The organism is Maridesulfovibrio pacificus (SeqCode), from assembly GCF_048612815.1.
Classification (GTDB): Bacteria; Desulfobacterota; Desulfovibrionia; order Desulfovibrionales; family Desulfovibrionaceae; genus Maridesulfovibrio; species Maridesulfovibrio pacificus.
Map to the genome: position 1 here is coordinate 1 of NZ_JBLZNE010000001.1, position 115343 is coordinate 115343.

The window sequence follows — 115343 nt, forward strand, 5'->3', positions numbered from 1 at the left end:
TCAAATAAGTTTAGTGGGGTGCATGCTTATAGCTGCATTTAATGCCAATCGAAGGGGGGGACGTTGTTTTATCTAAATGATTTGTTTCAGGATTTATTTGCCAAAAACAGTCTGTGCAGGAAATTTATTGCATCTTCTCCTGATGTTATTGTCATCACAAATGAGGAAGGAGTCGTATTGGCCGGCAATTCCCGTGCAGCTGAAATGTTCGGTTATGTAGACGAAAGTACAATTCCTTTAAGTGTTAATGATAATTATAAATATCCCGAAGACAGGGAACGGTTGATGAACCTGCTTTCCTCTGGCGAAGTAGTCAAGGATTTCGAAGCTGAAGTCTTGGATCGGGACGGCAATTCTATTTTTACCAGCATCAGTGTTTCCGCGATGGATGTGGGAGGGATGCGGGTCCTTGTTGCGATAGTCAGGGATATTTCGGAGCGTAAGAAAACCCAGTTGAATGAGATTCGGTTTGAAACTCTTGCCACGTTATCCGGTATGGCTGACGCGGATTATAACCAGATATATGATTTTGCTTTGGAAGCAGCAGTAAGAATTACCAGAAGTGAGATCGGATATATTTATTTTGTAAACGAAGATGAATCAGAACTCAGGCTCTATGCGTGGTCTCGAAAAGTTATGCCCCAATGTTCTGTAGAATTAATCCCTGATATCTATCATGTGAAAGATGTCGGGATCTGGGGAGAGGCTATCAGGCAAAGACGCCCCATGATTCTCAATGACTATGCTGCGTGTGGAGCAAAGAAAGGGCTTCCCAAAGGGCATGTGCCAATCAAGAGGCATATGAATGTTCCTCTTTTGGATGACGGGAAAATCGTGCTTCTTGTCGGTGTCGGAAATAAGGAAGATGAATATGATGACGAGGATGTGCGTCAGTTGAGCCTGATGATGGATGGTATGTGGAATATTGTCCGTCGTAAACAGGCTGATGAGGCTTTGCGGCAGGCGTACGCAGAAATGGAAGGCAAAGTTGAGGAACGTACCAAGGAGTTACGGCGTGCTCTCGGCGAGTTAAAACTGGTTAATTCGGAAATGGCAAATGAAGTGGAGCAACGCAGGTTGGCTGAGCGAAGGTTACGTCAATTCGAGAGGCTTGTTGAACTTAGCCCGGATATGGTTTCCCTGCTCGATTCAGATTATCGGTATGTGATGGTTAATGATTCATATGTGCGGTTATTTGATAAACCAAAAGAATTTTTTATTGGTCGCCTCGTATATGAAGTTACCGGAAGAGAAGTTTTTGATAATTGTTCCAAGAGTTTAATTGATAAGGCATTTGCGGGTCAGACAACAGGATTTGAGTCATGGATCGATCTGCCTCTGCTTGGCAAGCGTTTTTTCTCAGTAACCTATCATCCTGTTGACTCAGCGGTTGGTGACGATAGGCTGGTCAGTATCACTGCCCACGATATTACCGAGCAACGAGAAATGCTTGAAGAAGTTAAACGTTTGGCTAGCACTGATTATCTTACCGGTGCACACAACAGGCGTCATTTTATGAGCCGGGCGGAAACCGAGCTGGATCGGCTGACTCGTTATGGCGGAGAGTTGTATCTCATGATGCTGGATATCGACCACTTCAAGAATATTAACGATACCTACGGTCACAGTGTAGGGGACGTGGTTCTTAAGGAGATGGTCAAATGCTGTATAGACACCTTGAGAACTTCAGACGTCTTTGGAAGACTTGGTGGTGAAGAATTTGCAGCTTTATTGGTTCACGGCAGTATAGATTCGGCCATTCAGGTGGCAGAAAGATTGCGTGAGGCAATTGAAGATATGGAAGTCCGTATAGGTAGGCATGTTGTGAAGCTTACGGTGAGCATAGGGCTGACTATGGTCTGTGCAGACGAAGACATAGAGATCGCTCTTAAACATGCCGATAAATGTTTGTATCAAGCTAAGGAGCAGGGCAGGAACCGGGTCGTTTCTTACTGCAAGAAAGAAAATTAAAGGGCCGGTGCGTTTTTACGCACCGGCCTTATTTTTATGCTGATTTCATATTGTCGATAATGGATTTGAGTTGGTGTGCCTGAGCTGCGAGGTCGGAAACAGCTTCCGCCGACTGGCGCATGGCACTGTTTGTCTCGGTTGATATATTATTGATCTCATCTACAGCGCGGTTGATTTGCTCTGAAGTGGCGGACTGCTCTTCACATGCCGCGGCGATTCCCTGAATTTGTTCGGAAACCGCATCGGTAAGTGAAAGGATTTCAGTGAGTGAATTCCCGGCATCTTCTGCCATATCTGAAACTGTTCCGATTTCTTTAACTGTGGATGCACACTGGTTGATACTTTCTTTCGTGCCGCGCTGGATTTCTGAGATAGCCGCCTCAACTTCATTGGTAGCTGTCATGGTTTTTTCAGCAAGTTTGCGGACTTCGTCAGCAACAACTGCGAATCCTCGTCCTGCTTCACCCGCACGGGCAGCTTCAATTGCAGCGTTGAGGGCCAGCAGGTTGGTCTGGTCGGCAATATCCGAGATTACATCGATAATCTGACCGATTTTACCCGCACTGCCACCAAGTTCTTCCATTTCCTTTTCAAGAGCTTCGGAATAATTCTGAACAACACCGATTCCTTCAACCATTTCCTTGACGACGTTTGCACCGTTGGTAGCGGTTGTACTGGCATCACCGGCAGTTGTTGAAGCTTCTCCTGAGTTGCGGGCGACTTCAAGAACAGAAGCATTCATCTGTTCCATGGCTGTGGCTGTCTCCGCTGTTCTCTGGCTTTGCATGTCTGAACCGGTAGCGGATTGTTCAATCTGGGCTGAAAGTTCTTCGGAAGCTGTTGATATGATGGCAACGACGTCTTCAAGTTCCCGTGCAGCCTGATGCATACCGTCGCGTCGGGCATTTTCAGCCTCTTTACGCGCTTCTTCAGCCTCGAGCATGGCCTGTTGTGCTTTTTCCGTTTCTTCTGCTGCGTGTCGGGTCTGTTCCTGTGCTTCGCTGATCTTTTCTTTTAAAGTAACGACCATTGCATTCAGGTCATTAGCCAGTATACCGACTTCATCGCGGGTTTTGATTTCGAGAACGTGGTCAAGTTCACCTGCAGCAACACGGGTAGCATATTTAGTGGCTTCAATTATGGGACGGGCCATTGTTCTGGCGTAAAGCCACGCTGCAAGCATAATGATGGGCAGGATTACGGCGATGACCAGCAGGGAAGATATTTTTACATTATTCTGGGCTTTGATCATGGTTTGGATCGGCATTCCGATAAACCACATGCCGATATTTTTGCCGTTGACTGATTTGATTGGCCAGTAAGCTGTCTGGTAGTCAATGCCAAGGATATTGTTTCGGGCAAGGAAAGTTTGACCACGGTCAATTACGGTAGCTGTAACTTCTGGGTTGGTCATTTTGGTGCCTACCGCCCGACGACCATTTTTTATGATAGTTGTCATTTCCCGGGTGTCACCATTGAATACGGTGACCTCGAGGTCGGAGAATTTTTTGACATCATCAACAAAGTCTTTGTCAGAGAGAGAGGTCCCAAGGGAGATGGTTCCGATTATCTGACCATTCTCTTTTATGGGTGCTGCCGCCCGTAGTGAAAAAGTGATTTCCTTACCTTTGATTATACCTGATGTGACAGCTCCGCTCATTGCCTTGCTTACTGTCTCCTGTTTTTTAGCACTGTCACCCAGGCTGTTGGCGTGTGCACGCCCAAGCACCATCCCGTTTGCATCAGTCAGGGTCAGGAATTCGGACTCTGTTTCAACCATCAAAGAACGGAGTTTCTTTTGAAGTGCTTCTGAGTCTCCTTGTTTCATGGCGGTAATGAGGTCAATATCCCGGGCCAATAATTCTGCTTTCTCTCGAAATCCTTGGGATAAGCTGTCAATATGGCGGTCGACAACTTTCTTCATAGTGGAAATGTTGCGGATTGATTCATGGGAGAACCCTTCGGCAACGTAGTGGTTAACTGTCAGGAAAATTGATGTGGCGGTCACTAAAGCAATCACCACTGCCATCAACACGATTTTGTTTCGGATTGAAAAAGTCATGACACCCTTTGATTATAAATTGCATTTCTCCCTTCAGCTAAAAGCACTCCCTCCCCAGAGGTGTTTTTAAGCCTTTCTCCAAACTTTATTATGTCTTATAGTGACATAATTATATAAGCTATAAAGAATTGTAGTTGTTTTCTAAGGAGAATCAATTATAAAATCTAAGCATGCTTTGACACTTAATCAGTGGAAAAATGATAATACCAAATTAGGACGCGAGGTACTCAGTTGAGTCTTTAGGGGCTTGCTCTCGTGTATTGTCAGTATAATCCCGTGTGATTTTGCCAACCCTTATCCTATAAGATTTAAACAGTTTTTCTTTTCCTGACTGCTGAGCCTCGCGATGATCAAGGAGATTTCGCCATATTTCTATTGCTTCTTCATTCTCCCAGAACGAGAGACTCAGTACTTTCCCCTCATCTGCAAGGCTCTGAAATCTTTCAATAGAAATAAATCCTTCACGGTTTTCAAGAAAGGATTTTATTTGGGTTGCAATCTCGAGATATTCCTGCTTTCCGGCTTCCTTGGGGTAAACTTCAAATATTACTGCATACATATGTTCATTCCTTATCAAAGTTGACGTTGTTGCTTTGCAAAAGAGCTGATTTAGCACTGCTCCGTATTTTCAGACAAGTAATTTCCAAAATATTTTCCGGGTAGAGTTATGGTCTTGAAATTATGAAATAATGTCATGATAGATTATCTTTTCTATACCGGAAAGTCTTGAAAAAAAGACCCTTCTTTAGAGCTGGTTTACAATGTTAAACTTCTTTTTATCAGTGGTTTAAAGTAGACAGTCTTAATTTTAGGACTCTTATTTTTCAGACATTGTGCAAAAAAGCACAAATCGAATCTAAGATTCAGTTGCAAATAAATTATAATATTTTTTTCACAATATTAGAGTTCTCAGGATAACTTGCAATATTTCAGTATATTGAGTGCCTAAAATAATTATCCAGACATGGATTTATAAAATCGTGGTATAGTATTTGCTTACTTCGCTGAGCTGAATGAATAATCAATTGTCTCCGACACTTGCTGGTCAGGTGGCGGTGGTTTCAGGCAATTGTTTTTTGGCTCTGGTCTAAGGTTAAGGGGGTATTCCCTACTTGACCGAAACGGTATTTTTTGGAAAAGGGTTACTCCGAAATAGATACTGAATGATTGACCAATCACTAATCGTCCTCGCGGTTCTTCTTTCACTGCGTGCCTTTCCCAAAAGGTTACGGAAGGAAGAATCGCGGGGGCGGACGAATCTTTCTTAAAGGCTGTGGGGTGAGGGTTCCATACACTTTTTAAAGATTTACCGGAGGATGAAACTGCAAATTGGTGCATAGGTTTTTGCTTCTAATCGGTAGTTTCCGGCCTTAGTGCCTTAATCTTGAATCTTTCTAAATTAAGGATTGATCCGTTGAAGAACAGATATATCCCAATAACATTAATTGTTGCTGTCTTGTCCGTTGCGGCAATTGCCGGGTTTCTTTTTCCCCCGGCAGTGCAGGAAAACCCGGCCCGTGTTGTGATGGACAACAGTGGCGGCAGGGTGATTTTTACTCATTTTGTTCATGCTGATGAGTATGGCTATGAATGCTCGGACTGCCACCATGACGACATCGGTCAGGAAAGACCGATCGCTTGTGGAAGCTGTCATCCGGTTGCTTTCGATGCCAAGTTCAGGGCTGAACATCAGAAGAATTTTCCCAGCGAAGAAGCATGTTTGCGCTGTCACGATGATGTTCCCGCCGGTCCTCTTGCTGAAGAAGACAAGCCTGATACCGAGAACATTCCCCTGCGCGCAGAAGCTTTTCACGCTCAGTGTATGGACTGTCACGAGAGTGACGGAGGCCCCTACGGTGAAGATTCCTGTTACGATTGCCATGCGAGGTAGGTCTCATGCTTAAAATACATTATTCCCTTGAATCCGATGTCCAGAAGACCATTTCCGACATCACTGCGCCCGCGGAACTTAATATTTCCATGCGCAACAAGATTCTGAAGATCAAAAAAGGCCAGAAGCTCGCAGCTGGTGAACTGCTTGCCGAGCGTCCTTCGAAATACGGTGCTGCTTGCAGTGCGGCGCTTTCCGGGAAGGCTACCAAAGTCAACTACCACCACCTGACCATCAAATCTGACGGCGGTGAAGAAAGTGTTGAACCCATTGATGTAAAGTCCATGGGGCCGGGCAAAGATCTGCTGCGCACTCTTCAGGAACTCGGTCTGAACGTTGCCGTTCTTTCTTCTCATGCGGATAAGCTGGTCATCAACGGCCTTAACCCCGAGCCGGGTATCTCTGTTGCTGAACAGCTTCTCAAAGATGAGAAAGAGACCATTGAAGCGGGCCTGCGCCTTGCTGAGTCTCTGATCACTCCGGTGCATACTACTCTGGCTGTTGCTGCCGGTTCTTCATATGAGCTTGCCGGAACGGAGCGCGTCTTTGTAAAGCCCAAATATCCCAACTCCCTCGACGCTCTTGTGGTTAAGAAAGTCACCGGAAAGGAATTTCCTGATGACACCAAAGTGATCAGCGTCATGGATCTTTACAACCTCGGCAGGGTCTACGAAACCGGTATGCCTATCACCGATACCATCATGACCATCGGTGAAAATAACTACCGGGTGCTTTTCGGAACTCCCGTAGCCCATATCTGCAATGAACTGGATATTGAAGTTAAGTCCGGTGACAAGGTCGTTCTCGACGGTCCTTTCCGCGGTGAAGCTGTTTACAGCCTTGATGAAGGTGTAAAGAAGGGTGATTACGGCTTGTTCGTAATTCCTGCCGGCACTTTTCCTTCAATTGAAGACGCAACCTGCATCAACTGCGGTGAGTGTGTGCTCAGCTGCCCGGCAAGAATCCAGCCGAACATGCTCAGCCGTTACGCCGAGTATGAGATGTTTGAAATGGCTGAAAAGCATCATCTGCACAGCTGTTTTGAATGCGGCCTTTGCTCGTTCAACTGTACGGTTAGACGTCCCATCCTGCAGTATATCCGATTTGCCAAGGATCAGCTTCTGGCAAGCGGGCAGGGTGAGAAGGCTTAGTCGTTGTAGTTGTAGGTGTTGCGCTTCGCGCTAAAATGATTTGATTTCGCTTCCGGTAGCACAATTAATCCCGGGATCATCAGATTCTAAATATTGATTGAATAATCATACAGGGATCATCCGGATTGCGGTTAAACATACAAGTTTCAAGGGTTAAAATATGACTCCTCCAGTAATTAAAGCAATGTCCGACATTGCGGTCAGACTCACGGTTTCGCCTGCGCCTCACTGGCGCAGCAAGCGCACCGTGGAGAAGATGATGCAGTCTCATCTTCTGGCTCTGGTTCCCGCATTGCTCATGGCTTTCAATATGTTCGGTCTGCCCGCTCTCGCAACTGTGGGTATCGCCGGAACCGCTGCCGTTCTTGCCGAGGCTCTTCTTCTCAAGGTGCAGGAACGGGATGTAAATGTAGATAACTACACTGCTCTTTATGAAGGTCTTCTTTTTGCCTTCCTGCTGCCTGCGGGCGCTCCTTGGTGGATGGTAGCCTGCGGCGGCGTACTTACTATCGTTTTGGGCCGCACCGTTTTCGGCGGATTCGGTTCCAACCCCATCTGTGCGCCTCTGGTTGCTTGGGCATTCTGTCGCCTTTCCTGGCCTGCTGCCATGGATATTGACGCGAACCTTGCACATTTCATGATCAACGCGCCTCTGGACCAGCTCAAGTTCTTCGGTCTCGATACTCTTGAGCAGTTCAATTACACCGACCTTTTCCTCGGCAAGCAGCTCGGCGGACTGGGGGCTTCCCAGATTATCGCAGTGCTTGCGGGTGGTATTTTCCTCATCGCTACCGGCTGGGTGCGTGTATTCATTCCTGCGGCATTCCTCGTGGGTGTGACTGTTACCGCTTCCATTTTCTGGATGATTGATCCTGAGGTTTACGCCAACCCGCTTTTCCATCTGTTGACCGGATCAGTAATGTTCGGAGCATTCTTTCTCGCTCCCGATGTTGCTTCCAGCCCGGTGGGCATGATTCCGCAGATTCTTTTCGGACTCATTGCCGGGACCATGGTTGTCATTATCCGGGTTTACGGCATCTATCCTGACGGCGTGCCTTTTGCCATCATGGTGGCAAACCTGCTTACCCCCCTGCTGGACCGCGTACGTCCCAAACCTTTCGGAGGCAAGTAAGTCATGCGCGAAATACTTCACATGCTCGTGGTCCTCTCCATCATCTGCGCCACTTCCGGTGCGGTGCTGGTAAACCTTAAGCAGGCCACTAAAACTCAGATTGAACAGCAGGTTCTTACTTATGTACAGGGCCCTGCATTGCTCTCCGTACTTGAAAATCGTGACAACGATCCCATCAAGGAACGTGTGAAAATAAAAGATGTGACTGTCTTCCCGGCCATGAAGGACGGCAAGCTGGTCGGTATCGCTCTTGAAGCCTTTGCTCCCGGTTATTCCGGTGACATCGGAGTTATGGTCGGATTTGATGTCGACAATGACGAGCTGCTCGGCATCGGCATCACCACCCAGACTGAAACTCCCGGTCTCGGCGACAAGATCATGAAACCGTCCTTTACTGATAAGTTTAAAGGTCACGGACTCGATTCCATGCAGGTCTCAGCCAAGGGCGGCGATATTGATTCCATCGCCGGTGCTACTTACTCCTCTGTGGGTACTGTCGATGCAGTTCGCAAGGCCATTGAGGTTTATCAGTCCATCAAGCCTGAGATCACCAACATCTGGAAGAACTCTTAAGGAGACACCATGAGCCGTTTAGTAAAAGAATTTGCAAAAGGACTCTGGGACGAGCTTCCTCCGTTCAGGGTGCTGCTGGGACTCTGTCCCGTACTGGCTGTTACCTCCTCTGCTGAGAACGGTCTCGGCATGGGAATGGCGGTCATCTTTGTATTGACCATGTCCAACCTGATCATTTCCAGCATCAGGAAAATTATACCTGCGAAAGTACGTATTGCCTGCTTTATCGTTATCACCGCTTCACTTGTTGTTACGGTTGAGCTGCTTATGCAGGCGTATGCATATCCGCTTTATCAGAAGCTGGGTATCTTCGTTCCGCTTATTGTTGTTAACTGTCTGATCCTCGGTCGAGCCGAAGCATTTGCTTCCAAGAACGGTGTGATCCTCTCCATTGCCGACGCTCTTGGCATGGGGATCGGTTTTGCCGCCTCCCTGACTTTTCTCGGTGCCATCCGTGAAGTCATCGGTGCCGGAACAGTGTTCGGTGTCCCGGTTATGTGGGAAAGCTTCAAGCCTGCTGAATTCATGATCATGGCTCCCGGTGCTTTTGTCGGCCTCGGCGTCATCCTCGCGGGCATGAACGCCTTCAACAGGTATCAGAGCCGCAAGAAGGGCGAGACCGTGCCTGATGTAATGAACTCCGGCTGCGCGCACTGCGGTGCCTGCGGCGGCATTCAAGACCTTAAGGATAAATAGGGGAGAGCGTTAAAATGGAATACTTTCTGCTTTTTATCTCCGCCATTTTCATCAACAACATCGTACTGGTTCAGTACCTTGGCGCATGTCCCTTCATGGGAACCTCCAAGTCCTCCGATGTTGCTCTCGGAATGGGTGGAGCGGTAATATTTGTTACTCTGATGGCGACAGCCATTACCTGGCCCCTGCATCAGTATGTGCTCATTCCTCACGGACTTGAGTACCTGCAGACCATTGTCTTTATTCTGGTCATTGCATCACTGGTACAGTTTGTTGAGATGTTCCTCAAAAAGGTCATCCCGCCCCTGTACAAGTCTCTGGGCCTCTTCCTGCCTCTGATCACCACCAACTGTGCAGTACTCGGTGTGGCGATCATGGTTCAGCGTAACGGTTACTCTTTTATCAAGTCCATGGCCTACGGTCTGGCTTCCGGTATCGGTTTCCTCGTCGCGCTGGTCATTATTTCGTCCATTCGTGAACGTCTTGACGTTGCTCCGGTTCCCCATGTTTTCAGAGGCGTGCCTATCGCTCTGATTACCGCCGGAATCATGTCCATGATCTTTTTCGCCTTTAAGGGCATGGTTGCCTAACAGGTTAAGTAAGGAGAATATTTAGTTATGGTTACTTCTTCTATACTGGTCCTATTCCTGCTCGGACTTACTGCCGCAGCTATTCTGGCTGCCGCATCCAAGGTTCTGCATGTTGAGGAAGATCCTCGCATTGCCGAAGTCGAAGGGTGTTTCCCCGGCGCCAACTGCGGTGGTTGCGGTTACCCCGGTTGCGGTGCAGCAGCAGGCGCAATTGTAAAAGGTGAAGCCGCTCCCGAGATCTGCGTTGCAGGTGGTCCTGAGATTGCTGAAAACATTGCCGCTATCATGGGCCTTGAAGCCAGTTTCAAGGAACCCAAGGTTGCTAACAACATCTGCACCGGTGGTTCCCGTGCAAATTTGCTCTTCGATTACGAAGGCGTTGAAGACTGCCGCGCTGAAGCACTGCTTTACGGTGGTGAGAAATCCTGCGGTCTCGGTTGTCTCGGTCTCGGTTCCTGCGTAAAGGTCTGCGGCTTTGATGCCATCCGCCTTAACGAAGACGGCGTGCCTGTTGTTGATATGAACGCTTGTGTTTCCTGCGGTAAGTGCGCAGAAGTCTGCCCAACCGGAGCTATCCGCGTGAGTGGTATGACCATGGACCTGCTCCATCTCAACAAAATCGACGATTGTCTGGCTCCCTGCATGCAGAAATGCCCGGCTCAGATCGATGTTCGTACCTATATCAACCAGATGAAAAACGGCGACATGCGCGGCGCATTGCTGACCATGAAAGAACGCAACCCGCTGCCGCTGGCTGTGGGCCGTCTTTGTCCGGCACCCTGCGAAACCATCTGCCGTCGTAATATCGCTGATGATGGTGTGGCTATCCACACTCTGCACCGTTTCGTAGCTGACTGGGAAATGAACTCCGGTTCCCGTGTAAACCTGAACTGCAACCCGCCGTCCGGCCATAAAGTGGCTATCATCGGTGCAGGTCCTGCAGGTCTTTCCGCAGCTTACTTCCTGCGCCGCATCGGTCACGAGCCTGTGATCTTTGAAAAACGTGAGCAGACCGGTGGTATGATGAAGGGTGTTATCCCTGAATACCGTCTGCCTTCCAAGGTTGTTGACTGGGAAGTTCAGACCATTCTCGACCTCGGCGTTGAAGTTAAGAACGGCGTTGAGTTCGGTAAGGACATCACTTTCGAAACTCTTGAACTTGACGGCTTTGAAGCTGTATTCATCGCAACCGGTGCCTGGAAAGTTCCTGCTCTCAAGCTTGAGAACTCTGACGCTGTAGGCGTTATGGATGCGGTTACTTTCCTTGAGAAAGTCGGCAAGTCCATCACCGACCTCAAAGGCAAGAAGGTTGTTGTTATCGGCGACACCAACACCGCTATGGACGTTGTGCGCAGTGCAGCACGTCTGGACTGCAATGTGACTTCTCTGGTCGGTTGCATCCAGCGTAAGATGTCCGCAAACAAGAATGAAGTTAAACGCGCTACTGAGCTGGGAAGTGAACTTCTCTTCCTGACCAAGCCTACCCGTTTCATTGCTGAAAACGGCAAGGTCAGCGGCGTTGAATATATTGAAGTTCAGTACAAGGACCCCAAGAAGGCCCTTGGCGAACCTCTGCCTGTTGAAGGTACTGAGCAGACCATTGATGCCGATCTGGTTGTCATCGCCACAGACCGTGTGCCCGATATGACCCCGTTCACTGATGCTGAAGGAAATATTCCCTTCAAAATCAACAAGAAAACCGGCGGTATCGATTGTGACAAGACCTCCATGCAGACCAGCATGCCTAACGTTTTCGTAGGTGGTGAGCTGCATACCGGTCGCTCTATCATTATTCAGGCAGTTGCTGACGGACGTATGGCAGCCCGCGGAATCCATCACTTCGTTACCGAAGGTGAGATTCCCGAGCCCAAGAACCCGCAGCTTCGCGTTATTCCGGAATCCATTCTCAAAAATATGGACGTTACCTACACCATCCCGAGAATCAAGGTTCCCGAGATCACAGTTGAAGAGCGTAAGTCCACATTCAAGGAAGAAGTTAAAGGCTCCATCGTTTATGAAGCAGCCCGTAAGGAAGGCAGTCGCTGCCTGCGTTGCGGCCTGACCTGCTACGATGCTGAAGCCGGTGCGGAATACGCACAGGATTCCGACGTGCAGAAGTTCAGCGAACTGGGCAAGGAGTAGGGGACTTAGGTCATGGAAAATGCGGTCAGGCGTTCATTCGTCAAATCATTTGGTGACATCGGCTCCAAGGCAGCGCTCATTGCCCATCCTCTCGGTGCGGCAATGAAACTGGCGGACACCTTGCGGATCGGTGACCGGCGGCACAAGTATACTGCAACCCGATCCCTTATGGGGACGGAAGTAAGCATCGTCGCTTTGCATCTGTCCAAGGATGCGGCTCATCATGCCGCAGAACTGGCTTTTCTCGAAATAGAGCGTCTTTCCGCTATCTTTGACCGTCACCGTTCCGGAACTCCGGTTTCCCATCTTAATGCAACCGGAAAACTGAACGACGTTTCTCCCGAACTCTATGAAGTAATGGGGAAAGCTCAGGCGTACTATCACCTCTCCAGTGGGACATTTGATGCAACCGTACTTCCTGTTTTGGAAATGTTGCAAAAGAATAGAGATCCCAAGGGTCGGTTGATGCTTAGCCAGAGCGATTTTGATGATGCACTGGGACTTGTGGGGGCTAATTCCGTTAATGTTTGCAAAAACGGAATCAGTTTCAGCAAAAGATCCATGTCAGTGACCTTGGATGGTCTCGGCAGGGGCTACATTGTAGACAGGGCTTCGGATATACTGGCAGCGAATGGAGTGGAGAACCATCTGATCATCGCAGGTGGAGATATCCGCGCAGGTGGTGAACGTTCACCGGGACAGCCTTGGATTGTCGCCCTTGAGGACCTTTCCGGCAAGGGAGGGGCTACTGCGGTAATCAGGCTTAAGAATGCTGCGGTATCAACTTCCGGCGGCTGTGAATTCTACTTTGATGCCGAACGAGCCCATTACCACATACCAAACTTCAAAAATGCAATTTCATCGTGTCAGGGTGTCAGTCTTTCGGTTGTGGCCCCCACGGTGATGGAAGCTGATGCTCTTTCCACTGCGGCATTCGTTATGAATCCCAAGGAAGCGATTAGTTTCATCAGCGCGCAGAAACAAAGCGAATGCCTGATCTCCCGTTCATCCGGGGCAAAATTGCATTCCCGTAATTGGGAAGCGAAGGTCGGGATTTAATTCAATATAAAGTCTGTTCCGGATGTCGGGGACTGAAAACCTCCTAAATGAAGGTTCCCGGCACACTGTAGGGACGGTGCGGCGCATATATCAAACTCGTGTATATGAATTTGATATGAAAAAATTAATTTTTCCTCAAAATAAATAGAGCATATTTTGGGATGTGATCCGTTGCTGTTCAGGGCAACAACGCAGTAATCCGGAATACGACGTCCTCATACATGGGATACACCTTGTCCCCCATGAAAGCCAAACGGGCCGGAAGCTCACTCTTCCGGCTCGTTTATTTTTTATAGTCTGAAATAAGTTTCTGGGCTTCTTCTTTGGGCATCGGTCTTCCCAGGTAAAAACCTTGCACGGTGTCGCAGTTCAGTTCTTTTAGGATTTCCAGTTGCTGCTCAGTCTCAACTCCTTCTGCAACAGCTTCCATATTCAACCCGTGAGCCAGTTTGATGATTGATTCCAATAGTTTTGTGCAATCATTTCCGGGCTCGATTCCCATGATGAAAGTGCGGTCAATTTTGACGCTCCGGGCAGGGAAGTTGTTCAGGTATGCCAGTGATGAATATCCAGTTCCGAAGTCGTCGATGGCACAATGAACGCCCATTTTACTAAGAGATTTGAGTCGTGCTGCTGCCAGTTCGGGATCATTAACAAATGCAGATTCAGTCAGTTCCAGATAAAGTGACTGTAAAGGAATATTATATTTTTTGATGGTCTCTTCAATATAGCGTACCATGGATGATTCCGTGATGTGCTTGGCGCTGAGGTTTATGGAAATATGCAGGTTTTCGCAGGCGCCTGAAAGTTCGAGGCATTCAGACCACATAGTGCATGCTTTCTTCATTACTAAGCGATCAAGCTCGACTATCAGCCCAGTCTCTTCTGCTAAGGGGATAAATTCAGCCGGGCTGACCATTCCACGGTCAGGGTGGTGCCAGCGGACAAGTGCCTCAAAACCTGAAAGTTTTATTCCGTCCTGTATTCTGAACTGGGGTTGAAAAACCAGCTTGAACTGGTCTTCCTGCAATGCGGTTCTAAAGCTGTTCTCGAATTTTAAAATATCGTGTGTCTGGTTGAGCATTTTCTTGGTAAAAATGCTCACGACATTGTTACCACGCTGTTTTGAGCGGCGCATGGCAATATTTGCACGGTTTAATATATCATCCGCAGTGACTTTATCCTGACTGTTATATGCATAAATGCCGAAGCTTATATCAAGGCTGAAGTGCAGGCCGTCTATTTCAAAGGGATGCAGTATGTTTTCACGTAACTTGCGTAATTTAAGTATGCTTTTATTGGCTGAGACATTCTTTTCGAGAATGATGAAATCGTCGCCCCCAAGTCTGCAAACAAGGGCTTCCGGGTTAACAGCTTCGATGAGTCTTTCTGCAAATTGAATGAGAATTTGATCACCGATGTGATGGCCGAAGCTGTCGTTTACTTTTTTGAAATTTAGAAGATCGAGAAAAAAGACGCTGAATTGAAGGTCTGATTTTCTACTCTGCACAAGATATGCATTCAATTGGTTGGTAAGCATTCTCCGGTTTGGCAGCTTCGTCATGTAGTCGTGGTATGCCTGACTTTTTAAAGCATTTCGCGACTCCAAAAGTTTTTTGAACATGTTCAGTGTCAGGTAAGCTGTAGCCAGAACAAATAATGAACCGAGAAATAATATCGGGCCGAAAATTGAATTGAAATCAATTTCGTAATGGAAAGTAATGGCAACAATGACGGCAGAATATCCCGCAAGAAAAGAGCTTATAAGTCCAATGAGAACATGGAAGCTCTTCCGCGTTTGCCTGTACAGTGACGGTTCCTGTTTGCGCAGGGAGAGAAGCTGTCTGAAATAAAAAGAAATACCGAATAGAAGTATTGTCAGCCCTGAAAGAATACAGGCGTAAAAGAAAGATGATTCGGGGTCTTTTAATATATGCATGAGTTAATTTAAAATTAGTACATACTTGTGTCAATTAGAGGTTTTATGGCTTGTCTTTGAACTTTAGCAATACAAATTTATAAAGCTACCTTGCTTGTTGTTTATTTTCTACTTTCCGCCATGACTTCCATCAGAAGTCCACTATGTTCTTCGTGCATACTTGCGATTGAATATGGAGTCGGGATGCTTTAGGCGATGGGACTCGATTAAATTAATACCGGCTTTATTTCAAACTGGATTGGTAAGGCAGATGTCTTTGCGTGTATTGGTGGTATTAGATTGAGTTATGCCAGCCAATAAAAACTTTTTTAAAGGTTGGCGAAAATTAGCGCTGCAAAAGATCTTTCGTATTATGTGCAGATAATGAGCTATTGTAAATTTCTAGCCAGAATTGCTCTTCTTCCGTTCAAGTCCGGTTTGCTCCTGAAATGATTTATACACATTCCCAGACTCCAAGAGTCTGTTGGATCATGCTACTTTTTGAGTTGATCTTCCGGTAATTTTAGATGGGAGAGGGGTGCTTGCCGCATTATTTAAAGAGAAGATTTGTTCTGTTTCAGCGGTCAGATATGCAGAATTACGAATGTTTCCTTCAGCCGATATCGCCCTCGTAAGTCATGTTTACACAGCGGGTGAGTGGTCATTATTATTTAATTTAAAACGTAGACATAAATAGTAATCGTTCTTATTAAATGTGAGTCCTTAACTGAATTAAAGAAAAATCGTCACAGAAAATAATTTTCTTTTTTAATACGTCAGTGTTATTTCACACATACTTAATTGGATTCATATATAAATAAAAGGTTACAATTTATGAATATTTCTTCTCGATTGAAGCTGTCAGCTTTTGTTCTTGGTTTTATCCCGGCTATTATCGCCCTTATCCTTTTTGCCTTCAGCCCTGATTTTGTTTTTGGGTCGATGTCTTCAACTGTCCTGTTGTGCGGCATAGCTGTGAGTCTGGTGTTTACAATTTTCATTGTATACAGCATCAGTCGCAATGTGATTTCACCCATTGAAAATCTGCGCGATTTTGCAGTTGATGTGCAGAAAGGGAAGGCTAACGATGAGTGTTCCGGCTTTTATATGCATGAATTGGAAGAGCTTAAGGTGGCCGTGTGTGCAATGGTCGCCAGCCTTGAGGAAGCCAACAAGAGAGCCGAATCCCTGAGCGAGGAGGCGCGCCTGAAAAATATCGAAATTGAAGCAGCATTACAAAGCAGCCGCGATAAGGAAGAGCAGACTCAAAAGCTTATTGCTTCCATGCGAAAGGCCGCTGACAAGGCCGGTAATTCTTCCGAACGTATTTTCTCAGGCATCAATGATTTGAGTGAGCGTATTGAAAAGGTCGGTGAAGGTGTCGAGGTCCAGCGTGACCGCATGACTGAAACCGCTACCGCCATGGAGGAGATGAACTCCACTGTGGCTGAAGTCGCCCGTAATGCCTCGCTTGCCGCGGGGAACGCTGATCAGTCACGTGAAAATGCAGCAACCGGGGCTCGTGGTGTTAATGATGCCGTTGATGCTATCAAAAAGGTTGAGGACGAAGTCCTTTCACTTAAGCAGACCATGGGGCAGCTTGGGGAGCGCGCAGAAAATATTGATCGCGTCATTAACGTAATCAACGACATTGCAGACCAGACCAACCTTCTGGCCCTGAATGCTGCTATTGAAGCTGCGAGGGCAGGCGAGGCTGGACGCGGATTTGCTGTTGTTGCCGACGAGGTCCGCAAGCTGGCTGAAAAAACTATGGAAGCCACCAAAGAAGTCGGTGACGCCATTACCGATATTCAGGAACATGCCAAAACAAACGTGGCTTCTGTAGATCGCGCTGCAGCCGATATTGTCGCAGGTACTGAAACCGCGGTGGAATCCGGTAAGTACATGCAGGAAATCGTAACCATAATTGAGTCCACTTCCGAGCAGGTTGAATCCATTGCTACTGCTTCTGAAGAGCAGTCAGCCACCAGTGAAGAAATCAACAATGCTGTTTCCGACGTTACTCAGGTTGCACAGGAAACTGCAGAGGAAATGGGCGAGGCCCGTAGCATCCTCATTGAGGTTTCAAGTCTTGTTCAGGAGCTGGATACTTTGATTAATGGAATGGCTCAGGGAGACCTTGCCTCTGCATCCGGTAATGACCTTGTTACCTGGAGTGACACTGCTTATTCGGTCGGCATCAAGTCTATTGATGTACAGCACAAGAAGCTTGTCGGCATGATCAACGGATTGCACAAGGCAATGCGTGACCGCGCATCAGATACTGTCATGAAGAAATTGGTAGAAGAGCTTAAGAACTATACAGTGGACCATTTCAGCACTGAAGAAAAACTTTTTGACCGTTTTGGCTATCCTCAGACTCCGGCACATAAGGAGTTACATGAAAAATTCGTCAATCAGGTCCTTGAATTTGAATCAGCATTACTTAGCGGTAAGGCCAAGGTAACCATGGATGTCATGCATTTCCTTAAGGACTGGTTGATAGAGCATATCCAGGGTGAAGACCGGAAGTACACCTCATTCCTGAACAGTCGCGGAGTTCGTTAAGTTCACAAGGGGGATTATGCTGCTTTCCTCAATAAACCTGAACCTTATCAGTGCGCTCAAGGCTTTGCTGGATGAAGCTAATGTTACCCGTGCAGCAAAACGGCTTAATGTTACCCAGTCGGCCATGAGCCGCAATCTGGCGCAGTTGCGTGAAATTTTTGCTGACCCGCTTCTGGTGCGGGTTGGTAATTCTTTGGTCCTGACTGAACGGGCTTTGGAATTGCGCAGGCGGGTGGATGCGGTACTTGCTGAAATTCACAGTATGGTCGAGGGGGAAAGTTTCACCCCTGCCACCTGTACAAGTTTATTCCGTATTGCCACCACCGACTATGTGGCTGAGCAGGTCATTCCCGACGCCCTTACGAATATGCATGATGAGGCCCCGCATATTCGGGTGGAAGTCTCCACCATGGGTAGTGGGGATTTTGAGCGGCTTGCTGACCGTTCGCTTGATTTTGTGTCCTGCATCATGGAGGAGTCCATGTCCGGTCTTGAGCACGCGACCATTGGGCGTGACCGGTTTAAATGTTGTATGCGTGCCGGCCATCCGCTACGGGAAGGGTTTAATCTTGATGAGTATTGTGAGGCACTGCATGCGGCTGTCACCGGAACCGGGGATAAGATACGCCCGGTTGATAATTATTTGATGCAGCAGGGGAGGACCCGCAGGATCACTTTTTCAGCGCCGCTATACGGTTCTGTGCTGGAAGTCGTCAAACGTTCTGACCTGCTGCTCACGATTCCCGCACATATCGCTCATAATCTTAGCTTTCGCTATGGTTTAAGTGTCGTGGAACTTCCTTTTGAACTCCCTGAGTTCGAATATTCACTCTTCTGGCATTCCTGCCGTAACGCCGATTCCGCTCATATCTGGTTCAGGGAATGTTTGATGAAAGAGATCCGTTTGCTCCCGGCTTCCGGGGTACCGGATATGATTTGAAGTCATGTCTCGTATGATTAATTATGATTTCAAATTATGATTATCCGCGGGTAAGTACTATCGCCAAGGAGATAGTAATGCTTGAAACAGTCTTTACCCTGCTGACAATTTGCTTTTTAGCCCGCATGAGTCCCGGTCCGGATATGATGCTCCTCATCCACCACGCAGGATGCGGCACGGCTGATGATAAGCGTGGATTATTGCGTTGTTCCCATGCTGCTTACGGCTGTGTACTCGGGGTCTGCTTGGGGTTGACTTTCCACGTCAGTCTCTCTGTATTGGGACTGGCCATTGTGCTAAAAAGTAATCCCTTTATTTACAGTCTCTTGCGCTATGTCGGGGCCGTTTATCTGCTTTATATCGGTTATCGCTGTTTTACTGACCGTTCCGGTCTGGAACTGAATGGAACAGCCGAATGTCCTGCCGGGGCTAGTTTCATGCAGGGGTTAAAGGATGGTTTATTCTGTAATCTGCTTAACCCTAAGGTAACCCTGTTCATTCTCAGCATATTCATGCAGTTGGTGGGGGCGGGAGCCGGACTCGGCGAAAAGGCGGTTTACGGATCGGTTATTGTACTGGAAGCTTTTGTCGGATGGGGCTTGTTCGTGGTGTTCCTGAATACTGCCGTTGTGCAGCGTATCTACGGTAGGCATGTCGGTATCATCAATAAGGTGACCGGAGCTATCCTTTTTCTACTGGGCGGTCTTATTTTCGTCAGCTGATAGATTCTGATTTTTGTTTTCAGCTTTACCATCATTGTTATGTGCCCTTTAAAATGCTAAAAATCAGGCATGAAAAAGGGTACTTACTTTTTTTGGGCGGCACTGCTGGGATATCTTGCCACTATCCTGCTCATCTATCATTTTGAATCAACCTGTGAGAATTCCAATATCAGAACCATTTTTGATGCTTTCTGGTATTCGCTGGTGACCCTGACTACTATCGGTTACGGGGACCATTATCCCACGTCCGTTGTAGGAAAGATGGTTTCCATGGTTATGGTGCTGGGCAGTGTCGGCATACTCGGCTATTTCATCGGAAGGCTTACCGAACATATTCAGGCTTTGGCGGAGAGACGTAAAATGGGTTTTGACGGAACTGGTTTTAGCAACCATGTGATAATTGTCGGCTGGAATGAATTCTCGGAAGATGTGGTGACCCAGCTTGTTCATGCCGGTAAAAAGGTATGTATTGTCACGGATAACAAAGATCACATTGATTTTATTTACGAAAGCTTTTCTAGGAAGCAGGTTTTTGTGATTTTTTCGGATATGAATTGCCGCGAGTGTCTGAAGAAAGCCAATGCCGCCGAGGCCGTCTCACTTATGCCTAACCTTGACGATGACACCAAGAATCTTGTCTTCGTACTTAATGCCAAGAAGTACCATCCCCATCTATCTTTTGTTGCAACCATCGATAATTCCGAGTTGAAGGAAACTTTTACCAGTGCCGGAGTCAATTTCACCATCTGTCGCAACGATATTTCATCCAAGATTGTAGCGAGTTATATCTTTGAACCCAGCGTAGCTTTGTTCAATGAGGATCTTCTTTCTTCGGCTTCCGGTAATCAGGACTATGATGTTCAGCAGTATTTCATCAAGGAAGGCAGCAGATTTGACGGTCAGAATTATGGAGATATCTTTGAAGAACTGCGCGAATCCTTCAATGTCTTGGCCATCGGAGTCAGTCAGGATAGAGGGCAGGGGCATGAGTTGAACAAACTGCCACCGTTTTCCTTAAGGGTCAGTTCCGGGGATTATCTGATCGTATTAACTTCAGGGCGCAGTATTGAGCGCTTGAATGATGCTTTCGGTTGTTCCGAGGGTCTTTATTACGCAGAGTAGTTCTGTTTTTGGCAGGCTAAGCCGCGTTGCTTTCGTCTACAAAACATGCTGTTACTTCAGTTCCGGTTGCTTCGGCAGAGTGCATGGTAATTGTTGCCTTGTGTGTTTCGGCAATGAGCTTTGCGGAATATGTCCCCAGTCCGGTCCCGTCTTCTTTGCCAAGGGTGACGTATTTATCGAAAAATCTTTCCCTGATTTCTTCGGGAACAGCCAAGGTGTTTTTTACGGTCACAGATATGGGCGGTCCGCTGTTAATGGCTATGGTTACGGTATCACCTTCTTTGGAAGCTTCCACTGCATTTTTGATCAGGTTGCGGAACATTGTTCTTAGAAGCATACCTTCCCCGGTCAGGAAAATTTCTTCCACTCCTTCTATTTCTTTGCCGTCCAGCATGATGGAAAGATTTACCTTTGACTGGTTCAGAAGCAGGGCCATTTCCTCTTCCAGCGAAGTCATCAGGTCCACCAAATCCAAATTCATGGTTTTCAGACGGTATATTCCCTGTTCCATCTTAAACATATCCAGATGGAACTGAATCATATCCAGCATGCGGTAGCCAGCGGAGGCGATGCGTTTAATGTATTTGCGCTGATCTGCACTTAGTGGCTCTTCGCTGTTGAGCAGCAGTTCCGGGTAGCCGATAACAAGGTTGAGTGATGATTTAAGGTCGTGCCTGTTAATGCGTTCCACCTCATCGCGGATCATCTCTGCGGTTCGTCTTTCATGTATTTGCTGCACCAGCAGTTTGTTTTTCTTTTCCAGTTCAGCCTGTTTGGAACGTAACTGTTTGGTGCGTTGCGAAACAATGTTTTCCAGCATCTCCCTATGGCTATTCAACCACTGGTCCCGCTTATCGATTTTGGCCAGCATGGAGTTGAATTCCGTAACCAGATATCCGATTTCATCATCACTACGGTAGGATACACGGCGGGTGTAGTCCTTGCTTTCAGAAATATCACGCACAGTATCCGTTAACTGGCCTATAGGTTTAGTAAGTTTTTTTCGGAGATAGCCAGTAGTCAGGAAGCAGGTGGTCAGAACAGTAACCAGAATAAGACCGGAAGTGGCTAGATTCTGGAAGAACCAGTCCAGCTGTTCAGTGAAGCAACCCTCCAGAACAATGTAGCCCAAAAGCTCATCACCGGAACGGATCTTTTTCACGATGCGATAGCGGTTGAAGTCTTGGATTGTTGCTGGAGTTCCAGCGGGAAGTTCTTTGGCTGATGTTCCGAATTCGGCGAAAATTTTACCATCCGGAGTGAATATGGCTGCTCCCATGGAATTCCCCACAAGAGTTAGCGATTCTAGCACTTCGGTTGCAGACTCACGGTCATCAAAATCAAGGGCAGGCGCAACGGAAGTGCTCAGGACTTGCGTCAGTGAGGTCGCTTTTTTCAGGGTTGCCTGCCTGAAAGAGTGGAAAAATGAGGCTATATTCAGGGTCAGGGAGATCACAACCGCGGCAATGGTCGTACCCAGAATTGCGAGGCCTACTTTGCGCCCGATGCTGTTCCGGTAATTTTTCATTGTGGTGTGTCTCCGCAATAAATTTCAGATAATTTCAGCAGTTTGGAACTAATGGTCAGCCCCGCTTGACGCGCAGCACAGATATTGACCTGCAGTTTGAAGCGTGAACCTGATTCCACAAGGTTGATCATGCCGCCCATGCGCAGGAAATCAGGACTCTGTCCGATAGTCAGGATCGGCTTGCCTCTGACTTTGTTGAGCACTGCAGCAATAATGCGCGGATTGTCCACATCTATGAACAAAACTCTGAAATCTTCCTCCGGCCAGCGAACCAGTTTAAACTTGTCCGGATTCTTGAAGAAACGGGAAAGCTCTTTCGGGGCCACTGCAGCGACGGTTACCGGACGTTGCGCTACTATTCTGCGCTTATCGGGGCCTAGTACATATTTCGTAATTTTTTTTATGAATAAGGCCTGTAATTGCGGCTGGGTAACCTTGATATGGCGTTGTATTACCGTTTTCGGGCCGGCGTGCGCAGGCAACTCGGGGATGGAACATACCATAAAAAGAGTGGCGATTGTAATTACCAGTATTTTATGGATATTTAGAAATCCCATGTCAGCCTCACCGAACACGATGGTTCTGAAGGAGAATAGTTGCCTTGATAAACATTGGTCAGCAGATTGTTACCGATAAGTTCAAGCAGGAGGTCATGACGGGCCTGCCATGCCAACCTCACATCAAAGCCGAACCCAGTGGAAAGATCCTTGCTGTCCATGGAGTTAAGGTAGGATGTAAAAAGATCCAATTCCCAATCTTCGGCCAGATCTATCAAAGCCTGTAGCTTGATATTGTATAGCGCTGAGTTAAGCGGCGGTGAAAATCCGGGAATTCCTGCCGGGACATCTTGAAAGTCCTGATTGGAAATATCCACAGAAGGTCGCAAGGTCAGGAAGGAGTAAGGTTGCCAGTCCAGAGCTATCTCTGTCCCGTATGAAACTCCGCTCAATCCACTGAACGGTGTAGCTGTGTTTGTGCTGTCATCGAAATTGAAAGTGACCATCTGGTCATAGCTGTTCAGATACAGTGAAACATCCAGCTTCAGGGTTTCGCTGAAGAGTTTGCGGTATCCGGCTTCAAAGGAGTTCAGCTTTTCATTCTCAAGGTCATCGGTGAAATCCATTGTGTATTCTCTGTCCCGAACCCTGATCCTGTAATTACCGTCCCGCAGCCAGAATCCCGGCTTACGGTTGGCGTATGAGTATGCCAGCCAGTATTCCTCATCGTCTTCCATGTACAGAAGGCGTGCAGTGGGCTGGGGGGCAAGGTTGGAACCACCTGAATAATCGAGTTTCAGACCGAGGGTCAGGAAGAGCTTTTCATCAATTAAGGTAATGCGGTCTTTGGCAAAAGCGCTAAAGTCGAGGCGATAGATGCTGTCGTTGGTGACCTGTACATTCTCACCCTGATTAAATTGATCCCAGAAATATTTCCCGCCGATCCCGAAAGTTAGGAAATGAGCATCCAACTGCTCGTTTGAATAGATAAATTCCGAATCGATGGTGTTGGACATGTTCTCCATATCCGCAACCGTGATGGAGCTGCGGGTATAGGAAGAGCGAAACTGCATGCCGGAACGTGCACCTGTCTTGCGGTCCCAGAGAATCTGGACATAGCCGTTGTAATCATTTTTGTCCCTGTTGGCGGAAAAGGGGTTTCCCGGCGGGGAGTTTTCAGTGATTGCGGAACCGGCTATCTGTCCTTGCAGTGAAAATTGGTCGGTGTAGGCATTGAGCCAGTCAGCACGGAAGCCTCCGCTACCGGTGATCCAATCAGTAGAGCCTTTTTCGGTACGTCCCCGGATGTGATAGTTCTTGCCCGGCTCATATTCGCTCTTGGCATATACTGCCATAGTTGCGTTTTCAGATATATGCCCGCCCTTGCGGATAAACTGGCTCACACCTTCGGTTCCGGCAGTGGTTACACTTTGAGTCCCCTGCATTTCCGCAGCGGATTTGGTGATGATGTTGATGACGCCGTTGAATGATTCTGAACCCCAGAGGCTGGTCCACGGACCGCGGATAATTTCGATCCGCTTTACTGCTTGAATAGGTAGATTCTGACTGGACCAGATTACCCCGTGGAAATAGGGCGATGTTATGGGCCTGTTGTCTACCAGAATAAGTTGCTTGCTGTTGAAAGTGCCTGAGAATCCCCTGACTCCGATAGCCCATTTGTCAGTGTCAGTGCGTGTTACAACCACACCGGGAACAGTCCTTAGAGCTTCTGGAACTGTTCTGGCTCCACTGCGCCTGATGTCCTCTTCGGTGAGGATGGTGTATGAACCGGCTATGTTTTCGAGTGATTGTTTGCGTTCGGAAGGGGATATCATTTCGACCTGAAGCAGGTCTTCGAGATCAAGCTTTTCCAGTTCTGCAGAGACATCCTTGTCTTCTGCAAAACTTGGTGCGGTACCGGCCACCATGGCCAGAAGAATGAGAGAGAGGGCAACAACTGCCAACCGCAATCTGATCATGCTTTTAGGCCTGAGTCCTCGAGGTCATCATATATCCGCGGCCGCGGATGGTTTTGATTGAGACGGAATCTCCGATTTTGCGGCGCAGGTTACTCATATGCACGTTGAGTACATAGTCATCAAAGTCGGCACTCCTGCCGAGAGCGATTTCCATGAGTTCATCACGTTCAATAAGCTTTCCGCAACTGGCGGCAAGATGTTCAATGATGCTGAATTCAGCAGCGGTGAAGTGGGTTTCAATTCCTTTGACTATAATGGCGTGGGAATCAAGGTTGATATCAAGTTCCCCGACTTTGAGTTTGCCCCGAGAGCTGGGGGTAATGCTGTGGGATTGCGGGGTCATGGAGCAGCGGCGCAGGGAGGCGCGCATGCGGGCCAGCAGCTCGCGCAAGGGAAAAGGTTTGCATATGTAGTCGTCAGCACCCATCTCGAGGCCGACCACTCTGTCTACTTCGTCTCCCTTACCGGTAAGCATGATTACCGGAACTGTTGAGTCCAGCCGGATTTTCTCCAGCACATTCAGCCCGCTGATGTCTGGTAGGACAATGTCCAGCAGGATTAGGTCATATTCATCACAGCCGAATGCTTTAAGCCCTTCCTTGGCTGTGCATTTGTGATGCAGGCTGTACCCCTCGCCGTCCAGGTAGGTAGATAAAAGCTCCCCCATCTCCGGGTCGTCGTCGATAAGAAGTATCTTGTTCATAATTTTCTCCTGCATCGCATACTATGTGTTTAGAAGGGATAAGCAAATAAGTTTAGTGTAAATAAGTGTTAATAAGATTAAGAAATGTTAAGGAAGACTGAATCTGTCTATAGTGTCCGCAATTTGAACGGGGTATGAAAATATTTCCCCATAAACGTTCTTTACCTCCGCTACGTATAAGCAAGTAAAGGCAGGTGAATCGGTCTCCTGCTGATAGTGCAAGGATGTACGATAAAACACGGAGGTTTTTATGTCTTTAGTAATCAATAACAATACCGTTGCAAATGCTACCGCTCGCCATCTTAATGATGCTTACAGCGCACTTAGTTCTTCCACTGAAAAGATGTCTTCCGGTTTGCGCATCAATTCTGCAGCAGATGATGCAGCAGGTCTTGCTGTTCGCGAACTTATGCGTTCGGATATCTCAACTCTGCAACAGGGTGTGCGAAATGCCAATGACGGTATTTCAATGATCCAGACTGCAGACGGCGCGCTCGGTGTTGTGGATGAAAAGCTTATCCGTATGAAGGAACTGGCGGAACAGGCTGCAACCGGTACTTACACCTCGGACCAGCGGGCCCTGATTGATCAGGAATATCAGGCTATGGCGTCGGAAATCACTCGAATTGCCAGTGCTACTGATTTTAACGGTATCCACCTGCTCAATGGTAATGTTTCCGGCGACAATGCTGTAACCATCCACTTTGGGACCGGCAACGACAGCGCGGAAGATAAGTATGATATTGAGATCGGAACATGCACCGCCTCAGCTCTCGGTATTGGTAACCAGAGTGCTGAAAATGCCGGTTACACAGTATCTACTCAGGAAGCCGCTCAGGCATCACTTGAAGCCCTTGATAACGCAATTATCTCCAAGGATAAGATCAGGGCAAACCTCGGTGCTCTTGAAAACAGGCTTGAAGCAACCATTTCCAACCTTGAGATTCAGGGTGAAAACCTGCAGGCCGCAGAATCCCAGATTTCAGACGTGGATGTCGCAACCGAGATGACCAATTATTCCAAGCAGCAGATCATCACCCAGTCTGCGGTTTCAATGCTTGCACAGGCAAATTCCCTGCCTCAGATGGCTCTGTCACTCATCGGCTAGTCCGTCAACTTCTAAAAATTTAACCAAGGCCCGGTTTACCGGGCCTTTTTTTGTGATTGTGCATGAGGCTGTTGTCCTGACTTACCGGGATAACGGCCTTTTTCCGTTTTGTAGCGGTTAAATGTTCCGGCAAAAAGTTCCCCTCTGCCGATTTTGCCCCCTCGCAGCCGGAAATGAGCCTTTTCTGACTTAAGAATCCTTAAATTCAGTCTTTTTTCATTAGCTGAGCTAAATCTATTTAACAAATCCTGAATTCAATCTGTTTCATTCTGAATTCAATTCCATTGTAAATTAACATTTGTAGGAATGTAAGTTGCTCCATTCTAGGCAGTAGGAGGAGTTATGAATACTTACATTGAACAAAAATACGAATATATTTCTGAAAAAGAAATAAACTGTTTTTTTAAAGATAATATTAATTTTATAAAAAATGTAGTCAGTAAGTTTATATTTTCTAAGTATGTAGGTGCTAACAAAAATGATGTTGATGAAGTGTGTCAGGAAGTAGCAGTTAAAATATTGAAAAATGATTACATAGCTAAATATTCCTCTGAAAAAAGCTCCATAAATACTTGGTTGTATATCATAAGTCGCTCCGTTGCAGTTGATTATATGAGAAAAAATAATCGTATATATATCAATATATATGATCTCAAAGATATTTCACAACCTGAAAATGAAAAAATAGATTTTAAATTACCTGAAGAAATTTTGTCCAAGAGACAAAAAGAGGTCGTAAGGATGATTTTCTGGGGAGATTTAAAGGCTGTGGAAGTAGCGGAACAGTTGGGCATCACTTCCCGTACAGTCCGCTGCATCAAGCATCAGGCAATTCAGAAACTTCGCCGCCACTTTTCAGCGTCCGGCGAGAGGAGGGTCGTATCATGAGTGTCGACGGCGTCAGCTACTACAGCAGCCTAACCGGGTCGGATACGAGCAGCACTACAACTACAGCCAGCGACAATACCTCGCTTGATCAGGTTGATTTCCTGACCCTGCTGACAACCCAGTTGGAATATCAGGACCCCACCAACCCCGTGGATAACACTGAAATGGTTAACCAGATGACCAACTATTCCATGCTCGATGAAGACGTGCAGCAGAATGAAAATCTGGAAACAATCATCAATCAGCTTGATGCACTCTCGGCGCTAAGTACCTCCGGTTACATCGGGGAGGAAGTCATGGCTGACGGCGGTGTCATCTCCGTGGAAGACGGTGCAGCCACCTCCGTGACCATTGACCTGCAGGAAGATGCTTCAGTTCTCGGCCTGAACATCTACGATTCCGAAGGAACCCTTATGGACACCGTTTACTACACCGACATCGAAGCAGGGGAGTTTGAAATTTCCGGCGAGGACATTTTGAGCAATTCCAACATCGAATCAGACGGAACATACACCGCCCTTGTCTTTGCCAACGATGCCGACGAAGCCTCCGTTCCTGTCTACATCAAGTCCGCCGGGACCATCACAGCAGTGGATCAGGATGATTCAGGCAATACAACCCTGACCCTGGCTGACGGACGCGAAGTTTCAATCACCGACGTTTCGTTCATTTAAATAAATTTTATTAACGCAGGAGCAAAAAGATGAGTGTCACCAGTTCTCTGTATACCGGAATTTCAGGGCTTAACGTAAACTCTCAGGCAACATCCGTGGTTTCCAACAACCTCGCCAACTCCTCCACAGTTGGTTTTAAGGGGTCAGATGCGGTCTTTGAGGATGTTTTCTACTCAACCATTACCACCGGAAGTGGGCTTTCACAGGTAGGTAACGGTGCCGGAGTCTCCACCATCAACGTTGACTACACTCAGGGGTCTTATGAAGATTCCAGTGTCTCCACCAACGTGGCTCTCAATGGTGACGGTTATTTTATTGTACTGGACCCGGATACCGGCACCACTTACTACACCCGCGCCGGAAACTTTGATTTCGATAAAGACGGTTATCTGGTCGACCCGTACGGCAATCAGGTTCAGGGATGGGAAATCGAAGACGGTACCGCCTCCGGTTCACTGACCACCATTCAGCTGGACCAGTCCCAGTCTCCGCCAAGGGCGACTTCTGAAATCAGCCTGACCATGAACCTCGATTCCCAGAGTGTTGACGAGGCCATCACCTCCAATCCCTACACCTCTTTGTTCGAACTCTATGACGGTACTGACAATCCTCCGCTGGACGATTCACAGTATAGTTATTCCACCACCATGACCGTCTACGATGAGAACGGTTCCGCACATGACATGACTTTCTACATGGACCCGGTGGATGTGGATGCCGACGGTAATATCGTTTGGGAATATGTTGCGGCATACGATGTTGAGGATGATATGCGTACTACAGCCGATGGTGTGGACATGAACACCACCAGCGGTGCCGGACTGGCCATGACTGGAACCCTGACCTTCAATTCCGAAGGGCAGATGACTTCCATGACCGCTTTCACCCTTTCCAATGCTGCTACATCCACTGACACAAAAGATCCCGATCAGTGGGGACTCGCCGACCTCAGCCCTGAAGGCTACCCGGAAGTAAATCTCAACTTTACCGGAAGTACCAGCGGGCAGGATGTGTACATAAACTTCGGTATGTCCAGTGACAATGCCACTTGGGATACTTCAGGCGGTATTAACTCATTGGGCGATATTACCGCGGCAACCGACTATTCCGACCTTCCATCATTTACGGATTACACACTCGAATTGGGGGCTACCACCAGTTACAGCGACAGTTCTTCAGCTACTTATAGTGTTTCACAGGACGGTTATCCTACCGGGTCTCTAGTCTCCGTGGAAGTTGATGAAAACGGTATACTTGTGGGTAACTATTCCAACAGCCAGTCAATCGAACTCTATCAGCTCGGCCTTGCAGATTTCACAAACGAAGGGGGGCTAAGCGCAGAAGGAGGAACCCTGTTCCGCGCTACCACTGAATCAGGTGAAGCCATTATCGGCACCGCCGGAACCGCAGGGTTCGGTTCAGTGGTATCCAACTCTCTTGAGGCTTCAAACGTAGACCTAGCATCCCAGATGACCGAGCTGATCATCATCCAGTCTGCATATCAGGCCAACAGTAAGGTTGTAACAACCGCAGATACCCTGTTGCAGACTGCTATTTCATTGAAGAATTAAAGAATTGATTTGATATGCTTCGCGTTTTTTCGATCTGGTTCAGCCTCCAGCGGCCAAAGGAGCTAAGCCCCTTTGGAATTCCTGAGAGTTTGATTTGAACCGCGCACGGCTTTATGTGCGTCAGCGGCGAAGCCCTATTAAAAGTTTTTGGGATTCTTAAACCCTTTTTACAAAAAGGGTTTAAGCCCTCGGAGAGCCGCCGGAGGCACTATGAGTTTAACAAATGCAATGTCCATAGGCGAAAGGGCCGTAGCCAACGCGCAGGTCTCGATCAACACGACCAGCAACAACATCGCCAATGCCGAGACCGAAGGTTACCAGCGTGCCGATGCTGTTTACGACAACATGGGCAACATCTCTGTTTACGGCAACAGCCTTGGTACAGGGGCGGACATTGTTGCGATACAGGCCAATTGGGACAGCTTTATTGAGAAGCAATACCTTGCGGCCTCGGCTGATTTGGCCTCCAGCGAAGCACAATACAAATATCTTTCCCAGATGGATTCCATCTTTAATCAAAGCGATGGTGAAGGACTGGCGGCAGCGCAGGATGAATTCCTGAGTGCATGGAACGGCCTTTCCACCTATCCGGATTCTCTGGCCGAACGTGAAGACCTGCTTGGTGAAGCTGATTCGCTTATCTACGCGCTCAATTCAACATATTCGGAACTTAAGGATATGTCTGCCAGCGTGGAGTCTGAGATTGTCGATCAGGTCAATACCGCTAATGAATTGATAGATTCTATCGGATTACTCAACGAGCAGATTTCAGCCAACCCGGATAACTACGAACTTGTAGCCAGCCGGGATCAGGCCATTCGTGAACTGGATGAACTAATCGGGGTGGAAGTGCTCAGTTATGAAGACGGATCTACCAAGATTTATACTGAGACCGGACACCCGCTGGTAGAGGGGGAGGAAACCCATCACCTTGCAGTTGCATACGATGATGATACTTCCAAAACCGGATTGTTCTGGGAAAACGGTTCCGGCGGTCTGGTGGATATAACCCCCATGAACGATGATGACGGAAATCCGGTTTCCGGGCGTACTGACAGCGGCTCAATTGCCGGATTGTTTATTACCCGTGATGAATATGTCCAGCCAACTATGGACCGCCTAAACGATTACACCTCTACCCTGATCTGGGAGACAAACGTGGCCCATTCACAGGGGGCGGGGCTGGAGTCGCACACAGCAGTGGAAGGAACTTACGGTGTGGATGATCAGACAGCCCCTCTCTCTGATTGCGGGTTGGATTTCGATGACAAGATCACTTCCGGTGAATTCACTCTCTATACCTATGATGCAGACGGCAACATGACTGCAAGCTCGGCAATCAGTATCGATCCGGCAACTGATTCTCTGGACGAGGTTGTTGCGGATATTAATACAGCCTTTGGGGGGACCCTGACCGCTTCAGTCAACTCTGACGGTGAATTGGAACTTGAAGCCGTTGGCGATTCATCTTTTGAATTTGGGGAGGATAGCTCCGGTTTTCTGGCTGCTGCGGGAATCAATACTTTTTTCGAGGGCAGTTCTGCCGGAGATATTGCGGTTAACGATTATGTCGTCTCCGACCCTTCGCATCTTAATGCCGGAGAAGTGGGGGATGATGGAACTGTATCTTCAGGCAGCAACGATACTGCCAGGTCCATAAACGATTTGTTGAGTCAGACCGTATCAATAGGTGAGGGGGCGTCTGCAACGAATGCTTCTTTGAGCGAATATCTGTCATCCATTGTCTCCAATGTGGGGGCGGCAGCTTCTGCTGCTGAGACTCAGGTTACCTGTGATACGGCTGCGGCTCAGATTTATGCCGACCAACAGGAGTCGGTGAGCGGAGTGAATGTTGATGAGGAGCTGGTCAACCTGACCAAAGCCCAGCATCAGTACGAGGCGGCCTGTCAGATTATTTCTGTCACCCGCGATATGATCGATACCATTCTGGGCATTGTTTAGTTTGAAAAATAAAAATTTATTTGAGGGGATTATCTCAGGAGGCAGCCATGAGAGTCAGTACAGCACAGATTTATGACCAGAGTATGACCAATGTCAGCAGGTCCTTGGCTGATTACATGAATGTTTCCAGTCAGGTCGCCACTCAGAAGAAGATAAATGCCCCGTCTGATGATCCGGCAGGTATGGGCAATGTGGTCAACCTGCGCAGCTATGACCAGACCCTTGAAGATTACTATAACAACACCCAGTACGCTAAGAGCTTGCTGGGCAGTGCGGACGGCCTGCTCAGTGAAGCCAGCGAGATAATGATTTCCGTCAAGGAACAGGCCGAGCAGGGTGCCACCGGAACTTATACGGACGAGCAACAGCAGGCCATGGCGGTAAATATGATGGGTTATCAGGATTCCCTGCTTGCTATTGCCAACTCCGAAATTGGCGATGACTACCTTTTCTCCGGTGAATCTACGGATACGGCTCCATATGAATATGTCCCCGGCGTAACGATTACCGGGGATTCTCCGGCTAAAACTGATTTCGCAGCATTTACGGGTGAGCTTGATGATCCGGTAATAGTGGAGTTCACCTCAGACGGAACCGTCGGCACAGACTCTGTTGATTATCGCTATTCCCTTGATGGCGGGAGCACGTGGCTTACCGGAACTATGGACGGCACGGCTGTTCCCCCGGATACGACTATGGAACTGGGAGATGTTTCCGTAGAAATGAACGCAGGTACGGCGGTTGTAGCTTATGACTCTGATGATAAGACTGGCGGTCAGTTCGTAGTCCGTAATTCACTGCAATACAACGGAGCTGACGAGGCGATGTCTGTGGGGATTTCAGAAAGTACCGAGCTGGATGTGAATTCCGTGGGCAGCGATATGTTCGGCGGTGTGGACCCGGATACCGGAGAATCTTTTTCCGATCCCAACATGTTTGAAGCCATAAGCGACTCCATTGCCTACATGTGGATAGGGGATGAGGAAGCTACGGCAACTACAATTGAAACCATCGATAATGGCTACAACCGGATGTTGATCGAAACATCCAATGTGGGGGCTCGAGAGGAGAAAGCCGATTTCACCGGACAAAGTTTGAGCCTGACCCGTGAGCGTGTTGCATCTGCCCTCAGCGACGAGGAGGATGCTGACAGCACTGCATTGACCATTGAACTCAGCCGTTCGGAATACATCTATAATGCCGTGCTCAGTTCAACCTCTGAAGTTATCAGCATGTCGATCATGAATTATCTGTAGGAGGTTCATTATGGCAGTCGCATCAGTTTCAACAGGTACTTACCAGTCCGTCTCAACTTCTGGTGGCTTCACCATTAATGGACTTGGTGATGGAACAGATTGGACCGATCTCATTGAAGCGTCAGTCGAAGCGGAAAGCTATGAGCTGGAGCAGTATCAAGAAGATCTGGAAGAGGCGGAAGCGATCACAGAGCTTCTTGAAGCCTTGGATGAAGAAATCCTTACTCTATCCGGTACCTTGCAGGGGATAGATGAGATGGATGAGTTCATGTCCTATTCCGTTTCCACCACCGGAGATGGAGAAGTTCAAGCTACCATTGAAGACGGGGCCACCGAGGATTCGTATAATCTGGTCGTGAACCAGTTGGCGCAGAAGGATGTCTGGATTTCAGAGGACATGTCCATTACTTCCTCTGACCAATCTATCATTTCGTCCAATTCATCAATCACCCTGTCTTATGCCGGGGAAGATATCTCTATGGACGTAACCGCCGGAACAACAGCTCAGGAACTGGTGGACCAGATTAACAGTGACCCGGATTTTGATAACAAGATTACCGCTTCTTTGATCAGCGACGGCAGTAATTATTATATCAAGTTCAGCGGTGAGGATACCGGGGCGGATAATGCGGTTGTGCTGACCGACTTGAGCGCTATTGACGGCTACAACGCGAGTTCTTTTACCAACACTCAAACCGCTCAGAATGCACAGATGAAAGTGGATGGTTTTCCGTCAGGTTCCGGTAATTGGATTGAGCGTCCTTCCAATACCGTTGACGATGTTATCGACAATATGACTCTGACCCTTAACGCGGTTACTGATTCTTCAGGGATTAATGTAGGTGTTTCATATGATACAGATGCCATGGTTGAAACTATCGAGACATTTGTTTCAGAGGTAAACCAGCTTCTTTATGACTTGCTGGACGTCACCGGGGAGTTGGTAGATGAAGGCGATGATGACGACAGCACGGTTTATATCAAGGATGCAACCCTCGGTTTGGTCTATGATTCGGTGAAGGATGCTTTGACTTCGGCGGGATTGGGATTTCTTTATTATGACAGCGAAACTGGGAAAGGGGATATGTATGCCTCTCTTTCAGGTATAGGCATTACCACTGACAGTACTGAAGGTTCATCCACTTTCGGGCAGTTGGAAATAGATTACGATGAGCTTGAAGAAGCTTTGGCTGCGGACCCTGAAGCTGTAGCCATGTTGTTTGCGGCAAATGGAGAAGCAGAAACAGACAGCTCCGATATGCGGGTTCTTTCGACCATATCCGGTTTAACTTCAGCCGGGGATTACGATGTTGAATACACGGTTTCCGGCGGGGTAATCACTGCCGCTACAATTAACGGTGTGGATATGACCATCAGCGGCAACACCCTGCTGGCAACAAGGGATAGCGATGCTAACGGGCTGTATCTGGAGGTTTCGGATTTGACGGACGGCGCTTATTCCAGCACTGTTACTGTGAAGCAGGGCAAATGCGGACAGTTAGCCGATCTTTGCTCGTCGCTGACCGATGTTTCTACCGGGAGCATCCCTCTGCTGGCTGCAAGTTATGACGACCTGACCGCCAAGCTTGAAGGTGATATTTACGATGAAGAAGCAAGGCTCGATGCTTACCGGACAAGGTTAGAAGAAAAGTATTCCGCTCTGGATACCATGCTTGCCTATTATTCAGGGGTTGAGAGCCAGCTTGAAACAACTTTAGCTTCCCTTGATTCCAGTTAATACCCGCTTTAAATTTACGAAATGACAATGGATGATAAGCTGATTTATTCTTCGCCCGTTGAGGGGTTGGAAGTACTTTCGTGTAGCGGCGGCAGGGAATTTAAAAGCCATCTGCATGATGGTTATGTACTTTGGCTTAATTCCGAGTCCGGTGAAAAGTACCGTCTCAACGGATGCTCTGATATTCTGCAACCCGGTTCCATCAGCATTATCGAGCCGGAGACTGTCCATTCCAACAGCCCTTGCTGTTCCGAACGCAGGCACCTGCGCAGCTTTTATTTTTCTGAAAAGTTTGTCCGTTCGCTCAACTATAAATTACTGGGTAAAGAAAACGGGCAATCCCCATTCCGTAATATTCTTCTGGAAAACAAGCAGTTCTGGCAGAATTTATCCGCTCTGCATCACAAACTGCTCAGCCCTGTAGAAAAGCTGGATACCGATGAAGCCATCCTTTCCGTGCTTTCCGGTTTGTACCGCCATGTCGGAGACGGGACAATCAGGCCCGGAAGTGAAGATAGAAGGGTATCCATGATAATTGATTATCTGCACGCCCATATTGATCGCAACTTAAGTCTTGCCGAGCTTTCTGATCTAGCCGGATGTACTGAGTTTCACCTGATCCGTATTTTTCGCAGTCACAAGGGCATGACGCCGCACTCTTTCCTGATCCAATTGCGGCTGGAAAAGGCTCGCGCAATGATTGCCTCTAATTCTCCCATTGCCGATACAGCCGCATTTTGCGGTTTTTCCGATCAAAGTCACCTGACCCGTCTTTTTAAGATCAGGTACGGACTTACTCCCCGCCAGTATCAGAAGGCCTCTGGCCTCTCCTAAACTTTTCATTAAGCTTCGCTGTCTGAATTGATAGATTGGTATTTCATGTCAATTTTATTCAATATTCATGAAGATCGGTTAGCTATTTTCTTCTCTCGAAAAAAAGTTATGAGGAGAAGAAATGAATACAATTAGTTGGAGTGATTTTGAAAAGATAGAGATCAGGGTCGGAAAGATTGTTGAGGCCCGTGTCTTTGAAGAAGCGCGTGTTCCTGCGTACATTCTGCATATAGATTTCGGGCCGGAAGTCGGCATGCGTAAATCAAGTGCCCAGATCACCAAGCTTTATGGTGTGGAAGAATTACCCGGCAAACTTGTAGTGGGTGTTGTTAACTTCCCGAAGAAGCAGATCGGTCCGCTCATGTCTGAGTGTCTGGTGACCGGATTTCATGATGAAAATGGAAATGTGGCGCTGTGTGTGCCGGATAAGGAAGTGCCGCTTGGCGTAAAGCTTTGTTAGCAGAGTCAATGACGATTTATACGCGTAAGGGGTGAAGCCCTATTAAAAAGTTTTGGGATTCTTAAACCCTTTTCCCAAAAGGGTTTAAGGCCCCCGGCAGGGTTGCCGAAGGCCACTATTTTATTAAAAAGCGCGATAGCGCATCAAATTAATTTGCTACTGCCAATTCTTGTTGCTTGGCAGGTTCCCACCATGCAGTGTGGGTGCTTTGTCCGGGCATGCATAGCTCACCCATTAGCGGGGTCAGCAGATTAATTCCCTGTTCTGCTGCAAGGTTGGACACTCTGCGGATAGGCTCATCCCACTTGTGAAAAGCAAGGTCATATGCACCCCAGTGCACGGGCAGCATGTATTTCCCACCAAGCTCTATATGTGCCTGCACTGATTCTTCGGGCATCATATGTACGTTCTTCCAGCCTTTGTCATAAGCTCCCGCCTCAATCATGGTCAGGTCGAACGGACCGTATTGCTGACCAATTTTCTTGAATCGACCATCATACCCTCCGTCACCGGAATAGTATGCTCTGTGACGCTCTCCTTTGAAGACGTATGAAGTCCAGAGGGTCTTGTTCCTGTCAGTCAGACCTCGACCGGAGAAGTGTTGAGTAGGTGCGGAAATGATTTCAACGTCACGGATTGTGATGGACTCATGCCAGTTGAGTTCAACAATCTGTTCCGGCTTACAGCCCCATTTGCGCAGGTGGGAACCAACACCAAGTGGGACAACGAAAAGTTTAACTTTCGAAGCTAAATGCTTGATAGTGCTCATCTCAAGGTGATCGTAATGATCGTGGGAAATGACCACTGCATCCACTTCTGGAAGCTCTTTGCGTTCGATGGGGGAAGGTTGAAAGCGGTTGACGGTGAAAGGTACCGGGGATGCATTGTTGAAAACAGGATCAATAAGCAGTCGAACGCCGTCAATATCGAGGATCATGGAAGAATGCCCCAGCCATGCTACCTGTAATTCTTCAGGTGTGGCTGAGAAGGAATCCTTGGTCAGGGGAAAGTATGGAAGCTTTTTGTCCGGTGTGCGGCTAAGGTCAAAAAAGAAATTCATCGCTTTGGCAAAGGTGAATCCTTCCACCGTCATATTGACCGGATTTTCGTTGAGAAATGTTCCGTTTTGGAAGTTAGGGGCTTTTTCAAACATGGTGCTTTCCTCAATTGACGGGGCGTGCCCCATCTTGGAGCAGGCCGGGACCCCGATAGAGATCCCGGCTGCTGCCAGCAATGCGAATATATAAAGTAGTGTCTTTTTCATTCAATTTTTCAGCCTGTTGAATCCATGAATATATTCTTAACGGATAATCAACATCTGCTCTTCATACTTTTGTCTAATTTGCAGCTTGTTCTGCAAGTTTAGCGGATTTGCGTTGTGCGGCCCTTTCCTTCCAGCTTTCCTGCAAAGAGCAGAGGGTGGGAACTACTACGAGGGTTAGTACGGTGGCGATAGCCAGTCCGAAAATAACCGCTACAGCCATGGGCCCCCACCACTGGGAGGTTTCACTGCCCATGTCGAGGCGCATGTTAATGAAGTCGAAACTCACCCCTGTTGCCATGGGAATCAGGCCCAATACTGTGGTGATGGCGGTGAGCAGAACCGGACGGAAACGGGTCAAGCCGGCTTCTATAAGCGCTTCACGGGCATTGCGTCCCTGTTCCTTGAGTTGCTCATAGTAGTCGATGAGCACGATGGCGTTGTTGACTACTACTCCGGCAAGGGAGAGTACTCCGACCCCGGTCATGATAACCCCGAAGGCTGTTCCGGTTATCAACAGCCCGACCATAACACCTCCGAGGGAGAGGATGACTGCGGTCAGGATGATAAACGGAGTGGCAACGGAGTTGAACTGGGTTACCAGTACGATGAAGATCAGGAACAGTGCTCCGGCAAATGCTCTTTCAAGGAAAGCGGAGGCCTTGGCCTGTTCTTCCTGTTCACCTGTGAACTTGTATGAGTAGCCGCGCGGCAATTCTATACCGGACACAGCTTTGTTGATGTCGGTAATGACTTCTTCGGCAAGGCGACCGGAGACATCGGCGGAGATGGTGACAACCCTTTTCTGGTCAATGCGGTTGATACCACCCAATCCACCGCCCATTGTCACATCAGCAAGGCTGGTAATGGGGATAGGTTCGCCTTTCGGTCCGGAAACAATAATCCTGCGGATGTCCTCAAGGGAATCGCGTTCTTCTTTGGGCAGACGGGCGACAATATCGTATTCGTCCTTGCCTTCGCGGTAGACCCCGACTTTGACACCGTTAATGGCGGTCTTAACTGACTGAGCAATAGTGAAGGCGTCGAGGCCCATGATACCTGCTTTCTCTTTGTCCACGTCTACACGGATTTCGGGTTTGGCCGAGATGTAGTTGTCTTTAAGATCAACCAGTCCGGGAATATCTTTGATAACCCGTTTGAAGGAAGCGGTGATTTCTCCCAGATGGCGCAGGTCCTTGCCGTAAATTTCCATATTGATGGCACTGCCTGTAGGCGGCCCCATTTTTTCCGCTTCCGCACGTACTTCCGCACCTCGGATGGCACGCTGAAGGCGGCCGCGGATTTCATCGGTGATTTCAGATGAAGGGCGGCTGCGGTCCTGAATATCTACGTAATCAAGTTTAACAAGGCTGTAGTGGGTACCGATTTCATCGGACTGCCCGGATTCCCCGGTGTTGGCGATGACGTACTCAATATCCGGGTATTCGGCGGCGATTTTTTCGACCACTTTTACGAACTGGTCCGAAGCTTCAAGGTTGGTTCCTACCGGAGCCTTGATCTTGACGTCGGACCGCTTGGGTTCGGTCTTGGGCAGGAATTCCACACCGCGTCCGAACATGCCGAAGCTGACAGTGGAAACAATCAGGAAAGCAAACGCAAAAAGTACCACCCACAGCCTGTGATCCAGCGACCATTCAAGGATGGGGCGGTAGATATTCTTGAGCGTTTCCATCATGCGATCAATGAATCCGGGCTTGGCATTTTCATCCAGCTTAGGTACATCCTGAAACTTTGCCGAGAGCACCGGGTTGATGACTAACGCCACAAACAGTGATGCGGAAAGGGCAATGATTACTGTGATGGGCAGGTAACTCATGAATTCACCCATGATTCCGGGCCAGAAGACCATGGGGAAGAATGCGCCCACGGTAGTCAGGGTGGAAGCGATAACCGGCCATGCAACTTCGTCTGTAGCATCCATTGCCGCCTGCAAACGGGATTTACCCATGCCCATGTGGCGGTAGATGTTTTCGACCACAACGATTCCGTTATCCACCAGCATCCCGAGACTCAGGATCAGTGAGAAGAGGATAACCATATTCAGGGTGTAAGAGAATATTTCCAGCACGGTGAAGGTTATCAGCATGGACAGCGGAATTGCCAGTGAGACAAACAAGGCCGAACGACCGCCGATAAAGGCAAAGACAACGATAAGTACCAGCAGCAGTCCACTGATAATGTTGTTCTGCAAGTCAGCAACCATCTGACGGATTTCATCAGACTGGTCCGCTGTGAGGTTTATCTTCAGGGTCGGAGGCAGGATCTGCTGCTCTTCCTTAAGTATTTCCTTAACCGTATCAATGATGCGGATAATGTTCTCCCCGGCTCTTTTCTTGACTTCAATGGTCACACTCTGGATTCCGTTGAAGCGGCTTTTGGAGGTCGGGTCTTTATAGTGGTCACGGATGGTGGCGATATCGCGCAGGTAGATAGGGCGTCCGTCCTGTTCGTAGACTACGATTTTATCGATCTCATCCGGGTGCTTGAAGTCTTCAGGTACGCGCACGAGATACTTGGATTTCCCGATTTCAACAGAGCCGCCGGGAGTGTTGACGTTGGCGTTTTTCACTGAGCTGAGCAGGCTTGAAAGGGGGATGTTGTAGAAAGCCACACGGTCCATGTCGAATTCCACGTGAATTTCGCGTTCAAGGCCGCCAATTATCTTGGCATCCAGTACGCCCTGAACTGATTCAATGCGATCTTCGAGCTGTTCGGCGAAAACTTTCAGCCGTTTCAAAGAGAACGGGCCGGAAAGGACCACGTTCAAAATCGGCTGTTCTGAGAGGTTTACCTCGTTAATGATAGGTTCATCGGGCAGGTCCGAAGGCAGGTCCGGCTTGGCCTGATCCACCTTGTCGCGTACTTTCTGCAAGGCGTCGTCGATGTCTACATCTGGGTTGAATTCAACCTTGATGATGGAAACCCCGTCATCGGAAATGGAGGAAATCTCCTTGGTCCCGGATAACCCTTTGAGTTTGCGCTCAATGGGCATGGTGATCAGAGTCTCCATGTCTTCAGGGGCTACACCTTCGAAGTTTGTCTGTACAAAGATGTAGGGGATGGTGATGTCCGGGTCACTCTCGCGGGGCAGGGACGCATAGCTGGATATCCCGGCTATGATGATGAAAACAAGCAGGACCATTACGGTGGACTGCCTGTTTAGTGCTGCTTTGTTGATAATCACTGGGTCACCACCTTTGTGCCGTCTTCAACCATGGTATGGCCTGCGGTGATAAGCCTTTCACCTGCTTTGAGGCCCTTGGTGATCTGGGCGCGGTCGCCGTCAATTATGCCGAGTTCAATTGTACGAACCTGAGCCACGCCGTCTTTTTCCACATATATGATTCGTTCCCCGCCCTGATTGATAATGGCGGAAAGGGGAGTGGTGACTGCGTCAGTTACGGTCCGACGTAAAAGGGACACACGTCCCAGCATTCCGGCACGGATTTCTCCGCCTGAGTTGTCGGTGATAACTTTGGTTTCAAATGTCTTTGAGAATTTATCAGCTTTGAAGGATACGAAGTCGATTACGCCTTCCCATGTTTTACCGGGGAGAGCATCAACGGAAACAGTCACTTTCTGGCCTTTTTTGATATAGGAAATGTCCATTTCCGGGACGTTGATAATAGTCTTGATGCTGGAGGAATCCACGATATCAACAACATTGGAACCAACTTCCAGACGTTCCCCACGGTCAACGTAACGCTTGTTGACTATCCCGGCTATGGGAGCACGCACGATACCGTATTCCACATTAACCAGCATTTCTTTGAGTGATGCTTCGCTCTGCTCCAGTTCGGCCTTGATCTGGTCGTACTCTTCCTGCGCCAGAACTCCTTTTTTGAGCAGTTCCTTGCGGCGGCGCAACTGTTCGGCAGCGAGCTTTTTGGCCGCTTTGGCGCGGTCGAATTTTGCTCCGCTGGATGCTCCGTCAAGTCGGGCTATGAGCTGTCCTTTTTTGATGTGATCGCCTTCTTTCACACCGAGCCAGACAACTGTACCGGCTGATTCGGAGGATACGCAGACATCCTTATCCGGCTCAGTTTCTCCGGGAAGGGTCAGTATATCCTTGATGGTTACCGGGACAACTTCAACAGTTCCGACCCGGACTGATCTTTCCGGGGCAGCTGTGTTGGCTTCGGTCTGCTTGTCGGATTCACATCCGCAGAGTGCGAGAAGCAGGACGCTCAGCATGAGGGGAATCAGATATTTATTCTGCATGATATTTTTCCTTAATGGCTTTAAGGGAGCCGAGGATGAATGTGGTGTAGTAATCGGTCATGAATTTTAACTGTTCTTCCGAGTTAATTTCTCCTTCCGGATAATGGATGATCATCAGGAAGTGGTGGAGAATTACTCCTCCGGCGGCAATAAAGGCCTGTTCAAGAATACGTTTCTCTTCAATCGGATCTAGTAATTCTCTAATTATGGGGAAAAGTATTTTTTCTTCCAGGTCGTTATGACATTTGAAAAGCTCTGGGTCGCAGTCTTCAGATACATATTCTTCAAACAAGAGTCTGATTTGCCGCTTTTTGGTTTTTTTGGGATCATCGTATGTGCATAAGGGGAGAAGTTCGTTGCGTACGTATAACTTAAGCCTTTTTTCAGGAGGTAACTCCTGTATGGATTTTTCCAGCATGCTAGAATGCTTCATGGATTGATCCATCCACATCCTCAGAACCTGATAGTAAAGTTTACGCTTGTCTCCAAAATGATAATTGATGGCAGCCACATTGGCGTCAGCTTCTGCGCAGATGTCGCGTACGGTGGTAGCTTTGAAGCCTTTCTCACAGAAGACACGGCTGGCTGCTTCCAGTATCCGTTCTTTGGTGCTTTGATCACTCATGTATATCTCCAATAACAATTTAAACACTGTTTGAAGTCTTGTATGATTCTGGTCGCAATGAGTCAAGCAGTATTTCAAACAATGTTTAAATTTGATAGGTGAGTTCATCTTTAGATATGCGGGGTGAAATTTATGTGAATGGTAAGAACTGTTAAGATGTTTGCTGCTGCGAGATTAACAGTTGACCAGTTGAAACTAGAAGCCTAATATCCGCAAATCTTCTTTCCTGCTCTATCGCGTCATCTCATTTTTCCACACAATATTTCCGCTTTTTATCTGAGTTGATTTTTTTTTATTTACTTTAAAAACCGTATTGCTATGCCTAATTTTCTTTTTATTACTATGCTGGCGGCATTTCCCGCCTTGTCTACGGATATGTATCTGCCCGCACTGCCGACTATTCAGGAGCAGTGGGGTATTTCTCTTGCACAAGTGAACCTTTCTCTTGTGCTCTTTTTTATCCTGTTCAGCTTTTTTATGCTTATTTACGGTCCCTTATCAGATAAATTAGGCCGTAAGCCTGTGCTGATGGGTGGGGTGGGAATATACGTGCTCGGCAGTGTGCTTTGCGCTTTATCTACGAATATTTGGTTTCTGGTGACTGCCCGCATTGTTCAAGCCGCGGGTGCTGCTTCGGCCTCGGCGCTGTCCATGGCACTGGCAAAGGATCTTTATACCGGGGCAGAGCGTCAGAAGGTTCTGGCTTATATCGGGGTGATTATTCCTCTGTGTCCCATGCTAGCCCCCATGCTGGGTAGCATGATGCTTGAGTTTTTATCTTGGAAATGGATTTTCGGATGTCAGGCTGTGCTTGCATCCATGGCCTTTTATGGCACTCTGGTTTTCAAGGAACCTGAATTTGAAAAGACCGAGGGCGGAATTTTAAACATGTTTTCCCGCTATCTGGTGGTGCTTAAGAATTTAGAATTCACCACGTATTGCTTTGCTTTTTCAGTCATCGCTATTGGATTTTTTGGATTTCTGGCCGGGTCGGCGGATATCTATATCCGTGTATTCGGGATGAATGAGCAGCAGTACGCCATGTTCTTCGGTTTTAACGCTATCGGTTTCATGACCGGATCATTCACTTGTTCAAGACTTTGTGTGGGCTATTCATCCATCACTATTCTCAAGGTCTCACTGATCGGCGTAATACTGGCAGGTATTGGAGTGCATACTTTGGGTGGATCGGAATATGCCTTTGCTGCACCCATGTTTCTGATGACATTTTCTATCGGGGTCAGCAGGCCTATCAGCAACCATATGATTCTTGAGACCGTAGACCGGGACATCGGAGCTGCTTCTGCGCTTTTGACATTCACCTATTTCATATTTGGTGCCGTTGCCATGGAGTTGATTTCTTTTGACTGGCCGTCAAAGATAAGTGTTATCGGTCAGATGGGAATTATCGGCGGAACGATTCCGTTGCTGTCTCTTTTATGGATGTCGCGGCGGGCAGGATTGGCCGGATAACAACATAGAGCTTAAGATAAAAAGATAAAAGGATATGTGCCGAGTAAGCTGGCACATATCCTTTTTTAATCTTTCGGATACGAATCAAACTATTCAGGAATAGAATCAATCAATTCCAGCATTTCAAGTTCGCCGTCACCTGCGGTAAGTTTTCCGATTTTTTCGATAGCGGCTTTGAAGTGATCGGAATTGGCATGGAAGTCGAACGCTTCCTGATCTTTGAACTTTTCAATGAAGCGAAATGCACCGGGAGTATCGACGACACGGTGCAGCCTGTATTCAACTGCCCCTTCTTCGGTTGCTGTGGCTTTAATTAATTCACGCAGGACTTCTTCCAGTTCCTGCTCTTTGCCTTCGGCAGCTTGCATTTTTGCGGTAAGAGTTTTCATCTTTTCTCCATTTTGAATGTTATCGTTACGGTTGCTCTTTCTTAGATAATCATCTCAACTTTTAGATCGATATTTTGGATGAAATGAACTGTTTAATACTGTTTTCATTTTCAAAGATCTTCTTTAATGTCAGATACGAAAAGAGCTTGCTGATGCTTATAGCGGAAAACTTAGAAAAAAGCATTCTTATGCTTTTTTCAACTCTTATGGAGGTTAATTAATGAATACTTTTTATACAAGATTTATGACCCCGCTTTGCGAAATTATTCTGGCTGGAAGCGAGGATGGGCTGTCACATTTGCATATGCAGACCGGCGAGGGGCACCGCGTGTTTGAAGTCAATCCCGAATGGGTGCGCAATGATGATTTTTTTGCGGAGATAAGGGGCCAGATTGAAGAGTTTTTATCCGGCAGCCGTTCTGAATTTAATGTAAAGTTGAATCCGCAGGGAACTGATTTTCAAAAGCGTGTTTGGTCGGAGCTGTGTAAAATTCCTTGTGGAGAGACACGATCCTACAAAGAAATTGCGATTGCGTTGGGCAATGAAAATGCTAGCAGGGCTGTGGGAACGGCGAATGGGAAAAATCCAGTTCCGCTAATAATTCCCTGCCATCGAGTGATTGCTGCCGATGGCAGTCTGGCGGGATTTGCACACGGCACAAAAATTAAGCAAAAACTATTGGATATTGAGAAAAGTGATTGAGTTGAAGGCTACTCTTCCAGTTCGTCATCAATACTGACTTTAGGAGATTCTGTATCTGACGCGGGATTATCTTTGCGAATTTTTTCTAACAATTTGACGATCTGTTTATGCAGTGATCTTGCTGGTTCAAGGCTTGAATCAAGGCGCAGGCTGAGTTCCGTATAGTTCAGGGCGCTTTCATATTCTTTAGCATAGGTATAAGCACGTGCCATGTTGTAATAAAGGTTGGCATCGTTGGGAGTGAATGTACAGGCTTGATGGTAGGCTTTGATGGCTCCCTGATAGTCTCCGTCCTTACGCAGTTTAACGCCAAGGCGATTGAAGGGGTTTACTGCATCCGGTTCGTTTTGAAGAATTTCAACAAAGAGCTCTTTTACATTATCAAGTTTGTCTTGAACTGCGTATATATCAGCAGCTTTATTCAGGTAATCCTGATAATTACCCATATCTCCTTTGCCTTTGTAAGCATCGGCCATACCTTTGTAAGCTTCAGCATACATTTCATTAAGGGCGATTGCCTTGTTGAAGGCGATGATGGCCTTGCCGAATTTTTCCTGTGAAAGGAAATTCAAGCCCTTATCAAAATATTCTTCCGCGGGGCTTTTTCCGGCTTCGGTTACTTCATCGATGATTTCGGAAAAGCTGTCGATTGCTTCATCGAAGCTGCCGTTGGCTACAAGATCCCATGATGAATTGAGCAGTTCTTTTTCAATTTCATCGGGGCTGGCACTCATATATGCGGCAAATACGTGACGTTTGAGAGTTTCCATGCTGTATGGACGCAATACATAGCCACCGACTCCGGCTGCAATTGAGTCTAGTACGGATTCTTTGCGCTGGTCCGGGGTGACCATTATTACGGGGAGTGAACGCATGGCGTGACGGCGCATTCTTCGAACGCAATCAGCACCGGAAGTGTCGTGTAATGATTCATCGACAAGGGCTACATCAATTTCGCCGTTTTCCAGTGCAGTTATTGCATTATCCCAAGTGGAATAAACATATATATCAGATGCGCCAAGTCCGACCAGTGTCAGTCTGTCGTTTGATATGTGTTTTGAATTGTTGGAAAAGATACCGTAACGAAGCTCTTCAAGCATTCCCCGCTCCTGAAGTGGTTAATTTCTATGTATATTACCTTTTCGTCAGGTTTGATTCAACTGAATTTACATTATAATTGTGTGATTATTCTTTTAAGCGATTACAGGCCCGTGCCCACTTGTAGGACACGGGCCTGTTTTGCGCTTTAAAATGAATTGTACGTTTAGCTCAGGCTTATGGAAAGAGGAATTACATGAAGTTCTCTGCTTTTCTCCTGAGTAGCGCCGAGCTTCCAAGTCACGTTACCTGATTTGCCTACTGCTTCGCCAACTTTTTCAGCGACTCCCTGAATGTTGATGATCGGATGGCGGGAGAAAACCTGCGGCAGACCGTATGTAAGGTTGCAGGCCAGACAGCATCCCGGACGCTGGTGCAACTGCAGTTCGAAATTGACTGTATTGCCGTTATCTCCGGCGTAAGCGAGGGAAATATCGTAGCTGCCTTCCTCTGCATCGCCGAAAAGAGCCTCAAAAAAATCGTTGGTCCTGTCTTTGGGGAAAAGGCTTGTCATCATTTTCTGATCAAAAATATCTGCATATTGAGTCATGAATAACTCCGTTCATTTGTTACCGTTTTATTTGAGTAATCTGCCGAGTTCAATTCAATGCCTTTGAAAATGCCTCTATGTCAACTGTTTCGGGAGTTGGATCAGGGGGGATTTAATCTCTACGTGCTGTTCCGGCGATAATTTTTTCAAGATCTTTCATCTCAAACGGTTTGCAAAGATAGCCGTTCACTCCGGCTTCAAGGGCTGAGTACCTGCTTTCCTTATTTGCGTGTGCGGAAAGAGCTATGATTGGAATATCACGCACGTTGATAAAATTATTTGAGGTACGGATTGTCCGGGTAGCTTCCAACCCGTCCATGATGGGCATCTGGATATCCATAAGTATGGTATCAAACACACCTTCACTCAGAATTTCAAGGCAATGAGCTCCATTCTCCGCACAAGTTACTTTGTGCCCCATTCGTTCCAAAAGTTTGCGAGCCATCATTCTGTTTACGGGCTCGTCTTCAACCAGCAGGATGTGAAGTATGGGAGTTTTTATCATAGAATCGGACTGTTTGTTTTGGGTTGGTTCAGGGGGATCTGCAATTTTCAAAGAAATTGTGAAACTTATTGTAGTGCCGTGATGCAGTGAACTTTCAATTTCAATTGAGCCTTCCATTAGTTCGATAAGTCTTTTTACAATGGCAAGGCCCAAGCCGGCACCCTTGTATCGTCTTGAAAGTGAGCCATCTACCTGAGTAAATGAGTCGAAAATACGTTCTTGATAGTCTTCAGGAATACCGATTCCGGTGTCACTAACAGTGAAATAAAGATTATTCTTTTCCTGACAGGTTCCCGGACCAGTTCTGGCTTCAACTCTAATTGCACCGTGGTCAGTGAATTTAATGCTGTTGCCAATCAGGTTGAAAAGAATCTGCCTTATACGGCCTTCGTCACCAAGGTAGTAGGATTCTGTCTCAGGGAAAATGGAATATGACAATTCTACTTCTTTTTTTTCGGCTTGCGGTTTGAATAGGTTGATGCTTTCTTCCAATAGTTTGTTGAGGGAAAATCTATCTTCAAAAAGGTCAAGAGTACCCATTTCAACTTTCGACAGATCCAGAATGTCATCTAAAACGCGCAGCAGATTACGAGAAGATTGCAGGGCTACACTGATGCAGTTCCTATGTTCCTGATTTAGTCTTGCCGAGTTCATGACCTGCAGCATTCCCATAACGCCATTTAACGGAGTTCTTATTTCGTGGCTGATGTTGGCTAGAAATTCATCTTTCGTCTTGTTGGCTTGAATTGCGGATTCCTTGGCTGCGGAAAGTTCCTTCTCATTTTTCAGTCTTTTGGTAATGTCATGGATGATGGAAATGAGCAGGGTCTTCCCATTGTGATTGAATGGCCCTGAAAAAACTTCAACATCTTTTATCTCGCCGTTTTTGCATCGATGCTGGAATATAAAGTTTGTGCACTCAGCCTCATGCGCTTCACTCATATTTGAGATTACTTCGGCACGGGAAAGGGCGTTGATCTCAAAAATATTTTTTGCTTGCAGTTCCCTATGGGAATATCCGTAAAATTCTGATGCTGCTGAATTTGCATCCAGTATTTTGCCTGTCTCCGGGTTGATGATGAGCATGACTGAGTGGTTGTTTTCAAAAAGAGCCCGGTATTGTTCTTCGCTTTCACGGATTGCGGAGTTGTACTTCTTTCGTTCAATAGCCAAGGCAATCTGATGGGAACAAGCTGAAAAAAGTTGAATATCATCTTCCGAAAAGATGTCAGAATTTTCATAATCCTGAATGACCAGCACTCCAATCGGTGAGTTTCTTACCCGCATGGGAACCCCGATCCATATTTCGGGAATCCGGCCCATAATTTCCAAAGAGTCGTTTTCAACTGAATCAATTATCTTCTGCCGGGTTAATTGTATTATTTCGTTTTTCTGGATGGGCAGCAGACTGATTCGTTTGTTGTTCCGGCCGTATATGTTTTGAATTGGCGGATATTTGTTAATTCCTTCATCTACACAATATGTGAATACCAGCTCTTCCTGTTCGGGTTCAATAAGGGCTATGTAGAAGTTTTTTGCCTTAAGCTCCTTAAGCATTATCTCATGTATTGAGCGCATTAGGTCGTTCAGGTCTTTTGCTGAATTGAATTGGCAGATAATTTCGTAGAGTACAGACTGCAGATGTTTGCTATGTGCAAGCTCCCGTTCTTTGTTGATTACATCGGTGATATCTTCGGCATAAATAGCCACCCTTTCAACTATGCCGTTTTCAATTATCGGGTAGTGGGAATGGAGTATTATTCTGTCTTCCCTCATGTCCTGATACTTAATCGGCTTTCCGCTCTTAACCACGTTGTTAAATACTTGCCTCCTGGGTTCGGATAGCTCAGGGGACAGGCAGTCGAATATATCTTTGCCCGTGAGCGCCTCAGGAGAGGTTTGCAGAATATCGGCTACTATGCGGTTGACGTGAATCACTGTGCCGTCATTTTTAAGAAGGAGTATGGATTGCGCATTCGCATCAAGGAGTGCCTTGATGGTTTTTTCCGCTTCCATAGCCTGCTTGCGGGCTTCTCTTAATGCTGCCTGTGGTGATTTCATATTTGCTGGACCGTCCATGAAGCCTAAATCGTTTTATAAAGGGCCTGAGAGTTTTTATAATATGAAAAAAAGGTGTTTTTTTCCATTAAAGAAATAAAAAAATCATCTCCTGCATGTAATGATGTGGCTTTGGGGTGACTAAATATTGAGGTATGTTGTTACTTCTATGGTTTTCCTTTTGTATATGAGTTAGTTTATAAAAAAATATGCTTATTCATAGAGGAGGCTGGCATGACAAAAATAGAAACTGAAGAGGGAAAAGTCAGGATTGGGATAGCCAGGTGTTTGCTGGGTGAAAATGTTCGTTATGACGGTTCGCACAAACTGGATCGTTACTTAAGGGATGTATTGGGGCCGTTTGTTGAGTGGGTTCCTGTCTGTCCTGAGACAGAATGCGGTATGGGCATTCCCCGTGAGGCTGTCCGTCTGGTAGGAGAGTTGGAGAATCCACGATTAGTGGGGCGTAATTCCGGTGAAGATTGGACCGGGCGCATGCAGGAATGGGGGCGTAAAAAATTAGCTGCATTGGATAAAGAGAATCTAAGCGGTTACATATTCAAGCATGGCTCCCCTTCAAATGCCTTGGGCCGGATGAAGGTTTTTGGCGATGACGGGAAGATCTTTTATTCCGGTACCGGAATTTGGGCCCGCATGGTTATGGATCACTTCCCGTCACTTCCATGTGAAGATGATGGTAGGTTGCATGATTCCGGAATCAGAGAAAATTTTATCAACCGTATTTTTACCTTCAAGCGGTGGCGTGATGTTTTAGATGGCGGGCTTTCTCCTGCTAAGCTTGTTGATTTTCATACCCGTCATAAAATGTTGATAATGGTCCACAATGAAGTCATTTACCGCGAGATGGGCAGACTTGTTTCTACTGCAGGTAGTGCTGATCCTTTATCCTTAAGTAAAGAATATGCGGCTATGCTCTTCAAAGCTCTTACTTATAGGCCAACAGTCAAGAAGCATGTAAATGTACTGACCCACGTCTTGGGGCATTTTAAGAAAGATCTATCAGCAGACGAGAAGCAGGAAATGTTAAAGTTGATTGATCAATTTCATAAGCAGATGATACCTTTGATTGTTCCGGTAACCATGATTAATCATTACGTGCGCAAATATGAAAAGACATATTTGGAGCAACAGTTTTATCTCAACCCTTATCCTGCAGAATTAATGCTGAGGAATCATGTCTGATCGTCAAAACAAAATGATTTGTGTGCTGGGAGCCACCGGATATGTGGGAGGACGACTCGTACCGCAACTTCTGGATCAGGGATGGAGAGTTCGAGCCGTAGGGCGGTCTCAAGCCAAGTTGCGTAACCGCCCATACTGTTTTCATGAAAACTGTGAGCTGGCAGAAGCGGATCTTTTTGATCGCGAATCCCTGGAAAAAGCTTTGCAGGGTTGTTTCGCTGTTTACTATCTGGTGCATTCCATGCAACCGGGCAGTTCTGATTTTGCAGAAAAAGACCGTATTGCAGCGCAAAATACCGTTCATGCTGCTGAGCAGGCCGGATTGGAAAGGATAATCTATCTTGGCGGCATGGTCCCGGATGATCCGAATATCAGTCACCACCTGAAATCACGAGCTGAGGTTGCTGATATCCTTTCCTCAGGAAAGGTGCCGTGTACCACGCTTAAGGCTGCAGTCATTCTTGGTTCGGGTAGTGCTTCGTTTGAAATCCTGCGTTATCTGGTGGACCGTCTCCCTGTGATGATCACCCCGCGCTGGGTGCGTACCGAGAGCCAGCCGATCAGCATCCGTGATGTTTTGTTTTATCTTTCCGGTTGTCTTGATCATCCTGAGACTGCCGGTGAGAGTTATGATATCGGTGGCCCCTTTATTGAGACATATGAAAAGTTGTTTCGAATTTATCAGCAAGAGGCAGGATTGCGTAAGCGTTTGATCATTCCTGTTCCGTTTGTCTCCCCAAAATTATCTTCATACTGGCTGGGACTGGTTTCTCCTGTTCCGGTTTCTTTGGCTGTCCCGCTGGTAATGGGGCTACGCAACCGGGTGGTCTGCAAAGACTATCGTATCCGTGAAATTATGCCTTGTGAATTAACTGACTGCCGGATTGCCATCCGTCGTGCGTTAAACAAAGTAGAGCAGGAAGTTGTTGATACCTGCTGGTCTGATGCCGGAACCATTGAAACCCCGGAATGGGCCATTTGCGGAGATGCCGGTTATTCCGGTGGGACAGTCTATCATTCAGCTTACCGAGTGAAGCTGGAAGGATGCGCCGATGACCTTTGGAATAAAATTATATCCATTGGTGGTGATGAAGGCTGGTATTGCTGCAATGGACTTTGGTCCATTCGTGGATGGCTGGATAAGTTAGTTGGCGGTGTGGGGTTGCGCCGTGGTCGCAGGCATCCTTCCTCGGTCAGCGTCGGTGATGCTCTTGATTTTTGGAGGGTGCTGGATGTTCAGCCCGGTGAAAGGCTGCTTCTGCTGGCAGAGATGAAATTGCCCGGAGAGGCCCTGCTTGAATTCAGTCTTGAGAATACCATCGTCGGAGATACTGAATTGACCATGACAGCACGATTCCTTCCTCGCGGGTTGGGTGGAATCCTTTATTGGTGGTCGGTATACCCGTTTCATGCGCTTGTTTTTAAAGGGATGGCCCGGGCTTTGGCAGAGAAGAGCGGGTGCCTCATAATGGAAGGTCCTGAACTGGTTGAAGGTCCGGCTCCGCGATGCCGTATCCCCGGAGGAAAGGATAATGGCTAAAGTTGATTTTAGGAGAATCCAAAAACTCAACTCAGTTGAAATTTCAGGTGGACCGATTCTCTATTGGATGAGTCGTGAACAGCGTGTTCGCGACAATTGGGGGTTACTCCATGCACGGGAACTGACCGGTGACAAAGTCCCGTTGATTGTAGTTTTTTGTCTTGTTCCTTCATTCCTCGGTGCAACTCTGCGCCATTATGATTTCATGCTCAACGGCATGCAGCAGGTTGAACATGATTTGCGTGATTTGGGTTACGATTTTGTCCTGCTCAGTGGGCAACCTGATGAAACATTACCTGCTTTTGTCTCAAAGATTCGGGCAGGAGCTGTGGTTACTGATTTTGATCCCCTGCGTATAAAGCAGCAATGGCAGAAAAATATCGGGCAGAAGATCGATATTCCGCTGCTGGAGGTTGATGGTCATAATATTGTTCCGGCCCGTTTTGTTACTGACAAGCGTGAGTATGGGGCGCGTACCATCAGGCCCAAGATCCAGAGATTGCTCCCGGAATTTTTGGAGGAATTCCCGGAACTAGCGCCCGCTGAAGTAAAGGGTGAGGCTTTCCCGGTTGTCGATTGGAAACAGGTACGGAGTTCTCTTGAAGTTGATGAGACTGTCGGTCCTGTTGATCTGATTCCCGGAGAAGCGGCTGCCCACGCGGCTCTTGATGAATTTGTGGCGCACGGACTTGGAGCTTACGCGGAAAAGCGTAATGATCCCAATGCTGAAGCAACATCCCGTCTTTCAGCATATTATCATTTCGGGCAACTGTCTCCGCAGCGGGCAGCTTTGGCTGTTGCAGCCAGACCTGCTGGCGAAAGTGTGGATTCATATCTTGAAGAGCTTATTATTCGTCGTGAGCTTTCAGATAATTTTTGTTTGCACACACCCAATTATGATTCGCTGGATGCTGCACCGGATTGGGCACAGAAAACCTTGTCTGAGCATTCTGCAGATAGGCGGGCTTATCTGTATTCGTATGAAGATTTTGAACAGGCGCGTACCCATTCTGCCTTGTGGAATGCGGCTCAGAACCAGATGGTTTCTGTTGGATTCATGCATGGGTACATGCGTATGTATTGGGCCAAAAAAATTCTGGAATGGTCTGCCTCAGCAGAAGAGGCCTTGAGAATTACCATTGCGCTTAACGACCGTTTTGAATTGGATGGGCGTGATCCAAATGGCTATGTGGGTGCGCTTTGGTCTATCGGAGGGGTGCATGACCGGGGGTGGAAAAAGCGGTCTGTTTTCGGTTCAATTCGCTATATGAATGAACGGGGCTGCCGCCGCAAATTTGATGTGGATGCTTATGTCAGAAAATGGAGCAGGAGTATTTGAAAAAGAGATGCTGTTTGCATTTTGTAGTATGTGCCTACTCATTAAGTTGGAATAAAGTTCTAAATTATCATTAGTTATAGGAAGAGATTTTTTTTGAGAAAAATAATGTCAATGCCGATATAGCGTGTTAAAATTCAACAGTCCTTAAATTTATTATTTGGAGGTTTGTTATGGCTAATATGGATTATCCAGGACCTTGTCCCAGTTGCGTAGGTATTGACGGTTGTAGCACTGAAGAATCAAAACAGCAGGCTGTAAATCACTATTGCAAGGGCTTGGAAATGGAGCTCAATTCGTGGAAATCACGGCTGTATGACGTTCTGGTTGACGACAAGTCCGATAATCTCAAGGATCAGATCGTGCATCTCAAGTCGACCATGAAAGAACTGGAAGCTGTTGTAGAACAGATGAAAGATGTTTGCCCCACCAGTCTCGGTGAGCAGGAAAAAGTTATTTCCGGCAAGCTCGAAGATTTGCGTGTTCATTACACCAAGGCAATGGAAGTTCTGGCTCCCGGTTGGTTCGGTGGCTGATTTAAAGAAAATAGTCTTATATTTAAGGCCGGTTCCTGAGGGAGTCGGCCTTTATTATTTCTTCAGGAGTGATTCTTTCAACCAGCTTCTGTAGTACGATATTTGTTCTTCTGTGTGAAAAAAGTGTTCACCGCCTTCCATTACTTCCAAGTCGCAAGTGAACTTATCTTCAAAAGCTGAAATGGTTGCAAAGTCACACTGTTCGTCCTTTGAACCGTAAAGAATTGATGTGGGGGAATTCCATAAAATTATGGGGTTTTCTTTTACGTAACAGTAATAGTCCCAATAGAGAGTTTCTCCAATCGGGGTAGAGATTGTTTGTTCTTTTTCCAGCCTTTCTTCGGTTACGTCAAACCAGCTCATTAGCTTTGAGATGATCGACTCCATGTCTACAACAGGAGAAAGGAATAAGCTTTGTTTTATTACATCATCTTTATAAGCTAAGAGGCTGAAGTAAGCACCTATGCTGCATGCAAACAAACTGATTTTTTTTGAAATTGATTTTGAGAAATCCATTATGACTCTCAAATCCTGAACGCAGTTTTGAACTTTGCAAAGCCTAGTTTCTTCCTGACGGTCCCCGTGCTTAGGAAGATCAAAGCTTAAGACTTGATATCCTGACTTGGTGGCTTCTTCTGCAAGTACGGCAATTGAATTGTCCGTCTTACTTGCTTTGTTGCCATGTACAGCAATAATCAGATACTCGGATTCTTCACCCCAGAGGATTGCGGGTATGTTTTCTATGTTAATGTGTTTGATTTTCATCTTCAGATTTCCCGGAAAATTGTACAGGCTAATATAGTTCAAGAAGTGATGAAATTGTTTGTAAAATATTTCGTGTAAGAATTGCTTTGATTCTTCTTCGCGGGCTTGTCAACGCTCTGAGTTTTTTAGTGCGGAATGTTAATTAAAACATATGGGGCATGCGGATTTTTCTTCAATGGATATTTTGCGTAAGCAGCGCAATGAGCCGGCTTCATCTATGTTGTCGTTGGTTATGACTGTAACCGGGCTTTCCATTTGTTTCGAAACCTTTTTACCGTTTAGCAGCTCAATAGCTGAGCGTACCCCGAAGAAGCCCAGAGCATACGGCCTTTGAGTGATGAGGGCTTCGATTTGCTTGTTGCGAACCCCTTCAAGCAGTTTTTGATTGTAATCAAAGGCAATAAACGGAATGTGCGTTCCGTTGCGGTCCTGCATAACATGCAGGACTCCATCCGATGTGGCTTCGTTGGTTGTGAAGACCCCGGCAATACAGGGGGTGTTTTTCAAAATTTCTTCAGTGGATAGCCTTGTTTCCCGCTCGCTGCCGTCCAGCATATGGATGGTGATGATGGTGCGTCCCGGAGACAGGTCCTGCATTCTGTCGATGAATCCTTTCTCTCGCAAAGCGCATGAACCATTATCCGGAGAGTGCCCGACCACCAGAACCGGACCTGCGCTGTTTAGTCTGGAGGCCATCAGCTCCGCTCCCATTGCTCCTGCTTTGTAATTATCTGTAGAAATGAAGCAGTCTATGGAATCGGTTGTTACCGGAGAGTCTATGATTACGATTTTGATTCCTGCTTGTGCAGCTTTTTCAATATATGGATTCAGTATTTTGCGGTCCATGGGAGCCAGCACAATTGCATCAACTTTTTGGTCGATATAATATTCAAGAAGGTGCTGCTGTGCACTGGGTTTGTTTTCCACCCTTGATCCGCGCCAGATCAATTTTATGTCAGAATCTTCAACGGCTGCATGGGCGCCCATACAGACGATCCGCCAGAAATTAAAGATGGTTGCTTTAGGGATGGTAACAATTGTTTTTTGAGCATAACTTGCACAGGGAATACACAGTATGTATGCTGTCAATAGTGTGCAAGATATAAGTGTACACAAAAATTTATATTTTCTTGATATAGAGATGGATGTTGAATCTGCCATTATAACGTGAATTGTTTTTGGTGAAAGATCTTAATAATAAAAGCCTATATTTATTTTTGTTTTCCTGCAATTAGTTTGATAATGACAATATATTCTTGTGCCTTGGACATTGGAGGTCGGATGCGTAGTATTAAATGTTGCGTGCTGTTAATTATTTTGAGTGTTGTATTTTCATTTTCTGTTGCTTTCAGCGGGCAGGACGGATTGCCCGATGAGTTTTGCTATCTGGATAATATTCTTTCTGACGTAGTTTATGATGTCCGCTATTTCGGCAGTGATAATTTTGTAGGTGAATCCATTGATGGCTATGGGGCCGAGCGGATCATTCTGACTCGTGATGCAGCAACTGCGCTGGCGGGGGCGCAAAAGGATCTTGCTCCCTTCGGTTTAGGTTTGAAGATTTTTGATGGTTATCGCCCACAGGATGCTGTTCTTCATTTTGTGCGTTGGGCAGAGGATTTGAACGATATCCGCATGAAGCAGAAATATTATCCTGGTGTGCAGAAGGAAGATCTTTTTAGCGGTGGATATATTGCTGAAAAATCCAGCCATTCCCGTGGGTCAACTGTGGACTTGACCATAATTGATCTCAAGACCGGTCAGGAACTTGATATGGGTACAGGCTTCGATTATTTCGGACCTGAGTCTTGGCCGGAAAATAAGGATGAGAGTGTGCAGGTGCGCTCAAACCGTGCTTTATTGCGCGAAATAATGGTGCGTAACGGATTCAAGCCCTTGAAGGAAGAATGGTGGCATTTTACGCTTGAATTCGAGCCGTTTCCAGAAAACTATTTTAATTTTCCAATCAACTGAAAACATATGACAGTTTGATTAGAAGGCGCAGTCTGATTTGGCTGCGCCTTTTTGTTTTCTTTAATTGATTGACTATGGGCGATATGGTTATACTTTATTGGTAATAATTATTAATATGAGGGTAGGGTATGAAAACGCTGATGCCATATCTTTGTTTCATGGTCTTATTGTTTGCAGGGCAAGCATTTGCTGCTGAAAGCAAAGGGGAAATCAAGATGCAGAAAACTACAAATGCTTATGAGGTCGCAACTGTTGCCGGAGGATGTTTCTGGTGCGTTGAGTCTGATCTTGAGAAAGTTGACGGAGTCCTTGAAGTTGTGTCCGGCTATTCCGGCGGGCATGTTGATAATCCAACCTACGAACAGGTAAGTTCGGGTAATTCCGGGCATCTTGAAGTCGTACAGGTACGCTTTGATCCCGCCAAGGTCAGCTACGAAGAGATTTTGCGGGTTTTTATGAAGCATCATGATCCAACTGATCCGGGAGGCTCCTTCAATGATCGTGGAGAGCAGTACACTTCGGCCATCTTTTATCATAATGATGAGCAGAAAAAGATTGCTGCAGATGTTTTACTGGATATAGACGGTTCAGGTGTATTTGAACGTCCTCTTGCAACCAAGCTGATACCATTTGAAAAGTTTTATCGGGCCGAGGAATACCATCAGGATTACTACAAGAAGAACTCGGTTCGTTACAATTGGTATAGGTTCTTGTCCGGCAGAGATTCTTTCATCGAGGAGCATTGGAAGCAGGAAGAAGATAACACGCAACCGGTGCAGAAAATGGATGGTTACAAACGGCCTGACGATGCTAAATTGCGCGAAATCCTGACTCCGCTGCAATTCAAGGTGGTCCGCGAGGATGGAACAGAACCGGCTTTCAGTAACGAGTTCTGGGACAATCATCGGGAAGGAATATACGTAGATATTGTTTCCGGCGAGCCGCTTTTCAGTTCTCGTGATAAGTTTGATTCCGGCACAGGATGGCCCAGTTTTACCAAACCAATTGAAGGGCAGGGTGTTGTGGAGAAGAAAGACCGTTCTTTCTTTATGACCCGCATTGAGGTCCGTTCCCGCAAGGCGGATTCTCATCTTGGGCATGTCTTTGATGACGGACCACAGCCCACAGGTCTACGATATTGCATTAATTCCGCATCGTTGCGCTTCATTCCGCTTGAAGATCTCGAAAAGGAAGGCTACGGCGAGTACCGGAAGTTATTCAAGTAAGAAAGATCGGCCCGGAGCAGTTATGTTTCGGGCCGCTTGCTTTCTTGGAGCAGTGTGGTGTAGGTGTTTTAAAAAACTCCCGCACTGGACACAAATGCATGACTTTGCTTTCCATCATCATACCCAATTATAATTACGGATGTTTTGCCGATCGTTTTTTCGGTTCTCTGGCAGCGCAAACAATGTCGCTCCGTGATGTCGAGGTGATTTTTATTGATGACGGAAGCAGTGATAACTCCCTTGAACAGGCCCGAAAGTGGGCAGGTATTCTTGAGTGCAGCGATTTTAAAATTCTAACGCCGCCAAGGTCCGGCAGGCCTGGACCTGTTCGCAACCACGGTCTTGCACAGGCTGAGGGAAAGTATCTGCTCTGCTTTGACCCGGATGATGAAATGAGACCGGAATTTCTGGAAACATGCATCGGCCTGCTTGAATCCACCCCGAAGGTATCGGTAGTTTATTCAGATTACCATGAAGTTGGGCACAAAGAATCCTTCATTCGTATCCTGTCAGATTTTAACCCCAGCCATTTAAGGGATCAGAATACGGTGGCATCTGCTGCTGTTTATCGCCGGGAATTATGGGATGCCGGAGTCCGTTACCGCGACAACACCTCCTATGAAGACTGGGATTACTGGGTGCAATGCTTGATGGTTGGCGCAAAATTTAAGCATGTCGCGCAGTCTCTTTACATCCACCATGTTCATGAATCCAATTTTTCACTTCAGGCTGAAAAAGAGGATGGCGCGGCAAAGGCCCATATTGTTGTAAATAATCCCGGGTTTTTTCATAAGGCAGTGGTCGGCTGGGCCAATGACCATTTGCGTGGACGGGCTCATGCTCCTTCTTTTCAGCGCGGCTACATTCCAACTCCCGATGATCTGCAGAAACTTTCCAATATGATCAGGAAAGGCGAGATATCAAGTTAACTTACGGAGATTTTAATGCAGATTATCCTGACCGGTATTCTCGCTGCATTTTTTTTCAGCTCTACTTTTGTGCTTAACAGGGCCATGAGTCTGGATGGCGGACACTGGGTCTGGTCTGCAAGCCTGCGCTACTTCTGGATGCTGGCTTTGCTTTTCATCGGGCTTGGATTTTTTCGCCGTGAATTGCTGGTCCGTTCCTTTCAACTTTATCTGAAGCATTGGAAATTCTGGACTGTTGCCGGTGGAGTCGGCTTCGGAGTATTCTATGCCCTGATCACTTTCAGTGCCTCATACACTCCTGGATGGGTAGTCGCAGCCACATGGCAGACCACCATCCTCGCTACCCCGCTGGTCCTGCTTGGATTCGGCAAAAAGGTGCCTTTGCGTGCTTTACTGCTGACCTTGGTCATTTTTGCCGGGGTGTTGCTGGTCAATATCGAAAGTGTTGAGGATAGTTCATGGAATGCGGTTCTGCTAGGAGCTATCCCGGTTTTTGTTGCTGCTTTTGCCTATCCATTCGGAAATCAATTGGTCTGGGAGGCGCGTAACGGCGGCAGCGGCAGGATTCCGGCATTAGATGACCCGGCTATGGATGATCCTTTTTGCCGCGTACTGTTGCTGACTCTCGGCTCACTGCCGCTTTGGGCCGGATTAATTCTAGTGACACAGCCCCCACTTCCGCAAACAGGGCAGATTATAAATACCGCGCTTGTGGCGATCTTTTCCGGCATTGCCGCGACCAGCCTGTTTCTCTACGCCCGGCACAAAGCCCGGAACGCGGCAGAACTGGCCGCAGCAGATTGTACACAGTCAATGGAAGTGCTTTTTTCCTTGGCCGGAGAGGTCATATTGCTGCACGGAACATTGCCCGGGATGCTGGGGTGGGCCGGTATCGGCCTGACCATGCTCGGCTTGATGTTATATCTTCGGGTTCAAAATGTGCGTTAGCCTATCAATTCTTCTGCGCTGGCCATCTGCGCATAGAACATGCCCAGCGAAGCCATGAATCCGGCATGAACTTCCGTAGAGCCTACTTTTACACCATTGAATTCAAGGCTGGCCCCGCAGCATGCATCGTGTACAACCGTGCATATGTAGCCCATATCCGCAGCAGCGCGGGTGGTTGCGTCAACACACATGTTGCTCATCATTCCGACGATGACCAGTTCATTCACACCTAATCTTTTTAGTTCATCATCAAGGTTGGTTTCCCGGAAACTGTTCGGATAATTTTTATTGATGACAGTTTCGTTTCCCAGCGGTTTAACGCAGTCATGAATCTTTACACCTTCAGTTTCAGGCAAAAAGAAAAATGATCCTTCCCGCACTGAAATGTGTTGGATGTGGATTACAGGCTGTGCTGTTTTTCTGAAATGTTCGAGGACCTGCGCTGCCTTAGCTCCGGCTTGTTCGCTGTTGTCCAGCATGAACTTGCCGCCGGGAAAATAATCGTTCTGGATATCGATGATGATCAATGCTTTTTTACTCATTAGATTCTCCTTGTAGAAGTATTGCGTTCAAGTTGAGTACATGCTGACAGAATCGCATCAAAATCTAAGTGGCACTATTGACAATAAACATGCCGAAAACGACAATGGGTCATCATGAATATAGCAGTTCTTGCCTATGATAATTGTCTGGTCAGTGCGGTTGCCGGGGTGCTGGAAATTTTCAGTATCGCTAACAGTCTTGCAACTGACTCAGTTGGAGATAGATTTAGCGGCTTATCGATCTTGAGTCCTTATGGAGAATCCGTTTCAGGTTTTGTGGGGATTGCCTTGCAGGTCGCCGGGAGCGTTCAGGATACACGGCCGGATATTCTGGTCATTCCGCCGGTGTTCGGAGATGTTGAAATTTTGCTGGAAAATGAGCCGCTCATTAAGCGTATTGCTGAACTTGGAGAACAAGGGACAATTCTGGCTTCAGCCTGCGCCGGATCATTCCTCATGGCTCATGCCGGTTTGCTGGATGGAAAGCCAGCCACAACGCATTGGAAGTTGGCACCGGATTTTTCAGCCCGTTTTAAAGCCGTTGATTTGCAGCCCCGGCGTATGCTCATTGATGGGGGCGGTTATATTTGCGCCGGAGGGGCTATGGCGTGGCAGGATCTTGCCTTGCATATTGTGGCTCGTTTTATGGGGCGGGATATCTCATCCGCTTGCGCCAAGACATTGGTGATGGATTCTACCCGTGATGTCCAGACTCCGTATTTCATGTTCGAGAGCAAGTCTGTGGATGAAGGTTTCACGGATAAGGATATTCTGCGGGTGCAGGAATGGATGCAGGAAAATTATAGCTGTCCGGTAAATATAGCATTATTGGCTGAGCAGTCCGGTCTTGGTGAGCGTACTTTTTTGCGTCGTTTTAAAAGGGCCACGGGCATGACTCCAAATAACTATCTGCAACAATTGCGCATTGAGGCTGCACGCCACCTGCTTGAAGTCAGTAGTAAAGGCGTGGATGAGATTACAGTTCTGATCGGGTATGATAATCCTTCATCCTTTAGGCGTCTTTTTAAACGTATGACCGGCTTAAGTCCCCGCGAATACCGTAGTCGTTTCAGCCGTCTGGATTAAAATCAGGTACTATTGCCAAATAATGAGTATGAGTGTAATTTCTTGATATTGAAAACGGATTTCGTTATCTGTTTTGGTCCGTCCTAACTGTAACCATTATAAAGGATCACCAGATGATTAAGAAATTTTTTGCGCTTATTATGGTTTTTACGATATTTGTTCCCGCAGCAGCCTCAGCCCATTCTCTGTATATTCAGGCGGGACGTTATCATGTTTCCGAAGGTAAAAAGTCACCGCTGTTCTTCTGTTACGGACACCATGTCCCGGTAGATGACGCTGTGCGTATGAAAAAAATTAACCACATCACAGTGCAACAGCCTGACGGGAAATCATTCAATATTGAACTCCGGGACGAAAAATCGCTGCATGCCTACCTCGTCAATTACTCGATACCCGGAACATATGTACTGACCGCTGCCACAAATCCCGGCCATTTCACAACATGGCTGGATAAGAAGGGCCGGAAACGTCATTCCATTAAACCCATGAGCAGCGTGAAAGAGCGTGCTACTGAAATTGTTACCTCCCTGCGCAGTAGTCAGTGGACCAAAACTTATGTGGTCTGCGAGAATCCTTCAGCAGTATTTCCAGCCATTGTCGGAATGCCCATGGAACTGGTTCCGGCAAAGGATGTATCCATGCTTAGGAAGGGGGATATGCTTGAAATGCAGGTATATATGGACGGTAAGCCCTATCATGGGGAAGGCTACTGGGATGCCACATACAACGGATTCTCCACTCAAGCCGAGGATATGTATATTCAGCGTCAGCAGATTCATGACGGCAAAATCAAACTGCCGATTGATGTGAGCGGAAGATGGTTTGTGCGTTTCTTTACCAAGAAAGAACCGATGAAGGAAAGTTCTGATTTTATGCAGGAGAAAAAGACCACCACGCTGGTGTTTGAAGTTCCCAATGAGCGTAAAAGGCCTAAATTGGACAGCCATTAAAGTTTAAAAAAAGAGGGACCGTGACGGTCCCTCTTTCTATTTTGTCTCTGGTTCCCTGTTTCTTCGGAGAGTATCAAAATCTTTCTTCATATACGGCTTACCTGCGGATGAAGTTCCCAATTTTTCTCGTTCCATATCGAGTTCGCGCTTTTTCGTATAGAGGAAGCGGACCAGATCATACTCAAACGGAGAACCTGTCTGGTAGTAGCGAAATGGTACGTTGGCGCGCAAGTTGAGGCCACGAATTGTGGATTCTCCGATACCGATGGCGGTGCGGCCTTCTTTGACACCGGCAAGATCATAGACCCAGTTCATTTCGTACCAAAGCAGGGCAAAGTCACCCAGCGATCCACCTGTGTCCCGTATACTTGAAGGACCGACAATAGGCAGGACAACATACGGTCCCGGTGGGACTCCCCAGACACCTAACGTGTCAGCAAATCCTGTCTCTTTTGCTTTCAAATCCCACATGGTGGCCACGTCAAATATTCCAAGCAGCCCCACTGATGAATTGATTACAAATCGGGAAAAGGCCCGTGCGGTTTTGCCGCCGTTAAATTGCAGGATGCCGTTAGTGAAAGATTTTACTTCATTCAGGTTGTTGACCGCATTGGTTACCCCTTCGCGGACCGGAGAAGGGACTACAGTGGTGTAAACATCTACTGCCGGAATATAGATCGCACGGTCGAAACGGGCGTTGAAGGAGTATATCTGACGGTTCATGGAATCCCATGGATCGTATACTTCAAGAAAGTCGAGGTCTGCGTCCTTTGTTTGTGGCTGTCCTGCCCGAGGAGCATGAGAGACCGGGGCTATAAAGCCTTGAGGTTTAAGATTTAGCGAAGGATCATTTTTGCTGATTGTGGCGCAACCCTGCAACAGGAGGCAAAGCAGAATGAAGCTGAGTAATTTTTTTATCATTTGATCAGCTCCTGCGCTTTCAGGGCATAAGGCTTAAACATCATGTTTCCGCAATGTCCGCCACGAGGAAAGAGAATCGCACGGTCCCCGAATGTGTCTCGCAGGAAATCTACATCCGCACTGTCCAGAATGATGTCATCTTCATTGCCGAGAACGAAAATTTTATCTGATTTGCTCAGGTAATCTTTGATACTTGTAAGATCGCAGTTTCTTACCAGCTCTCCCTTGGTTGTGCCGGGGGTCAGGAATTGCAGGTAGGGAAGCAGATATTCATCAACGTAATCCTCAAAAGTGATTGCCGCCGAAACTCTGGTGTAGGGCATGAGATTATCGCCTACGCCGAGATGTTTGTTGACCGGGACGATATAGCCGGCATTGAGGCATACATCGGAACTGAATATCATGCTTGCTGAGGACATTCTGAAGGCTGCGGCGATGATGGCCCGCATATCCATGTCCGAAAAGTTTATGTGCTGCGAAAGGGCGTAAAGGAAGTTATCATCAAGGTCGACAATGTCGGATTGAACGTAGATTTCGGAGAAAGCTTCGATAAGTTCGTCAATGACCTGCCGGGGAGTTTTGTTGCCGAGGTTTTCCGGGCTTAGCCATGAATCAAAGCGCAGGGCTGAAGTGTACAGGCTGACCGGAGGGTTGAGCATCAATACCCGGCGGAAAAGGAAATCCCTGCGCTCTTCGTCCAGCTTGGCAAGGAAGGCCGAGTGCATGGCTCCGAGGCTGTATCCGGTGATGCTGTAGCTTCTTATTTTGTGGTCATCTTCAAGGTCGGCTTTGATCCATTTCATGGCCCGGTAAAGGTCATCTACATCATGGGGTACGTATCCGGGAGCACCGTATTTGGAAAAACTGACCACGAAATTCATATGTGTCGGTGATGAAAGGCCTACTACATGGAAGCCTGCTTCATAGAACAATTGGGTCAGGAAACGCATTTTGGTGGAGTCATGTTCCGATCCGGTTCCGGCGATGATGAAGAGCAGTGGAGCTTCTCCTTCCTGCATGGCCGTGGTGTAATAAAATTTTTCATTATACCAGAAAATGTCCGGAATCCTACGTCCTTCAATGAGTATTTCGCATTCGTAAGGTTTAGTAGGTTCCTTCAGTTTGTACATTAAGTCAGGAGGTGTGCCGAAGATAGTAGCTCTATATGGATCATCTATGGGGAATTGTAATGTTTCGGCGGCCACGGGATTTATCTTGCACAGCAAAGGAAGCATTAATGCAAAAATTAATAATAAAATATGTTTTCCCGGCCCCATAAATACTTTTTTCATGCTTTGTTTGTAGCAATAGTCAATGGTATTGTAAATTCATGGTTGACAAAAAACTGTTTAGTAGCTAAACACTTTTATTATGAAAGACGCTAAAGAAATAATACCGCACATGCGTGAGCTTGGCAGGGTTCTGGTTAAGTTCAATATGGTCGAGCGGCAGGCATTTGATTTCGGGGTTGGGATTAAACTTTACCCATCTGAAATACATACTCTTTCCGCTATTGATACTCTTGGTGGATGCGGAATTACTGATCTTGCCCGCGAATCAGGAGTGACCAAGGGCGCCACATCACAACTGGTCAGCAAGCTGGTTAAAAAGGGATTGATGCTTAAAGAAACTGATCCCCAAAATGGTTCCAAGGTTATATTGCGCCTAACAGATCTTGGGAAAAAGGCCAGTGACAACCACTATAAATATCACTTGGACCATGACAGCGAGTTCATAGATTACCTGCGATCCATGTCTGAAGAGGAGCTTGAGATGTTTGACGATATCTGTAGCAAGATGAACGATTGGATGGACAGCTACTTGAAGTAAAATTTTTTAGCTTAAGTGTTTAGCAACTAAACCCTTTTGGAGGATGTCATGAACTATCCCAGACCCGAACAGGATTTCTCTCCTGTGCACAGCCTTATCATCCGCAGTGTGTCATCACAGGTTGTGATGGAAGCGGTGAATTTCAAGCTTTTTGATACGCTCGAAATGAAGCCTGCCAGCCTGAAAGAATTGGCTGATTATTTTGAATTCGATGAAATGAAGCTCGGTTCCCTGCTGGATCTGCTTGAGTCCTATGATCTGGTCCGAAAGCATGACGGGCATTATTCCAATACATATTTAGCGACGGAATATCTGGTCAGTACTTCTCCTTTGTATCAGGGATTGGCTATGGGGCTGACTATGGATTTTTGTACTGGAGTCATCCGGGATATGGGGGAGTTGCTGAAAGGGAATAAAAGCCAGCGTGATGATAGTGATAAAAAATGGGCCGCCACGGATGCCATGGAAGGAACAGCACAGGAATCCCTTAGCGGAGGTCTGCATGCAACGGTCGATGCGATCAGCCAGTTACCCGGATTTGATGACTTCAGGCTTATGGGCGATCTCGGCGGGAATCACGGGAATTATACCATGTCTGTAATTGCCCGTAACCCTCACTTGAACGGAGTCATTCTCGACTTGCCTCATGTGGTTCCTCTGGCTGAGCAACGTTGCCGTGATAATGGTTTCGGAGATCGGGTGAAGGGAGTGGCCGTTGATATGCGCGAGGAAGAACTACCTTTGTTGGATTTTGACCTGATCTTCGCTTCCCATGTACTCTATGCCTGCCGTGGTAATTTGAAACCTGTACTGGAAAAGGTGGCCAGATCCTTGCGTTCCGGCGGCTGGTTCTGCGCCAATCATTACGCTAAAACAGGCAGTCCCATGTCCACCCAGACCATCGCCTCGCTTGAAGTGATAACAACTTTTGCGGGGTATTTTTCGCACTTTATTGAACCGGATATTCTGGAAAGGGAGTTGAAAGAGTGCGGATTTGGTAATTTTCGTAGAACTTGGAGTGATTCCGGCAAGGGCATCATTCTGGTTTCGGCTCAGAAAATATAAATAAATGAGGCCCGGTCTTCATTTGAGAGCGGGCCTCTTTTTTAGTCTTCCATTTCGACCAGCATGCGCGGTTCGGGCAGGTATTCAATAAGCCACTTGGTCCATTGTTCCGGCTTGATCAATTCCATTATCTTCTGGGCGATTTCATGTCCTTCGAACGGCTCTTTGAAATCGTCTAAAACAACAGCTCCTTTGAAAGTAGGGCAGAAGTCTCCTTTATTATATGTTTCAATAGTGAAATCGAACATATCAATGAGAAACCCATCCAAGTTCCCTTTAGCCACCCAGTCGAAAATTATTTCATAGCCCGGTTTGGCATGACGCGAAAATCCGTAGACCTCGGCAACTTTGTCTATGCCTCTGTCTTCATCTCCCATATGGAAATTTTCAGAAGTAACTTCCACATGCGGTTCAAGGGAGATCATTTCCAGTGCGAGATCCTGAAATTGTTTTAAGGTAAGGACTTTATTCATTTGTGGACCTTATAATGAATTCCGCTGCATCAAGCAGGTCATCGGCAATATAATCAGCTTTGCCCACGCATTTGGGCTCTTCTTTCAAACCTTTTCCGGTGCGTACCAGAATAGATTTGGCTTTGCGGGCCATACCCAGTTCCACGTCGCAAAGTTTGTCTCCGATCACGTAGCTTTCTTCAGGATTTATACCGAACTCCGATATGGCCTGATCAAACATTCCGGGAGCTGGTTTACGGCAGTCGCAGTCCTGATCCGGTGCATGAGGGCAGAAGTATATTGCCTTGAATTCAACGCCGTATTCGGCCAGCAATTCAGCCATACGTTCATTAACCGCATGCATATCCGTTTCAGAGTAGTAGCCGCGCCCGATGCCTGACTGGTTGGTGGTAACGAGCAGTTTATATCCGGCATCCTGCATGGCTTTCAAGCCTTCTACTGCTTTGGAGCATAATTCCACCCCTTCAGGATCGCAAAGATAATGCTTGTCTTCTATAATGGTCCCGTCACGGTCCAGCAAAATGTATTTCATAGCATGGCCTCACTAAAAAAGGAGAACTGAAACGACAGTCCTCCTTGATATTTTATAGTCAGCTTATTCGCGCTAAAAGCTAAGCTTACTTAAAGGTTTTGAGATTCTTAAACCCTTTTGCAGAAGGGTTAAGGCGCACGGCAGGGTCCCCGAAGGGCCGCCGGAGGCATCCCTAAACCATTTTTTTCTGGGCGAATTTGAGCATCTTTTCTGCTTCGGCAAAGTTGGGGTTGATGGAAAGTGCTTTTTGGGCAGCTTTGGCCATCCGGTCCCACTTCTTCCAGTCATAGTAGAGGCGACCGGTGTTGAAGTAGAGATACTCATCTTTTTTGTTGATTTTGAGTGCTCTGAGGTAATATTTTTCAGCGGCTTCAAAATCTTTCATCTTGCGCAAAACGATTCCGATACGGTTGTAAAGGAATATCGCATTAGGATCGTTTTTTAGTGCATCTTCCAGATATTCAAGAGCTTCGTTGTAAAGTCCTGACTTGATGAACTTATCGGCAATTTCAGCCCGGAGCTCTGTGTCATCCTTGAATTCCTTGATCAAAGCATTGAAGAGTTTTTGAGCTTCAGAAACGTTGTTCTCTTCAATTAGAGCCTGACCTTTATCCAGTTGTTCCCTTTTACGCTTTTCCATGGCAGCCAAGAGCTGCTGGGCGCCTGCGCTTACGTTCTTCTGCAGCTCCTGCAGGATTTCCCGTAAAGTCTCAAGCAACGCTTTTTCTCCACCGGGAGCGTAGTTGATGATCAGCGGATAATCTTCCCTGAGTTTTTTATCGCTGTTGAGGATGTGTACAGTGCTGTCGAGCAGCTCTTGAAACTCCTCACGCTCAGCTTTCATCAAGCCGCCTTTGAGCATGATCAGTACTGCATCATAAGCAGCCTGAACAGCAGGCATGGCTTTCTGCTGTTTGAGCAGGGAAGGTATGGTTGCCAGTTTTTTTCTGGCGTTGGTCAGTTCACCGGACATATTTGTCTCCGACGTAGGTATTTAGCGCAGTTTATTTACCGGTGGCTTCTTTTACCAGATTACGGAATCTGGCGAAGAAGTAGCAGCTGTCATGCGGACCGGGAGCTGCTTCCGGGTGAAACTGGATGGCGATGATCGGCTTGGTTTTATGAGCAAAGCCTTCCAGAGTTTCATCGTTAAGGTTCTTGTGTGTGATTTTAAGATCGGAACAGTCGGAAATGTCAACGCAAAACCCGTGGTTTTGGGAAGAAATTTCAATTTTTTTGCTTTCCATGTCCATAACAGGGTGGTTACAGCCATGGTGACCGAACTTCAATTTGAAGGCCTTGCCGCCGAGAGCCTGTCCAAGAATCTGGTGTCCGAGGCAAATTCCCGCTACAGGCAGGTCTTCGCAATAGGATTTGGCATTCTTGACCGCCTGATCGAGAACTGCCGGGTCACCGGGACCGTTGGAAAGGAAAATTGCATCAGGCTTGAGTGCTCTGACCTGTTCTTCACTGTAATGGGAAGGAACGGAAAGAACTTCGAAACCCTGTTCATCCAGCAGACGCAGGATGTTCCATTTCACACCGTAGTCAACGAGTACAAGGCGGGGGCCTTTGTCACTCCATTTGTAACCGTCAGAAACATCAACCGGAGCGGGCTTGCCGTCCTGCCATGCGTAGCAGGTTTCGGAAGTTACTGTGTCAGCAAGGTTCTGGCCTTCCATGGTGGGAAGCTGCTTTGCTTTTGCTACCAGTTTCTCCGGATCAAGTTCTTCAGTAGAAATAATGCCGCGCATGGCGCCGTTAATACGCAGATGGCGGGTAAGGGCGCGGGTGTCGATGCCTTCAATGCCCATAACACCTGCTTCTTTGAGGTATTCAGGCAGGGACATCACAGAGCGCCAGTTGGAAGGATGCTTGCAGCATTCTTTGACGATAAAGGCGGCAACATGGATTTTTGCGGATTCGATATCTTCTTTGGTAATGCCGTAGTTGCCGATAAGCGGATAGGTCATGCAGACCATCTGTCCGGTGTAGGAGGGGTCGGTGAGGACTTCCTGATATCCGGTCATGCCGGTATTGAAGATGGCTTCGCCGCCGGACTCGCCGGGGCCGGTAAAGGAAGTTCCTTCGAAATAGGTGCCGTCTTCAAGTGCCAGAATGGCTTTCATATTTTCTCCCTCTCAAGAATCTTAATGGCTGTATCCAAGTCTTCTGGACGGTCCACTCCGTGGCAGGAGTGTTCAGTAATGGTGACATGGATGGGTATTCCGTTTTCCAGCAGTCGGAGCTGTTCCAGCCGCTCTCTTTTTTCAAGAGGCGAAACATCCGTGCCGGCAAAGGTTTCAAGGGCTTCCATGCGGAAACCGTAAAGGCCGATATGTAGAAGGTAATCCCCGTCACCCTGATGGGAAAATGGAATGGGTGAGCGGGAAAAGTATAACGCCCGGCCATCTTTTGCAAGTGCTACTTTCACCCGGTCCGGACTTTGGGCTTCGTCCGCACTTATGGGCGAGGCCAGCGTTGTGACTCTTACGCCATCTTTTGCAAAAGGTGAAACCAGCTCAGAGATCATGGCCGGTTCAAGGCATGGTTCATCGCCCTGAATGTTGACCACAACCGAATCTGAAGGAAGGTCCAGTTTGCGGGCCGCTTCGAGTACGCGGTCGGTGCCGCTGGTGTGGTCGGATCTGGTCATGACAGCCGGGACACCGTGTTTTCCCGCAGCTTCCATGATGATTTCACTATCAGTGGCAAGGACCACTTTGTCCATCTCCGGGCACTTTGAGGCACGGTTCCAGACATGCCAGAACATAGGCTTTCCGCAGATATCCGCAAGGGGCTTACCGGGAAACCGGCTCGAATCGTAACGGGCCGGGATGATGCCATAGCATCCGTAAACTATACTCATTTATTTAAATATTCCTTTTGATAGCCTCGCAGGCAGCAACGGTTCCACCTCGCATATCTTCGAGGTATTTCTCAAAATCTTTTTTGACCTTTTCAGGCTTGAAAGCCCGTTTGCTGATGTCGAGAAGTCCTTGCAGAACTCCTTCCCAATCCTGCTCCTGACGGGCCAGTTTCTTTTCGAAAATTTCTTCACCGATCCATGTGAAGTTGGACCAGTAAGGGCCGATCACCGGGGTTACACCGTGGGTGAGCGGTTCAAGGAAATTCTGTCCGCCGACCGGAGCCAGTGAACCGCCGATGAAAGCTGCGCGTGCAAGGGAGAAAGCGGACTGCATCTCGCCGAATACATCCCAGAGAACAACATGTCCGAAAGGTACGGTATTATCTATTTCAGAGCGCAATACCCAAGGCAGACCCGCATCTTCAAGCATCTTTTTCCATGCATCAATGCGGTGCATGTGGCGTGGGAAAAGTCCGATCACAGTCTTGGGACGTTCTTTTTTCAAGCCTTCTGCAAGTTTAAGTACTTGAGATTCCTCTTCCTTGCGTACTGACCCGAGAATGATGAACGGGGTTTTGGGGCGAAAGATGGAAGAAAGCGGGTTGGCTGTGTACGGAACTGCTGCAGCCGTCCCGGTGCTGTCGAATTTGACGTTAGGCATGGTTGAGACTTTTTCGATCTCAAAAAGGGTCCTGAAACGGGTGGCATCGTCTTCGGAAATAGCGAGGATTTCTTCCGGAGCCACGGACCTGAAGAATTCGGGCAGTGCCATGTATCCGGCAAGGCTCTTGGTGGTCATGCGGCCGTTGATGATGATTACCTTTACACCAAGGTCTTTGCAGGCGGAAAGGAAACCGGGCCAGATCTCGGTTTCGATGAGCACCACAAGCTTCGGGCAGACAGCTTCAAGGGCCTTGCGGGCGATCTCGGGGCTGTCGAACGGGAAATAGGTTGCGGATGCGGAAACATTTCGCGGATTAGGATTCAGACGGTAAGCTGTGCGCTCAAGCTCAGAGAGCCCCTGCTCGGTATTTGTGGTCAGCAGGAATTTTGTAGGGCTGCTCATGGAAATATTTCCCATAATTCGGGAGGCTATCTTGGCTTCCCCGGCTGAAGCGGCTTGAATCCAGACATCCGCACGCGGCGGCAGGCTGTGTTTGAGGGTTCGGCGATCGAAGCCATCTTTCAGTCTGTCGTTCTTCTTGAGAAAGGGGATGGCGGCTTTCCAGCCGAGGCCGTAGAGAAATGATGCAGCTTTAAGTTTGAGCGATACTGACATGTGTTGATCCTGACGTTTCCGTTCCGTTTGAAAAAAAGTTACTTCCGCTTGCGCTGTCCCAGTTCAATGAGCTTTGCAATCAGTTCATTGAATGAATAACCCGCTTCTTTTGCGGCCTGCGGGACAAGACTTGTCGGAGTCATGCCGGGAAGTGTGTTTACTTCCAGCAGGTAGGGCACTCCTTCAGAAATTATAAAATCAGCCCTGCTGTAATCGGTCAGGCCCAGTAATTTGTGGGCTTTGGCCGTGATCTGCTGAATTTGTTCAGTCAGAACCGGATCGATGGGGGCGGGGCATATCTCTTCCGCCCCGTCAAGGGCGTATTTGCTATGATAGTCAAAGAATTCGGCATTCTCAGGAGGATTGATCAGGATCAGCGGCATAGGCTCGCCGTCAAGGATACCGCAGGTCACCTCAATACCTTTGGTGTACTCCTCAACAAGGGCACTGTCGCCCAGACTGAAAACTGTTTCGATTCCTTTTTCCAGTTCCGCTGCTGTGCGGGCAAAGGTCATGCCGAGGCTGGAACCGCCGGAGTTTGGTTTAATGAAAACCGGAGGTTCAAGGTCCTGCAAGCCTTTGCATCCGTCTGCGGCACAGACCAGCTCCCATTTGGGAGTCAGGATACCGTGATGATCGAAGACAGTTTTGGTTGCAGCTTTGTTCAGGGTCAGGAAAGAGCTTTCAGGTTCAGCGCCCTGATACGGGCAGTTAACCTGATTGAGCATGGCCTGAATCAGGCCGTCTTCTCCCGGCGAACCGTGGAGGTTGATAAAAGCGAAATCAGCATGTTCAGCCAAGAGCAGGATATTCTTGAAGTCTTTTGCAGGATCAACGAATTCTACATCGTGACCAAGTTCGAGAAGAGCCTGTTCAATGCCTTTTGCGCCGCTAAGGGATACTTCCCTTTCCTCAGACCAGCCGCCCGCAATCAAGAGAACATGCATTTAGATCAACTCCGATAAGTTTGCCGAGCCGCTCTTCAAGGATGAGAGCCTGCTCGTATGTTTTGTGAATTCTTTGTTTGATTTTTTCGGTCTTGCCGTAGCGGACCTTCAAATCACTGAATCTTTTTTCAAGCGTAGTAAATGAGTCATGCATTACGCGTTTATCAGCGTAACTTATGACTAACGGAAGGAAATATTTTTCAGCATCAGGCTCAAAGGGCCAGAAGACATGGTGTAGTACGCCCATGGATATTACCGGGTTCCCGGTCAATTGCATGACCCATGCTGCACCGAGCTGGCTGTGGTTGCCGCCGTGGTGGATGCAGTAACTTTTGGCAATGTCATGCAAGAGTGCGGAAGCCTGAATAGTCGGGATGTCGATCTCTACGCCGGATTCCCGGGCAAGAGTTGAGGTCTGAACCGCTACCTTGGCTACAAGCATACTGTGAGCTTTGATGTTCTCCAGCATACTGTAATCATCCCACCATGCCATGCATCGCTCTGCGGACGGAACAGATAATAACGGGTCTATTTTTACCGGCGGTGGGGGAGTAAGAGAAGACTCCATTGGCGGGTATCCGGGGGTCGGTTTGTCCGGTGATTTTATCAAGTTGATTTTATTCATAGAAAATAGTCGTAACCATTTATGGGCAGAAACTTCCCTTTGTTACCATTTTGCTCAGAAAAAGGCAAAGCCCCGAATATAGTAAATCCGGGGCTTTGCCTCAGACGCTTTAAATCGTCTGGCATAACAAAATATGAACCTATCTGTTCAATGAAAATCGTTTTGAAATTCCTGTCTTTTATTCAGGTACATCTTCCTGAAGCAACGGGTCGGAAAGAAGTTCCATTATTCTTGCCATGTTGAAATCATGGGCACCGTCAATGGCGCCTTCATGGGCGCTGGCTTCAACAGTCTGTTCCAAAAGCTGGTCAGGGTTTTCCTGTGCCGCATTAAGACCGGACCTGATGTTGCTGGAAACTGAGTCCAGTTTCTGCTCACGGGTCACAGTGGCAGGAGCAGCCTGACCGGGATGTTCATTTCTGTGAGTGGGATTTGCTGATTTGTTAACAAAACTGATTTCCATTTTAGTTCCTCCTGATTTTATGCAAATCATTTAAGCAGGAAGTGTTCCTGTAGTAAAAAAATATTTATTTTTAGTGTGTTATTTGTTTTTGAGGGGATAAAAATTCCGTTTCTTCCATTTTGGTGATGAAAAGAAATGTAAAGAATTTCCCCTTTTGGGCTAAGAAGGAATTAAGTTTGAAACAGGGATTTAGCCGGATTACATATCTGTGGAGGAGGAATTTGCACATTTTTGTGTGAAATATGCAAACTCGCACAATATTTTTCTTGAATTTTTCTTGCCAAGGTTTTAATTGGCACTGTGGGTGAGTGAGAAATTTTCCTCGAAATTGGATTTCGGGAAATTCACTATATCCTGTTGTTAAAGCGCAGGACGCTTTTACGATTAATTTTTAGGAGGTTTTACATGGCAATCGTTGAATTTCAGGGAAAAAGCTTTGACGTAGACGAAGATGGTTTCCTGCTCAAGTTCGAAGACTGGTGCCCCGAGTGGGTTGATTTCTGTAAAGAAAGCGAAGGCATCAAAGATCTGAACGAAGAGCACCAGAAAGTTATCGACTTCTTGCAGGACTACTACAAGAAGAACGGTATCGCACCCATGGTCCGCATCCTTTCCAAGGTTACCGGATTCAAACTTAAGCACATTTATGAGCTGTTCCCCTCCGGTCCCGGTAAGGGAGCTTGTAAAATGGCTGGTCTGCCCAAGCCTACCGGCTGCGTATAGTTTATAAGTTAATCAGTTTGTGAATTGTGAAGCAGTCGCGGTGATTGCTTCACAGCGAGTCCAAAGTCAGAAAAACCCCGGGGATCGGCTCCGGGGTTTTTTTTTGTACCACATATCAGGCACTGTTTAGACTGAATGACTGTGCTGTGAGATAATTAACATCAGCGCGAAATCTTTCCAATCAACCTATCCACATCCATGTAATCCGAAAATTTATACCAAGGATTATCAAGCTTAACGGCAGTTTCAATTTTACCGCTCACATCACCTTTCTGGAATTTTCTCATCATAAGAGCTTCATCGGCACGTTCGTCAAAGGCGGCAAAGAAATCTATTTGCGCTTGAGTCAACTGATCGTAATTTTGAGAATTGAAAACTTTGCTTGCCTGTTCAGCTTCAACTTCCGCGGCATAGCCTATGGATAGCTTCTGCTTTGAAGAAATAAGTTTGGTGCAGATGCGGATCGCTGTATACACAGGTAAGGTTGCGAAGCCGCTTTTGCCCGAATTCGGCTGGACAAGGAAAGTACGGCAGTAATAGCGGTCTCCGGCAATTTCCCGGGTATAGACACCGGTGTTCGGTAATTTTGCTCCCGGAACTTTTTTGGGCTGTAACTCCCAGTCCTGCCTTACGTTGATCAGTTCAACCCATGCTCCCCGTGCACCGTCCCGGTCAGAGTAGTAATAGCTGTGCACATTTACGGCGTTCTTGCTTGTCTTGTATTCTCCCCAATATTCCAACCCATTGAATTCAATGGTCAGGGATGGTGACTTGGTGGAATAAAATCCATACTTGCCGGGTATTTTACGGGCTGCGGTACATCCGGCAAGGATCAGCGTTGCCAGCAGTAAAAGTAATGCGAGAATTATTTTCATAGTTCTGCTCCGGCTCCGGTTTCAGGTTGCGTTCTATATACTATTCAAGTCTTCCAAGATGGTCTTAGCTGTGCGCGCGGCTACGCCCGGTTCGCCGATCATCTCGCGTAATTCTTTTAAATCAGCCCTTACTTTTTGAGCAGATTCAGGAGTGCTTACCCACTGGCGGATTTGCTTATAGAAGTTCTCCGCAGTGGCGTTCTCCAGCAGGTATTCCGGCAGGATAAGTTTGTCCGGGATGATGTTTGCAAGGCTGACATATTTAATATTGAGTATCTTTTTTGCCAGAAATCCGCTCAGTGCGGACATCTTATAGGCCACCAGAGTCGGGGTGCCGATGAGTGCGCATTCCAGAGTGGCTGTGCCGGAAGCAGCCATGATCGCATTGGCGTTGCGCATCAGGCGGTATCTGTTTTCCGGTTGGTTGATGGTTACCGGAATATGGTCGGGCCAGAAGTTACGCAGTTTTTCTTCTTTGACTCCCGGCGCGCGGGCAATGGAAAATTTCAGCTGCGGGAAATCCTTGGAGAGACGTTCCGCTGCAACAGCAAATTCCGGGAGCAGTGATGAAATTTCCTTGCTGCGACTGCCCGGAAGAATCCCGATCAGGTTCGGGTCGGGATCAATTGCATCCAGCTCATCAAGCGGCATGAGGTCCAGCAGGGGATGGCCGACGTACTGGGCATCAACCCCGCGGTCTTTGAAAAATTGTTGTTCAAAGGGCAGAATGCACAAAATCTTGCGTACATGCTTTTGCAGAAATTTGGCCCGTCCCTGTCGCCATGCCCATATTTGCGGGGTGATGTAGTAGTAAACGGGGATATCCAGTTTACGGGCAATCTTGACCAGTCTGAAGTTAAAGTCCGGGCAGTCAATAAGGATTATTGCTTTGGGGCGCTCAGCTTTGAGGATGTCTCCGATCTGTCCGAAAAGCCTGAGCAGACGGGGCAGTTTGGGCAGGACTTCGGTCAGTCCAACCAGTGAAATCAACTGCATGGGGTAGCGGATATCGCAGCCCGCTTTTTCCATTGCCGACCCGCCCATCCCCATTACTCTCAGGCCGGAGTCGCGCTCCATGAGTTCTTTTGCGAGTCTTGCTCCGTGCATATCACCGGAAGCTTCTCCCGCGTTAATCCAGATGCTGTTATTTTTAATGGTCATTATTTGTTCTCGTAAATGTGGTTTAAAGTCGGACAATACGTATGCAGTCATGAAAAAGCAACGGTGCATGGTCATTTCCGAGAGTTGTTATATTTTGGTGATAGTTGTAGTTTATAAGGGGAACCGCTTGCAATTATGGAGAAAATAGTGTTATGGGCCAGTATAGTGTGAGAAAGTTTTATGTATTTCATCTAAATTAAGGAGTTCTCGATGGCTCAAAAGAACGTAAAGAACATGATGGGTGTTCTGTCCGGGGTTTTTGTACATACCGGTCACCTCTCTAAAGAAGAAGCCATGCAGATGGCAGGCATGGACGAAGCAGAGTTCAAGACTGTTTACGACAAAGCTGCAAATGTGGTTAAAAAGTTGGAAAGCTACGACACCGCAGCTGAAAAATATGACAAATTTTCAGAGCACCTTTGGGAAGAGCTTCAGGAATACGTGAAGAAGTTCGGTCCTTTTGGCGTTTAGTACTTTTCTTGTCCAACGTAAAAAGGGGAGATCTGTTGATCTCCCCTTTTTTTATACTAAATACCAATTCCAGAACGGATCGGCGTAGAGGATGGTCAGCATGGACCCCAGCGCCAGAAACGGTCCGAACGGAATCATTGACCCGTATTCCTGATCCTTATCGACTACCATCATGACCACTCCGGATACTAGGCCGGTAAAGGCGGATACCGTAATAACCAGCGGCAGGTTCTGCGGTCCCGCTAAGGCGCCGATCATGAACATTATCTTAACATCCCCAAGGCCCAGTCCTTCAACTCCCTTTAAACCACGGTAAAGCAGCCTCAGGGACCAGAACAGGCCACCTCCTATACCCGCGCCAAGCAATGCTCCTTCCCAGCCTATGGGGGTAAGCATGGCTGCACAGGGAATGGCGGCAATGGATCCGGGGATAGTTATGATATCGGGCAGGATGAATGTTCGCAGGTCAATGAAAGAAGCCACGATCATCAACCCGCCGAAAAACATATATACCAGCCACTGCGCCGAAGGGCCGAAAGTAAGCATGAGCAACACCGCCCATGCAACGGATACAAGCTCAATTACAGCATACATCGGGCTGATTTGTTGTTTACAGGATGAACATTTACCACGCAGCAGCAGGTAGCTGATGAGCGGAATGTTTTCATACCAGCTGATGGTGTGCCCGCATTTCGGGCATGTAGAGCGGCGCGGATTGGTCAGGGTTTGACCGTTAATGTAGCGGAAAACAGCACAGCCATAAAAACTGCCTAAAACCGCACCGATAATAGCAGCTGCAGCTATAGGAAAAATATTTATTGAAATTAGATGCATGTTGACCTTGGATAACTTGAAGATTTAGGGTGTCCCTGCAAAACAATTGCGTCTGACTTATTTAGTAAAAAAAGTGGATACGACACTTAAGATAATTGAACAAGCTTTCTACGGAGACATAAAATGGGCGGCAAATATAGATTCATACCGGAATTGAGTGCACAGGAACTTGCTGATAAACAGCTGGAAGGATTGAAATGGACCGTAGCGCATACCGCTGCAAACAGCCCTTTTTATCAGGCTCAGTACAAAGATCAGGGAGTTGAAGTCAGCGATATCAAGTCTCTTGATGATTTGCAGAAACTTCCTTTCACCACTGCCGACCATCTTAAGGAAGGTTATCCGTTGCCGCTGCTTTCCGTCCCCGAAGAGGATGTTGTGCGTATCCACGGTTCAAGCGGAACCACCGGGAAGCGCAAGATTCTTTCTTACACCCGCAAGGACATTGAAACATGGAAAAACATGTTTGCCCGCTGTTACGAACTTGCCGGACTTACCACTCTTGATCGCGTGCAGGTCTGCGTAGGCTATGGCCTTTGGACTGCCGGGGCCGGATTCCAGCTCGGATCGGAACACTTCGGAGCCATGACCCTGCCTGTGGGACCGGGGATGCTTGAGATTCAGCTCCAGATTCTGGAAGACCTCGGTGCTACCTGCCTGTGTTCTACTGCTTCCATGGCCCTGCTGCTGGGTGAGGAAGCCCAGAAGGCCGGAATAGTTGAACGGCTTAAGCTCAAACGTTGCATCTTCGGCGGCGAAGCCTGCTCAGCTAAGATGCGCGAGCAGTTCGAAGAGGCTCTCGGTCTTGAATCAAGCCATGATATTTCCGGTATGACCGAACTTTACGGTCCGGGTGCAGGGATCGAATGTAATGCCCATGAGGGCCTTCATTACTGGGGAGATGAGTACATCGCTGAAATCATCGATCCGGTCACCCTAAAGCCCGTACCTGACGGTGAAGTTGGCGAACTGGTCGTCACCACTCTGAACAAGGAGGCTTCTCCTCTGGTCCGTTACCGCACCCGTGACCTGACCCGGATCATTCCCGGTGAATGCTCCTGCGGCTGTTCCATGCCTCGTCATGATACCATTTCCGGAAGAAGTGACGATATGTTCATTTTTCGCGGGGTCAATATTTATCCCGGTCAGATCGCTTCCGTACTGGAATCTTTTCCCGAAGCAAGTTCTGAATACCAGATTTATCTGGAACGCCGGGAAGGACTGGATCACATGTCCGTCCGTGTTGAGCGTAAGCCCGAAGCGTCCGAGGTCAATGATGCAAATCTCGCAAAGGCCATATGCGATGAGATCAGGAAATTCATTCTTGTGCGCGCCAATGTGGAAATACTCAAGCCCGGATTATTGCCCAGAAGTTTTGCCAAGACCAAGCGTGTTTTTGACGAACGCGGATAGAAAGCAAAAGGGGATGTCATTCGGCATCCCCTTTTTTTTATTTTAAACCTTCATAAATTTTATCGAGATTATCTGAGAAGAATACCAGCAGTCGTAGCTTCGGAGGCAGGTGCTGTCCGTCAGCAGTGAGCAGTGTGTCTAGAATAACTGGCTGTGCACCGTTGGTTACAATGACTTCAAATATTTTGCCTTGCGGTGCACGGTTGCAGATAACCGCTTTGATTCCATTATCGCGTATAGACTTTTCAAGAGCCGCAATATCCTCATCGTCCCAGTCAATCTGTTGTTTTAAAAAACGGTCCAGCACCTCAATTCCGAATTCAGAAAAAAGGTAGTCAAAATCTTGGGTCAGGCTGATCACTTCTGTTGATTCAAGATCAATTAATTTTGCTTCGTACTTAGTACGCAGCTTGAATAAATTTCGTTTGAATGCTTTGAGATTACTATCTATCTGAGTTGCCTGATCCGGATACAGGGCCATGAGGTCTTTTGCGATAAAGTCCGCCATCTTGGTCAGGTTTGCCGGGGAACGCCAGATAAATGGCGAAATCTTGCCGCTTTTATTCTCCTTGATCAATTTGACCCCGGCCTGCGTTTTATCAACCGGTGCTGAGCTGTCGATTTCCACAATACGGACATTTGCCCTTCTAGCGTAAGGGTACAGATCATCGTGCTTCCATATGGAACGGATGGTCACGCAGGCGACAGCATTCACAGACTGTTCAGTGAAGTTCTTAGCGTGTTTCTTAAAGTATCGGGCATGTGCATTCATGGAATAGGTCGCGGGAACTGTCAGGATCGTTTGTATCCCGGTATCGACAGTTAATGTTTGGGTAAGCAGGTTTGTTGCCTCAAGCGAGGTGAGTATTACCATGCCAGAAGTTTGATGATTGGCAGTTGGTTGTTTGGCACATCCCAAAAGGATGAGCAGCAAAATTAAGATAAGCACTTTTTTCATGTTGAAATCCTTTGTTTAAATAGCTGCTTCTCTAAAAGAAGGCAGAGTCGCACGCGCTAAGGAAGTCATGGCAAAGAATACCGCAGCAACAATAATGATCGCGCCGCCGGAAGGTACGGGAATTTCATATTGCATTGGTATTATTACACCCAGCAGGCAACTCAAGGTGGCAAAGAGCATGCTGTAGAAGAAAAATCCGCGCATGGATTTGCTGATGTTGCGTGCAGCCGCAGCCGGAATAATGAATAATGCCTCCACCAGAACAGCGCCAACTATCTTAAGCGCTGCCACGGTAATCACGGTAATGATGAGGATAAACATGTAATCCATCAGCTTGACGTTGATACCGCGCACATGGGCAAGGCTGGGATTGAAACTCGCCAGCAGAATTTTATTGTACATGGGTAGGCAAACTGCTGCGCAAAGTATGCAGATGACAGCCAGCACGTTGATATCGGTATTATTCACGGTCAGGATGGAGCCGAAAAGGATGTTGTCCAGCACATGCATGTTGACCTTTCCGGTTACGTAGAGCAGCACGCAGGCACCAACTGCAAGGGAAATGGAGAGAAACACCCCGATGACCGTATCCGAGGACATACGCGTCCGGTTGCGGGTGTAGTTCATGAGCAGGCCGAAGAGGATACAGAAGCCGAACAGTGAGACATAGGGCGCGGTGTATGGTTCGCCAAGGACTATACCGAGTGCGACCCCGGTCAGCGCAGCTTGTCCCACAGCCTGCGAGAAGAAGGCCAGCCGTTTAGCAACCACCATAGTTCCTATTCCCCCGAGAATCGGTCCTGCCAGCAGAGAGCAGATCAGGGCATTGATGACAAAGGCATACTGGAAGTAATCCGGCAGGGAGCCGTTTCTGCCCATTTCCATTAATGGGGTTCTGATCAGGTCATAGATGAAATCCATTATGCTGCCTGCCTTGCTGAACTGAATATGCTCATGATGCGTTCTGCGCTGAGTTCTTCTGCGGGACAACCGGAGAAAAGAATTTCCCGGTTGATGCAGGTTACGCAGTCACCGATTTCTTTTACTTCCATAAGGTCATGGTGAATGATCAGGATTGTTACTCCCTTGGCTTTCAATTCCTGAAGCAGACCGCGCATTATGGCTGCCCCTGCCTTATCCAGCCCAGTTGTGGGTTCATCAAGAATAAGCAGAGAAGGCTCGGGAAGCAGGGCTTGGGCCAACAGCACGCGCTGTCTTTCCCCGCCTGAGAGCTGTCCGAAAATGCGTTTTGATTTACCCGCCATGTTAACCCGTTCCAGAGCAGTTCTGATCGCCTTCCAATCCTTGGCTGCTGGGTTCATGAAAGCTGGCCTGTTCTGGCAGGTCATAGACATGAAGTTTTCTACTGTAACCGGAAGGGTGGTGTCGTAGTTCAGGGTCTGGGGTACGTAGCCTATGATTCGGTTTTCATGCCAGTCTATGCTGATGTTTCCTGAATGGGGCATTTGACCCAGCAGGGAGCGGAGCAGGGAGGTTTTGCCTCCACCATTGGGGCCTATAATGCAATGCAGGGCACCGGAATGGATTTCAAAGTTTAAGTCTTTGAGAATGAGGGTGTTGCCGAGAGTCAGGCTGACGTTTTCGAAGTTGATCGAAGGGCCGTACTTTGTTTTGAGCATAGTGTTCATCTATTTCCCGTCCTTGATTTTGTGGGCCTCGATTAAGGCATCAGTCAGGGCTTTTATGTTGGCTTCAATTCCTTGTTCGAAATCGTCCGGGGTGTATGATCCTCCGGTAAGATGGGAGAGGTGGCGGATGCGGATACCTGTTTCTTCATGGATGGTATCCACGTATTTGTCGGGGAAATGCATTTCGGTGAAGATGACGTCAACGTTGAGCTCTTTGATCTTCTTGATCGTCTTGGCCAGCTGGTTTGCTGTCGGTTTAAGGCCGTGGTTGGGTTCTATTACGGCTGTAACCTGAAGGCCGAAGTCTTGCAGCAGATAGTCGTAGCCGCCATGAATGGTGGCGCAGCGGAATTCAACATCGGGCAGGTCGGCAATGCGTTGCATGTATTTGGCTTTGAGCTTGCGTAATTTGCGTACATACTTTCGGCCATTTTTTTTATAGAAATCGGCATTCTCGGGATCAATCTCAGCCAATGCTGCAGTAATGGTGTAAATCTGCTGGATAGAGGTGGTCACTGAGATGAAAGTGTGCGGGTTGACGATTCGCAGATTGTCCATGTTTCCAGCTACCGGAATTAGCGATACATCCTTGTTGGCAAAAATGAGCGGAATTTTACCTTTCATCTGGGCAGCTTCCAGAATTTCCATCGCGAATTCATCATGACCGATGCCGTTAACCACCAGCACATCCAGATCCATTACCCGTTTGATGTCTTCCGGTTGCGGACGGTAATTGTGGGGATTGAAACCGTCACCGATCAATGACTGAACTACAGCATGATCCTGAACTATGTTGGAGACAAAGCTGTAATAGGGATGAAGAGTTGTACCGATTACCAGTTTTTTGGCTTGCGCGTGAGTTGTTATTGAAATTACCAGCAGTGCAGTCAGCAGTAGAATTTTAATACGTGACATGATTTATCCTTTTATCTTTTTGATTTCATCTTCGCCGCTATAGGCGATTACTTCTTTCCATCCTGATGAAATAAAACCCTGATCAGTTGTGATCTCAGGAGCCATTTTGTCTGCTGAAGGGTGGAACCATATTTCATATGGTGCATGGCTTGGTTCTGTGCGGTCGTTGCTAAGCTGCTGGTTATGATCATGCAGAAAGAGAAGTATGAAGGAACCGGTATTTTTCCCTTCTTCCGGATGACCGGTATACAAGGCAATATCTATGGAGCCAGAAGGACGAAGAGACCGAGTCCAGCTGAAGCGACCATTCTTCTTCCACGATGCGTCTTTAGTGAAAGGAGGCATCAGTTCATCTTCAAGCTGGACTATAGTCAGCCATTCGGCCTCTTCCTCGTGAATTACATTGATTTCAACCGCAGCTGTGTAAAGCCCGTTGAAAATAACAAGTTCTTTTTCGTTGAGATGCGAAAATGCCCTTATCTGAAAATCCGCCAATACTGCAATCTGAGATTGCTTCTGGTTGATAAAGATGAGCGTTGCGCAGGTTATGCTCACAACTAGTGCAGCAAGCAGGACATACATAGTCTCCTTGCCTTTACCTGAAGGTGAAATCAATTTTCGGGATGGTTCATTCATATGATTTCCTATAACTTGATACTGGGGATGAAAATCATTATCGTTGTATTGTGAGCACGTCAAGTCAAGGTAGAGATAAATAACCGGAGAATATTTGGAAGTAAAAAAGCCGCCGGGTGTTAACCCGACGGCTTGAATATACTTATTGGTGCAGAGGCTATCTGCGGCGTCTGTCGTCACGTCTGTCATCACGACGTCCGCCGCCGCGTCTGTCATCACGTCTGTCGTCACGGCGACCGCCGTCACGTCCGCCACGTCCACCACTGGGGCGTCCGCCGCCCATCTTGAATTTTTCAAGATCAACTTCCTGTCCGGCCTGCTCCATGAGCCATGCCTTACGGGAAAGACGGATACGTCCGTTAGGCTGTACTTCAACAACTTTAACGGTGATTTCCTGACCAAGCTGTACAACATCGGTAACTTCAGCGATGCGTTCAACATCGATCTGAGAGATATGCAGCAGACCTTCGAGACCGGGAAGGATTTCAACAATCGCACCGATTTCAAGGATCTTCTTAACGGTACCCACGTAGTTCTTGCCCAGTTCTGCGGTCTGGTCATAGTACTGAACCATTTCCACAGTTTTCTTAAGGGATTCAAGAGTGGGAGCGAAGATGGAAACCTTACCGGAATCTTCAATGTCGATGTCGGCTGCGGTTTCAGCAGTGATAGCTTTGATGTTTTTACCGCCGGGTCCGATGAGATCACGGATCTTTTCGGGGTTGATCTGCAGTACTTCCATCTGGGGAGCGTTAACTGAAAGTTCCGCTCTGGGCGCGGGCATGGTCTGCTTCATGTCATCAAGAATGATCTGACGGGCATCTTTAGCCTGAGCAAGTGCTCTGCGCAGAACATCAGCGGGGATACCGCTGATCTTGATATCCATCTGGATTGCGGTAATGCCTTCTTCAGTACCGGCAACCTTGAAGTCCATATCGCCGAGAGCATCTTCATCACCGAGGATGTCGGTAAGTACGAAGTACTCATCGCCTTCCTGGCAGAGACCCATGGCAATACCTGCTACGGGTGCGCTGATGGGTACACCGGCGTCCATAAGGGACAGGGTGGTACCGCATACGGTAGCCATGGAGGAAGAACCGTTGGAGTCCATAACCTCGGAAACTACTCGCATGGTGAAGGGGAAATCTTCAGCCTTGGGCAGAACCGGACGCAGTGCGCGCTCAGCAAGTGTTCCGTGACCGATTTCACGACGGGAAGGCGCACGCAGGAATTTAGCTTCACCCACGCAGTACGGGGGAAAGTTGTAGTGCAGCATGAAACGCTTGGTGTCTTCACCGATCAGGGTTTCAAAGCGCTGCTCATCACGTGTGGAGCCCAGTGTGCAGACAGCGAGAGCGGAAGTCTCACCGCGGCGGAACAGGGCGGAACCGTGGGTCATGGGCAGGTTGCTCACTTCCATGGAAAGATTACGTACTGTGGTAAGGTCACGACCGTCGATACGAACGCCCTGTTCAACAATGCGTTTGCGGACGATTTTCTTTTCGAGGTCTGCCATGGCATCGCCGACAGCTTTAGCTCTTTCAGGCTCTTCGGGGAATTTTTCCTCGACCATAGCCTTGGCATTAGCTTTAACTTCGGACTTTGCAGCCTTGCGGTCCATCTTGCCGGGGACGGTCAGAGCTTTGTCCAGATCAGCGGAGAAGTTCTCGGTAACGAGGGTGATGACTTCATCGTCTTTTACGGGTTCGGCAACATCCATCTTGGGACGGCCGACTTTTTCGCGCAGAGCGTCCTGCAGGTCGAACATGGGAGCCATCTGCTCGTGGCCCCATTCCAGTGCTTCAGCAATGGTGTTCTCAGACAAGAACTGTGAGCTACCTTCAACCATGATCACAGCGTCGCGAGTTGCGGCGAATACGAGGTTGAGGTCGGACTGTTCAGCAACACCTTTGTAGGTGGGGTAAAGTACGAACTCGTTGTTTACGAGGCCGACACGAGCAGCAGCAACAGGACCGTTGAAAGGCAGGTCGGAGATATGCAGGGCTGCGGATGCACCGGTCATTGCCAGTACATCTGGGTTGGTGTCGGTGTCAGCGGAAAGAACGGTTGCGATAACCTGAACTTCGTCGCGGTAAGCTTTGGGGAACATGGGGCGGATAGGGCGGTCCATGAGACGGGAAACGAGGGTTTCACGGTCAGAAGGACGGCCTACTTCGCGGCGGAAGTAACCGCCGGGGATGCGACCCGCAGCGTAGGTTCTTTCAAGATAGTTACAGGTCAGCGGGAAAAAGTCGCGCGGACCGTCGGCAGGCATACCTACAGCAGTAACGAGAACAACGGTGCCACCGGACTTGATCAGTACGGTACCGTTGGTCTGGTTAGCCATACGTCCGGTTTCCAGTGTGATGTCGAGATTACCGACATGACCGGTTACGGATGTGGGTTCAAAAGGTACTAACATTTAGATTCCTCTCTAAATAAGTTGTAATGACGGAACCCGGTGCTGTCCGAATTTTCCAGCCGGCTAAGGGAGGATTTCATTTCGGGGATGAACCCCTTCCTCAGCCAACTAAAAATTGTTGCAGGAGAGCACGGATTCCACTGTTGGATTCAATCTAACTACCATCTATATGATGTAAAGTCAGATGGAAATACAAATGTGTGAATATTTATAAAAAAAGGGGAGGGTAAACCCTCCCCCGAAACTGCTTATTTGCGCAGACCAAGTCTTGCAATAAGATCGCGGTAACGCTGAACGTCTTTGGACTTCAGGTACTTCAGGATGTTTCTGCGCTGGCCGACCATTTTCAGCAGGCCGGTGCGGGAGTGAAAATCCTTTTTGTGGGTCTTGAAGTGGTCGGTCAGGTATTTGATTCTTGCAGTAAGAAGAGCAACCTGTACTTCAGGGGAACCGGTGTCACCAGGTTTGGTCTGGTATTCTTCAATAACTTTTGCTTTTGTTTCAGCAGTCATAACCATAGCGTTATCCTCCAGTTCATGTCTAAAACATGAACGATTAGTTTGTGCCGGAAGTTGAAATTCCCGCGGGGAATCAGCCCCACAGGCCGCGAAGAATTACCCAGAGAAGCTTGCCGTCGATCAGCTTTGTCTCCATAAGAGCCAGAGCAGTACCGTCAGATTCAAGGAACATAGCCCTTTCACCTTCGATAATTTCCTGATCAGCAGCTATATCCCCGACAGGTATCCTTGTTCCGTTCTTGATGGATTTGGACATGTTTTCCGAAACGGTAAACTTGTGCCAATGGGGCAGGGCATCCGCGAGGGGAATGATCCGTGCCTCAAATCCTTCTGGATCGGCAAGAACCTCATCGAGGTTGTGCGCTTCGCTCAGCCTGAAAGGCCGGCTTTCTTCACGCCTAAGTGATTCCATTACCGCGCCGCATCCGAGCCGCGACCCCAAGCTATGGACCAGGGAGCGAATGTAGGTGCCAGCAGAGCACCCAACCCGGAAACGGGCCATTGGCAGACTCACTTCCAGCGGTTCTGCATCAAATATCTCAATGCTCTTGATTTTGACCGGGGTTTCTTCCCCTTTTCTGGCCAGTTCATAGAGCGGTTTGCCATTATGCTTTGCAGCCGAATAGGCAGGAACTTCCTGACTAGTCAAGTCATTCCAGTGTAAAATTTCATTTTCCACCATTTTTTCCGTAATTTCGGAAATGTCGCCGGTGGATGTCTCAGTACCCTGAATATCGTAAGTGTCTGTAGTTCTACCTATACTTAAACTACCGGTGTACACTTTATCATGTCCCAGCAGATAAGGCCCGAGTTTTGTGGCCTGACCGAGCATTACCAGCAGCACGCCCTCGGCCAGAGGATCAAGGGTTCCGGCATGGCCGATCTTGTACTGCTTCAGTTCACGTTTGATGGAATTGAGGCAGTCTGTAGATGTGGGGCCGCTAGGTTTATTCAGAACCAGAACACCGTGCTTCTGGAACGGGCTTTTTTTAGGTTTTCTTCCCATATTCTAAAACTTTTAACTCATTACTTTATCACCGATAGCAGCGATAAGTCTTTCGCGCACGGTGTCAGGGGTGTTTTCAATAAGTCCGCCGCTGGCGTTTTTGTGTCCGCCGCCCCCGAAGAGGGAAGCAACCACCTGAACATTATCACGGGACTGGGAACGCAGGCTGAATTTGTAGCGCATAGGACTGTCCTCGCGGATAAGCACTGCCACGCGTACTCCTTGAATGCGCAGGATAAAGCTGACCAGTCCTTCGCAATCAGGGCCGGCTGCTCCGGCTTCATCAAGCATTTCCTGTGGGATGAAGAGCAGGGCGGTCTGACCCTCATGATACATTTCAATTTTGCCCAACGCAGTGGCCCAGAGATTTATGCGTTTCATGGTCCATTGGTTGCGGATTTTAGGTACGAACTCACCAAGATCAAGACCGTAGCGGATGATGTCCGCAATGATTTCGAGGGTCTCTGGCTTAGTGTTGTTGTATGTGAAAAATCCGGTGTCAGTGGCGATGGACAGGTATATTGATTCGCCTAGCTTGCCGGAGAGAGAAATTTTCAGTTCTCTGGCAATAAGAGTGATCATTTCACCTACTGCCGGACGGTTGGTGTCCACCCAGTTAACAGCAGCAAAACCGGAATTGCCCATGTGATGGTCTATGTTAATGGATTTTTCCGGATCAATGGCGTTCATGAGTGTTTCGCCCATACGCGGAGCGTCACCGCAATCGAGGATGATATACCATCCGTCAAATCCTTTAGGGAGTTCAGTCTGGATGGGGGAAGGTGTCTCGAACCAATCCATTGCCTCGGGCTTCCCGCTCTGATTGTAGAGGCGGAAGCGTTTTCCGAGTTTTTCGAGGATATAGCCCATAGCGGCAGTGGAGCCCAGGGCATCTCCGTCAGGATTGAAATGAGCTGCTACGAGAAAGTCGTCCTCTTCTTTAAGAATCCGACATATCTCTTTCAGTCGAGCTTCCATAAACCATCTCCTCAAGGAAGTTGTCGTGCACGAACCTGAGTTCGGGAATTTGACGGACACGGATACGTTTGCTCAGTTTGCTGCGCATATAACCCTTGGCTTTGTCCAGAGCTTTGACCGCAGCAGCAATTTTTTCCTTGTCCCCGGCCATGGTGAACATCACCTCGGCGATTTTGTTATCTTTGTTCATACGTACTCCGCTGATGGAAACCATTTCCAGACGCGGGTCGCCGATCTCTTCGATGAGCATTGTGGCAATTTCGCGCATGATCTGGTCGCCCATTTTTACGGAGCGGCGTGATGTAGACGTTTTCATATTGTTTACCTGTCTTTCTAAAAAAATATTCCTGATCTAGCAGATCAGGAACTGAAAATTTCTGTTTCGCAATGAATCAATTCAGCCGGGGCCATGGCTTCGATCATTGCTAGTGCTTTGGACAAAGTTGATTCAACTTTGCGCGTTTCGTTGGCTACGGTCACTGCGGCGAGTATCAGCCTTTCATGGGAGTCCATTGCTTCAACTTCTGATACCGAGAGGTTGAATTTGTTTCGAAGCTTCTGCTTCAGGCTGAGGGATACCTTGCGTTTTCCCTTAAGTGATCTGTTTCCGTGCAGTCTGAATTCCAGTGACAGTACGCCGATTATCATAGCTCGTAATTTTAAAAACAGGGACGGACCAAAGCCCGCCCCTGATTATTTCATTCTTATTCGAGAGTTCTTGCTACTTCGACAACTTCGAAGGCTTCAATTACATCGCCTTCCTTGATGTCGTTGTATTTTTCAAGACCGACACCACACTCGTAGCCCTTGGCCACTTCCTTGGCGTCATCCTTGAAGCGCTTCAGAGAGGTCAGAGCACCGGTGTAGATAACTACGCCGTCACGCAGCAGACGAACCTGAGCATGTCTGGTCAGCTTGCCATCGACCACGTAACAACCGGCGATAACACCGACTTTGGGTACGGAGAAGGTCTGCTTGACTTCTGCCTGGCCGAGGTACTCTTCCTTGATATCGGGGGAGAGCATGCCGCCCATAGCGTCTTTGATTTCTCCGACCAGCTTGTAGATGATGTCGTAGAAGCGGATTTCCACTTCTTCGCGCTCTGCGATTTCCTTGATCTTCACAGTCGGTCTTACGTTAAATCCGATAATGATCGCCTGTGAAGCGGAAGCCAGCAGGATGTCGGATTCAGTGATCGCACCGGCACCGCCGTGGATAACTTCAACCTTGATCTCATCAGTAGCCAGTTTGGCAAGAGCTTCGTTAATAGCTTCAAGTGAACCCTGTACGTCGGCTTTAAGGACAACGTTGAGGGTCTGTGCATCCTGATCCGGTTTGGAAGCGAGGAAGGATTCAAGGGTAACCTTGGATTTACCTGCCAGTTCGCGTTCACGGTGCTTGAGTTTACGTTCCTGCGCAATGCGGCGGGCGACTTTGTCGTCAGCTACGCAGATAAACTCATCACCGGCTTCGGGGATGCCGTCAAAACCCTGAATCTCGACCGGGAAGGCCGGACCGGCGGTTTCAATTTTGCGACCGCGGTCATCAAACATTGCACGGACACGACCATGGTAGAGACCACATACAAAGGGATCACCCTGATTGATGGTACCTTCCTGAATGAGGACGGTTCCCACAGGACCACGGCCTTTGTCGAGCTTCGCTTCAACGATGTTACCGCGAGCACCCTTATCCGGGTTGGCCTTGAGTTCGAGAACTTCAGCCTGCAGCTGTACCATCTCGAGCAGGTTGTCGAGACCGGTTCTCTGTTTAGCTGAAACAGGAACGAACATGGTATCGCCGCCCCAGTCTTCAGGTACGAGGTCGAATTCTGCCAGTTCGCGCTGTACGCGTTCCGGGTTAGCACCTTCTTTATCCATCTTGTTGACTGCAACAACGATGGGTACGCCTGCTGCCTTGGAGTGAGAGATAGCTTCACGGGTCTGATCCATGACGCCGTCATCAGCAGCTACAACGAGGATAACAATATCGGTAACCTGCGCTCCACGCATACGCATGGTGGTAAACGCTTCGTGACCGGGAGTATCGAGGAAAACGATCTCACCGCGGTCGGTGGAAACGTGGTACGCACCGATGTGCTGAGTAATACCACCAGCTTCGCCGTCGGTAACCGCACTGTGGCGGATAGCATCCAGCAGGGATGTTTTACCGTGGTCAACGTGACCCATGATGGTCACGATGGGCGGACGGGGCTTAAGGTTTTCTTCTTTATCCGCTTCGCTGGTCGGAATAAGCAGTTCTTCTTCGGAGTAAGATACGTTTTCAACTTCGTATTCAAACTCTGCGGCCAGCAGGGTAGTGGTATCAAGATCCAAGGACTGGTTAATAGTTGCCATTACACCGAGACCGAAAAGGGTCTTGATGAGTTCCTGAGCCTTGAGTCCCATCTGGTGGGCCATGTCGGAAAGACGGATAGCCTCATTGAACTTGATTTTACGTTTTGCAGCTTTAAGAGGTTTCTGAACGACAGGAGTCTGTTCAACACGGTTCTTGCCTTTTTTGCCTCTTTTCTTGCCGCGAAACTTGCTTTCGAGTTCTCTTTCCTGATCGTTCTTGCGATGATCTTTACCGAACTCAACGACGCGTCTATCCTTCTTGAATTTCTTCTTCTTGCTCTGATCATTGGCGGGAGCCGGAGCACCTGGAACAGGTCTGCCGCCACCGCCGCCACCGCCACCGGGACGAGGGCCAGCAGGTCTACCGCCACCGGGACCGCCGGGACCGCCAGGACGACCGGGACCACTAGGACGACCGCCGCCGGGACGACCGGGACCGCCAGAACGACCACCGGAAGGTCTGTCCTCAGCAGGACGGCGTCTTGCTCCGCCCGGACCTTCTGCTGCACGCTGTGCTGCCTGAAGGTTGGGATCAGGTCTGGAAATGATTTTTACTTTGGGCGCTTCAATTTCTTTTTTCTTTTTGCGCTTTTTCTTCTTAGGCTCGGCTTCTTTAGCTTTTTCGCTTTTTTCTTCTACTTTTTCAGCAGTTTTTTCTTCAGCCTTGCTTTCTTTTGCTTTGGCAGTTTTTTCAGCCGGAGCTTCAGCAACGGGTTCTTTTTCTTCAACAACCTTGGCGGCGGGGGGAGTTTCCACTTCGGGTGTTTTAGGTTCTTCTACTGCGGGGGCTTCTTCTTTTTTCTCGATATCTTCAGGCTTAATAACTTTTACCATGGGCTTCTCGCTTTTAGCGGGAGCCTTTTTGGCAGGCTTTTTCTTTTCAGGTGCCTTCTCTTTTGCTGCTTCCTGTTTTTTCTCAGCAGGAGCTGCTTTCTTTTCTTCTTTTGCAGGAGCCTCATTTTGAGCCTCCGCCTCTTCGGCTTTTGCTTTGCCGCGTCCGCCTTTACGACGGCGTACTATTACACCGGGCTGAACCTCACGCTGTTCAACTTTTCCGGACTTACCGGAGAGTTCCTTGCGGATGGTCTCTGCCTGTTCCGCATCAATGGTGGCTACAGTGCTTTTAGCCTGCACACCGATTTCGCGGAGTTTTTGAAGGATGTCTTTGGTATTGACCCCGAGCTCGGTGGCCAATTCCTTTACTTTGATTTTTGAAGCCATATGGTTCTACCCCCTGAAGTTCTTCTTCCGTGGCCGAAAAAATTTAAATCTTTCAAGGCATTTGTCATTGCCGCAGACGTAATAGCCTCGGCCCTGCATTACCTTTTTTTCATCCGGAATAAGCTCGCTGTCGGAAGCCCCCTTGCCCACAACGAACCTGAACAGTTCTTCTTTGGCAAAACGCTGCCTGCAAATGACACATGATCTCGTAGGTTCATGTTTTTCTGTGCTGTCCTTTCCGGTCAAATACAACTGCCTTTATTGAGTCTCCGGGGTTACCCCCGGAGTTTGTTATTCTTTAGATTCCTGTTCTTCGGATTCTTCGCCGTCGGTTTCTTCAACCGCTTCTTCTGCCGGGGAAGTTTCTTCAACCTGAGCTTCCGCTTCTGCAGGAACTTCGATTTCAGTCTCTTCCACAGCATCTTCAACGTCACCGATGCCAAGCAGCATGATTGCGGACTTCATGTCAGAGACCTTGGAAGGAGTCATGCCGGAAATGGACATGAGAATTTCCTCGGAAGCGTTGGCAACCTGGCTGACGGTTTCAAATCCTGCGGAGAGGAAATTATCAACCGGAATTTCAGCAACACTTGCCAGCTGGTCAAGACCCTTGCTTGCGGCGTTCATTTCGCCGTAACGGCTTTCAGTGAAAACATCAATCTTCCAACCCAGCAGTCTTGAAGCGAGCTTTACGTTCTGTCCCTTGCGGCCGATGGCAACGGTAAGCTGGTCATCGGGAACAACAACTTCAAGAGTTTTCTCTTCTTCATCCACAGCAATTCTGGTGATCACCGCAGGGGAGAGAGCATTCTGGGCATACATGGCGATGTCCTGACTCCAAACAACGATATCGATGCGTTCTCCGCGCAGTTCCTGAACAATGTTCTGAATGCGGGATCCGCGGATACCGACGCATGCGCCTACAGGATCAACATCGCGGTCAAGAGAGTTAACTGCCACTTTAGCACGCAGTCCCGGATCACGGGCAACACCCATGATTTTGACGGTTGCATCGTCAACTTCGGGAACTTCTCTTTTGAAAAGTGCGCTCATGTAGTCAGGATGGGAGCGGGAAACAGTAATCTGGGGGCCACGGGATTCTTTCTGTACATCAATGATGAAAGCCTGAACCCGGTCTCCGCGTTTGTATCTTTCGCGGGGGATCTGTTCGCCCTTGGGCAGTACTGCTTCGGTGCGGCCGAGGTTGATGATCCAGCCGGTACGGTCGCGGCGCTGAATGATACCGCTGACAATTTCATGCATGCGGTTTTTGAATTCATCGTAGATGATTTCCTGTTCTGCATCACGCATGCGCTGGATAATAACCTGCTTAGCGGATTGCGCGGCGATCCTGCCCAGATCTTCGACTTTGAGTTTGAAACCCATTTCATCGTCAATCTGTACGTTGGGATCGTGTTCTTTTGCTTCTTCGAGTGTGATCTCGCTGATTTCGTCTTCAACTTCCTCAGCAACTACCTTGAACTGGTAGACCTCGATTTCACCGGCATCTTCATTGAAGTTGACTTCGATATCCATGGCGTCGCCATATTTGCGGGCCACTGAAGAACGTACCGCTTCTTCAAGGGTATCGATGAGCAGGTCTCTGTCGATTCCACGGTCCTTGCTGATCTGGTCAATCGCTTTTTTGAGTTCAGAACCCATATCGCTCCTCCGCTTCGGCACAATTTCCATGACACATGATCTGTGCCGACTAGCCGAATGACTGCCTTATTAATTTATTTAAACTCGTGAATGAGTTTTGCTTTCTTTATTCTATCCCATTCTATTTTGATGGGATCTTCCTGATCTTCGAGCTGGAGCAGGAGCCCTTCCTCGTCGGTTTCCTGAAGGAGGCCTTTAAATTTCTTGCGGCCTTCGATGGAGAAGACAAGGGCGATGTCAATTTTATTGCCTACATAGGCGGACATCTGCTCCGGTTTGAAAAATTTTCTTTCCAGTCCGGGTGAGGAAACTTCAAGAACATATGCGCTGTCGATTACTTCTTCAACTTCAAGCATGAGACCTACGTCTCTGCTTACTTCTGCGCACTGATCGATGCTTACGCCATTTTCACTGTCGATATAAATAATGACAGCCGGACGGTTGGCGGAAGTTACTTCCACGCCCCAGAGGGTCAGCCCCATTGTTTCAATGGTAGGCTCCACGAACTGGCTTACTTTTTTGGCTAATGAGCCCTGTTCCACGACTTACCCCGTGTATCTGGTTTTCAGGCGGACAAAATAAAAAAAAGTGGACCCGAAGAAGGCCCACCTCAGCATCTTAACCCAACGAAAGGTTGAAAAAATTGAGGCTGATGCGAATGTATGAGGTTTGCCTGAAACTTCAAAAGTCTAGATGTATGCCCGTTGGGAACACTGAGATACACCCGCACCGAGTTCAGCAACTTAGGCGTTACCCGAATCAATGTCAAGCCCTGAATGAGTGTTCGAAAATAAGGAACGAGAAGAGTTAATGGGACTTTCCCGGTTACGGGTCTGTTGATAAGTATCATTATATTATAGTACTCGCAACCCGTTACCCTTTGACTTTAGCTTACCCTGCATGTAGATTTGACTTACCGTAGAACGGATTTATTATTTAATTATACGGAACAGAATATTAAAACAGGATAAAAAAATGCCGGTACTTACTGATAATATAGTTGCAGGGCCCGCAGGGCACGTGCAGGCAGCCCCGGCTGCTACCTTTAGTGCCGGTCCGGCAGGTTCCACCGTTCCCGGACCTGCAGGGCATGTGGTCATAACCCCGGCTACGCAAGGTGTGCGCAGTCTTGACGCTACCATAGCCTTTGAGGCTGAAGATGCTACTATCGGGTACCAGAGCCCTGAGGTTACTCAGGGTGTAGTGCCTGAAGTTACGGTTGGGGTGGTGGTTCACCTTTCTACCTGATAGTTAATCCGACTGATTGAATCTGTCCCGGTCAAGTGTATGCTTGGCCGGGATTTTTTTGTTTCCATGCCTTTTGGCCTGCACTTTGCAATAACTGGTGCAGCAACTAATGCGGAGTAAATCCTCTTTCAGGAGAAAAAGACATGCGATCCAGTATTTTCAGTGCCCTATTCGGGGCCATGTCCAACGAACACAGGATTGATATCAGCGCCAATAATTTGGCGAACGTCAATACTACCGGTTTTAAACGTGACAACTGCGCTTTTCAGGACACGTTTATCAGGTTCGCCCATGACTATGTGGCTGATGCCAAGCCTTACCTCAGGGATAAAGACCAGCTGCCGGAAGCAAAAATCATGGCCCGTCCCAGACTTTCCGAAGAAGTGATCGACATGTCGCAGGGTTCTTTTCAGAAAACCGGCAATCCGCTTGATCTGGCCATTCGCGGGGACGGTTTCTTCAAAGTTCAGAAGAACGGAGAGACCTTCCTTACCCGAAACGGTGTTTTTACCCTTTCATCTGAAGGAACCCTCGTTACTGAACAGGGGTATCCGGTCATGGCTAATGGCGGGGAGGTCAACCTTCCTCCTCGTTCCAGAGTAGCCGTTGATGGCGAAGGAGTGATCTACGCGGATGGTCAGGAAGTCGGCAGGCTCGATTTCGTCCAGCCTGCAGATCCTCGCACCCTTAAGAAACAGGGGGAAAACCTCTTTGTTAATGAAGGTGGAGAAATACCCGCAGAAGGTGAAGTTGCTCAGGGCTACATTGAAAAATCAAATGTGGAAGTCGTGAATGAAATGGTTGCGATGATTGAATGTCAGCGCAGCTTTGAAATGTATCAGAAAATGATCACCACCACCGACCAGCTTGACCAGAAGGTTATTCAGCAGGTTGGCCGGGCAATGATGTAATAAATTAAAACAGGGGGATAAAATTATGATGCGTTCACTCTGGACAGCGGCCACAGGTATGGTTGCCCAGCAGACTCACATCGATGTTCTTTCCAACAACCTTGCCAACGTGAACACTCAGGGGTTCAAAAAAAGCAGGGTGGAATTTGAAGACCTCATGTACCAGACTATGCGAATTGCAGGTTCTGAGACCGAAGGCGGTAACAGGCTGCCCACAGGTATGCAGATCGGTATGGGTGTAAAAGAGGTCAGTATCCACAAATTCTTCAGTCAGGGTTCTTTTGAAAGTACCGGTAACCCTCTTGATATAGCTATCGAAGGTAACGGTTTCTTTCTTGTGGATCGCAATGGCGAAGACGCTTACACCCGCTCCGGTGCTTTTAAGCTCGATAGTGATGGGCGTCTGGTAACCTCAAACGGTTATCCGCTTCAGCCTGAATTTACTGTGCCCGCCGAAGCTGTGAATGTGGTTGTTTCTGAAGATGGTCATATTGCTGCTCTTGATAAGAACGGTACCGAACTTTCCAGTGCCGACATCACAATTTACGACTTTATCAACGAAGCCGGCTTGAATGCTGTAGGTAAAAACCTTTACGTGGAAACTGAAGCTTCCGGTGCAGCCATTCAGGGTACTCCGGGTGAAGATAACTTCGGTACTCTCGCTCAGGGTTACCTTGAAGGTTCCAACGTGGAACTGGTTGATGAAATGGTAGGGCTTATTGTCGGCCAGAGGGCTTACGAGACCAACTCCAAAGCCATCACCACTTCCGACTCCATGCTCCAGACCGCAATTAACGTTAAACGATAGTAACTAACTGACAGGACGGGTTTTATTATGACTAAGGCAGGTTTTATCAACATGTTTCGCAAGGGTGCATTGATGCTTCTGATTGCTGCGCTGTTGGCTTCTTTTGCGGCCGACCCGGCAACAGCTTCAAAGGAAAACACCGACTGGCGGATCAGGATCAAGTCTGCCGCTGTGGTTAATGGTCCAAGGGTTACTCTTGGTGATATCGCCGAATTTTACGGCGATCTCCCTGCACAGACCAAAGCAGACCTTTCCGCGGTGGAGCTTTGGAATGCCCCGGCCCGTAGCCGTAAACCTGTCAGGGTGAACCGAAGTAAGCTGCGGGTTATTCTGCAGCACTATCTTGGTGAGCTGGTTCGTAATTGCATTATCCCGTCTACCCTGACCATGCAGTCCGGCGGCAAAGTGATGTCGCAGGAGCAATTGCAGAGGTCAGTAGTCAAAGTCTTGACTCCACAGGCAGAAGGCATGAATGGCGATTACAAGTTCAGGGATTTCAAGTTACCTCCATATTTGTTTTTTAAAGATTCCATGGACAGTTTGAGGGTCCATATCCCCCGGGCCCTTGAACCGGGAAGCAATAGTTTCAGAATGGAAGTGGTCAGCGTTGACGGAAAAGTTATACGCAGATTGGCCGGCTCCCTGTTCGTGGATCTTTGGAAGCCTGTTCCCTGCCCCGTTCGCCCCATTAACCGTAAGGAATTGGTTACACCTGATCTGATCACCTGGAAGAGCAAGAATATGGCGCACTTGGGTAATCAGGTATGGGATGGTAAAGGCGGGCCGTGGCGGGTTAAGGTTCCAGTGGGAACCGGACAGCCGATCATGCGTTCGTCCATTGAACCGGCTCCGGTTATTGCCAGAGGTGACAAGGTTACCTTGATGTTCAGAGGCAAGAATTTGAAGCTCACCGTCCCTGTGGAGGCTCTTGAGGATGCCGGGGTTGGTCAGAAGATCACGGTACGTAATTTGCAAAGTAAGCGTAAGGTTATAGCGACCGTCGTCAACGCCCAAACCGTTCAGGTTAAGTAATTAAGCGGAGGAATGAATAAAATGAAAAAAACAACACTGGCAACTATGCTTCTTTTAGCCATTTGTGCCGGGTGCTCACCTGTTAAGCAGGCTCCGACACCCATGCCGGTTATGACTCCGCCCGCTCAATACGAACCCGAACCTATGAATAACCCCGGTTCATTGTTTGCTGCTTCTGATTCTGAATATCTTTTTGACGATAACAGAGCCAGACGAATCGGCGATATCGTGGTTGTCACAGTTTCTGAAACAAGTAAGGGTAAGCATACTTCAGATTCAAAGGCAGAGAAGAAAAATGATACCAGCCTTGCCGTTACAAATTTCAGTGCCGGTCTAGCTACAGCTGTCGATCCCTTTAATATGAAAGGTGGTGCCGGTGATACTCCGCTGATCGGTTCTGCTACCTCAAATAAATTTTCAAGCACCGGTGAGACCAAGAACGAGTCAACTCTCACCGCTTCTGTTGCATGCAGGGTAGTCCGGATTCTTCCGGGCAATGTCATGCAGGTGGAAGGTGCGCGTCAGGTACGTATCAATGATGAAACTCAGGTTCTGGTCGTGCGCGGGCTGCTTCGCCACCGCGACATAGGACCCAGTAATACCGTGGCATCCAACTATCTGGCCGATGCCCATATCGAAGTCTATGGCCGGGGCATTCTTGCTGACAAGCAGAGACCCGGATGGCTTTCAAGAATTCTTGATAATGTATGGCCCTTCTAATCTCAGGGCATATTTAATAAGGTTTTATAAGAGTTACAGTGATCAATGGAGGGAAGGATGAAATTCACTAACAGGATGAACAGAATGACAGCAGGGCTTGCGGCAGCCGTATTGTTCCTGTTCATCGTACTCATGAGTGCCCAGTCTGCTGAAGCGGTCAGGTTGAAGGATATTTCATCCTTCAGCGGCGTTCGTGACAACGATCTGGTCGGTTACGGTCTGGTTGTAGGTCTCTCGGGAACGGGTGACGGAACCAACTCCGCATTCACAATCACCTCCATGATCAACATGCTGGAAAAAATGGGTGTTCAGGTTGACCGTGCTTCGATCAAGCCTAAGAACGTTGCCGCAGTTATGGTTACCGCCAAGATGCCTGTTTCCGCTAAGCCCGGTGCGCCGCTGGATGTTACTGTTTCCTCTATCGGGGACAGCAAGTCTCTCTTTGGCGGTGTTCTTTTGATGACTCCGCTTAAAGGTATTGACGGTAAGGTTTATGCCCTTGCGCAAGGGGCTTTGACTGTAGGTGGTTTTTCAGCAAGCGGTGAAGCTGCCACAGCGTCCAAGAACGTTGTTACCGTGGCCCGCATTCCTTCCGGGGCCACAATTGAACGTTCCGTGCCTTTTGACTTCAATCGTCAGCAGAAGATTACCATTAACCTCGGTGTTTCCGATTTTGGCACCACCATGCAGGTAGTGAAGAGGATTAATGGTGTGGTCGGCGGTTCTTATGCCAGCGCTGTTGATGCTTCTACTGTAGATCTTGCTATTCCCGAACATTTTCGGGGCAATATGGTTCCGCTCATGGCAGCGCTTGAAAACCTTGAAATTGCACCCGATACCAAGGCCAAGGTCGTGGTTGACGAAAAGACCGGAACAGTTGTTCTTGGGCGTAATGTCCGCCTGACCAAGGTCGCCATCGCTCACGGTAACCTGCAGGTTGTTATTGCTGAAGGTGCAGACGTAAGTCAGCCCGGACCCTTTGCTCCTGAAGGTGCTGAGACTGTGACAACGCCTGAGACTGAGCTTCAGGTTGAGGAAGACAACAACAGGCTGATGCTTGTTGAGGGTGCTACTTTGCAGGAACTGGTTGACGGTTTGAATGCCATCGGCGCAACCCCGCGTGACCTTATCTCCATCCTGAGAACAATGAAGGTTGCAGGAGCCCTGCATGCAGAGCTTGAAGTGATCTAAATAGGTTAATAGAAATAAATGATTGAGAAGCCCGGCAGGTTACTGCCGGGCTTTTCTTATGCGGCACGTTGTCAAGCACCCCGCCAATTCTAATTTTATGTTTTCGTAGGCCGTAGCCATCCCTCACCTTACGGTGCAAGAGATTGATACTCCTTTTCTTATTCGTGCTCAGTGGCACCAAGTACCGATTCGGTACCAAATCAATTTAGGATCGCCATTTTTATTTCGTTGTCGATGCAACCAAAAGCCCCCCGCGATCCGTTATGCAGATGCCGAGGAAACGCCAAGTTTCCAAAGCAAGGCTGCAAGTTTCCGAGCAAGTGCAGAGATCGCCTTTTGTGGCACTGCGTGTTTGCTCAAAATTCTGTTGTAAAATTCTTGAGCCCATTTGTCCTTCTGTTTCCACATCCATGCTGCTTCCACAAGCAAACTCCGTAACCTCCGTTGACCTACAGGACGAAGAGTCGCTTTGCCTTTACTCCCACCGCTTTGACGGATTACCGGAGCAAGGCCGAGGTATGCTGTGACTTCTTTGCTTCTGTTAAAACGCTTTGGATTAAATATTTCTGCCGCGAAGGTTGTTGCTACAACTTTTCCAACTCCAGGAACGGACCTCATTGCAGCAATGCGTCTTGCTTCGTCTTGTTCCTGAGCAAACCGTTCAAGTTTTGCATCAACTTCTTTTTGGGCAAGTATGAAATATCTTAATTCGGAAAGAAGGCTGTCACGAGTCTCGGCTGCTCCTGCTGCAAGAGGTTGATGCTCAAGAGTACAGATCACAGATTTGCCCCAATGATCTATCCCTGCCGGTTCAGCGATACCTAAAGCCAAAAGCAAAGACCTGATGCGCTGCTTAACTCTACGTATTGAGTCTGTAAGCTGGTGGCGTCTTCGTGATAACGCACGGAATGCTTCCTCCCTTTCACTAGGAATAGCGATTGAGCGAACCAAACCAGAAGCTGCAAGTTCAGCAAGTTTTATGCAGTCAAGACTGTCGGTTTTATTGGTGGCGGCAACCGGGCGAGGAATGCGGCTTGGAGCCGCAACAATGACTTTGATGCCAGCGGAACGCAGGCTGCGTGCGAGGCCGAAACCTGTTGGCCCGGCCTCGTAGCACACAGCTGAAATGTGTATTGGAAGTGAGGTAAGCCTAGTGGTGATAGCTTCTACATCGGCTGGAGTTGTCCAGCTTTCAACCATTCCGTCTGGTCTTAGCAAAGCAACACTGAAACTACGTTTATGGACATCAATTCCGACTGAAAAACGTTGACCTTGAAAGCCTTCCACAAACCTACTGATTGATGATACTGTAAGTCTAGCCATGTCAGCCCTCCTTGTGAGTTTCACGTTCACTGGTATTCTACCAGATTAAACCCGGGAGTGCTGACATGGTATTTTTATTAACCCGCGTGGGGATTGGCCTCTTAATGGCAAAAGGTTTCTACTGGTTGGGCCAGAGGTTACATATCTTAGTAATAATAAAAAGTGTGCTATCAAGGATTCCTTTTTATAAAACGTTTGTTCGGAGCATAGTACACATGAAAAAAAAGAATTTTTTATCCAGATACTTAGCAGTAAGGTATATAGGATGCGTACTGCTGGTAATTACGCTTTTTTCTTCAGGATTCGGCTTCTACCTGCATCGCAATCTGGTTCAGGAAGAACTTGAAACAGATAAAGCGGAAAGCACGGCCACACTGAATACGCTTTCAATGGCTCTTACAGATTGGATTCATAGTCAGGTTGGCCTTGCCAAGCTGATCGCCAGCACCCAATCAGTTGTACAAGCCTGTTCCAACCCTGAAAATGAAGACATTGTATTTGAGGCACAAAGATTTCTGCAAAGTATCCATGACCGTTATGGATTCTATGAAAACATACCTCTGGCCCTGCATAAGACAGATAGTTCTCCGCTGGAGATAGAGGTGAATGGACAGTCTCGCAGGATTTCAGATGGTCAATTTTTTGTAGATACGGTAGATGGAAAGACTATCGGCAAGTGCAGTCCACAGATGAGTTTCATCAAGGCTTCACGCGAAGGTAAGGATTACTTTATCAGTCAGGTTTACCCCAGCCTGCTTCGCGGTAATCCTATCTTTGTCATTGCAGTTCCCGTTTACAATAGGGGAAATCATGTCGGGACAGTCATTCTCGCCCTTCAGATGAACTATTTTACCGATATGTTTATTAAAAAGATTCGTATGGGAGAGAGAGGGAGAGTCTTTTTCAGCGATGACCGCAATATGTTTATTGCACACCCTGATCCGGACCTGATCCTGAAAAAAGAATTAGGGGATCATACACAATATCTGCAAAACATAACTGATGGAAAAGAAGACTTCTTTTCTACAGCAGGGACAGGCGAAGATTTTCGCTATCTTTCCATGCACGTTGAAATCCCGTCTCAAAATATATTGCATGAATGGTTTTTGACTGTTGCACAGCCAAGGTCTGAAATCGAAGCCGGAGCTGACGGAATTCTCCAAAAACTTTATTGGTCCGGTGCCTTGTTGATCGTTATGATCGGGCTGGTCTTATTCGGCTTAAACCGCTGGCTTGTTACCTGTCCGCTGGCAAGAGTCGTGTCTTACTCAAAGAGTATCGAGCAGGGTGATTTTAACGCCGAACTTTCTTTGAAACGTTCAGATGAATTCGGCGTGCTTGCGGATAGCCTCAGAAATATGACTGTGACTATTCTCGGTCAATTACAGACTGAGATGGATTTGTTCAAAGGTATCCTTGCAGGCATCCAGAATCCTTTTGCCGTGGTTGATCCGGAAATGCGCTTGATCAACTGCAGCGACAGTATGATCAGGACAACCGGAAGAATGGGCAGGTCTGAAGATTTTCAGGGCTGGAATATTTCAAAGTTCTTTTTTGATGATGCAAATCGTCCTGTTCTCTTGAGCGAAGTGTTCAAAGACGGGAAAGCCAGAAACAAGGTTCCCTTTGCATACACCAATCCTAATGGTAAATCTTTTGAGATGTTGATTGATGTCGTCCTTGTGCGCAGTGATAAGGGCGAGGTGCTGGGAGGAATTACCTTCTGGAATGATATCACTGAGCTCAAATCCCAGCAAAAGGCCATCGAAGAGCAGAAGGACCGGATTGAGCAGGCAGCTGTAGAGGCGGAGCAGTTGTCCGGTACAACTTCAAAGTCTTTGCAGTCACTTATAAGAGATGTGGCCGATTCCAGTAAAATGACTTCCGAACAGGAAGCATGTCTGCTGGAAACAGTTACTGCCATTGATGAACTAAGCTCGACGATTCAGGAAGTCGCCCAGAATGCTTCACTGACCGCCCAGAATGCCGAAGGTACAAAGGAGCAGGCTGCCAATGGAGTACTTGTTGCTGAGGAAACCATATCTTCCATTCATTCCGTAAGAGAGCTTGTTTCTTCCACCCAAGGTGATTTGAAGACTTTAGGTCATCAGGCAGATGCTATCGGTGACGTGATGAAGATCATTAATGATATTGCGGACCAGACCAATCTGCTGGCACTGAATGCAGCTATCGAGGCTGCACGTGCGGGAGAGGCTGGACGCGGATTCTCCGTCGTGGCGGATGAGGTTCGCAAATTGGCTGAAAAAACAATTGATGCTACCGGCGAGGTGGAAGGGGCCATCGGTGCTATCCAGAGTAATTCCCGCCAATGCTTCCGATCAATCTCCAATGTGGAAGCGGAAGTGACCACAAGTGTTGAAAATGTCCAGAAGACGGATGTTGCCTTCAAAAAGATTGCTGAGCTGGCAGAGGTTACCAGTGACATGATCACCGGCATAGCAACAGCCACAGATCAACAGTCGGCGGCAACCGAACAGATTGCTAAAACAGCAGGTGAGGTAAGGGGTATGGCCGAAGAAACCAATGCGGTCATGACGCGATCGGATGACAGTGTACGGCAATTGCAAAAAGCCTTTAAGCAACTAAACGACATAATAATTTCCATGCATTAATCCAAGGGCCGCTTTCTTAAATGAGAGCGGCCCTTTTCATATGGGGAAGATTTATTCAAATGCCGGCTAGTCAACGTACTGACTTTATGGGCGATAATAGAAAAGATATAGATAGATGATGTCTGTTTTTGTTTTTTTATTTCTATGATTATAGGAGTTTGTGTGTAGCGGTATGTAATTTGCTTCTTAGGTTTGAAAGTGGTCCCAGGCGGATTAATGCCCGGTGCCGTGCATGAACTGGAGGAAGTAAACAATGATAGACAGCACAATGAACACAGCTAACGCGCAGGCTAATGCTGAAAGCAAAGAATTGCAGGGTTTTAAGCGCAAACTTACCAGCCTGAATGACCGCCTTTCCGGTGGGAAAGATCAGGAAGCGGCTCTTAAGGATGCCTGCAAGAAGTTCGAAGCGGTCTTCATGGGCAAAATCTGGCAGCAGATGCGTAAGAATGTCCCCAAAGGCGGTTACCTGACCAACAGGTATGAGCAGCAGTACACATCCATGTTTGATAAGGATTTTTCCGAAAAACTGGCCGAGGGCGGTGGTATCGGATTGGGTGATATGCTTTATGACCAGCTGCGCGCCAAACTCGAAAATGCCAGCAAATCTACCCTGCCGGGTACTGGAAACTCAACAGCCTTAAAGACCCTTGATGAAGTAGGGCGTCAGGGTTCAGTTCATGGAACCCGTCTGGCATCAATTAATAAAGGAGAAAATGATGGACTGCCCGGAATTCCGTTGCCTAAGCCCGGCATTCCCCTCGAAGATGAGGATTTCAGCATGGGCCAGCGCGTAGAGCGTCAGGTTGCCCGTGAAAATTCCAAAAGTTCAGCTGCGCCAAGTCCCATGAGCCGAACTGAAGCTATGGCCAAGATTGAAGAACTGGCCCGGAAGATTGAGCAGGAACATGACACAAAAGTTTATGTGCAGGGTGTTACTGCTGAAGAAATTGGCAAGAAACTTGCTGGTATATAAGCAAGGTTTTGTTAAGAAATCTTAGATGAATATAAAAAACAATAAATATCAGGTTATTAAGCAGGGAGGAGAGGGAAATGATCAAACTTATACAGGCAAATCTTGACAGACAGTCAAAGGCAGTCTTGTTGCTCTCCATGCTTCTTCAGGAAGAATTTTCCCTGCTTATGAACAAAGACCCGCACGGAGTTACCGGAGTTGAACTGGTAATTCAGGAGCTTATGAGACAGATTTCCGCTGAACGCATGTCCATGAGATCTTTCGTTCAAAAATTTGACCAGTCCGCACAGCGGCTCGGTCAGATCCTTCCTGCCATCGAGGATGGTCAGCGTAAGGAAATTGAAAAGCTTCTCTCCAAGATTGATGAGCTTGAGCAGAAGTGCGGTGTTCAGGCTACCAAAAATCATCAGCTGGCCCAGGCCCTGCTTGAACAATCCTCTTCCATGCTGGATTTCCTGCATAGGGAAATTACTCCCAAGGAAAAGAATGTTTACTCTGCACGCGGTCGTTACGCAAATCCCAAGCCTCAGGCTTCATTAATTAACGGGAGGCTCTAATGCCCGGTGTTAATTCTCTTCTGAATCTGGGCACAGGGGCCCTTTTTGCTTCTCAGTCGGCGATTTCCGTAACCGGTGACAACATTTCCAATGTTAACACCGAAGGATACTCCCGTCGCAAGGTCCGTCTCGAGGAACGGGTCAGCATCAACTACAATCCGGGCCAGCTTGGCACCGGCGTACGTGCTGCTGAAGTCTACCGTAATTTCGACCAGTTCGTAGAGAATAGCTATAACGACAAAGCTACCATGCGTGAGCGCTGGGATACTCTTTACAGTACCTTGAGCAGTGTTGAATCCCTTTTTAATGAATCAAAGGGATACGGCCTTAACTCCAGCCTGACTAAATTTTTTAATGACTGGCAGGACCTCAGTCAGCGTCCCAATGATGCTGCCTCCCGTCAGCAGTTGCTTAGTGATACCACCAACCTTGTCAACTCGCTGCACAGTATGCAGGACGACATGACCCGCTATCAGCAGCAGGTTGAAGATTACATCAAGCAGGATGTGACCAAGGCTAATGATATCATGCAGCGTATCGCCGAAATCAACCAGCGCATCAACGTGGATCAGGTTGACGGCCAGAACAATCCTAACGCCCTTTATGATGAAAGAGCCACCTTGGTTCGTGAACTTTCCGAGATCATGGATACAAAGATGATCGACAATGGAAAGGGTAACATCACTATTACCACCGGAGCCGGTCAGACTTTGGTGGACGGTGATAAGCATTTCAGTCTTTCTTACGATGGGCCGCAGAGCCAGAACAACCTGACTCCTGCTTCAAACTTTGACGGTAAAGCTTATTTCGCCGGATCCAGTGAGTTTGAATACACTCTGGAGTGTGTAACTGCAGGCGGTATGGGCACCGCTGAATATCGCGTGTCTCTCGATGGCGGAACCACATGGCTTAAGAACGACGACGGCACCGTAAAAACTTTTACTGCCAACGCAGAATCCGGTGCTATTCAGGTTGATGACCTGCAGATCTGGTTCGGAACAGAGTCGGATCCATCCACCGCACCCGCCACCAACATATCTGTGGGCGATAAGTTTAACATCGTTCCCAAGAGTGCCCTGTACTGGGTTGAGAATACCTCCACCAGAGAAAACATCACCCCGCAGATCAACTTCGCGGGGCAGGATAACACCAGAAGGGTTACCGGTGGTTCACTGGCAGGTCTGTTCAACTTCCGTGATAACGCGGTAGGCAGATACAAAGAGCGTATGGACGCTTTGACCAATGAACTCGTCTGGCAAACCAACCGTATCCACTCGCAGGGAGCAGGGCTCAAGGCTCATACCTCTCTTGAAGGAACCTACGGTGTTAACACTGATACAGCCGCTCTGGGCAGTGGATCGTCAGGACTGCCTTTTGCAGACAGACTCCAGTCCGGTAACGCGCTGATGTATTTCTATAATTCTTCCACCGGTGCCATGGAAGCTTCCGGGCAGATTGATTTCAGTTCCATCGCCCCTCCCGGTGTCCAGAATTTCGATCCTTCTGTTCATAGTCTTGAGGATGTTGAAGCTGCGATTGATGCCTCTTTCGGAACATATGTTGATGCATCTATCGTAAACCATAAGCTGCACATCACAGCTAAAGACGGTTACAATTTCCAGATGGGAACCGATACTTCCGGTTTGTATGCGGCCCTTGGATTGAACACCTATTTCAGCGGTTCTCAGGCTTCTGACATCGCAGTGAACGGCGGAGTTAACGGAGATATTGATTTCATCAATGCCGGACATGTGAACGGCGCAGGTGAGTTCAACTCCGGCGACAACACCAATGCTATCAAAATGAAGCAGATGGGTATGACCGATCTGGACATAACCACCGCTTTTGACGGTACCACCAAGCAGACCCTGATTGAATATTACGACGGTACTGTAGCTGTGGTTGGTGCCGATACCGGAACCGCCAAGTTTAATAAGAATTTTCAGGAAACACTTGCATCCGACCTTAACGAGAAGCAGCAGTCTGTATCGGGTGTAAATATTGATGAAGAAATGAGTAACCTGATCAAATACCAGCACTCATACACTGCTGCTGCAAAGCTGATCACAACCGCTGACCAGATGCTTCAGACCCTTCTGGGAATGAAGAACTAAGGTTTAAAAGGCTGAGGGAGAAAGGCTATGAGAGTATCACAGCAAATGCTTTTTAACACTTATGTGTCCAATATGAATAGATCGCTGACCGATTTGGTAGACAGCAATATTCAGGCACAGACTCAGAAGAAGGTGAATAGGCCTTCGGATGATCCTGTGGGCATGGCTCGTATTCTCGACCATCGTGAAACCCTTGCTACTGTAAAGCAGTACCGGGATAACATTGATACTGCAAAGGGCTGGCTTTCCCTCTCGGATACTACCCTGACTCAGGTTTCAACAATCATTACCCGCGCCAAGGGTCTGGCCGAGCAGGGTGCTTCCGGTACTATTACTGCTGATAACAGGGAACAGATCAGTTACGAAGCACGGCAGCTTTTTCAGCAGTTGGTATCCCTTGCCAACACCGAATACGAAGGTAAGAGTATTTATGCCGGGCACAAGGTTGAGGAAAATGCCTTTGCTGAAAATCTCTGGATGACTACCAATGATTCCAATGTTTCCTCACGAAATTTCACTATCACCGGTAGCGCGGATAAAACCATAGTTGTCCAATTTCTTGATTCAGGTGATATCGGTGGCGGTGCGGACCTTGATTACCGTTATTCAAAGGACGGCGGAAAGACTTTCACCACCAAGACTCTTGCGGCCGGTAATACCAGTTTGGACTTTGACGGCGTTACCATGGATTTTGATCTGGGTACTCCTGCTGTCAATATACCGGTACAAGCTAATGCTGCTGATAATACCAACGACGCTTCCGGTACCTGGATGTGGGTACGTCCCACAGCACAGTACATGGGCGATGATGCGGATGGTATTAATGTGGTTGGAATGAATACCAACCTGAACGGCCCTTTGAATCAGGCTGAAGGTGATTTCAATAAGGATGTGGTTGTCCGCATTGATAATACTACCGATCTGGCCAGCCAGATCGAATATTCCTACAGTCTTGATGGCGGTGTCAGCTGGGTTGGCGGTAATGTTAAGCCTGCTGACGGGGTTGCTTCCAATGCTGTACTGACTATCCCCGGCGGAACTTTGACCATCCATTCAAACGGTGGTGCCAATGCCTTGGCATCCGGTGCACAGTTCCTCGTTCATCCTGATACCGCTGCAATGGATGTTCAGATTCAGGAAAATGAATTTGTACGTATTAACGACGTAGGTAAGGATATCTTCGGTGGTGTTTATCAGCAGCCCGGAGCAACCGGAGCCAGCGTTGTTTTTAATAATAACAGTACGTATACCGGGGACGGAAGTTCGCCGACACAAAACCTGCTCGAAACAATGGGTAACCTTGTGGCCTTTCTGGAAACCAACAACCAGAGCGGTGTGCAGGAATGTCTCGAAAGTTTGGATTTATCCCAGAAGCATGTGCTGACCAAGGCTGCTGATGTAGGTGGCAGGGAAAACAGACTGGCGGTTGCGGACCAGGTTCTTTCCAGTCTCGAATTGAACGAGAAGGACCGTATTTCGCATATTGAGGATGTGGATGTTGGAGAACTTATGACCAGACTTTCCCAGCAGCAGATCGTCTATGAGGCCGTATTGAAGAGTTCCTCCATGATCATGAAGATGAACCTGCTCAATTATGTTTAAGAAATTTATTTAAATGTAGATAGTTGTGCTTGCCCGCAGGGCCTTTCGTGCGCTACTACTTATCCAGTGCTGAAAATATTTTCCATAGTGGCGGATGTTTTCGATCAAAGCAGAAACAGTCCAAAAGGATTATTTACACACATATTAATATGCTTATTCTGACCCGGAGACCGGGGGAAGCCCTTTACCTGGATGACAATATAAAGATCACGGTATTAAGCGTGCAAGGCCGGCAGGTTAAGCTAGGTCTTGAGATACCGGCTGAGACTACTGTCTATAGGGAAGAGGTTTACCTCAAGATTAAAGAACAGAACCGTTTGGCGCTTGAAAACACAGAGCAGGATCTTCTTGCTGCGACCGAGTTATGGCAAAAGAAAGAAAAAAAATAATCAGGACCCGTATCGGGGAAAGAGAAATTACCACTGAAGGTATCATTTATTTTTCCCGTGGTTTGATCGGCTTTGACGATAAGAGGGATTTCGCTTTAATTCAGCTTAGCGAGAATTCTCCGTTTCTCCTGCTGCAGAGTCTCGAAGATCCGGCTCTTGGTTTGCTGGTGGCTGATCCTTATAGTTTCATGGACGATTATGAAGTCCGTTTAAGTGAAGCAGAGAAAAGAATTTTAAGAGTGGAAAATGTCCGCCAGCTTGCAGTGCTGGTGACGGTTACTATTCCTCCGGGAAGACCTGATGAAACCACCCTTAACCTTGGCGGTCCCATTGTGATCAACTCCGAGGCTAAGCGCGGAATGCAGGTCCCACAGGTGGATTCCAAGTATCCGACACACTTCCGCCCGGCGAACGATTAATCTTCGTAGTTTCGGGGCATAAAATAAATGTATTTTTATTTTGTGCTTACCAAATTAAATTTTTAATTTGGTGTGCTCGAAACCGCAGGCGTTGCCGGGTCAGCGGTGCGGGAAAAATCCCATATATTTTAGTCATCAAAGCGGTGAAGTCCTTACTCGGATTTCGCCGTTTTTTTACTTTAAGAAATCTACTTCATCGCGCACAAGGTTCATGGCCGTCTTGCGAATATCCGGCTTATATGTACCTGAGCGTACCTGTTCCCTGAGTTCTCTCACCTTCTGTTCTCTGGTGTCCGGGCTGTCGGTGGCAGTCTGTCGAGCTGCGCCGAGCAGTCTTGCCTGAGACGAGACATTTACAACGTCCCGGCTGGGAGCGGAACTTTGCTGCTGAGCCTGAGTCTTATCCGCAGCATTGTTCACCCGGTTGTCAGAGTAGGCCTTGAGAGGGGTCTGGCTATACTGGTTAATCTTCATAATCCCCTCCGGGGTTACCAAATTTACGATAGATTGAGTTTATGCAGAGCGGCCAGCATCAGAGCATGGTCCGGTCAACCTTGTCCAGTGTGATCTCCCATAGACGATTCATTACCTGCGCCTTTTCTTCGCGCGGCAGGTCGCGAACACCTTCAGGAGTTTCTTTTAGAACTTGCACATCGCTGCCATCGAGAGGGTACTCGAAAAAGTAGCGATCGCCAAAATCAAGTTCCAGCTGTTCTAATATATCGGACACTACCGGATTTTCATTACCCGAGACGATGAGATTTTCGATAATTTCCCGGGAAACTTTTTCCACAAGCTCGCGACGCCTTGCCTGCCGTGAAATAGTAACTGTGTCAGGAGACTCGGACCTTTTCAGGGCACGCCTGAATCGGGCCAGTCGCTTGGCACTGGTCAGCTGCTTTCCATAAGTTCGCAGCATGTTACGTATTTCTGCAGGGTTGTTAGCCACGGTACATAATCCTCCTCATACCCTGTATCGGCCGGTTCCTATATAATCTTTAGGGTAATTTAATAAAAAAAATGAAAAATATTTTTATATCTTTTACAGTAAGTTATGGTTTTATGTGGGAAATACATTAAAAATTGACTTAAAAAAATGGATGGCGGCAAATAATAATCTTCTTTATTTTTTGGAGCAGCAAACAGTTGAATCTTGGGCTTCTTTCTAATAGGAGAGTTATCTATGTCAGATAGTCAAGGTTCTGTTTTAATTGTCACCAAGTCCGGCGGAGGTGCCGCGGCTGAGCTGGGTGGAGAAATTGCCCGCTGGCTCAGTCTGCGTGGCGTTGATTCCGATATTGTAGAACACCCTTATCCTCCGGCAAGGATCAACGTTTCCTCTTACCGGGAAAATACCATGCTGGTATTGGTCCTCGGAGGCGATGGTACATTTATCAGTGTTGCCGGAAATGTCATCGACTGGGAAGTTCCGGTACTGGGTATTAACCATGGCCGGGTGGGATTTCTTGCCGAGGTTCTTCCCGAAGACTGGGAAACCGCATTGGAAAGGTTTTTCAGCAACGAGCTGGATCTTTCTCCACGGACTGCGTTCGATTACGAAGTCCAGCGCGGAAACGGCATTGTGGCGCGTGGAGTCGCGATCAATGATCTGGTTATTTCCCGTGGCGCAGTAGCTAGAATCATTTCTCTTGATATCGGCCAGAAGGGCCAGTGGATTAAAAATCTGCGCGCAGATGGACTTATCGTATCCACTGCCACCGGATCTACCGCTTACAACGTTTCCGCCGGAGGTCCTTTGGTTCATCCTGAGCTTGCAGCCATGTGCGTGACTCCGGTCTGTCCCTTTTTAAATGGTATCCGCCCCATGGTTCTGCCCGTTGATACCCCGCTGACTATCGATATCGGGGAGACATCCGGTGATGTTTACCTTACCGAAGACGGACGTGTCCCTTATCCCTTGAGTGTGGGCTATCGGGTGATAATTTCCAAACACAAGAAAGACCTCATCCTGGCTCGCATCCGCAGCAATACATTTTTTGAAAAATTGAGAAGCAAAGGCTTTCTCACGGAGTAACCCATAAGTGAGCATTCTGCCTGATTTTACATCCATTAAAGATCTTAAATACGGAGAAGATCCGGTCTTCGACGCCTGGCTTCTCCATTTCATGACAGCCAACCATCTGGAAAGTATTATTGATCCGGTTAAAAACGCATCCCCGGAACAATTGCGCTTTATGGTTGCTCTAGATGATAATCAGGTTTTTGCCCCCTGTTCGGACTGGCAATTCAACAGGCTGGTTACACCCGGGTTGGAATCAGACCTTCTTGATGTTTATGTTTTCGTCTGGCGGTCGCTGGTAAAACTGGTCAAAAATCATGTTTCCGATCGCTATCAGCGTAGGCTGATTCTTAATCTCTGCCGCCACAAGTTTAAGCAGGCCCTTGATTCATCCATCATGATCCCCCTGCGTTTGCTTAAAAATATGATTACAATCTTTCTTTCCCGCAGCGGGTTGGATGACCCGTATCGCAACCGTAAGGAATTACTGTTCAGTCGAGGTAAGGCCTTTGTTGAAAGTGATTTTTTCAGGCAGTCCATGGAATCCTGCCCTTACCCTGCGCTTGACTGCGAAAGTCTTGCAGAAATGCGCTTTGAGCTGGACATGATTGAGCTGGAGCGGATCTTCCGGCTTTCCAGTTTACCGGATCAGTGGAGTCAGGCTTTGTTCGGAGAGGATTATAAAATTTTCTCAAAGATGTACTCCCGGGACGAAGTTGATTTTACTCCGGTGCGTAATGTTTTTCACGGAACAGAGGGCGGGTTGAAAATTATGTTCATACCGGATGAAACCGGTGGACTGATGGCTGACCTGTTGATGATCAAGTCCTTGTTGCGTCAGGGTCACAGTGTTGTACTCGCGTTGAAGGAAGGTTTCTGGTTTGATTCTCCGACTTTCTGGGATCGTGAAAGCAACCTCCTGCTGGCCGAGGCTCTAAAGGATGCATTGTTTATTTCCGAGGAGCGGATCTCCAAAAACGATCTTCTTTCGAGTCTGCGAGAGAATCCGTTTGTGGTTATTTCTGACGGCACAAGGGAACGCTTGAACCTGATTCGTTGCAGCGTGACCTTCGCCCGGGCATGGAAGGAATCCGATCTGATCATTGCCAAGGGCTGGGGTAACAGACGCAGACTCATCGGTAACAGCAATCTTTTCACTCGCGATATCATCTGCTTTTACCGTAACCTTGAAGGAGAGTTTAAGCTTGAATTCAAGGCTAAGTCTCCCAAAGTTAATAAATTTACTGAAGCTGGGATTTCCGCAAAGGCTAATGAAATTATTGCCGAGATGCAGCAGGCACGCAGTGAACGCAAGGCTGTTATGTTTTACAGTGCTATCGTAGGCAGCATCCCCGGTCAGGTCGATACTGCCATCAAAGTACTGAACACCTTTGTAGCCCATCTGCGTGACAGGCTTGCCGATACCTATATAATCAACCCGGCTGAGCATTTCGAAGAAGGAATGGACGCTGACGACCTCATGTTCATGTGGGAAAAGGTCCAGCGTAGCGGCTTTATTACCATCTGGCGCTTCCAGACTTATGCTGACATTGAGAAAAGCTTTGAATTAATGGGTGAAAGAGTTCCCCCGGTATGGGCGGGCAAGGACTCCACCTATTCCACTGGATGTACTAAGGAAATGCATATCGCGCAGGACGTTCAGAAGCGTCATCGTGAATTGCAGATTATCGGACCCGGTTCCGATAAATTCCTTAGAAGACGTGAATATGGAGTCGGTCGGTTCAGTGACGTGGTTATCGAGCCTTAAATCAAAATGAAAAAGAATATTTCCATCATCAGATTACTGGCGGTTTTTTGCCTGTTTTCAGTTTTTCTTTGTGGCTGTGCCACCAAGATAAGCACTCTTCCTAAAAAGAGAGTTGTTTCGCAGCACACCAAAACCAAGGTTTGGAAAAGCAAGAAAGAAAACGGAAAATTTATTTCCGGTCCGGTTCGTTATTCCAAATTACCTGATCAGGCATCAACCCTTGCTGCGCGCAGGCTTTCTGTGCAAAGTCAGAGTATGCGCTCTTGGCGCGAACTCGGTCCGCAGATTCGCAAATCAATCGAATATGTGCAGCGAAACCCTTCCGGCGGTTTGGCTCTCAGACGCAACGAATTGCGGCTTACATGGGGACAATTGCGCAAGTCACTGGAAGACCTTGAAAGATTGCTGCCCCGCTTGGACCGGAATCCGGAGTTGCTTGGCAAGTATTTTGTCTGGTATGAACTCCAGTCCGGTGCGGAAATGACCGGTTATTATACCCCGGTTATTGAGGCCAGCCTGACCAGAAAAGGTCCGTACAAATATCCGGTGTACAGGCTTCCGCCCGACCTGCGTAAAGCCCGTCCGGGACAGACTCATCCTTGGTCGGAACAGTTGCGCAAAGCTTACCGGGTTGAAAATGGCAAGATACTTCCGTATCATTCCCGCCGTGCCATCGACATCGACAATGTTCTCGCAGGGCGGGGGCTTGAGGTTGCTTGGCTTAAGGACCCCGTGGACCTGTTCTATATGCATGTGCAGGGGGGCGGTGTTTTACGTCTTCCCGATGGAAGGTTGCGGACCGCAGTTTTCAGCGGTAGTAACGGCAGGTCCTTCAAGGGACTGGGCAGCATCATGCTTCATAGCGGGGTGCTGAAAAAAAGCCAGCTTTCCCGTGAAAAGATCAAAGCATGGCTGCTCAATAATCCCAGAAAGATGTGGGAGTTGATGGCCAAGAATGAAAGCTACATTTTTTTCAAGATAACCCGTGGTCAGCCGCAGGCTGCAATCGGTAAGCCTCTTAAATCAATGGTCAGCCTTGCCACAGACCCGCAGCTCATTCCGCTGGGTTCTATTGTCGGTTTCCGTACCGATATTTTTCCCAAGAAGGGCCAACCTTCCCGACGGGTTAACGGTATCGGACTGGCACAGGATACCGGGAAGGCGATAAAAGGTACACGGCTTGATTATTACATCGGGACCGGGAACCAATTCAAATATCCGGCACATCATCTGAAAAAGCAGGTGCCCGTATATTTATTGATAAGTAAATCTGCCCTGCGTAGATAGATTATATTTAAAAGAAAAATCTAATGTTGCCTGTGGCGAACCAGAGTAAAAGGGTTTAAGCCGCCGGAGGCAAAAGGAGCTTATATATAATGACTCAGTTTGAAACAGTGATCGGGCTTGAGGTTCACGCCCAGCTTAAGACCAAGACTAAAATTTTCTGCGGTTGTTCCACTGAATTCGGTAAGGACCCCAACGAGAACGTTTGTGAAGTCTGCTCCGGTATGCCCGGCGTGCTTCCGGTTCTGAACGAAAAAGTAATGGAATACGCCGCCAAGATGGGACTGGCTACCAATTGTACCGTGAACCAGAAATCCATCTTCGCCCGTAAGAACTACTTCTACCCCGACCTGCCTAAAGGCTACCAGATCTCCCAGTTCGACCTGCCCATCTGCGAACACGGTCATCTCGATATTTCATGGGAAGATGCAGACGGCGAAAAGCATGGTAAACGCATCGGTATTACCCGTATCCATATGGAAGAAGATGCCGGTAAGAACATCCACTCCGTTGCTGAAAATGCAAGTTTCGTGGACCTTAACCGTACCGGTGTGCCTCTTATCGAGATCGTAAGTGAGCCGGATATGCGCAGCGCAGATGAAGCTGTTGCCTACCTCAAAGCTCTTCGTTCCATCCTGCTTTACCTCGGTATCTGCGACGGTAACCTTGAAGAGGGCTCCTTCCGCTGTGACGCAAACATTTCCGTACGCCCCGTTGGTCAGAAGGAATTCGGTACCCGTGCCGAGCTGAAAAACATCAACTCCTTCCGTAACATTCATAAGGCTATCCGTTACGAAGTTGCCCGCCAGATCGATCTCATCGAAGACGGTGAAAAGGTTATACAGGAAACCCGTCTTTACGATGCTGACAAAGGCACCACTCATTCCATGCGCGGTAAGGAAGAAGCTCACGACTACCGTTACTTCCCGGACCCGGACCTCGTACCGCTCGTTATCGCTGATGAATGGCTGGGCGAATGGCAGGCTTCATTGCCCGAACTGCCCGCAGAACGCAAAGCCCGTTTCATTGATGATATGGAACTCAGCGCAGACGATGCTGAACTGATCAGCTCTGAAAAAGATATTGCCGATTATTTTGAAGAAGTTCTCGAAATCCACAATGACCCCAAGAAGGTCGTTAACTGGATCAAGGGTGACTTCTTGCGTGAACTTAACCAGTCCGAAATGACCGTGGCTGAGTGCAAATTTAAACCGGAAATGATGGCTAAGCTGATTCAGCTTGTTGATAAAGATACCATCAGTATCAAGATCGGTAAGGATATTTTCAACGATGTCTTCACCAACGGCCTTGATCCTGAAAAGTACGTTAAGGACAAAGGACTGGTTCAGATTTCCGACAGCTCCTCTCTTGAAGCTGTGGTCGACAAAGTTCTGGCTGACAACCCCGCTGAAGTTGAAGCATTCAAGGGTGGCAAGAAAAAGCTGATGAGTTTCTTCATGGGCCAGATCATGCGCGAGACCAAGGGTAAGGCCAACCCCGGTATGGTCAGCAAGATGATTACCGAAAAACTTTCCTAACCAAAGCGAGATTTTACAAATGACCGAGCATATTCAGTTTTCCCCTGAGAAAGACGCCCTTGTACTGCTGGACCAACGTTACTTGCCCACCCGCGAGGACTGGTTTGACTGCAAGACTACTGACGATATCGTTGAAGCCCTTGTGGTTATGGTTGTGCGCGGTGCTCCCGCAATCGGCGTGACCGCAGCCTACGGTTGTTACCTTGCAGGTCGCGAGGTTGCCGGAAGCGCAGACTGGAAAGCCGAACTGGAAAAGAATCTCGATAAAATTGAAAATGCCCGTCCCACTGCGGTTAACCTGCGCTGGGCTGTGCGTGAAATGAAACGTATCTG

107 protein-coding genes (1 of these 107 running past the window's edge) are annotated in these 115343 nt (G+C 47.8%); 57 read left to right on the forward strand and 50 right to left on the reverse strand.

Translation table 11 applies throughout. The annotated features are described in order from the left end of the window. The first annotated feature begins 81 nt into the window (after window positions 1-81). Window positions 82-1971 (forward strand): diguanylate cyclase, encoded by a 1890-nt coding sequence (locus ACNI23_RS00005; RefSeq protein ID WP_420250543.1) that lies wholly within the window; start codon window positions 82-84, stop codon window positions 1969-1971. Window positions 1972-2005: 34 nt separating this feature from the next. Here ACNI23_RS00005 and ACNI23_RS00010 read toward each other — a convergent pair whose 3' ends face one another. Together ACNI23_RS00010 and ACNI23_RS00015 are read right to left on the reverse strand one after the other, a co-directional pair. Beyond that, window positions 2006-4033, reverse strand: coding sequence for a methyl-accepting chemotaxis protein (locus ACNI23_RS00010; protein WP_420245918.1), 2028 nt, complete (start codon window positions 4031-4033; stop codon window positions 2006-2008). 211 nt (window positions 4034-4244) lie between these two features. Further along, window positions 4245-4592 carry an antibiotic biosynthesis monooxygenase family protein gene (locus ACNI23_RS00015; RefSeq protein ID WP_420245920.1) on the reverse strand — a complete coding sequence of 116 codons (348 nt, stop codon included), beginning with the start codon at window positions 4590-4592 and terminating at the stop codon, window positions 4245-4247. 855 nt (window positions 4593-5447) lie between these two features. On the opposite strand from ACNI23_RS00015, the gene ACNI23_RS00020 reads away from it, so the two are divergent. The 8 genes from ACNI23_RS00020 (at window position 5448) to ACNI23_RS00055 (ending at window position 13267) form a co-directional block, all read left to right on the forward strand. Continuing rightward, window positions 5448-5924, forward strand: a complete 477-nt coding sequence (locus ACNI23_RS00020) for a cytochrome c3 family protein (RefSeq protein WP_420245922.1) — start codon at window positions 5448-5450, stop codon at window positions 5922-5924. A 5-nt stretch (window positions 5925-5929) separates the two neighbouring features. After that, the gene (locus ACNI23_RS00025; RefSeq protein ID WP_420245923.1) at window positions 5930-7075 is read left to right on the forward strand and encodes a 4Fe-4S dicluster domain-containing protein; all 1146 of its coding nucleotides are present in this window, start codon (window positions 5930-5932) and stop codon (window positions 7073-7075) included. Window positions 7076-7235: 160 nt separating this feature from the next. Further along, entirely contained in the window at window positions 7236-8207 is a 972-nt protein-coding gene (locus tag ACNI23_RS00030) for an RnfABCDGE type electron transport complex subunit D (protein ID WP_420245924.1), read from the forward strand. 3 nt (window positions 8208-8210) lie between these two features. After that, window positions 8211-8780: an RnfABCDGE type electron transport complex subunit G gene (rnfG, locus tag ACNI23_RS00035; RefSeq protein ID WP_015850806.1), complete on the forward strand. Its 570-nt coding sequence runs from the start codon at window positions 8211-8213 to the stop codon at window positions 8778-8780. Between the two features lie 9 nt (window positions 8781-8789). Next, on the forward strand, window positions 8790-9476 hold the full coding sequence (rsxE, locus tag ACNI23_RS00040) for an electron transport complex subunit RsxE (protein WP_420245926.1): 687 nt from the start codon (window positions 8790-8792) through the stop codon (window positions 9474-9476). 14 nt (window positions 9477-9490) lie between these two features. Next, window positions 9491-10066, forward strand: coding sequence for an electron transport complex protein RnfA (locus ACNI23_RS00045; RefSeq protein ID WP_420245927.1), 576 nt, complete (start codon window positions 9491-9493; stop codon window positions 10064-10066). Window positions 10067-10093: 27 nt separating this feature from the next. Next, complete coding sequence (locus ACNI23_RS00050) at window positions 10094-12208, forward strand: FAD-dependent oxidoreductase (protein WP_420245928.1); 2115 nt, start codon at window positions 10094-10096, stop codon at window positions 12206-12208. Window positions 12209-12220: 12 nt separating this feature from the next. Beyond that, on the forward strand, window positions 12221-13267 hold the full coding sequence (locus ACNI23_RS00055; protein WP_420245930.1) for an FAD:protein FMN transferase: 1047 nt from the start codon (window positions 12221-12223) through the stop codon (window positions 13265-13267). Between the two features lie 283 nt (window positions 13268-13550). Here the strand turns inward: ACNI23_RS00055 and ACNI23_RS00060 are convergent, their stop codons facing one another. Continuing rightward, the gene (locus tag ACNI23_RS00060) at window positions 13551-15206 is read right to left on the reverse strand and encodes a putative bifunctional diguanylate cyclase/phosphodiesterase (RefSeq protein WP_420245932.1); all 1656 of its coding nucleotides are present in this window, start codon (window positions 15204-15206) and stop codon (window positions 13551-13553) included. Window positions 15207-16019: 813 nt separating this feature from the next. Between ACNI23_RS00060 and ACNI23_RS00065 the strand changes: the two genes are divergently transcribed. The 4 genes from ACNI23_RS00065 (at window position 16020) to ACNI23_RS00080 (ending at window position 20537) form a co-directional block, all read left to right on the forward strand. Beyond that, window positions 16020-17753 (forward strand): bacteriohemerythrin, encoded by a 1734-nt coding sequence (locus ACNI23_RS00065; protein WP_420245933.1) that lies wholly within the window; start codon window positions 16020-16022, stop codon window positions 17751-17753. A 16-nt stretch (window positions 17754-17769) separates the two neighbouring features. After that, a complete protein-coding gene (locus ACNI23_RS00070; protein ID WP_420245935.1) occupies window positions 17770-18693 on the forward strand; it encodes a LysR family transcriptional regulator in 924 nt (307 codons plus the stop codon). Between the two features lie 77 nt (window positions 18694-18770). Then, entirely contained in the window at window positions 18771-19415 is a 645-nt protein-coding gene (locus ACNI23_RS00075; protein WP_420245937.1) for a LysE family translocator, read from the forward strand. 69 nt (window positions 19416-19484) lie between these two features. Further along, window positions 19485-20537 carry a potassium channel family protein gene (locus ACNI23_RS00080; RefSeq protein ID WP_420245939.1) on the forward strand — a complete coding sequence of 351 codons (1053 nt, stop codon included), beginning with the start codon at window positions 19485-19487 and terminating at the stop codon, window positions 20535-20537. A 16-nt stretch (window positions 20538-20553) separates the two neighbouring features. On the opposite strand, the gene ACNI23_RS00085 is transcribed toward ACNI23_RS00080, so the two are convergent. Genes ACNI23_RS00085 through ACNI23_RS00100 form a run of 4 tightly spaced genes read right to left on the reverse strand, consistent with a single transcriptional unit; the run spans window position 20554 to window position 25244 of the window. After that, the gene (locus ACNI23_RS00085; RefSeq protein WP_420245940.1) at window positions 20554-22065 is read right to left on the reverse strand and encodes an ATP-binding protein; all 1512 of its coding nucleotides are present in this window, start codon (window positions 22063-22065) and stop codon (window positions 20554-20556) included. Continuing rightward, window positions 22062-22622 (reverse strand): YfiR family protein, encoded by a 561-nt coding sequence (locus ACNI23_RS00090; RefSeq protein WP_420245941.1) that lies wholly within the window; start codon window positions 22620-22622, stop codon window positions 22062-22064. The genes ACNI23_RS00085 and ACNI23_RS00090 overlap by 4 nt, the downstream gene beginning before the upstream one ends. Beyond that, window positions 22610-24541: a TonB-dependent receptor plug domain-containing protein gene (locus tag ACNI23_RS00095; RefSeq protein WP_420245942.1), complete on the reverse strand. Its 1932-nt coding sequence runs from the start codon at window positions 24539-24541 to the stop codon at window positions 22610-22612. Before ACNI23_RS00095 ends, ACNI23_RS00090 begins: the two co-directional genes overlap by 13 nt. 4 nt (window positions 24542-24545) lie before the next feature. Further along, complete coding sequence (locus ACNI23_RS00100; RefSeq protein WP_420245943.1) at window positions 24546-25244, reverse strand: response regulator transcription factor; 699 nt, start codon at window positions 25242-25244, stop codon at window positions 24546-24548. A 250-nt stretch (window positions 25245-25494) separates the two neighbouring features. Here ACNI23_RS00100 and ACNI23_RS00105 point away from each other — a divergent pair, with 250 nt between their 5' ends. From ACNI23_RS00105 to ACNI23_RS00145, 9 genes are all read left to right on the forward strand, one after another. Next, a complete protein-coding gene (locus ACNI23_RS00105) occupies window positions 25495-26352 on the forward strand; it encodes a flagellin N-terminal helical domain-containing protein (protein ID WP_015850822.1) in 858 nt (285 codons plus the stop codon). Window positions 26353-26694: 342 nt separating this feature from the next. After that, window positions 26695-27240 carry an RNA polymerase sigma factor gene (locus ACNI23_RS00110; protein ID WP_420245945.1) on the forward strand — a complete coding sequence of 182 codons (546 nt, stop codon included), beginning with the start codon at window positions 26695-26697 and terminating at the stop codon, window positions 27238-27240. Further along, on the forward strand, window positions 27237-27914 hold the full coding sequence (locus ACNI23_RS00115; RefSeq protein WP_420245946.1) for a flagellar hook assembly protein FlgD: 678 nt from the start codon (window positions 27237-27239) through the stop codon (window positions 27912-27914). The genes ACNI23_RS00110 and ACNI23_RS00115 overlap by 4 nt, the downstream gene beginning before the upstream one ends. A 29-nt stretch (window positions 27915-27943) precedes the next feature. Further along, the gene (locus ACNI23_RS00120) at window positions 27944-29485 is read left to right on the forward strand and encodes a flagellar hook protein FlgE (protein ID WP_420245948.1); all 1542 of its coding nucleotides are present in this window, start codon (window positions 27944-27946) and stop codon (window positions 29483-29485) included. A gap of 210 nt (window positions 29486-29695) precedes the next feature. Further along, on the forward strand, window positions 29696-31447 hold the full coding sequence (gene flgK / locus ACNI23_RS00125) for a flagellar hook-associated protein FlgK (protein ID WP_420245949.1): 1752 nt from the start codon (window positions 29696-29698) through the stop codon (window positions 31445-31447). Between the two features lie 47 nt (window positions 31448-31494). Beyond that, window positions 31495-32703, forward strand: coding sequence for a flagellar hook-associated protein FlgL (flgL, locus tag ACNI23_RS00130; RefSeq protein WP_420245950.1), 1209 nt, complete (start codon window positions 31495-31497; stop codon window positions 32701-32703). 10 nt (window positions 32704-32713) lie between these two features. After that, window positions 32714-34441, forward strand: coding sequence for a flagellar filament capping protein FliD (gene fliD / locus ACNI23_RS00135; RefSeq protein ID WP_420245952.1), 1728 nt, complete (start codon window positions 32714-32716; stop codon window positions 34439-34441). 27 nt (window positions 34442-34468) lie between these two features. Next, window positions 34469-35275 carry a helix-turn-helix domain-containing protein gene (locus tag ACNI23_RS00140; RefSeq protein WP_420245954.1) on the forward strand — a complete coding sequence of 269 codons (807 nt, stop codon included), beginning with the start codon at window positions 34469-34471 and terminating at the stop codon, window positions 35273-35275. 121 nt (window positions 35276-35396) lie between these two features. Further along, window positions 35397-35735 (forward strand): tRNA-binding protein, encoded by a 339-nt coding sequence (locus ACNI23_RS00145; protein WP_420245956.1) that lies wholly within the window; start codon window positions 35397-35399, stop codon window positions 35733-35735. A gap of 148 nt (window positions 35736-35883) precedes the next feature. On the opposite strand, the gene ACNI23_RS00150 is transcribed toward ACNI23_RS00145, so the two are convergent. The 4 genes from ACNI23_RS00150 to ACNI23_RS00165 form a co-directional block, all read right to left on the reverse strand. Beyond that, on the reverse strand, window positions 35884-36999 hold the full coding sequence (locus ACNI23_RS00150) for an MBL fold metallo-hydrolase (protein ID WP_420245958.1): 1116 nt from the start codon (window positions 36997-36999) through the stop codon (window positions 35884-35886). A gap of 73 nt (window positions 37000-37072) precedes the next feature. Then, window positions 37073-40201 carry an efflux RND transporter permease subunit gene (locus ACNI23_RS00155; protein WP_420245959.1) on the reverse strand — a complete coding sequence of 1043 codons (3129 nt, stop codon included), beginning with the start codon at window positions 40199-40201 and terminating at the stop codon, window positions 37073-37075. Next, complete coding sequence (locus ACNI23_RS00160; protein ID WP_420245961.1) at window positions 40198-41238, reverse strand: efflux RND transporter periplasmic adaptor subunit; 1041 nt, start codon at window positions 41236-41238, stop codon at window positions 40198-40200. The genes ACNI23_RS00155 and ACNI23_RS00160 overlap by 4 nt, the downstream gene beginning before the upstream one ends. Further along, window positions 41228-41863: a TetR/AcrR family transcriptional regulator gene (locus tag ACNI23_RS00165; protein ID WP_420245962.1), complete on the reverse strand. Its 636-nt coding sequence runs from the start codon at window positions 41861-41863 to the stop codon at window positions 41228-41230. Before ACNI23_RS00165 ends, ACNI23_RS00160 begins: the two co-directional genes overlap by 11 nt. Window positions 41864-42181: 318 nt before the next feature. Between ACNI23_RS00165 and ACNI23_RS00170 the strand changes: the two genes are divergently transcribed. Continuing rightward, window positions 42182-43336, forward strand: a complete 1155-nt coding sequence (locus ACNI23_RS00170) for a multidrug effflux MFS transporter (protein ID WP_420245963.1) — start codon at window positions 42182-42184, stop codon at window positions 43334-43336. Between the two features lie 89 nt (window positions 43337-43425). Here the strand turns inward: ACNI23_RS00170 and ACNI23_RS00175 are convergent, their stop codons facing one another. After that, a complete protein-coding gene (locus tag ACNI23_RS00175) occupies window positions 43426-43725 on the reverse strand; it encodes a putative quinol monooxygenase (protein WP_420245965.1) in 300 nt (99 codons plus the stop codon). Window positions 43726-43945: 220 nt separating this feature from the next. Between ACNI23_RS00175 and ACNI23_RS00180 the strand changes: the two genes are divergently transcribed. After that, complete coding sequence (locus ACNI23_RS00180) at window positions 43946-44428, forward strand: methylated-DNA--[protein]-cysteine S-methyltransferase (protein ID WP_420245967.1); 483 nt, start codon at window positions 43946-43948, stop codon at window positions 44426-44428. Window positions 44429-44436: 8 nt separating this feature from the next. On the opposite strand, the gene ACNI23_RS00185 is transcribed toward ACNI23_RS00180, so the two are convergent. The 3 genes from ACNI23_RS00185 to ACNI23_RS00195 all read right to left on the reverse strand — a co-directional run bounded on the left by ACNI23_RS00185 (window position 44437) and on the right by ACNI23_RS00195 (window position 48642). Continuing rightward, window positions 44437-45528, reverse strand: a complete 1092-nt coding sequence (locus ACNI23_RS00185) for a tetratricopeptide repeat protein (protein ID WP_420245968.1) — start codon at window positions 45526-45528, stop codon at window positions 44437-44439. A 164-nt stretch (window positions 45529-45692) separates the two neighbouring features. Further along, window positions 45693-46076 carry a pancreas/duodenum homeobox protein 1 gene (locus ACNI23_RS00190; protein WP_420245969.1) on the reverse strand — a complete coding sequence of 128 codons (384 nt, stop codon included), beginning with the start codon at window positions 46074-46076 and terminating at the stop codon, window positions 45693-45695. Window positions 46077-46188: 112 nt separating this feature from the next. Next, a complete protein-coding gene (locus ACNI23_RS00195) occupies window positions 46189-48642 on the reverse strand; it encodes a PAS domain S-box protein (RefSeq protein WP_420245971.1) in 2454 nt (817 codons plus the stop codon). 231 nt (window positions 48643-48873) lie between these two features. Here ACNI23_RS00195 and ACNI23_RS00200 point away from each other — a divergent pair, with 231 nt between their 5' ends. The 4 genes from ACNI23_RS00200 to ACNI23_RS00215 all read left to right on the forward strand — a co-directional run bounded on the left by ACNI23_RS00200 (window position 48874) and on the right by ACNI23_RS00215 (window position 53254). After that, window positions 48874-49842 (forward strand): YbgA family protein, encoded by a 969-nt coding sequence (locus ACNI23_RS00200; RefSeq protein WP_420245973.1) that lies wholly within the window; start codon window positions 48874-48876, stop codon window positions 49840-49842. Continuing rightward, entirely contained in the window at window positions 49835-51382 is a 1548-nt protein-coding gene (locus ACNI23_RS00205; RefSeq protein WP_420245975.1) for an SDR family oxidoreductase, read from the forward strand. The genes ACNI23_RS00200 and ACNI23_RS00205 overlap by 8 nt, the downstream gene beginning before the upstream one ends. Beyond that, window positions 51375-52721, forward strand: coding sequence for a deoxyribodipyrimidine photo-lyase (locus tag ACNI23_RS00210; protein ID WP_420245976.1), 1347 nt, complete (start codon window positions 51375-51377; stop codon window positions 52719-52721). Before ACNI23_RS00205 ends, ACNI23_RS00210 begins: the two co-directional genes overlap by 8 nt. A gap of 170 nt (window positions 52722-52891) precedes the next feature. Further along, window positions 52892-53254, forward strand: coding sequence for a hypothetical protein (locus tag ACNI23_RS00215; RefSeq protein WP_420245978.1), 363 nt, complete (start codon window positions 52892-52894; stop codon window positions 53252-53254). A gap of 54 nt (window positions 53255-53308) precedes the next feature. Here ACNI23_RS00215 and ACNI23_RS00220 read toward each other — a convergent pair whose 3' ends face one another. Further along, complete coding sequence (locus ACNI23_RS00220; RefSeq protein WP_420245980.1) at window positions 53309-54019, reverse strand: alpha/beta hydrolase; 711 nt, start codon at window positions 54017-54019, stop codon at window positions 53309-53311. Between the two features lie 138 nt (window positions 54020-54157). Continuing rightward, the gene (locus tag ACNI23_RS00225) at window positions 54158-55180 is read right to left on the reverse strand and encodes an ABC transporter substrate-binding protein (RefSeq protein ID WP_420245981.1); all 1023 of its coding nucleotides are present in this window, start codon (window positions 55178-55180) and stop codon (window positions 54158-54160) included. A 120-nt stretch (window positions 55181-55300) separates the two neighbouring features. On the opposite strand from ACNI23_RS00225, the gene ACNI23_RS00230 reads away from it, so the two are divergent. The 4 genes from ACNI23_RS00230 (at window position 55301) to ACNI23_RS00245 (ending at window position 59096) form a co-directional block, all read left to right on the forward strand. Further along, window positions 55301-55993 (forward strand): M15 family metallopeptidase, encoded by a 693-nt coding sequence (locus ACNI23_RS00230; RefSeq protein WP_420245983.1) that lies wholly within the window; start codon window positions 55301-55303, stop codon window positions 55991-55993. Between the two features lie 128 nt (window positions 55994-56121). After that, complete coding sequence (gene msrB, locus ACNI23_RS00235) at window positions 56122-57219, forward strand: peptide-methionine (R)-S-oxide reductase MsrB (RefSeq protein WP_420245985.1); 1098 nt, start codon at window positions 56122-56124, stop codon at window positions 57217-57219. A 98-nt stretch (window positions 57220-57317) separates the two neighbouring features. Then, entirely contained in the window at window positions 57318-58148 is an 831-nt protein-coding gene (locus ACNI23_RS00240) for a glycosyltransferase family 2 protein (RefSeq protein ID WP_420245987.1), read from the forward strand. 15 nt (window positions 58149-58163) lie between these two features. Further along, entirely contained in the window at window positions 58164-59096 is a 933-nt protein-coding gene (locus tag ACNI23_RS00245; protein ID WP_420245988.1) for a DMT family transporter, read from the forward strand. Here the strand turns inward: ACNI23_RS00245 and ACNI23_RS00250 are convergent. After that, entirely contained in the window at window positions 59093-59638 is a 546-nt protein-coding gene (locus tag ACNI23_RS00250; protein WP_420245989.1) for a cysteine hydrolase family protein, read from the reverse strand. The genes ACNI23_RS00245 and ACNI23_RS00250 overlap by 4 nt on opposite strands. Window positions 59639-59752: 114 nt before the next feature. Here ACNI23_RS00250 and ACNI23_RS00255 point away from each other — a divergent pair, with 114 nt between their 5' ends. Next, on the forward strand, window positions 59753-60724 hold the full coding sequence (locus ACNI23_RS00255; RefSeq protein ID WP_420245991.1) for a GlxA family transcriptional regulator: 972 nt from the start codon (window positions 59753-59755) through the stop codon (window positions 60722-60724). Between the two features lie 113 nt (window positions 60725-60837). Further along, the gene (locus tag ACNI23_RS00260) at window positions 60838-61674 is read left to right on the forward strand and encodes a DUF4198 domain-containing protein (protein ID WP_420245992.1); all 837 of its coding nucleotides are present in this window, start codon (window positions 60838-60840) and stop codon (window positions 61672-61674) included. Between the two features lie 36 nt (window positions 61675-61710). On the opposite strand, the gene ACNI23_RS00265 is transcribed toward ACNI23_RS00260, so the two are convergent. Both ACNI23_RS00265 and ACNI23_RS00270 read right to left on the reverse strand, forming a co-directional pair. Then, complete coding sequence (locus ACNI23_RS00265; protein WP_420245993.1) at window positions 61711-62595, reverse strand: MlaA family lipoprotein; 885 nt, start codon at window positions 62593-62595, stop codon at window positions 61711-61713. Then, window positions 62592-63800 carry an alpha/beta fold hydrolase gene (locus ACNI23_RS00270; RefSeq protein WP_420245994.1) on the reverse strand — a complete coding sequence of 403 codons (1209 nt, stop codon included), beginning with the start codon at window positions 63798-63800 and terminating at the stop codon, window positions 62592-62594. The genes ACNI23_RS00265 and ACNI23_RS00270 overlap by 4 nt, the downstream gene beginning before the upstream one ends. 166 nt (window positions 63801-63966) lie before the next feature. Between ACNI23_RS00270 and ACNI23_RS00275 the strand changes: the two genes are divergently transcribed. Then, window positions 63967-64425, forward strand: a complete 459-nt coding sequence (locus tag ACNI23_RS00275) for a MarR family winged helix-turn-helix transcriptional regulator (protein WP_420245995.1) — start codon at window positions 63967-63969, stop codon at window positions 64423-64425. 48 nt (window positions 64426-64473) lie between these two features. Beyond that, window positions 64474-65490 carry a methyltransferase gene (locus ACNI23_RS00280; RefSeq protein ID WP_420245996.1) on the forward strand — a complete coding sequence of 339 codons (1017 nt, stop codon included), beginning with the start codon at window positions 64474-64476 and terminating at the stop codon, window positions 65488-65490. 41 nt (window positions 65491-65531) lie between these two features. Here the strand turns inward: ACNI23_RS00280 and ACNI23_RS00285 are convergent, their stop codons facing one another. The 9 genes from ACNI23_RS00285 to ACNI23_RS00325 all read right to left on the reverse strand — a co-directional run bounded on the left by ACNI23_RS00285 (window position 65532) and on the right by ACNI23_RS00325 (window position 72678). Then, window positions 65532-65963 carry a hypothetical protein gene (locus tag ACNI23_RS00285; RefSeq protein ID WP_420245997.1) on the reverse strand — a complete coding sequence of 144 codons (432 nt, stop codon included), beginning with the start codon at window positions 65961-65963 and terminating at the stop codon, window positions 65532-65534. Beyond that, on the reverse strand, window positions 65956-66495 hold the full coding sequence (gene gmhB / locus ACNI23_RS00290; RefSeq protein WP_420245998.1) for a D-glycero-beta-D-manno-heptose 1,7-bisphosphate 7-phosphatase: 540 nt from the start codon (window positions 66493-66495) through the stop codon (window positions 65956-65958). Before gmhB ends, ACNI23_RS00285 begins: the two co-directional genes overlap by 8 nt. Before the next feature lie 172 nt (window positions 66496-66667). Beyond that, window positions 66668-67468, reverse strand: coding sequence for a tetratricopeptide repeat protein (locus ACNI23_RS00295; RefSeq protein WP_420246000.1), 801 nt, complete (start codon window positions 67466-67468; stop codon window positions 66668-66670). Window positions 67469-67499: 31 nt separating this feature from the next. Further along, window positions 67500-68624, reverse strand: a complete 1125-nt coding sequence (gene carA / locus ACNI23_RS00300; protein ID WP_420246002.1) for a glutamine-hydrolyzing carbamoyl-phosphate synthase small subunit — start codon at window positions 68622-68624, stop codon at window positions 67500-67502. Next, the gene (gene kdsB, locus ACNI23_RS00305; protein WP_420246003.1) at window positions 68621-69364 is read right to left on the reverse strand and encodes a 3-deoxy-manno-octulosonate cytidylyltransferase; all 744 of its coding nucleotides are present in this window, start codon (window positions 69362-69364) and stop codon (window positions 68621-68623) included. Before kdsB ends, carA begins: the two co-directional genes overlap by 4 nt. Window positions 69365-69368: 4 nt before the next feature. Then, window positions 69369-70643 carry a 3-deoxy-D-manno-octulosonic acid transferase gene (locus ACNI23_RS00310; RefSeq protein WP_420246005.1) on the reverse strand — a complete coding sequence of 425 codons (1275 nt, stop codon included), beginning with the start codon at window positions 70641-70643 and terminating at the stop codon, window positions 69369-69371. Window positions 70644-70681: 38 nt separating this feature from the next. Further along, window positions 70682-71590, reverse strand: a complete 909-nt coding sequence (locus ACNI23_RS00315; RefSeq protein WP_420246007.1) for a D-alanine--D-alanine ligase family protein — start codon at window positions 71588-71590, stop codon at window positions 70682-70684. Further along, window positions 71556-72215, reverse strand: coding sequence for an HD domain-containing protein (locus ACNI23_RS00320; protein ID WP_420246009.1), 660 nt, complete (start codon window positions 72213-72215; stop codon window positions 71556-71558). Before ACNI23_RS00320 ends, ACNI23_RS00315 begins: the two co-directional genes overlap by 35 nt. 178 nt (window positions 72216-72393) lie before the next feature. Continuing rightward, on the reverse strand, window positions 72394-72678 hold the full coding sequence (locus ACNI23_RS00325; RefSeq protein ID WP_420246011.1) for a hypothetical protein: 285 nt from the start codon (window positions 72676-72678) through the stop codon (window positions 72394-72396). 405 nt (window positions 72679-73083) lie between these two features. Here ACNI23_RS00325 and ACNI23_RS00330 point away from each other — a divergent pair, with 405 nt between their 5' ends. Then, the gene (locus ACNI23_RS00330; protein ID WP_015850868.1) at window positions 73084-73401 is read left to right on the forward strand and encodes a TusE/DsrC/DsvC family sulfur relay protein; all 318 of its coding nucleotides are present in this window, start codon (window positions 73084-73086) and stop codon (window positions 73399-73401) included. A 161-nt stretch (window positions 73402-73562) separates the two neighbouring features. Here the strand turns inward: ACNI23_RS00330 and ACNI23_RS00335 are convergent, their stop codons facing one another. Together ACNI23_RS00335 and lpxB are read right to left on the reverse strand one after the other, a co-directional pair. Further along, window positions 73563-74276, reverse strand: a complete 714-nt coding sequence (locus ACNI23_RS00335; RefSeq protein WP_420246013.1) for a hypothetical protein — start codon at window positions 74274-74276, stop codon at window positions 73563-73565. A 33-nt stretch (window positions 74277-74309) separates the two neighbouring features. After that, a complete protein-coding gene (gene lpxB / locus ACNI23_RS00340; protein WP_420246014.1) occupies window positions 74310-75437 on the reverse strand; it encodes a lipid-A-disaccharide synthase in 1128 nt (375 codons plus the stop codon). A 210-nt stretch (window positions 75438-75647) separates the two neighbouring features. Here lpxB and ACNI23_RS00345 point away from each other — a divergent pair, with 210 nt between their 5' ends. Beyond that, window positions 75648-75908: a hypothetical protein gene (locus ACNI23_RS00345; protein ID WP_420246016.1), complete on the forward strand. Its 261-nt coding sequence runs from the start codon at window positions 75648-75650 to the stop codon at window positions 75906-75908. 51 nt (window positions 75909-75959) lie between these two features. Here ACNI23_RS00345 and ACNI23_RS00350 read toward each other — a convergent pair whose 3' ends face one another. Then, window positions 75960-76742, reverse strand: coding sequence for a prepilin peptidase (locus ACNI23_RS00350; protein ID WP_420246017.1), 783 nt, complete (start codon window positions 76740-76742; stop codon window positions 75960-75962). Between the two features lie 123 nt (window positions 76743-76865). On the opposite strand from ACNI23_RS00350, the gene ACNI23_RS00355 reads away from it, so the two are divergent. Next, window positions 76866-78155 (forward strand): phenylacetate--CoA ligase family protein, encoded by a 1290-nt coding sequence (locus ACNI23_RS00355; protein ID WP_420246019.1) that lies wholly within the window; start codon window positions 76866-76868, stop codon window positions 78153-78155. Window positions 78156-78192: 37 nt separating this feature from the next. On the opposite strand, the gene ACNI23_RS00360 is transcribed toward ACNI23_RS00355, so the two are convergent. The 15 genes from ACNI23_RS00360 to rimP form a co-directional block, all read right to left on the reverse strand. Beyond that, the gene (locus ACNI23_RS00360) at window positions 78193-79113 is read right to left on the reverse strand and encodes a metal ABC transporter substrate-binding protein (RefSeq protein WP_420246021.1); all 921 of its coding nucleotides are present in this window, start codon (window positions 79111-79113) and stop codon (window positions 78193-78195) included. Window positions 79114-79128: 15 nt separating this feature from the next. Beyond that, complete coding sequence (locus ACNI23_RS00365; protein ID WP_420246023.1) at window positions 79129-80034, reverse strand: metal ABC transporter permease; 906 nt, start codon at window positions 80032-80034, stop codon at window positions 79129-79131. Further along, entirely contained in the window at window positions 80034-80762 is a 729-nt protein-coding gene (locus tag ACNI23_RS00370) for a metal ABC transporter ATP-binding protein (protein ID WP_420246025.1), read from the reverse strand. Before ACNI23_RS00370 ends, ACNI23_RS00365 begins: the two co-directional genes overlap by 1 nt. Then, complete coding sequence (locus tag ACNI23_RS00375; RefSeq protein WP_420246027.1) at window positions 80763-81677, reverse strand: metal ABC transporter solute-binding protein, Zn/Mn family; 915 nt, start codon at window positions 81675-81677, stop codon at window positions 80763-80765. It lies immediately after the preceding gene. A 3-nt stretch (window positions 81678-81680) separates the two neighbouring features. Beyond that, window positions 81681-82502 (reverse strand): DUF6162 family protein, encoded by an 822-nt coding sequence (locus ACNI23_RS00380; RefSeq protein ID WP_420250544.1) that lies wholly within the window; start codon window positions 82500-82502, stop codon window positions 81681-81683. Beyond that, a complete protein-coding gene (gene pnp, locus ACNI23_RS00385) occupies window positions 82471-84735 on the reverse strand; it encodes a polyribonucleotide nucleotidyltransferase (protein WP_420246028.1) in 2265 nt (754 codons plus the stop codon). The genes ACNI23_RS00380 and pnp overlap by 32 nt, the downstream gene beginning before the upstream one ends. Before the next feature lie 248 nt (window positions 84736-84983). Then, the gene (gene rpsO, locus ACNI23_RS00390) at window positions 84984-85253 is read right to left on the reverse strand and encodes a 30S ribosomal protein S15 (RefSeq protein WP_420246029.1); all 270 of its coding nucleotides are present in this window, start codon (window positions 85251-85253) and stop codon (window positions 84984-84986) included. 73 nt (window positions 85254-85326) lie between these two features. Beyond that, window positions 85327-86259 (reverse strand): tRNA pseudouridine(55) synthase TruB, encoded by a 933-nt coding sequence (truB, locus tag ACNI23_RS00395; RefSeq protein WP_420246031.1) that lies wholly within the window; start codon window positions 86257-86259, stop codon window positions 85327-85329. A 12-nt stretch (window positions 86260-86271) separates the two neighbouring features. Further along, window positions 86272-87237 carry a DHH family phosphoesterase gene (locus ACNI23_RS00400; protein ID WP_420246033.1) on the reverse strand — a complete coding sequence of 322 codons (966 nt, stop codon included), beginning with the start codon at window positions 87235-87237 and terminating at the stop codon, window positions 86272-86274. Continuing rightward, window positions 87200-87553 (reverse strand): 30S ribosome-binding factor RbfA, encoded by a 354-nt coding sequence (rbfA, locus tag ACNI23_RS00405; RefSeq protein WP_015850884.1) that lies wholly within the window; start codon window positions 87551-87553, stop codon window positions 87200-87202. Before rbfA ends, ACNI23_RS00400 begins: the two co-directional genes overlap by 38 nt. A 44-nt stretch (window positions 87554-87597) precedes the next feature. Then, window positions 87598-87885 (reverse strand): DUF503 domain-containing protein, encoded by a 288-nt coding sequence (locus ACNI23_RS00410; protein ID WP_015850885.1) that lies wholly within the window; start codon window positions 87883-87885, stop codon window positions 87598-87600. Window positions 87886-87941: 56 nt separating this feature from the next. Beyond that, a complete protein-coding gene (gene infB, locus ACNI23_RS00415; RefSeq protein ID WP_420246034.1) occupies window positions 87942-90815 on the reverse strand; it encodes a translation initiation factor IF-2 in 2874 nt (957 codons plus the stop codon). A 6-nt stretch (window positions 90816-90821) separates the two neighbouring features. Then, window positions 90822-91067: a YlxR family protein gene (locus ACNI23_RS00420; RefSeq protein WP_420246035.1), complete on the reverse strand. Its 246-nt coding sequence runs from the start codon at window positions 91065-91067 to the stop codon at window positions 90822-90824. Window positions 91068-91106: 39 nt separating this feature from the next. Beyond that, entirely contained in the window at window positions 91107-92477 is a 1371-nt protein-coding gene (gene nusA / locus ACNI23_RS00425) for a transcription termination factor NusA (RefSeq protein WP_420246036.1), read from the reverse strand. Window positions 92478-92551: 74 nt separating this feature from the next. Next, window positions 92552-93019, reverse strand: coding sequence for a ribosome maturation factor RimP (rimP, locus tag ACNI23_RS00430; RefSeq protein ID WP_420246037.1), 468 nt, complete (start codon window positions 93017-93019; stop codon window positions 92552-92554). Between the two features lie 433 nt (window positions 93020-93452). Between rimP and ACNI23_RS00435 the strand changes: the two genes are divergently transcribed. From ACNI23_RS00435 to ACNI23_RS00460, 6 genes are all read left to right on the forward strand, one after another. Further along, window positions 93453-93725 carry a hypothetical protein gene (locus ACNI23_RS00435; protein ID WP_420246039.1) on the forward strand — a complete coding sequence of 91 codons (273 nt, stop codon included), beginning with the start codon at window positions 93453-93455 and terminating at the stop codon, window positions 93723-93725. A gap of 143 nt (window positions 93726-93868) precedes the next feature. Then, complete coding sequence (flgF, locus tag ACNI23_RS00440; protein ID WP_420246041.1) at window positions 93869-94636, forward strand: flagellar basal-body rod protein FlgF; 768 nt, start codon at window positions 93869-93871, stop codon at window positions 94634-94636. Window positions 94637-94661: 25 nt separating this feature from the next. Further along, entirely contained in the window at window positions 94662-95444 is a 783-nt protein-coding gene (gene flgG, locus ACNI23_RS00445) for a flagellar basal-body rod protein FlgG (protein WP_015850893.1), read from the forward strand. Window positions 95445-95471: 27 nt separating this feature from the next. Next, window positions 95472-96476, forward strand: a complete 1005-nt coding sequence (gene flgA, locus ACNI23_RS00450; protein WP_420246042.1) for a flagellar basal body P-ring formation chaperone FlgA — start codon at window positions 95472-95474, stop codon at window positions 96474-96476. A 21-nt stretch (window positions 96477-96497) separates the two neighbouring features. Next, the gene (locus ACNI23_RS00455; RefSeq protein WP_015850895.1) at window positions 96498-97196 is read left to right on the forward strand and encodes a flagellar basal body L-ring protein FlgH; all 699 of its coding nucleotides are present in this window, start codon (window positions 96498-96500) and stop codon (window positions 97194-97196) included. Between the two features lie 57 nt (window positions 97197-97253). Then, complete coding sequence (locus tag ACNI23_RS00460; RefSeq protein ID WP_420246044.1) at window positions 97254-98387, forward strand: flagellar basal body P-ring protein FlgI; 1134 nt, start codon at window positions 97254-97256, stop codon at window positions 98385-98387. Window positions 98388-98648: 261 nt separating this feature from the next. On the opposite strand, the gene ACNI23_RS00465 is transcribed toward ACNI23_RS00460, so the two are convergent. Continuing rightward, entirely contained in the window at window positions 98649-99710 is a 1062-nt protein-coding gene (locus ACNI23_RS00465; protein WP_420246045.1) for an IS110 family RNA-guided transposase, read from the reverse strand. A gap of 215 nt (window positions 99711-99925) precedes the next feature. Between ACNI23_RS00465 and ACNI23_RS00470 the strand changes: the two genes are divergently transcribed. The 7 genes from ACNI23_RS00470 to fliW all read left to right on the forward strand — a co-directional run bounded on the left by ACNI23_RS00470 (window position 99926) and on the right by fliW (window position 108400). Further along, window positions 99926-102343 carry a methyl-accepting chemotaxis protein gene (locus tag ACNI23_RS00470; RefSeq protein ID WP_420246047.1) on the forward strand — a complete coding sequence of 806 codons (2418 nt, stop codon included), beginning with the start codon at window positions 99926-99928 and terminating at the stop codon, window positions 102341-102343. A gap of 253 nt (window positions 102344-102596) precedes the next feature. After that, a complete protein-coding gene (locus ACNI23_RS00475; RefSeq protein ID WP_420246049.1) occupies window positions 102597-103319 on the forward strand; it encodes a rod-binding protein in 723 nt (240 codons plus the stop codon). Window positions 103320-103396: 77 nt separating this feature from the next. Continuing rightward, window positions 103397-103876, forward strand: coding sequence for a flagellar export chaperone FlgN (gene flgN / locus ACNI23_RS00480; protein ID WP_420246050.1), 480 nt, complete (start codon window positions 103397-103399; stop codon window positions 103874-103876). Beyond that, on the forward strand, window positions 103876-105990 hold the full coding sequence (gene flgK / locus ACNI23_RS00485; protein ID WP_420246052.1) for a flagellar hook-associated protein FlgK: 2115 nt from the start codon (window positions 103876-103878) through the stop codon (window positions 105988-105990). Before flgN ends, flgK (ACNI23_RS00485) begins: the two co-directional genes overlap by 1 nt. A gap of 27 nt (window positions 105991-106017) precedes the next feature. Then, the gene (flgL, locus tag ACNI23_RS00490) at window positions 106018-107592 is read left to right on the forward strand and encodes a flagellar hook-associated protein FlgL (RefSeq protein ID WP_420246053.1); all 1575 of its coding nucleotides are present in this window, start codon (window positions 106018-106020) and stop codon (window positions 107590-107592) included. A gap of 149 nt (window positions 107593-107741) precedes the next feature. After that, window positions 107742-107981, forward strand: a complete 240-nt coding sequence (gene csrA, locus ACNI23_RS00495) for a carbon storage regulator CsrA (protein WP_015850902.1) — start codon at window positions 107742-107744, stop codon at window positions 107979-107981. Further along, on the forward strand, window positions 107957-108400 hold the full coding sequence (fliW, locus tag ACNI23_RS00500; protein WP_420246055.1) for a flagellar assembly protein FliW: 444 nt from the start codon (window positions 107957-107959) through the stop codon (window positions 108398-108400). Before csrA ends, fliW begins: the two co-directional genes overlap by 25 nt. Window positions 108401-108574: 174 nt before the next feature. Here fliW and flgM read toward each other — a convergent pair whose 3' ends face one another. Together flgM and ACNI23_RS00510 are read right to left on the reverse strand one after the other, a co-directional pair. Continuing rightward, on the reverse strand, window positions 108575-108874 hold the full coding sequence (gene flgM, locus ACNI23_RS00505; protein ID WP_420246056.1) for a flagellar biosynthesis anti-sigma factor FlgM: 300 nt from the start codon (window positions 108872-108874) through the stop codon (window positions 108575-108577). 58 nt (window positions 108875-108932) lie between these two features. Continuing rightward, window positions 108933-109349 carry a DVU0524 family FlgM-associated protein gene (locus ACNI23_RS00510; RefSeq protein WP_420246058.1) on the reverse strand — a complete coding sequence of 139 codons (417 nt, stop codon included), beginning with the start codon at window positions 109347-109349 and terminating at the stop codon, window positions 108933-108935. A gap of 234 nt (window positions 109350-109583) precedes the next feature. On the opposite strand from ACNI23_RS00510, the gene ACNI23_RS00515 reads away from it, so the two are divergent. From ACNI23_RS00515 to mtnA, 5 genes are all read left to right on the forward strand, one after another. Beyond that, window positions 109584-110435 (forward strand): NAD(+)/NADH kinase, encoded by an 852-nt coding sequence (locus ACNI23_RS00515; protein WP_420246059.1) that lies wholly within the window; start codon window positions 109584-109586, stop codon window positions 110433-110435. A 7-nt stretch (window positions 110436-110442) separates the two neighbouring features. Continuing rightward, complete coding sequence (locus tag ACNI23_RS00520) at window positions 110443-112188, forward strand: ARMT1-like domain-containing protein (RefSeq protein ID WP_420246061.1); 1746 nt, start codon at window positions 110443-110445, stop codon at window positions 112186-112188. 6 nt (window positions 112189-112194) lie between these two features. Next, on the forward strand, window positions 112195-113475 hold the full coding sequence (locus ACNI23_RS00525; protein ID WP_420246063.1) for an MltA domain-containing protein: 1281 nt from the start codon (window positions 112195-112197) through the stop codon (window positions 113473-113475). 89 nt (window positions 113476-113564) lie between these two features. Next, window positions 113565-115010, forward strand: coding sequence for an Asp-tRNA(Asn)/Glu-tRNA(Gln) amidotransferase subunit GatB (gene gatB, locus ACNI23_RS00530; RefSeq protein WP_420246064.1), 1446 nt, complete (start codon window positions 113565-113567; stop codon window positions 115008-115010). A 19-nt stretch (window positions 115011-115029) separates the two neighbouring features. After that, window positions 115030-115343, forward strand: the start of a protein-coding gene (mtnA, locus tag ACNI23_RS00535; RefSeq protein ID WP_420246065.1) for an S-methyl-5-thioribose-1-phosphate isomerase. Its footprint extends 727 nt past the window's final position; 314 of the gene's 1041 nt are visible here — the first part of the coding sequence; the start codon lies at window positions 115030-115032; the stop codon falls past the right edge of the window.

Excerpts from the sequence above, each read along its gene's own strand:
- nusA (WP_420246036.1), bottom strand. The coding sequence starts at position 92,477 with ATGGGTTCTGAACTCAAAAAAGCGATTGACCAGATCAGCAAGGACCGT.
- flgL (WP_420245950.1), top strand. The coding sequence starts at position 31,495 with ATGAGAGTCAGTACAGCACAGATTTATGACCAGAGTATGACCAATGTC.
- ACNI23_RS00025 (WP_420245923.1), top strand. The coding sequence starts at position 5,930 with ATGCTTAAAATACATTATTCCCTTGAATCCGATGTCCAGAAGACCATT.
- ACNI23_RS00095 (WP_420245942.1), bottom strand. The coding sequence starts at position 24,541 with ATGATCAGATTGCGGTTGGCAGTTGTTGCCCTCTCTCTCATTCTTCTG.
- ACNI23_RS00275 (WP_420245995.1), top strand. The coding sequence starts at position 63,967 with ATGAAAGACGCTAAAGAAATAATACCGCACATGCGTGAGCTTGGCAGG.
- ACNI23_RS00380 (WP_420250544.1), bottom strand. The coding sequence starts at position 82,502 with ATGACAGACGTGACGACAGACGCCGCAGATAGCCTCTGCACCAATAAG.
- ACNI23_RS00080 (WP_420245939.1), top strand. The coding sequence starts at position 19,485 with ATGAAAAAGGGTACTTACTTTTTTTGGGCGGCACTGCTGGGATATCTT.
- ACNI23_RS00075 (WP_420245937.1), top strand. The coding sequence starts at position 18,771 with ATGCTTGAAACAGTCTTTACCCTGCTGACAATTTGCTTTTTAGCCCGC.
- ACNI23_RS00285 (WP_420245997.1), bottom strand. The coding sequence starts at position 65,963 with ATGAATAAAGTCCTTACCTTAAAACAATTTCAGGATCTCGCACTGGAA.
- ACNI23_RS00225 (WP_420245981.1), bottom strand. The coding sequence starts at position 55,180 with ATGGCAGATTCAACATCCATCTCTATATCAAGAAAATATAAATTTTTG.
- ACNI23_RS00475 (WP_420246049.1), top strand. The coding sequence starts at position 102,597 with ATGATAGACAGCACAATGAACACAGCTAACGCGCAGGCTAATGCTGAA.
- ACNI23_RS00105 (WP_015850822.1), top strand. The coding sequence starts at position 25,495 with ATGTCTTTAGTAATCAATAACAATACCGTTGCAAATGCTACCGCTCGC.
- ACNI23_RS00090 (WP_420245941.1), bottom strand. The coding sequence starts at position 22,622 with ATGGGATTTCTAAATATCCATAAAATACTGGTAATTACAATCGCCACT.
- ACNI23_RS00195 (WP_420245971.1), bottom strand. The coding sequence starts at position 48,642 with ATGAAATCACCACAGGCAGCATTAAGAGAAGCCCGCAAGCAGGCTATG.
- ACNI23_RS00070 (WP_420245935.1), top strand. The coding sequence starts at position 17,770 with ATGCTGCTTTCCTCAATAAACCTGAACCTTATCAGTGCGCTCAAGGCT.
- ACNI23_RS00170 (WP_420245963.1), top strand. The coding sequence starts at position 42,182 with ATGCCTAATTTTCTTTTTATTACTATGCTGGCGGCATTTCCCGCCTTG.
- rnfG (WP_015850806.1), top strand. The coding sequence starts at position 8,211 with ATGCGCGAAATACTTCACATGCTCGTGGTCCTCTCCATCATCTGCGCC.
- ACNI23_RS00240 (WP_420245987.1), top strand. The coding sequence starts at position 57,318 with ATGACTTTGCTTTCCATCATCATACCCAATTATAATTACGGATGTTTT.
- kdsB (WP_420246003.1), bottom strand. The coding sequence starts at position 69,364 with ATGAGTATAGTTTACGGATGCTATGGCATCATCCCGGCCCGTTACGAT.
- rsxE (WP_420245926.1), top strand. The coding sequence starts at position 8,790 with ATGAGCCGTTTAGTAAAAGAATTTGCAAAAGGACTCTGGGACGAGCTT.
- ACNI23_RS00525 (WP_420246063.1), top strand. The coding sequence starts at position 112,195 with ATGAAAAAGAATATTTCCATCATCAGATTACTGGCGGTTTTTTGCCTG.
- ACNI23_RS00140 (WP_420245954.1), top strand. The coding sequence starts at position 34,469 with ATGGATGATAAGCTGATTTATTCTTCGCCCGTTGAGGGGTTGGAAGTA.
- flgG (WP_015850893.1), top strand. The coding sequence starts at position 94,662 with ATGATGCGTTCACTCTGGACAGCGGCCACAGGTATGGTTGCCCAGCAG.
- infB (WP_420246034.1), bottom strand. The coding sequence starts at position 90,815 with ATGGCTTCAAAAATCAAAGTAAAGGAATTGGCCACCGAGCTCGGGGTC.
- ACNI23_RS00365 (WP_420246023.1), bottom strand. The coding sequence starts at position 80,034 with ATGGATTTCATCTATGACCTGATCAGAACCCCATTAATGGAAATGGGC.
- ACNI23_RS00265 (WP_420245993.1), bottom strand. The coding sequence starts at position 62,595 with ATGATAAAAAAATTACTCAGCTTCATTCTGCTTTGCCTCCTGTTGCAG.
- pnp (WP_420246028.1), bottom strand. The coding sequence starts at position 84,735 with ATGTTAGTACCTTTTGAACCCACATCCGTAACCGGTCATGTCGGTAAT.
- ACNI23_RS00515 (WP_420246059.1), top strand. The coding sequence starts at position 109,584 with ATGTCAGATAGTCAAGGTTCTGTTTTAATTGTCACCAAGTCCGGCGGA.
- flgN (WP_420246050.1), top strand. The coding sequence starts at position 103,397 with ATGATCAAACTTATACAGGCAAATCTTGACAGACAGTCAAAGGCAGTC.
- ACNI23_RS00325 (WP_420246011.1), bottom strand. The coding sequence starts at position 72,678 with ATGGAAATCAGTTTTGTTAACAAATCAGCAAATCCCACTCACAGAAAT.
- flgA (WP_420246042.1), top strand. The coding sequence starts at position 95,472 with ATGACTAAGGCAGGTTTTATCAACATGTTTCGCAAGGGTGCATTGATG.
- ACNI23_RS00215 (WP_420245978.1), top strand. The coding sequence starts at position 52,892 with ATGGCTAATATGGATTATCCAGGACCTTGTCCCAGTTGCGTAGGTATT.
- ACNI23_RS00145 (WP_420245956.1), top strand. The coding sequence starts at position 35,397 with ATGAATACAATTAGTTGGAGTGATTTTGAAAAGATAGAGATCAGGGTC.
- flgK (WP_420246052.1), top strand. The coding sequence starts at position 103,876 with ATGCCCGGTGTTAATTCTCTTCTGAATCTGGGCACAGGGGCCCTTTTT.
- ACNI23_RS00295 (WP_420246000.1), bottom strand. The coding sequence starts at position 67,468 with ATGTCCGGTGAACTGACCAACGCCAGAAAAAAACTGGCAACCATACCT.
- ACNI23_RS00465 (WP_420246045.1), bottom strand. The coding sequence starts at position 99,710 with ATGGCTAGACTTACAGTATCATCAATCAGTAGGTTTGTGGAAGGCTTT.
- ACNI23_RS00200 (WP_420245973.1), top strand. The coding sequence starts at position 48,874 with ATGACAAAAATAGAAACTGAAGAGGGAAAAGTCAGGATTGGGATAGCC.
- ACNI23_RS00065 (WP_420245933.1), top strand. The coding sequence starts at position 16,020 with ATGAATATTTCTTCTCGATTGAAGCTGTCAGCTTTTGTTCTTGGTTTT.
- ACNI23_RS00370 (WP_420246025.1), bottom strand. The coding sequence starts at position 80,762 with ATGAACACTATGCTCAAAACAAAGTACGGCCCTTCGATCAACTTCGAA.
- rbfA (WP_015850884.1), bottom strand. The coding sequence starts at position 87,553 with ATGAAAACGTCTACATCACGCCGCTCCGTAAAAATGGGCGACCAGATC.
- ACNI23_RS00180 (WP_420245967.1), top strand. The coding sequence starts at position 43,946 with ATGAATACTTTTTATACAAGATTTATGACCCCGCTTTGCGAAATTATT.
- fliW (WP_420246055.1), top strand. The coding sequence starts at position 107,957 with ATGGCAAAAGAAAGAAAAAAAATAATCAGGACCCGTATCGGGGAAAGA.
- ACNI23_RS00345 (WP_420246016.1), top strand. The coding sequence starts at position 75,648 with ATGGCTCAAAAGAACGTAAAGAACATGATGGGTGTTCTGTCCGGGGTT.
- msrB (WP_420245985.1), top strand. The coding sequence starts at position 56,122 with ATGAAAACGCTGATGCCATATCTTTGTTTCATGGTCTTATTGTTTGCA.
- ACNI23_RS00245 (WP_420245988.1), top strand. The coding sequence starts at position 58,164 with ATGCAGATTATCCTGACCGGTATTCTCGCTGCATTTTTTTTCAGCTCT.
- ACNI23_RS00315 (WP_420246007.1), bottom strand. The coding sequence starts at position 71,590 with ATGCATGTTCTCTTGATTGCGGGCGGCTGGTCTGAGGAAAGGGAAGTA.
- ACNI23_RS00015 (WP_420245920.1), bottom strand. The coding sequence starts at position 4,592 with ATGTATGCAGTAATATTTGAAGTTTACCCCAAGGAAGCCGGAAAGCAG.
- ACNI23_RS00470 (WP_420246047.1), top strand. The coding sequence starts at position 99,926 with ATGAAAAAAAAGAATTTTTTATCCAGATACTTAGCAGTAAGGTATATA.
- ACNI23_RS00050 (WP_420245928.1), top strand. The coding sequence starts at position 10,094 with ATGGTTACTTCTTCTATACTGGTCCTATTCCTGCTCGGACTTACTGCC.
- ACNI23_RS00185 (WP_420245968.1), bottom strand. The coding sequence starts at position 45,528 with ATGCTTGAAGAGCTTCGTTACGGTATCTTTTCCAACAATTCAAAACAC.
- ACNI23_RS00250 (WP_420245989.1), bottom strand. The coding sequence starts at position 59,638 with ATGAGTAAAAAAGCATTGATCATCATCGATATCCAGAACGATTATTTT.
- ACNI23_RS00045 (WP_420245927.1), top strand. The coding sequence starts at position 9,491 with ATGGAATACTTTCTGCTTTTTATCTCCGCCATTTTCATCAACAACATC.
- ACNI23_RS00160 (WP_420245961.1), bottom strand. The coding sequence starts at position 41,238 with ATGCAGAATAAATATCTGATTCCCCTCATGCTGAGCGTCCTGCTTCTC.
- ACNI23_RS00355 (WP_420246019.1), top strand. The coding sequence starts at position 76,866 with ATGGGCGGCAAATATAGATTCATACCGGAATTGAGTGCACAGGAACTT.
- ACNI23_RS00335 (WP_420246013.1), bottom strand. The coding sequence starts at position 74,276 with ATGAAAATAATTCTCGCATTACTTTTACTGCTGGCAACGCTGATCCTT.
- ACNI23_RS00320 (WP_420246009.1), bottom strand. The coding sequence starts at position 72,215 with ATGAATAAAATCAACTTGATAAAATCACCGGACAAACCGACCCCCGGA.
- ACNI23_RS00410 (WP_015850885.1), bottom strand. The coding sequence starts at position 87,885 with ATGATAATCGGCGTACTGTCACTGGAATTCAGACTGCACGGAAACAGA.
- ACNI23_RS00360 (WP_420246021.1), bottom strand. The coding sequence starts at position 79,113 with ATGAAAAAAGTGCTTATCTTAATTTTGCTGCTCATCCTTTTGGGATGT.
- ACNI23_RS00030 (WP_420245924.1), top strand. The coding sequence starts at position 7,236 with ATGACTCCTCCAGTAATTAAAGCAATGTCCGACATTGCGGTCAGACTC.
- ACNI23_RS00280 (WP_420245996.1), top strand. The coding sequence starts at position 64,474 with ATGAACTATCCCAGACCCGAACAGGATTTCTCTCCTGTGCACAGCCTT.
- ACNI23_RS00255 (WP_420245991.1), top strand. The coding sequence starts at position 59,753 with ATGAATATAGCAGTTCTTGCCTATGATAATTGTCTGGTCAGTGCGGTT.
- ACNI23_RS00120 (WP_420245948.1), top strand. The coding sequence starts at position 27,944 with ATGAGTGTCACCAGTTCTCTGTATACCGGAATTTCAGGGCTTAACGTA.
- ACNI23_RS00435 (WP_420246039.1), top strand. The coding sequence starts at position 93,453 with ATGCCGGTACTTACTGATAATATAGTTGCAGGGCCCGCAGGGCACGTG.
- ACNI23_RS00085 (WP_420245940.1), bottom strand. The coding sequence starts at position 22,065 with ATGAAAAATTACCGGAACAGCATCGGGCGCAAAGTAGGCCTCGCAATT.
- ACNI23_RS00375 (WP_420246027.1), bottom strand. The coding sequence starts at position 81,677 with ATGTCACGTATTAAAATTCTACTGCTGACTGCACTGCTGGTAATTTCA.
- ACNI23_RS00220 (WP_420245980.1), bottom strand. The coding sequence starts at position 54,019 with ATGAAAATCAAACACATTAACATAGAAAACATACCCGCAATCCTCTGG.
- ACNI23_RS00100 (WP_420245943.1), bottom strand. The coding sequence starts at position 25,244 with ATGAACAAGATACTTCTTATCGACGACGACCCGGAGATGGGGGAGCTT.
- ACNI23_RS00175 (WP_420245965.1), bottom strand. The coding sequence starts at position 43,725 with ATGAAAACTCTTACCGCAAAAATGCAAGCTGCCGAAGGCAAAGAGCAG.
- ACNI23_RS00115 (WP_420245946.1), top strand. The coding sequence starts at position 27,237 with ATGAGTGTCGACGGCGTCAGCTACTACAGCAGCCTAACCGGGTCGGAT.
- carA (WP_420246002.1), bottom strand. The coding sequence starts at position 68,624 with ATGAAAGCCATTCTGGCACTTGAAGACGGCACCTATTTCGAAGGAACT.
- flgM (WP_420246056.1), bottom strand. The coding sequence starts at position 108,874 with ATGAAGATTAACCAGTATAGCCAGACCCCTCTCAAGGCCTACTCTGAC.
- ACNI23_RS00210 (WP_420245976.1), top strand. The coding sequence starts at position 51,375 with ATGGCTAAAGTTGATTTTAGGAGAATCCAAAAACTCAACTCAGTTGAA.
- ACNI23_RS00165 (WP_420245962.1), bottom strand. The coding sequence starts at position 41,863 with ATGAGTGATCAAAGCACCAAAGAACGGATACTGGAAGCAGCCAGCCGT.
- ACNI23_RS00055 (WP_420245930.1), top strand. The coding sequence starts at position 12,221 with ATGGAAAATGCGGTCAGGCGTTCATTCGTCAAATCATTTGGTGACATC.
- ACNI23_RS00350 (WP_420246017.1), bottom strand. The coding sequence starts at position 76,742 with ATGCATCTAATTTCAATAAATATTTTTCCTATAGCTGCAGCTGCTATT.
- ACNI23_RS00455 (WP_015850895.1), top strand. The coding sequence starts at position 96,498 with ATGAAAAAAACAACACTGGCAACTATGCTTCTTTTAGCCATTTGTGCC.
- ACNI23_RS00110 (WP_420245945.1), top strand. The coding sequence starts at position 26,695 with ATGAATACTTACATTGAACAAAAATACGAATATATTTCTGAAAAAGAA.
- ACNI23_RS00060 (WP_420245932.1), bottom strand. The coding sequence starts at position 15,206 with ATGCATATATTAAAAGACCCCGAATCATCTTTCTTTTACGCCTGTATT.
- ACNI23_RS00010 (WP_420245918.1), bottom strand. The coding sequence starts at position 4,033 with ATGACTTTTTCAATCCGAAACAAAATCGTGTTGATGGCAGTGGTGATT.
- ACNI23_RS00190 (WP_420245969.1), bottom strand. The coding sequence starts at position 46,076 with ATGACTCAATATGCAGATATTTTTGATCAGAAAATGATGACAAGCCTT.
- ACNI23_RS00330 (WP_015850868.1), top strand. The coding sequence starts at position 73,084 with ATGGCAATCGTTGAATTTCAGGGAAAAAGCTTTGACGTAGACGAAGAT.
- fliD (WP_420245952.1), top strand. The coding sequence starts at position 32,714 with ATGGCAGTCGCATCAGTTTCAACAGGTACTTACCAGTCCGTCTCAACT.
- gmhB (WP_420245998.1), bottom strand. The coding sequence starts at position 66,495 with ATGAAATACATTTTGCTGGACCGTGACGGGACCATTATAGAAGACAAG.
- ACNI23_RS00260 (WP_420245992.1), top strand. The coding sequence starts at position 60,838 with ATGATTAAGAAATTTTTTGCGCTTATTATGGTTTTTACGATATTTGTT.
- ACNI23_RS00400 (WP_420246033.1), bottom strand. The coding sequence starts at position 87,237 with ATGGAAGCTCGACTGAAAGAGATATGTCGGATTCTTAAAGAAGAGGAC.
- ACNI23_RS00150 (WP_420245958.1), bottom strand. The coding sequence starts at position 36,999 with ATGAAAAAGACACTACTTTATATATTCGCATTGCTGGCAGCAGCCGGG.
- gatB (WP_420246064.1), top strand. The coding sequence starts at position 113,565 with ATGACTCAGTTTGAAACAGTGATCGGGCTTGAGGTTCACGCCCAGCTT.
- truB (WP_420246031.1), bottom strand. The coding sequence starts at position 86,259 with ATGGGAAGAAAACCTAAAAAAAGCCCGTTCCAGAAGCACGGTGTTCTG.
- csrA (WP_015850902.1), top strand. The coding sequence starts at position 107,742 with ATGCTTATTCTGACCCGGAGACCGGGGGAAGCCCTTTACCTGGATGAC.
- ACNI23_RS00230 (WP_420245983.1), top strand. The coding sequence starts at position 55,301 with ATGCGTAGTATTAAATGTTGCGTGCTGTTAATTATTTTGAGTGTTGTA.
- rpsO (WP_420246029.1), bottom strand. The coding sequence starts at position 85,253 with ATGGTTATGACTGCTGAAACAAAAGCAAAAGTTATTGAAGAATACCAG.
- ACNI23_RS00460 (WP_420246044.1), top strand. The coding sequence starts at position 97,254 with ATGAAATTCACTAACAGGATGAACAGAATGACAGCAGGGCTTGCGGCA.
- lpxB (WP_420246014.1), bottom strand. The coding sequence starts at position 75,437 with ATGACCATTAAAAATAACAGCATCTGGATTAACGCGGGAGAAGCTTCC.
- flgK (WP_420245949.1), top strand. The coding sequence starts at position 29,696 with ATGAGTTTAACAAATGCAATGTCCATAGGCGAAAGGGCCGTAGCCAAC.
- flgL (WP_420246053.1), top strand. The coding sequence starts at position 106,018 with ATGAGAGTATCACAGCAAATGCTTTTTAACACTTATGTGTCCAATATG.
- ACNI23_RS00205 (WP_420245975.1), top strand. The coding sequence starts at position 49,835 with ATGTCTGATCGTCAAAACAAAATGATTTGTGTGCTGGGAGCCACCGGA.
- flgF (WP_420246041.1), top strand. The coding sequence starts at position 93,869 with ATGCGATCCAGTATTTTCAGTGCCCTATTCGGGGCCATGTCCAACGAA.
- ACNI23_RS00310 (WP_420246005.1), bottom strand. The coding sequence starts at position 70,643 with ATGTCAGTATCGCTCAAACTTAAAGCTGCATCATTTCTCTACGGCCTC.